This window comes from Enterobacter sp. CRENT-193 (assembly GCF_002787395.1).
Classification (GTDB): Bacteria; Pseudomonadota; Gammaproteobacteria; order Enterobacterales; family Enterobacteriaceae; genus Enterobacter; species Enterobacter hormaechei_C.
This window is the reverse complement of sequence record NZ_CP024812.1, coordinates 2,346,977-2,462,319: the sequence shown is the minus strand read 5'-3', so window position 1 is coordinate 2,462,319 and position 115,343 is coordinate 2,346,977. Positions and strand designations below refer to the sequence as shown.

General features: G+C 55.9%; 100 protein-coding genes, 1 tRNA gene, 1 pseudogene and 1 riboswitch (2 of these 103 running past the window's edge). Of the genes and pseudogenes, 55 read left to right on the top strand and 47 right to left on the bottom strand.

From position 1 onward, the window contains the following. The 10 genes and pseudogenes from CU081_RS12065 to yegS all read left to right on the top strand — a co-directional run. On the top strand, positions 1-626 hold the 3' portion of the coding sequence (locus CU081_RS12065; protein ID WP_022651490.1) for an MdtA/MuxA family multidrug efflux RND transporter periplasmic adaptor subunit. It extends 577 nt beyond the left edge of the window; 626 of the gene's 1,203 nt are visible here — the last part of the coding sequence; its start codon lies beyond the left edge, outside the window; it ends in the stop codon at positions 624-626. After that, positions 626-3,748, top strand: a complete 3,123-nt coding sequence (locus tag CU081_RS12060; RefSeq protein WP_022651491.1) for an MdtB/MuxB family multidrug efflux RND transporter permease subunit — start codon at positions 626-628, stop codon at positions 3,746-3,748. The genes CU081_RS12065 and CU081_RS12060 overlap by 1 nt, the downstream gene beginning before the upstream one ends. Then, positions 3,749-6,826: a multidrug efflux RND transporter permease subunit MdtC gene (gene mdtC, locus CU081_RS12055; RefSeq protein ID WP_032645652.1), complete on the top strand. Its 3,078-nt coding sequence runs from the start codon at positions 3,749-3,751 to the stop codon at positions 6,824-6,826. Next, complete coding sequence (locus CU081_RS12050; RefSeq protein WP_022651493.1) at positions 6,827-8,242, top strand: MFS transporter; 1,416 nt, start codon at positions 6,827-6,829, stop codon at positions 8,240-8,242. It abuts the gene before it with no gap. Continuing rightward, complete coding sequence (gene baeS / locus CU081_RS12045) at positions 8,239-9,642, top strand: two-component system sensor histidine kinase BaeS (protein WP_006811258.1); 1,404 nt, start codon at positions 8,239-8,241, stop codon at positions 9,640-9,642. Before CU081_RS12050 ends, baeS begins: the two co-directional genes overlap by 4 nt. Next, a complete protein-coding gene (baeR, locus tag CU081_RS12040; protein WP_022651494.1) occupies positions 9,639-10,361 on the top strand; it encodes a two-component system response regulator BaeR in 723 nt (240 codons plus the stop codon). The genes baeS and baeR overlap by 4 nt, the downstream gene beginning before the upstream one ends. 605 nt (positions 10,362-10,966) lie before the next feature. Next, positions 10,967-12,328: a prephenate-dependent tRNA uridine(34) hydroxylase TrhP gene (gene trhP, locus CU081_RS12035; RefSeq protein WP_022651495.1), complete on the top strand. Its 1,362-nt coding sequence runs from the start codon at positions 10,967-10,969 to the stop codon at positions 12,326-12,328. Positions 12,329-12,739: 411 nt separating this feature from the next. Beyond that, a pseudogene (locus CU081_RS26265) lies at positions 12,740-13,705 on the top strand (hypothetical protein). 7 nt (positions 13,706-13,712) lie between these two features. Continuing rightward, positions 13,713-14,318: a hypothetical protein gene (locus tag CU081_RS12025; protein WP_022651497.1), complete on the top strand. Its 606-nt coding sequence runs from the start codon at positions 13,713-13,715 to the stop codon at positions 14,316-14,318. A 170-nt stretch (positions 14,319-14,488) separates the two neighbouring features. After that, a complete protein-coding gene (yegS, locus tag CU081_RS12020) occupies positions 14,489-15,388 on the top strand; it encodes a lipid kinase YegS (protein WP_022651498.1) in 900 nt (299 codons plus the stop codon). A 397-nt stretch (positions 15,389-15,785) separates the two neighbouring features. On the opposite strand, the gene fbaB is transcribed toward yegS, so the two are convergent. After that, the gene (gene fbaB / locus CU081_RS12015) at positions 15,786-16,838 is read right to left on the bottom strand and encodes a class I fructose-bisphosphate aldolase (protein ID WP_000129585.1); all 1,053 of its coding nucleotides are present in this window, start codon (positions 16,836-16,838) and stop codon (positions 15,786-15,788) included. A gap of 248 nt (positions 16,839-17,086) precedes the next feature. Here fbaB and CU081_RS12010 point away from each other — a divergent pair, with 248 nt between their 5' ends. From CU081_RS12010 to CU081_RS12000, 3 genes are read left to right on the top strand one after another with little or no spacing between them, the layout of a single operon-like run. After that, positions 17,087-18,364 (top strand): nucleoside permease, encoded by a 1,278-nt coding sequence (locus tag CU081_RS12010; protein ID WP_003859236.1) that lies wholly within the window; start codon positions 17,087-17,089, stop codon positions 18,362-18,364. Next, positions 18,361-19,365: an ADP-ribosylglycohydrolase family protein gene (locus CU081_RS12005; RefSeq protein WP_003859238.1), complete on the top strand. Its 1,005-nt coding sequence runs from the start codon at positions 18,361-18,363 to the stop codon at positions 19,363-19,365. The genes CU081_RS12010 and CU081_RS12005 overlap by 4 nt, the downstream gene beginning before the upstream one ends. Further along, positions 19,362-20,315, top strand: coding sequence for a PfkB family carbohydrate kinase (locus CU081_RS12000; protein ID WP_003859240.1), 954 nt, complete (start codon positions 19,362-19,364; stop codon positions 20,313-20,315). The genes CU081_RS12005 and CU081_RS12000 overlap by 4 nt, the downstream gene beginning before the upstream one ends. Here the strand turns inward: CU081_RS12000 and CU081_RS11995 are convergent. The 3 genes from CU081_RS11995 to thiM are packed head-to-tail and all read right to left on the bottom strand — an operon-like array spanning position 20,289 to position 22,645. Further along, on the bottom strand, positions 20,289-21,035 hold the full coding sequence (locus CU081_RS11995; RefSeq protein ID WP_003859242.1) for a GntR family transcriptional regulator: 747 nt from the start codon (positions 21,033-21,035) through the stop codon (positions 20,289-20,291). The two genes, CU081_RS12000 and CU081_RS11995, sit on opposite strands and share 27 nt — an antisense overlap. 42 nt (positions 21,036-21,077) lie before the next feature. Next, entirely contained in the window at positions 21,078-21,878 is an 801-nt protein-coding gene (gene thiD / locus CU081_RS11990; RefSeq protein WP_003859244.1) for a bifunctional hydroxymethylpyrimidine kinase/phosphomethylpyrimidine kinase, read from the bottom strand. Then, complete coding sequence (thiM, locus tag CU081_RS11985) at positions 21,875-22,645, bottom strand: hydroxyethylthiazole kinase (RefSeq protein WP_003859245.1); 771 nt, start codon at positions 22,643-22,645, stop codon at positions 21,875-21,877. Before thiM ends, thiD begins: the two co-directional genes overlap by 4 nt. Positions 22,646-22,680: 35 nt before the next feature. Beyond that, positions 22,681-22,777, bottom strand: a riboswitch (TPP riboswitch). A gap of 606 nt (positions 22,778-23,383) precedes the next feature. Here thiM and CU081_RS26735 point away from each other — a divergent pair. The 4 genes from CU081_RS26735 to CU081_RS11965 all read left to right on the top strand — a co-directional run bounded on the left by CU081_RS26735 (position 23,384) and on the right by CU081_RS11965 (position 28,286). After that, the gene (locus tag CU081_RS26735) at positions 23,384-24,484 is read left to right on the top strand and encodes a YadA-like family protein (protein WP_022651499.1); all 1,101 of its coding nucleotides are present in this window, start codon (positions 23,384-23,386) and stop codon (positions 24,482-24,484) included. 185 nt (positions 24,485-24,669) lie between these two features. Then, the gene (locus CU081_RS11975) at positions 24,670-25,113 is read left to right on the top strand and encodes a hypothetical protein (protein ID WP_003859249.1); all 444 of its coding nucleotides are present in this window, start codon (positions 24,670-24,672) and stop codon (positions 25,111-25,113) included. A gap of 311 nt (positions 25,114-25,424) precedes the next feature. Continuing rightward, a complete protein-coding gene (locus CU081_RS11970; RefSeq protein WP_003859250.1) occupies positions 25,425-26,801 on the top strand; it encodes a diaminobutyrate--2-oxoglutarate transaminase in 1,377 nt (458 codons plus the stop codon). A gap of 18 nt (positions 26,802-26,819) precedes the next feature. Next, positions 26,820-28,286 carry a pyridoxal phosphate-dependent decarboxylase family protein gene (locus tag CU081_RS11965; RefSeq protein ID WP_003859252.1) on the top strand — a complete coding sequence of 489 codons (1,467 nt, stop codon included), beginning with the start codon at positions 26,820-26,822 and terminating at the stop codon, positions 28,284-28,286. Positions 28,287-28,330: 44 nt separating this feature from the next. Here CU081_RS11965 and CU081_RS11960 read toward each other — a convergent pair whose 3' ends face one another. From CU081_RS11960 to CU081_RS11950, 3 genes are read right to left on the bottom strand one after another with little or no spacing between them, the layout of a single operon-like run. Continuing rightward, a complete protein-coding gene (locus CU081_RS11960) occupies positions 28,331-30,529 on the bottom strand; it encodes a polysaccharide biosynthesis tyrosine autokinase (RefSeq protein WP_032645653.1) in 2,199 nt (732 codons plus the stop codon). Further along, positions 30,529-30,978 carry an arsenate reductase/protein-tyrosine-phosphatase family protein gene (locus CU081_RS11955; protein ID WP_022651504.1) on the bottom strand — a complete coding sequence of 150 codons (450 nt, stop codon included), beginning with the start codon at positions 30,976-30,978 and terminating at the stop codon, positions 30,529-30,531. The genes CU081_RS11960 and CU081_RS11955 overlap by 1 nt, the downstream gene beginning before the upstream one ends. Continuing rightward, positions 30,978-32,117 (bottom strand): polysaccharide export protein, encoded by a 1,140-nt coding sequence (locus CU081_RS11950; protein ID WP_039268970.1) that lies wholly within the window; start codon positions 32,115-32,117, stop codon positions 30,978-30,980. The genes CU081_RS11955 and CU081_RS11950 overlap by 1 nt, the downstream gene beginning before the upstream one ends. Before the next feature lie 480 nt (positions 32,118-32,597). On the opposite strand from CU081_RS11950, the gene CU081_RS11945 reads away from it, so the two are divergent. Both CU081_RS11945 and CU081_RS11940 read left to right on the top strand, forming a co-directional pair. After that, positions 32,598-32,930 (top strand): RcnB family protein, encoded by a 333-nt coding sequence (locus CU081_RS11945; protein WP_003859260.1) that lies wholly within the window; start codon positions 32,598-32,600, stop codon positions 32,928-32,930. Further along, entirely contained in the window at positions 32,881-33,360 is a 480-nt protein-coding gene (locus CU081_RS11940) for a GNAT family N-acetyltransferase (protein ID WP_032609688.1), read from the top strand. Before CU081_RS11945 ends, CU081_RS11940 begins: the two co-directional genes overlap by 50 nt. Before the next feature lie 89 nt (positions 33,361-33,449). Here the strand turns inward: CU081_RS11940 and apbC are convergent, their stop codons facing one another. Continuing rightward, a complete protein-coding gene (gene apbC, locus CU081_RS11935; RefSeq protein WP_058647506.1) occupies positions 33,450-34,559 on the bottom strand; it encodes an iron-sulfur cluster carrier protein ApbC in 1,110 nt (369 codons plus the stop codon). Between the two features lie 137 nt (positions 34,560-34,696). On the opposite strand from apbC, the gene metG reads away from it, so the two are divergent. Beyond that, positions 34,697-36,730, top strand: coding sequence for a methionine--tRNA ligase (metG, locus tag CU081_RS11930; RefSeq protein ID WP_022651507.1), 2,034 nt, complete (start codon positions 34,697-34,699; stop codon positions 36,728-36,730). 109 nt (positions 36,731-36,839) lie between these two features. Here the strand turns inward: metG and CU081_RS11925 are convergent, their stop codons facing one another. Genes CU081_RS11925 through CU081_RS11915 form a run of 3 tightly spaced genes read right to left on the bottom strand, consistent with a single transcriptional unit; the run spans position 36,840 to position 39,755 of the window. Continuing rightward, a complete protein-coding gene (locus CU081_RS11925; protein WP_015572337.1) occupies positions 36,840-37,310 on the bottom strand; it encodes a DUF1456 family protein in 471 nt (156 codons plus the stop codon). A 46-nt stretch (positions 37,311-37,356) separates the two neighbouring features. Then, entirely contained in the window at positions 37,357-38,076 is a 720-nt protein-coding gene (gene btsR, locus CU081_RS11920) for a two-component system response regulator BtsR (RefSeq protein WP_022648676.1), read from the bottom strand. Beyond that, positions 38,070-39,755 carry a sensor histidine kinase gene (locus tag CU081_RS11915; RefSeq protein ID WP_003859271.1) on the bottom strand — a complete coding sequence of 562 codons (1,686 nt, stop codon included), beginning with the start codon at positions 39,753-39,755 and terminating at the stop codon, positions 38,070-38,072. Before CU081_RS11915 ends, btsR begins: the two co-directional genes overlap by 7 nt. Positions 39,756-39,973: 218 nt before the next feature. On the opposite strand from CU081_RS11915, the gene mlrA reads away from it, so the two are divergent. Together mlrA and CU081_RS11905 are read left to right on the top strand one after the other, a co-directional pair. Further along, on the top strand, positions 39,974-40,714 hold the full coding sequence (gene mlrA, locus CU081_RS11910) for an HTH-type transcriptional regulator MlrA (protein ID WP_003859273.1): 741 nt from the start codon (positions 39,974-39,976) through the stop codon (positions 40,712-40,714). Positions 40,715-40,783: 69 nt separating this feature from the next. After that, complete coding sequence (locus CU081_RS11905) at positions 40,784-40,897, top strand: protein YohO (protein ID WP_022648678.1); 114 nt, start codon at positions 40,784-40,786, stop codon at positions 40,895-40,897. Here CU081_RS11905 and CU081_RS11900 read toward each other — a convergent pair. The 5 genes from CU081_RS11900 to bglX all read right to left on the bottom strand — a co-directional run bounded on the left by CU081_RS11900 (position 40,872) and on the right by bglX (position 47,057). Then, positions 40,872-41,609, bottom strand: a complete 738-nt coding sequence (locus tag CU081_RS11900; protein ID WP_017383373.1) for an ABC transporter permease — start codon at positions 41,607-41,609, stop codon at positions 40,872-40,874. The two genes, CU081_RS11905 and CU081_RS11900, sit on opposite strands and share 26 nt — an antisense overlap. Then, the gene (locus CU081_RS11895) at positions 41,593-42,543 is read right to left on the bottom strand and encodes an ABC transporter ATP-binding protein (RefSeq protein WP_022651508.1); all 951 of its coding nucleotides are present in this window, start codon (positions 42,541-42,543) and stop codon (positions 41,593-41,595) included. The genes CU081_RS11900 and CU081_RS11895 overlap by 17 nt, the downstream gene beginning before the upstream one ends. After that, positions 42,536-43,693, bottom strand: coding sequence for an ABC transporter permease (locus CU081_RS11890; RefSeq protein WP_022651509.1), 1,158 nt, complete (start codon positions 43,691-43,693; stop codon positions 42,536-42,538). Before CU081_RS11890 ends, CU081_RS11895 begins: the two co-directional genes overlap by 8 nt. A gap of 12 nt (positions 43,694-43,705) precedes the next feature. Beyond that, the gene (osmF, locus tag CU081_RS11885) at positions 43,706-44,623 is read right to left on the bottom strand and encodes a glycine betaine ABC transporter substrate-binding protein OsmF (protein WP_003859284.1); all 918 of its coding nucleotides are present in this window, start codon (positions 44,621-44,623) and stop codon (positions 43,706-43,708) included. A gap of 136 nt (positions 44,624-44,759) precedes the next feature. Then, on the bottom strand, positions 44,760-47,057 hold the full coding sequence (gene bglX, locus CU081_RS11880; RefSeq protein ID WP_022651510.1) for a beta-glucosidase BglX: 2,298 nt from the start codon (positions 47,055-47,057) through the stop codon (positions 44,760-44,762). Between the two features lie 189 nt (positions 47,058-47,246). On the opposite strand from bglX, the gene dld reads away from it, so the two are divergent. Both dld and CU081_RS11870 read left to right on the top strand, forming a co-directional pair. Next, the gene (gene dld / locus CU081_RS11875; protein ID WP_003859288.1) at positions 47,247-49,004 is read left to right on the top strand and encodes a D-lactate dehydrogenase; all 1,758 of its coding nucleotides are present in this window, start codon (positions 47,247-47,249) and stop codon (positions 49,002-49,004) included. 102 nt (positions 49,005-49,106) lie between these two features. Next, on the top strand, positions 49,107-49,661 hold the full coding sequence (locus CU081_RS11870; protein ID WP_003859289.1) for a GNAT family N-acetyltransferase: 555 nt from the start codon (positions 49,107-49,109) through the stop codon (positions 49,659-49,661). Positions 49,662-49,757: 96 nt separating this feature from the next. On the opposite strand, the gene pbpG is transcribed toward CU081_RS11870, so the two are convergent. After that, the gene (pbpG, locus tag CU081_RS11865) at positions 49,758-50,681 is read right to left on the bottom strand and encodes a D-alanyl-D-alanine endopeptidase (RefSeq protein WP_022651511.1); all 924 of its coding nucleotides are present in this window, start codon (positions 50,679-50,681) and stop codon (positions 49,758-49,760) included. Between the two features lie 167 nt (positions 50,682-50,848). Further along, positions 50,849-51,436, bottom strand: a complete 588-nt coding sequence (locus CU081_RS11860; RefSeq protein ID WP_003859296.1) for a Yip1 family protein — start codon at positions 51,434-51,436, stop codon at positions 50,849-50,851. A gap of 157 nt (positions 51,437-51,593) precedes the next feature. Between CU081_RS11860 and CU081_RS11855 the strand changes: the two genes are divergently transcribed. Further along, positions 51,594-52,166 (top strand): DedA family protein, encoded by a 573-nt coding sequence (locus CU081_RS11855; protein ID WP_022651512.1) that lies wholly within the window; start codon positions 51,594-51,596, stop codon positions 52,164-52,166. A 56-nt stretch (positions 52,167-52,222) separates the two neighbouring features. On the opposite strand, the gene CU081_RS11850 is transcribed toward CU081_RS11855, so the two are convergent. Next, positions 52,223-52,987, bottom strand: a complete 765-nt coding sequence (locus CU081_RS11850; protein ID WP_058647508.1) for an SDR family oxidoreductase — start codon at positions 52,985-52,987, stop codon at positions 52,223-52,225. 50 nt (positions 52,988-53,037) lie between these two features. Continuing rightward, complete coding sequence (gene mdtQ, locus CU081_RS11845; RefSeq protein WP_022651514.1) at positions 53,038-54,456, bottom strand: multidrug resistance outer membrane protein MdtQ; 1,419 nt, start codon at positions 54,454-54,456, stop codon at positions 53,038-53,040. Between the two features lie 204 nt (positions 54,457-54,660). Between mdtQ and yohP the strand changes: the two genes are divergently transcribed. Continuing rightward, positions 54,661-54,744, top strand: coding sequence for a small membrane protein YohP (gene yohP / locus CU081_RS26830; protein ID WP_015572324.1), 84 nt, complete (start codon positions 54,661-54,663; stop codon positions 54,742-54,744). Positions 54,745-54,788: 44 nt separating this feature from the next. Here the strand turns inward: yohP and dusC are convergent, their stop codons facing one another. Next, positions 54,789-55,724 carry a tRNA dihydrouridine(16) synthase DusC gene (gene dusC / locus CU081_RS11840; RefSeq protein ID WP_003859306.1) on the bottom strand — a complete coding sequence of 312 codons (936 nt, stop codon included), beginning with the start codon at positions 55,722-55,724 and terminating at the stop codon, positions 54,789-54,791. 168 nt (positions 55,725-55,892) lie between these two features. On the opposite strand from dusC, the gene CU081_RS11835 reads away from it, so the two are divergent. From CU081_RS11835 to CU081_RS11810, 6 genes are all read left to right on the top strand, one after another. Further along, a complete protein-coding gene (locus CU081_RS11835) occupies positions 55,893-56,288 on the top strand; it encodes a CidA/LrgA family protein (protein WP_003859308.1) in 396 nt (131 codons plus the stop codon). Further along, positions 56,285-56,980 (top strand): CidB/LrgB family autolysis modulator, encoded by a 696-nt coding sequence (locus tag CU081_RS11830; protein ID WP_003859310.1) that lies wholly within the window; start codon positions 56,285-56,287, stop codon positions 56,978-56,980. The genes CU081_RS11835 and CU081_RS11830 overlap by 4 nt, the downstream gene beginning before the upstream one ends. Positions 56,981-57,108: 128 nt before the next feature. Next, entirely contained in the window at positions 57,109-57,993 is an 885-nt protein-coding gene (gene cdd, locus CU081_RS11825; RefSeq protein WP_022651515.1) for a cytidine deaminase, read from the top strand. Positions 57,994-58,120: 127 nt separating this feature from the next. Next, positions 58,121-58,831 carry an outer membrane permeability protein SanA gene (sanA, locus tag CU081_RS11820; protein WP_003859314.1) on the top strand — a complete coding sequence of 237 codons (711 nt, stop codon included), beginning with the start codon at positions 58,121-58,123 and terminating at the stop codon, positions 58,829-58,831. A 134-nt stretch (positions 58,832-58,965) separates the two neighbouring features. Next, positions 58,966-60,315: a type II toxin-antitoxin system HipA family toxin gene (locus CU081_RS11815; protein WP_022651516.1), complete on the top strand. Its 1,350-nt coding sequence runs from the start codon at positions 58,966-58,968 to the stop codon at positions 60,313-60,315. After that, positions 60,312-60,749, top strand: a complete 438-nt coding sequence (locus tag CU081_RS11810) for a helix-turn-helix transcriptional regulator (RefSeq protein ID WP_003859317.1) — start codon at positions 60,312-60,314, stop codon at positions 60,747-60,749. The genes CU081_RS11815 and CU081_RS11810 overlap by 4 nt, the downstream gene beginning before the upstream one ends. A gap of 38 nt (positions 60,750-60,787) precedes the next feature. Here CU081_RS11810 and mglC read toward each other — a convergent pair whose 3' ends face one another. From mglC to CU081_RS11770, 7 genes are all read right to left on the bottom strand, one after another. Continuing rightward, positions 60,788-61,798, bottom strand: coding sequence for a galactose/methyl galactoside ABC transporter permease MglC (gene mglC, locus CU081_RS11805; RefSeq protein WP_003859318.1), 1,011 nt, complete (start codon positions 61,796-61,798; stop codon positions 60,788-60,790). 15 nt (positions 61,799-61,813) lie between these two features. Beyond that, positions 61,814-63,334: a galactose/methyl galactoside ABC transporter ATP-binding protein MglA gene (mglA, locus tag CU081_RS11800; RefSeq protein WP_003859320.1), complete on the bottom strand. Its 1,521-nt coding sequence runs from the start codon at positions 63,332-63,334 to the stop codon at positions 61,814-61,816. Between the two features lie 79 nt (positions 63,335-63,413). Next, positions 63,414-64,412 carry a galactose/glucose ABC transporter substrate-binding protein MglB gene (gene mglB / locus CU081_RS11795; RefSeq protein ID WP_003859322.1) on the bottom strand — a complete coding sequence of 333 codons (999 nt, stop codon included), beginning with the start codon at positions 64,410-64,412 and terminating at the stop codon, positions 63,414-63,416. A gap of 295 nt (positions 64,413-64,707) precedes the next feature. Then, positions 64,708-65,730, bottom strand: coding sequence for an HTH-type transcriptional regulator GalS (galS, locus tag CU081_RS11790; RefSeq protein ID WP_003859324.1), 1,023 nt, complete (start codon positions 65,728-65,730; stop codon positions 64,708-64,710). 155 nt (positions 65,731-65,885) lie between these two features. Further along, positions 65,886-67,043 carry a DUF418 domain-containing protein YeiB gene (gene yeiB / locus CU081_RS11780; protein WP_003859326.1) on the bottom strand — a complete coding sequence of 386 codons (1,158 nt, stop codon included), beginning with the start codon at positions 67,041-67,043 and terminating at the stop codon, positions 65,886-65,888. Positions 67,044-67,061: 18 nt separating this feature from the next. Then, positions 67,062-67,730, bottom strand: a complete 669-nt coding sequence (gene folE / locus CU081_RS11775) for a GTP cyclohydrolase I FolE (RefSeq protein WP_003859328.1) — start codon at positions 67,728-67,730, stop codon at positions 67,062-67,064. 102 nt (positions 67,731-67,832) lie between these two features. Further along, complete coding sequence (locus CU081_RS11770) at positions 67,833-68,981, bottom strand: YbfB/YjiJ family MFS transporter (RefSeq protein WP_003859330.1); 1,149 nt, start codon at positions 68,979-68,981, stop codon at positions 67,833-67,835. Positions 68,982-69,118: 137 nt separating this feature from the next. Here CU081_RS11770 and fghA point away from each other — a divergent pair, with 137 nt between their 5' ends. Together fghA and CU081_RS11760 are read left to right on the top strand one after the other, a co-directional pair. Next, on the top strand, positions 69,119-69,946 hold the full coding sequence (fghA, locus tag CU081_RS11765) for an S-formylglutathione hydrolase (protein WP_003859332.1): 828 nt from the start codon (positions 69,119-69,121) through the stop codon (positions 69,944-69,946). Positions 69,947-70,214: 268 nt separating this feature from the next. Beyond that, positions 70,215-72,200 (top strand): ligand-gated channel protein, encoded by a 1,986-nt coding sequence (locus tag CU081_RS11760; protein ID WP_003859334.1) that lies wholly within the window; start codon positions 70,215-70,217, stop codon positions 72,198-72,200. 56 nt (positions 72,201-72,256) lie between these two features. Here the strand turns inward: CU081_RS11760 and CU081_RS11755 are convergent, their stop codons facing one another. Then, positions 72,257-73,723: an amino acid permease gene (locus CU081_RS11755; RefSeq protein WP_003859336.1), complete on the bottom strand. Its 1,467-nt coding sequence runs from the start codon at positions 73,721-73,723 to the stop codon at positions 72,257-72,259. Positions 73,724-73,893: 170 nt separating this feature from the next. Beyond that, positions 73,894-74,760: a DNA-binding transcriptional regulator YeiE gene (gene yieE / locus CU081_RS11750; RefSeq protein ID WP_003859337.1), complete on the bottom strand. Its 867-nt coding sequence runs from the start codon at positions 74,758-74,760 to the stop codon at positions 73,894-73,896. A gap of 97 nt (positions 74,761-74,857) precedes the next feature. Here yieE and CU081_RS11745 point away from each other — a divergent pair, with 97 nt between their 5' ends. After that, positions 74,858-75,904 carry a YeiH family protein gene (locus CU081_RS11745; protein WP_003859339.1) on the top strand — a complete coding sequence of 349 codons (1,047 nt, stop codon included), beginning with the start codon at positions 74,858-74,860 and terminating at the stop codon, positions 75,902-75,904. 64 nt (positions 75,905-75,968) lie between these two features. After that, positions 75,969-76,826, top strand: coding sequence for a deoxyribonuclease IV (gene nfo, locus CU081_RS11740; protein ID WP_003859342.1), 858 nt, complete (start codon positions 75,969-75,971; stop codon positions 76,824-76,826). Between the two features lie 46 nt (positions 76,827-76,872). Here the strand turns inward: nfo and fruA are convergent, their stop codons facing one another. The 3 genes from fruA to fruB are packed head-to-tail and all read right to left on the bottom strand — an operon-like array spanning position 76,873 to position 80,643. Then, positions 76,873-78,558: a PTS fructose transporter subunit IIBC gene (gene fruA, locus CU081_RS11735; protein ID WP_003859344.1), complete on the bottom strand. Its 1,686-nt coding sequence runs from the start codon at positions 78,556-78,558 to the stop codon at positions 76,873-76,875. Positions 78,559-78,574: 16 nt separating this feature from the next. After that, on the bottom strand, positions 78,575-79,513 hold the full coding sequence (gene fruK, locus CU081_RS11730; RefSeq protein WP_006811313.1) for a 1-phosphofructokinase: 939 nt from the start codon (positions 79,511-79,513) through the stop codon (positions 78,575-78,577). After that, positions 79,513-80,643 carry a fused PTS fructose transporter subunit IIA/HPr protein gene (fruB, locus tag CU081_RS11725; protein WP_003859349.1) on the bottom strand — a complete coding sequence of 377 codons (1,131 nt, stop codon included), beginning with the start codon at positions 80,641-80,643 and terminating at the stop codon, positions 79,513-79,515. The genes fruK and fruB overlap by 1 nt, the downstream gene beginning before the upstream one ends. 75 nt (positions 80,644-80,718) lie before the next feature. On the opposite strand from fruB, the gene CU081_RS26245 reads away from it, so the two are divergent. Further along, the gene (locus CU081_RS26245; RefSeq protein ID WP_162183707.1) at positions 80,719-80,898 is read left to right on the top strand and encodes a hypothetical protein; all 180 of its coding nucleotides are present in this window, start codon (positions 80,719-80,721) and stop codon (positions 80,896-80,898) included. Positions 80,899-81,001: 103 nt separating this feature from the next. Beyond that, complete coding sequence (gene setB / locus CU081_RS11720; RefSeq protein ID WP_003859351.1) at positions 81,002-82,183, top strand: sugar efflux transporter SetB; 1,182 nt, start codon at positions 81,002-81,004, stop codon at positions 82,181-82,183. On the opposite strand, the gene CU081_RS11715 is transcribed toward setB, so the two are convergent. Next, positions 82,180-82,434 carry a YkgJ family cysteine cluster protein gene (locus tag CU081_RS11715; RefSeq protein ID WP_003859353.1) on the bottom strand — a complete coding sequence of 85 codons (255 nt, stop codon included), beginning with the start codon at positions 82,432-82,434 and terminating at the stop codon, positions 82,180-82,182. The two genes, setB and CU081_RS11715, sit on opposite strands and share 4 nt — an antisense overlap. Before the next feature lie 164 nt (positions 82,435-82,598). Here CU081_RS11715 and yeiP point away from each other — a divergent pair, with 164 nt between their 5' ends. After that, positions 82,599-83,171, top strand: a complete 573-nt coding sequence (yeiP, locus tag CU081_RS11710; protein WP_003859355.1) for an elongation factor P-like protein YeiP — start codon at positions 82,599-82,601, stop codon at positions 83,169-83,171. 116 nt (positions 83,172-83,287) lie between these two features. On the opposite strand, the gene uxuA is transcribed toward yeiP, so the two are convergent. Beyond that, complete coding sequence (gene uxuA / locus CU081_RS11705) at positions 83,288-84,478, bottom strand: mannonate dehydratase (RefSeq protein WP_015572308.1); 1,191 nt, start codon at positions 84,476-84,478, stop codon at positions 83,288-83,290. Between the two features lie 205 nt (positions 84,479-84,683). On the opposite strand from uxuA, the gene CU081_RS11700 reads away from it, so the two are divergent. The 9 genes from CU081_RS11700 (at position 84,684) to yejF (ending at position 96,273) form a co-directional block, all read left to right on the top strand. Continuing rightward, positions 84,684-86,150 (top strand): mannitol dehydrogenase family protein, encoded by a 1,467-nt coding sequence (locus CU081_RS11700; RefSeq protein ID WP_003859359.1) that lies wholly within the window; start codon positions 84,684-84,686, stop codon positions 86,148-86,150. Positions 86,151-86,273: 123 nt separating this feature from the next. Then, complete coding sequence (locus tag CU081_RS11695; RefSeq protein WP_003859361.1) at positions 86,274-87,260, top strand: CobW family GTP-binding protein; 987 nt, start codon at positions 86,274-86,276, stop codon at positions 87,258-87,260. A gap of 33 nt (positions 87,261-87,293) precedes the next feature. Next, positions 87,294-88,007 (top strand): phosphatase PAP2 family protein, encoded by a 714-nt coding sequence (locus CU081_RS11690; RefSeq protein ID WP_003859363.1) that lies wholly within the window; start codon positions 87,294-87,296, stop codon positions 88,005-88,007. 415 nt (positions 88,008-88,422) lie between these two features. Beyond that, a complete protein-coding gene (mepS, locus tag CU081_RS11685) occupies positions 88,423-88,992 on the top strand; it encodes a bifunctional murein DD-endopeptidase/murein LD-carboxypeptidase (RefSeq protein WP_003859364.1) in 570 nt (189 codons plus the stop codon). Positions 88,993-89,118: 126 nt separating this feature from the next. Then, positions 89,119-90,672, top strand: coding sequence for a cyclic di-GMP phosphodiesterase (locus CU081_RS11680; protein WP_039268976.1), 1,554 nt, complete (start codon positions 89,119-89,121; stop codon positions 90,670-90,672). Positions 90,673-90,747: 75 nt separating this feature from the next. Further along, positions 90,748-92,553 carry an extracellular solute-binding protein gene (locus tag CU081_RS11675; RefSeq protein WP_003859368.1) on the top strand — a complete coding sequence of 602 codons (1,806 nt, stop codon included), beginning with the start codon at positions 90,748-90,750 and terminating at the stop codon, positions 92,551-92,553. A 9-nt stretch (positions 92,554-92,562) separates the two neighbouring features. Next, the gene (locus tag CU081_RS11670) at positions 92,563-93,657 is read left to right on the top strand and encodes a microcin C ABC transporter permease YejB (RefSeq protein WP_003859369.1); all 1,095 of its coding nucleotides are present in this window, start codon (positions 92,563-92,565) and stop codon (positions 93,655-93,657) included. Beyond that, entirely contained in the window at positions 93,657-94,682 is a 1,026-nt protein-coding gene (locus CU081_RS11665; RefSeq protein WP_003859370.1) for an ABC transporter permease, read from the top strand. The genes CU081_RS11670 and CU081_RS11665 overlap by 1 nt, the downstream gene beginning before the upstream one ends. A 1-nt stretch (position 94,683) precedes the next feature. Continuing rightward, entirely contained in the window at positions 94,684-96,273 is a 1,590-nt protein-coding gene (gene yejF, locus CU081_RS11660) for a microcin C ABC transporter ATP-binding protein YejF (RefSeq protein WP_003859371.1), read from the top strand. A gap of 3 nt (positions 96,274-96,276) precedes the next feature. On the opposite strand, the gene CU081_RS11655 is transcribed toward yejF, so the two are convergent. The 3 genes from CU081_RS11655 to rsuA form a co-directional block, all read right to left on the bottom strand. Beyond that, positions 96,277-96,621 carry a YejG family protein gene (locus tag CU081_RS11655; protein ID WP_003859372.1) on the bottom strand — a complete coding sequence of 115 codons (345 nt, stop codon included), beginning with the start codon at positions 96,619-96,621 and terminating at the stop codon, positions 96,277-96,279. A 276-nt stretch (positions 96,622-96,897) separates the two neighbouring features. Further along, positions 96,898-98,097 (bottom strand): Bcr/CflA family multidrug efflux MFS transporter, encoded by a 1,200-nt coding sequence (locus tag CU081_RS11645; RefSeq protein WP_003859373.1) that lies wholly within the window; start codon positions 98,095-98,097, stop codon positions 96,898-96,900. 15 nt (positions 98,098-98,112) lie between these two features. Then, the gene (gene rsuA, locus CU081_RS11640) at positions 98,113-98,820 is read right to left on the bottom strand and encodes a 16S rRNA pseudouridine(516) synthase RsuA (protein WP_003859374.1); all 708 of its coding nucleotides are present in this window, start codon (positions 98,818-98,820) and stop codon (positions 98,113-98,115) included. Positions 98,821-98,971: 151 nt separating this feature from the next. On the opposite strand from rsuA, the gene CU081_RS11635 reads away from it, so the two are divergent. Both CU081_RS11635 and rplY read left to right on the top strand, forming a co-directional pair. Then, entirely contained in the window at positions 98,972-100,732 is a 1,761-nt protein-coding gene (locus CU081_RS11635; RefSeq protein ID WP_022651520.1) for a DEAD/DEAH box helicase, read from the top strand. Between the two features lie 125 nt (positions 100,733-100,857). Beyond that, positions 100,858-101,142, top strand: coding sequence for a 50S ribosomal protein L25 (rplY, locus tag CU081_RS11630; protein ID WP_003859376.1), 285 nt, complete (start codon positions 100,858-100,860; stop codon positions 101,140-101,142). A gap of 51 nt (positions 101,143-101,193) precedes the next feature. Here the strand turns inward: rplY and yejK are convergent, their stop codons facing one another. Further along, the gene (yejK, locus tag CU081_RS11625; RefSeq protein ID WP_017383403.1) at positions 101,194-102,201 is read right to left on the bottom strand and encodes a nucleoid-associated protein YejK; all 1,008 of its coding nucleotides are present in this window, start codon (positions 102,199-102,201) and stop codon (positions 101,194-101,196) included. Between the two features lie 134 nt (positions 102,202-102,335). Here yejK and CU081_RS11620 point away from each other — a divergent pair, with 134 nt between their 5' ends. From CU081_RS11620 to CU081_RS11610, 3 genes are all read left to right on the top strand, one after another. Beyond that, positions 102,336-102,563, top strand: coding sequence for a YejL family protein (locus CU081_RS11620; RefSeq protein ID WP_001135586.1), 228 nt, complete (start codon positions 102,336-102,338; stop codon positions 102,561-102,563). A 19-nt stretch (positions 102,564-102,582) separates the two neighbouring features. After that, the gene (gene yejM, locus CU081_RS11615) at positions 102,583-104,343 is read left to right on the top strand and encodes an LPS biosynthesis-modulating metalloenzyme YejM (RefSeq protein WP_003859380.1); all 1,761 of its coding nucleotides are present in this window, start codon (positions 102,583-102,585) and stop codon (positions 104,341-104,343) included. 73 nt (positions 104,344-104,416) lie between these two features. Further along, positions 104,417-104,493: transfer RNA gene (locus CU081_RS11610), tRNA-Pro, on the top strand. A 66-nt stretch (positions 104,494-104,559) separates the two neighbouring features. Here CU081_RS11610 and CU081_RS11605 read toward each other — a convergent pair. Continuing rightward, positions 104,560-104,820, bottom strand: coding sequence for a DUF2534 family protein (locus CU081_RS11605; RefSeq protein ID WP_006811332.1), 261 nt, complete (start codon positions 104,818-104,820; stop codon positions 104,560-104,562). Positions 104,821-105,022: 202 nt separating this feature from the next. Here CU081_RS11605 and eco point away from each other — a divergent pair, with 202 nt between their 5' ends. Beyond that, positions 105,023-105,532, top strand: a complete 510-nt coding sequence (gene eco / locus CU081_RS11600; RefSeq protein WP_032609713.1) for a serine protease inhibitor ecotin — start codon at positions 105,023-105,025, stop codon at positions 105,530-105,532. 134 nt (positions 105,533-105,666) lie between these two features. Here the strand turns inward: eco and mqo are convergent, their stop codons facing one another. After that, positions 105,667-107,316, bottom strand: coding sequence for a malate dehydrogenase (quinone) (mqo, locus tag CU081_RS11595; RefSeq protein ID WP_003859385.1), 1,650 nt, complete (start codon positions 107,314-107,316; stop codon positions 105,667-105,669). A gap of 187 nt (positions 107,317-107,503) precedes the next feature. Here mqo and CU081_RS11590 point away from each other — a divergent pair, with 187 nt between their 5' ends. Further along, positions 107,504-108,799: a SulP family inorganic anion transporter gene (locus CU081_RS11590; protein ID WP_032645730.1), complete on the top strand. Its 1,296-nt coding sequence runs from the start codon at positions 107,504-107,506 to the stop codon at positions 108,797-108,799. On the opposite strand, the gene mgtE is transcribed toward CU081_RS11590, so the two are convergent. The 6 genes from mgtE to CU081_RS11560 form a co-directional block, all read right to left on the bottom strand. Beyond that, a complete protein-coding gene (mgtE, locus tag CU081_RS11585; RefSeq protein WP_003859390.1) occupies positions 108,762-110,198 on the bottom strand; it encodes a magnesium transporter in 1,437 nt (478 codons plus the stop codon). The genes CU081_RS11590 and mgtE overlap by 38 nt on opposite strands. A gap of 140 nt (positions 110,199-110,338) precedes the next feature. Beyond that, entirely contained in the window at positions 110,339-111,982 is a 1,644-nt protein-coding gene (locus CU081_RS11580) for a multidrug ABC transporter permease/ATP-binding protein (protein ID WP_003859392.1), read from the bottom strand. Between the two features lie 76 nt (positions 111,983-112,058). Beyond that, positions 112,059-112,709 (bottom strand): DNA oxidative demethylase AlkB, encoded by a 651-nt coding sequence (gene alkB, locus CU081_RS11575; protein ID WP_003859395.1) that lies wholly within the window; start codon positions 112,707-112,709, stop codon positions 112,059-112,061. Then, positions 112,709-113,767, bottom strand: a complete 1,059-nt coding sequence (gene ada / locus CU081_RS11570; RefSeq protein WP_003859397.1) for a bifunctional DNA-binding transcriptional regulator/O6-methylguanine-DNA methyltransferase Ada — start codon at positions 113,765-113,767, stop codon at positions 112,709-112,711. The genes alkB and ada overlap by 1 nt, the downstream gene beginning before the upstream one ends. 72 nt (positions 113,768-113,839) lie before the next feature. After that, positions 113,840-114,895, bottom strand: a complete 1,056-nt coding sequence (apbE, locus tag CU081_RS11565) for an FAD:protein FMN transferase ApbE (RefSeq protein ID WP_003859399.1) — start codon at positions 114,893-114,895, stop codon at positions 113,840-113,842. Between the two features lie 114 nt (positions 114,896-115,009). After that, on the bottom strand, positions 115,010-115,343 hold the 3' end of the coding sequence (locus CU081_RS11560) for a porin OmpC (protein ID WP_003859401.1). 761 nt of this gene lie beyond the right edge of the window; only the last 334 of its 1,095 coding nucleotides appear in the window; the start codon falls outside the window, past its right edge — the gene reads right to left on this strand; it ends in the stop codon at positions 115,010-115,012.

Genomic DNA, 115,343 nt, shown 5'->3' with positions numbered 1-115,343 from the left:
TCGACTGGAGCCGGATCACCGCGCCGATTGACGGCCGCGTGGGCCTGAAACAGGTTGATATCGGGAACCAAATCTCCAGCGGCGATACCACGGGCATCGTGGTGATCACCCAGACGCACCCTATCGATCTCGTCTTTACCCTGCCGGAAAGCGACATTGCGACGGTGATACAGGCGCAGAAGGCCGGAAAATCGCTGGTAGTTGAAGCCTGGGATCGCACCAACAAGCAGAAGCTGAGCGAAGGTTCGCTGTTGAGCCTGGATAACCAGATCGACACCACCACCGGCACCATCAAGCTAAAAGCACGCTTCAACAATCAGGACGATGCCCTGTTCCCGAATCAGTTCGTCAATGCGCGAATGCTGGTCGCGACCGAAGAAAACGCCGTGGTGATCCCGACGGCGGCCCTGCAAATGGGTAGTGAAGGCAACTTTGTCTGGGTGCTGAACAGCGAAAACAAGGTCAGCAAACACCTGGTGAAAACCGGGATCCAGGACAGTCAGACGGTGGTGATCAGCGCCGGGCTGTCCGCAGGCGACCGCGTCGTAACCGACGGTATTGACCGGCTGACCGAAGGGGCGCAGGTCGAGGTGGTGGAAGCGCAGAATACAGGAGCAAAAGCCTGATGCAGGTGATGCCGCCGAGCTCTACAGGTGGGCCATCACGCCTGTTTATCTTACGTCCAGTTGCGACGACCCTGTTGATGGTGGCGATCCTGCTGGCCGGGATCATTGGCTACCGTTTTCTGCCCGTGTCGGCGCTGCCGGAAGTGGACTACCCGACTATTCAGGTTGTCACCCTCTATCCGGGCGCCAGTCCGGATGTGGTGACGTCCGCCATCACCGCCCCGCTGGAGCGTCAGTTTGGCCAGATGTCTGGCCTGAAGCAGATGTCCTCCCAGAGCTCGGGCGGTGCCTCGGTCGTCACGCTTCAGTTCCAGCTCGCGCTGTCGCTGGACGTCGCGGAACAGGAGGTGCAGGCCGCCATTAACGCCGCCACCAACCTGCTGCCGTCTGACCTGCCGAACCCGCCGGTTTACAGCAAAGTGAACCCGGCAGACCCGCCGATCATGACGCTTGCCGTCACCTCCTCCGCCATGCCGATGACACAGGTGGAAGACATGGTCGAAACCCGCGTGGCGCAGAAGATTTCGCAGGTGACAGGCGTCGGGCTGGTGACGCTCGCAGGGGGACAACGCCCCGCGGTGCGCGTTAAGCTCAATGCCCAGGCCATTGCCGCGCTGGGGTTAACCAGCGAAACCATTCGCACCGCCATCAGCAGCGCCAACGTTAACTCAGCGAAGGGCTCGCTGGACGGCCCGACCCGCGCGGTCACGCTCTCCGCCAACGACCAGATGCAGTCCGCCGATGAATACCGTCAGCTGATCATTGCCTACCAGAACGGCGCACCGATCCGCCTGGGCGACGTGGCAACCGTCGAACAAGGCGCGGAAAACAGCTGGCTCGGGGCGTGGGCTAATAAGCAGCAGGCGATTGTCATGAACGTTCAGCGCCAGCCGGGCGCGAACATTATTGATACCGCCGACAGCATTCGCACCATGCTGCCGCAGCTGGTGGAAAGCCTGCCAAAATCGGTCAGCGTGAAAGTGCTCTCTGACCGCACCACGAATATTCGCGCGTCAGTGACTGACACCCAGTTCGAGCTGATGCTGGCGATTGCGCTGGTGGTGATGATCATCTACCTGTTCCTGCGCAACGTTCCGGCAACCATCATTCCCGCCGTTGCCGTGCCGCTCTCGCTGGTCGGGACGTTCGCGGTAATGGTATTTCTCGACTTCTCGATTAACAACCTGACGCTGATGGCGCTCACCATCGCCACCGGGTTTGTGGTGGACGACGCCATCGTGGTAATCGAAAACATCTCGCGCTATATCGAGAAAGGTGAAAAGCCGTTAGCCGCCGCGCTGAAGGGCGCGGGGGAGATCGGCTTTACCATTATTTCACTCACCTTCTCGCTGATTGCGGTGCTGATCCCGCTGCTGTTTATGGGCGATATCGTCGGGCGGCTGTTCCGCGAGTTTGCCGTGACGCTGGCGGTCGCCATTCTGATCTCTGCCGTGGTGTCGCTGACGCTGACGCCGATGATGTGCGCCCGCATGCTGAGCCACGAATCTTTGCGCAAGCAAAACCGCTTCTCCCTCGCCTCCGAGCGGATGTTCGAGCGCATTATTGCCGCCTACGGCCGCGTGCTGGCGAAAGTCCTGAACCATCCCTGGGCGACGCTCGGCGTGGCCCTCGGCACGCTGGCGCTCAGCGTCATGCTGTGGATTTTCATTCCGAAAGGCTTCTTCCCGATTCAGGACAACGGCATTATTCAGGGCACGCTTCAGGCGCCACAGACGGTCTCCTTCGCCAACATGGCGCAGCGCCAGCAGCAGGTGTCTGAGATCATCATGAAAGATCCGGCGGTGGAAAGCCTGACTGCCTACGTGGGCGTGGACGGCACCAACCCGTCGCTTAACAGCGCGCGCCTGCAAATTAACCTTAAACCGCTCGATGACCGTGACGATCGCGTCAACGCGGTTATTGAGCGTCTGCAAAGCGCTGTGGCGCGCGTACCGGGCATTGAGCTGTATCTGCAACCGATCCAGGATTTAACCATTGATACGCAGGTGAGCCGCACGCAGTACCAGTTTACGCTCCAGGCCACCTCGCTTGATGCACTCAGCACCTGGGTGCCGCAGCTGGTGGACAAGCTGAAAGCACTGCCGCAGATTTCTGACGTCAGCAGCGACTGGCAGGATAAAGGGCTGGCGGCGTACGTCAACGTCAACCGTGACACCGCCAGCCGTCTGGGCATTACCATGTCCGACGTGGATAACGCGCTGTATAACGCCTTTGGCCAGCGCCTTATCTCCACCATTTACACCCAGGCGAACCAGTATCGCGTGGTGCTGGAACATAACACCGAGAACACGCCCGGGCTTGCCGCGCTGGACTCGATACGCCTGACCAGCAAAGACGGCGGGATTGTGCCGCTCAGCGCCATTGCCAGCGTGGAAGAGCGTCACACCCCGCTGTCGATTAACCATCTCGATCAGTTCCCATCCACCACCATTTCGTTCAACGTGCCGGACGGTTATTCCCTGGGCGAAGCGGTGGAGGCCATTCTGGGTGCGGAGAAAGAACTCAGCTTCCCGTCAGATATTCAGACCCAGTTCCAGGGCAGTACTCTGGCGTTCCAGGCCGCGCTGGGCAGCACCGTCTGGCTGATTGTCGCGGCGGTGGTGGCGATGTATATCGTGCTTGGCGTGCTGTATGAAAGCTTTATCCACCCGATCACCATTCTCTCCACCCTGCCGACGGCGGGCGTGGGGGCACTGCTGGCGCTGATGCTGGCGGGGAGCGAACTGGACGTGATTGCGATCATCGGCATCATTCTGCTTATCGGCATCGTTAAGAAAAACGCCATCATGATGATCGACTTTGCGCTGGCCGCCGAGCGCGAGCAGGGTATGGCGCCGCGCGAGGCCATTTACCAGGCCTGTCTGCTGCGTTTTCGCCCGATCCTGATGACCACCCTCGCCGCCCTGCTGGGCGCGCTGCCGCTGATGCTGAGCACCGGCGTGGGGGCCGAACTGCGCCGTCCGCTGGGCATCGGGATGGTCGGCGGCCTGCTCGTAAGCCAGGTGCTGACGCTGTTTACCACGCCGGTTATCTACCTGCTGTTTGACCGTCTGGCCCTGTGGACGAAAAGCCGCTTCCCGAAACGTGAAGAGGAGGCGTAAGTGAAGTTTTTCGCCCTCTTCATTTACCGTCCGGTGGCGACGATTTTACTCTCCGTCGCTATCACCCTGTGCGGCGTGCTGGGCTTCCGGCTGCTGCCGGTGGCCCCGCTGCCGCAGGTCGATTTCCCGGTGATCATGGTCAGCGCCTCGCTGCCGGGTGCCTCGCCGGAAACCATGGCCTCATCGGTGGCGACGCCGCTTGAGCGCTCGCTTGGTCGAATTGCCGGGGTTAACGAGATGACCTCCAGCAGTTCGCTGGGCAGCACGCGCATCATTCTGGAATTCAATTTCGACCGGGACATCAACGGCGCGGCGCGTGACGTGCAGGCCGCGATTAACGCCGCCCAAAGCCTGCTGCCGAGCGGCATGCCGAGCCGTCCAACCTATCGCAAGGCCAACCCCTCCGACGCGCCGATCATGATCCTGACGCTCACGTCAGAGACCTACTCCCAGGGCGAGCTGTACGATTTTGCCTCCACCCAGCTGGCGCAAACCATCGCCCAGATTGAAGGCGTGGGCGACGTGGACGTCGGCGGCAGCTCCCTGCCCGCCGTGCGCGTGGGGCTGAATCCGCAGGCGCTGTTTAACCAGGGCGTGTCGCTGGACGACGTGCGTTCCGCCATCAGCAACGCCAACGTGCGTAAGCCGCAGGGCGCGATTGAGGACAACAGCCACCGCTGGCAGATCCAGACTAACGACGAGCTGAAAACCGCCGCCGAGTATCAGCCGTTGATTATTCACTACAACAACGGCGCGGCGGTGCGCCTGAGCGACGTCGCCAGCGTCACCGATTCGGTGCAGGACGTGCGTAACGCCGGGATGACCAACGCCAAACCGGCGATTTTGCTGATGATCCGCAAGCTGCCGGAAGCCAACATCATTCAGACGGTGAACAGCATCCGCGCGCGCCTGCCGGAGCTTCAGGAAACGATTCCGGCGGCCATCGATCTCCAGATTGCGCAGGACCGCTCCCCCACCATCCGCGCCTCGCTTGAGGAGGTAGAGCAAACGCTGATCATCTCCGTCGCGCTGGTGATCCTGGTGGTGTTCCTGTTCCTGCGCTCGGGGCGCGCGACGCTGATCCCGGCGGTGGCGGTGCCGGTATCGCTGATAGGCACCTTTGCCGCCATGTACCTGTGCGGCTTTAGCCTTAACAACCTGTCGCTGATGGCGCTGACGATTGCCACCGGGTTTGTGGTGGATGACGCCATCGTGGTGCTGGAGAATATCTCGCGCCATCTGGAAGCGGGCATGAAGCCGCTCCAGGCGGCGCTTCAGGGGACGCGCGAAGTGGGCTTCACGGTCCTGTCCATGAGCCTGTCGCTGGTAGCGGTATTCCTGCCGCTGCTGCTGATGGGCGGCCTGCCGGGGCGACTGCTGCGCGAATTTGCCGTCACGCTTTCCGTCGCCATTGGTATCTCACTGGTGATTTCGCTGACGCTGACGCCGATGATGTGCGGCTGGATGCTAAAGCGCAGCCAACCGCACTCGCAGCCGCGCAGGAAAGGCTTTGGCCGCGTCCTGATGGCGATGCAGTCCGGCTACGGCAAATCGCTGAAATGGGTGCTGAACCACACGCGTATTGTCGGGCTGGTGCTGATCGGCACCATCGTCCTCAACGTCTGGATGTATATCACCATCCCGAAAACCTTCTTCCCGGAGCAGGATACCGGCGTGCTGATGGGCGGCATTCAGGCGGACCAGAGCATTTCGTTCCAGGCGATGCGCGGCAAACTGCAAGACTTTATGAAAATCATCCGGGAAGATCCGGCCGTGGATAACGTCACCGGCTTTACCGGCGGCTCGCGCGTTAACAGCGGGATGATGTTTATTACCCTTAAGCCGCGCGGTGAACGTCACGAAACGGCGCAGCAGATCATTGACCGCCTGCGGCTGAAGCTTGCCAAAGAGCCGGGGGCAAATCTGTTTCTGATGGCCGTTCAGGATATCCGCGTCGGCGGACGACAGGCTAACGCCAGCTATCAGTACACCCTGCTCTCGGATGACTTAGCCGCCCTGCGCGAGTGGGAGCCGAAGATCCGTAAAGCGCTGGCCGCGCTGCCGCAGCTGTCGGACGTGAACTCTGACAGCCAAAACAACGGTGCGGAGATGGCGCTCACCTACGATCGTGAAACCATGGCCCGCCTGGGCATTAACGTGGAGGCGGCCAACAGCCTGCTGAACAACGCCTTCGGGCAGCGTGAAGTCTCTACCATCTATCAGCCGATGAACCAGTACAAGGTGGTGATGGAGGTGGATCCGCGCTACACCCAGGACATCAGCGCGCTGGACAAGATGTTTGTGATCAATGATGACGGTAAGGCGATTCCGCTGTCGTACTTCGCCAGCTGGCAGCCGTCGAACGCCCCGCTGTCGGTGAACCACCAGGGGCTTTCCGCCGCCTCGACCGTCTCGTTTAACTTGCCAACCGGCTCGTCGCTGTCTGAGGCCAGCGATGCCATTAATCGCGCCATGACCCAGCTCGGGGTGCCCTCCTCGGTGCGCGGCAGCTTTGCCGGTACGGCGCAGGTGTTCCAGGACACCATGAACTCGCAGGTTATTTTGATTCTGGCGGCCATTGCCACGGTTTATATCGTGCTGGGCGTGCTGTACGAAAGCTACGTGCACCCGTTGACCATTCTCTCCACGCTTCCCTCTGCGGGCGTGGGGGCGCTGCTGGCGCTGGAGCTGTTCGGTGCCCCATTCAGTCTTATCGCGCTTATCGGGATCATGCTATTGATTGGCATCGTGAAGAAAAACGCGATAATGATGGTCGACTTTGCCCTGGACGCCCAGCGCAACGGCAACCTGACGCCGGACGAGGCGATATTCCAGGCCTGTCTGCTGCGTTTTCGCCCGATCATGATGACCACGCTGGCCGCGCTGTTCGGCGCGCTGCCGCTGGTCATATCCGGCGGTGACGGCTCTGAACTACGCCAGCCGCTGGGGATCACGATCGTTGGCGGCCTGGTGATGAGCCAGCTGCTGACGCTCTACACGACGCCGGTAGTCTATCTGTTCTTTGACCGCCTGCGGCTGCGTTTTTCGCGTAAAAAGAGAACCACGGTGACCGAGTAAATGACCGACCTACCCAGTAACGTTCGCTGGCAATTGTGGATCGTCGCGTTCGGCTTCTTTATGCAGTCGCTGGACACGACCATCGTGAACACCGCCCTCCCCTCGATGGCGAAAAGCCTGGGGGAGAGCCCGCTGCACATGCATATGGTGATTGTCGCCTATGTGCTGACGGTCGCTGTGATGCTGCCTGCCAGCGGCTGGCTGGCGGATAAAGTCGGCGTGCGAAACATCTTCTTCACCGCCATTGTGCTGTTTACCACCGGGTCGCTGTTTTGCGCCCAGGCCAATACCCTCGACCAGCTGGTGATGGCGCGCGTGCTACAGGGCGTCGGCGGCGCGATGATGGTACCCGTCGGGCGGTTAACGGTGATGAAAATTGTTCCGCGCGCGCAGTATATGGCGGCGATGACCTTCGTCACCCTGCCCGGTCAGGTCGGCCCGTTGCTTGGCCCGGCGCTGGGCGGGATTCTGGTGGAGTATGCCTCCTGGCACTGGATCTTCCTGATCAACCTGCCGGTCGGTATTATCGGCGCGATTGCCACCCTGACGCTGATGCCGAACTATAAAATGCAGACCCGGCGCTTTGATTTCTTTGGCTTCATCCTGCTGGCAGCTGGCATGGCGACGCTTACCCTCGCGCTCGACGGGCAAAAAGGGCTGGGGATCTCCTCCCTGTCGCTCGCCCTGCTGGTAGCGCTGGGTGTCACCGCCATTCTCTGGTATCTGTGGCATGCCAGAGGTAACGCTAACGCGCTGTTCAGCCTAAATCTGTTCAAGAATCCCACCTACCGTCTTGGTCTGTTCGGCAGCTTTGCCGGACGCATCGGCAGCGGCATGTTGCCGTTTATGACGCCGGTATTTTTACAGATTGGGATGGGCTTCTCGCCGTTCCATGCCGGGCTGATGATGATCCCGATGGTACTTGGCAGCATGGGGATGAAGCGTATTGTGGTGCAGGTGGTTAACCGCTTTGGCTATCGCCGCGTGCTGGTGGCCGCCACGATCGGGCTGGCGTTGATCTGCCTGCTGTTTATGGCCGTGGCGCTGCTGGGCTGGTACTACATCCTGCCGCTGGTGCTGTTCTGCCAGGGGATCATCAACTCCATGCGCTTCTCGTCGATGAACACCCTGACGCTGAAAGATCTGCCGGACGAGCTGGCAAGCAGTGGTAACAGTCTGCTGTCGATGATCATGCAGCTCTCCATGAGCGTGGGGGTCACGGTTGCCGGATTGCTGCTCGGCATGTACGGTCAGCACCATCTCAGCGCCGACACCCCCGTCGCGCATCAGGTCTTTTTATACACTTACCTCAGCATGGCGGTAATTATCGCTCTGCCCGCTTTTATCTTTGCCAGAGTGCCGAATGACACGACCAAAAACGTCGTGATCCGACGCGGCAAAAGGAGTGCACCATGAAATTCTGGCGTCCGGGGATCACCGGTAAGCTTTTTGTGGCGATTTTCGCCACCTGTATCGTCCTGCTGATTACTATGCACTGGGCGGTGCGGGTCAGCTTTGAGCGCGGCTTTATTGACTACATCAAGCACGGTAACGAACAGCGTTTACAGGGCTTAAGCGACGCGCTGGGGGAACAGTATAGCCTGCACGGTAACTGGCGTTTTCTGCGCAACAACGATCGCTTTATATTTCAAATTCTGCGCTCGCTGGAGCACGATAATGACGACGACCGTCCGGGACCGGGCATGCCACCGCACGGCTGGCGCACCCAGTTCTGGGTAATTGATCAGGAGATGCGCGTGCTCGTTGGCCCACGCTCTCCGGTACCGCCGGACGGCACAAAGCGCGCCATTACCTCGAACGGCGCCACGGTGGGCTGGGTTATCGCCTCCCCGGTCGAGCGGCTGACGCGCAACACCGACATCAACTTTGACCGCCAGCAGCGTCAGACCAGCTGGTTGATTGTCGCGCTTTCTACCCTGCTTGCGGCGCTCGCCACCTTCCCGCTGGCGCGCGGCCTGCTGGCGCCGGTTAAGCGCCTGGTGGAAGGCACGCACAAGCTGGCGGCGGGTGATTTCTCGACCCGCGTGGACACCCGCAGCCAGGATGAACTGGGCAAGCTGGCGCAGGACTTCAACCAGCTCGCCAGCACGCTGGAAAAAAACCAGCAGATGCGCCGCGATTTTATGGCCGACATTTCGCACGAGCTGCGCACCCCGCTGGCGGTGCTGCGCGGCGAGCTGGAGGCGATTCAGGACGGCGTGCGGCAGTTCACCCCCGAGTCGGTGGCCTCGCTTCAGGCGGAAGTCGGTACGCTGACCAAACTGGTGGACGATCTGCATCAGCTGTCCATGTCCGACGAAGGCGCCCTGGCTTACCAGAAAGCACCGATCGATGTGATCAATATCCTTGAAGTCGTGACCGGCGCATTCCGCGAGCGCTTCGCCAGCCGTGACCTGAAAATCAACCTTTCGCTGCCGGACAGTGCGGTGGTGTTCGGCGACAGAGATCGCCTGATGCAGCTGTTCAATAATCTGCTGGAGAACAGCCTCCGCTACACCGACGGCGGCGGCGCGCTGCATATCTCCGGCAGGCAGGAAAACGGGCGCTTTGCCCTGACCTTTGCGGACTCCGCCCCTGGCGTGAAGGATGCGCAGCTGGAAAAACTGTTCGAGCGCTTCTATCGCACCGAAGGTTCACGCAACCGCGCCAGCGGCGGTTCCGGCCTTGGGCTGGCCATTTGCGTTAACATTGTGGAGGCCCATGGCGGCACCATCCGCGCCGCCCATTCGCCTTTTGGCGGGGTTAGCATTACAGTAGAGTTACCTCTGGAACGGGATTTATCGAGGGAAGCATGACCGAGTTACCGATTGACGACAACACACCGCGTATTTTGATCGTGGAAGACGAGCCTAAACTTGGGCAACTGCTGATCGACTATTTGCGCGCTGCGAGTTACGCGCCAACGCATATCAGCCACGGCGACCAGGTGCTGCCCTACGTGCGCCAGACGCCGCCGGATCTGATCCTGCTGGATCTGATGCTGCCGGGTACCGACGGCCTAACCCTGTGCCGCGAAATTCGTCGTTTCTCCGATGTGCCCATCGTGATGGTGACGGCCAAAATCGAAGAGATCGATCGTCTGCTGGGGCTCGAAATCGGCGCCGACGATTACATCTGCAAGCCTTACAGCCCGCGGGAGGTGGTCGCTCGGGTGAAAACCATCCTCCGCCGCTGTAAGCCGCAGCGTGAATTGCAGGTGCTCGATGCGCAAAGCCCGCTGATCGTCGACGAAAGCCGTTTCCAGGCGAGCTGGCGCAGCAAACTTTTGGATCTCACCCCCGCAGAGTTTCGCCTGTTGAAAACGCTCTCCCACGAGCCGGGCAAAGTGTTTTCCCGCGAGCAGCTGCTCAACCATCTGTATGACGATTACCGCGTGGTGACCGACCGCACCATCGACAGCCACATCAAAAACCTGCGCCGCAAGCTGGAGGCGCTGGACGCCGACCAGTCGTTTATTCGCGCGGTGTACGGCGTGGGGTATCGCTGGGAAGCGGATGCGTGCAGGATTGCCTGAATACCCCCCTCACCCTGCCGTCTCCCCAAAGGGAGAGGGTTCCCCAGCAATTTGAAAGCAAAAGCGATAACGTTGCCTCAGAATAACTGAGGGCTTTCAGCGATGCCTCGGTCCGGCTGTAAATCGCTGAGGCGTTTCCTGTAGGCCGGGGCGAGGCGCAGGGATGCGCCGAGAGGGCGGGCTTTACAGGGATGTTACCTCCGCCCGTCCCCGATAAGCCGGAAGGAATAAGCCGAAGGTACCGCGAAGCGGCGATTTTCCGCCGGAAGCCCGGGTCGCCAGGGTGGTGGCGACTGAGCCACCCTGGCACGTTCACCGGCCATGTCGTGACAGAGTAGCAAGGAACATAACGTGAACGGAATGACCACCAGAGCCGTATGTTCCCCCTCACCCCAGCCCTCTCCCTCAAGGGAGAGGGGGCCGTCTGTGCAGGCATTATTTTGTGGGGAACCCTCAGCCCCAAAGGGGAGAGGGTTAGGGTGAGGGGCAAAGCTTTACCTCTCTTCCCCGCAGCGCTACAATGCCCGCCCTTAAAGTGGGGGATCTCCCCTTACCGCTGCATCAGGTGCATGCGGATCTGACCTGTCATCAGAACGAGAACAAACATGTTTAAACCGGAACTCCTTTCCCCGGCGGGAACGCTGCAAAATATGCGTTACGCTTTCGCCTATGGCGCCGACGCCGTCTACGCGGGCCAGCCGCGCTACTCGCTGCGCGTGCGTAACAACGAATTCAACCACGAGAATCTTCAGCTCGGCATCAATGAAGCGCATGCCCTGGGCAAAAAATTCTACGTGGTGGTGAACATCGCGCCGCACAACGCCAAGCTGAAAACGTTCATTCGCGACCTGAAGCCGGTCGTGGAGATGGGGCCGGACGCGCTGATCATGTCGGACCCGGGTTTAATCATGCTGGTTCGGGAGAATTTCCCGGAGATGGACATTCACCTCTCAGTGCAGGCTAACGCCGTCAACTGGGCAACGGTGAAATTCTGGAAACAGATGGGGCTGACCCGCGTCATTCTGTCCCGCGAGCTGTCCCTCGAAGAGATCGAAGAGATCCGCACCCAGGTGCCGGATATGGAGATCGAAATCTTCGTTCACGGCGCGCTGTGCATGGCCTACTCCGGCCGCTGCCTGCTCTCTGGCTACATCAACAAGCGTGACCCGAACCAGGGTACCTGCACCAACGCCTGCCGCTGGGAATATAACGTTCAGGAAGGCAAAGAGGATGACATCGGTAACATCGTGCATAAACACGAGCCGATTCCGGTCACCAACGTTGAGCCAACGCTGGGAATTGGCGCGCCTACCGACAGCGTGTTTATGATCGAAGAAGCCAAACGTCCGGGTGAGTACATGACCGCCTTCGAAGACGAGCACGGCACTTACATCATGAACTCTAAAGATCTGCGCGCCATCGCGCACGTCGAGCGTTTAACCAAGATGGGCGTACACTCCCTGAAAATCGAAGGCCGCACCAAGTCTTACTACTACTGCGCTCGTACCGCACAGGTATATCGCAAAGCCATCGACGATGCCGCTGCCGGTAAACCGTTCGACACCAGCCTGCTGGAAACGCTGGAAGGTCTGGCGCATCGCGGCTATACCGAAGGTTTCCTGCGTCGTCACACTCACGACGACTACCAGAACTACGAGCATGGCTATTCGATTTCCGAACGCCAGCAGTTTGTAGGCGACTTCACCGGCGAGCGTAAAGGCCCGCTGGCCGCCGTCGCCGTAAAAAACAAATTCACTAAAGGCGACAGCCTGGAGCTGATGACGCCGCAGGGCAACATGAACTTCCGACTGGAGCACCTGGAAAACAAAAAAGGTGAGGCGATTGAGGTCGCACCTGGCGACGGCCATGTGGTCTGGCTGCCGGTTCCTGAAGAGGTGGAGCTGGAGTTTGCGCTGCTGATGCGTAATTTTGAAGGTGAAAATACCCGAAATCCACACGGCAAATAGTCAATCAACGGGATTTTTTCACGCTGGGATAATTCTTAGAATCGGATCACATACCGCTTCGTTCAATACGGGTATTATCCCCCCCGCTGAAAAACATAACCCATAAATGCTAGCTGTACCAGGAACCACCTCCTTAGCCTGCGTAATCTCCCTTACGCGGGCTTATTTTTTTTGTTAACTCCTGAAATTTTTACCCCTGATAAATATGGCGTTGGATTGACCCGGGAAAGGTTTGTGTCAGCATTAGGCGTATCATCTAAGCAAATCGAACGAACAAAGGATCCTAATCACATTTTTTAATGGATTTGAGAGGGATGAACACTATTCGGAACATTCCTAATTTTAAGTGTTAACGGGACCTTTACTCTTGATTTATTAACAATCAACGTTTCACATGGACGGAGAGATGAAGTGACATTCACAGGACAATTTTCAAAGGATCTTCCAGATTACGAACTCGCACGCAGTCTTGGTCTTGCCTCTGGCGGCGATATAAATTTCACAGCACTTGCAGGTCAACTGGACTGTAGCAGAAATTTTAGCCAGGCCGGGATTATCTACTCAGACGGTACACGTCAGTGGCTAGTACGGCCATCAAGAAGGATTGCGACACCAAACGAAAGCTCGGTTAGTCATGTAGTCATAACCAAAGTAAATGCCTCATTAGTTAACCCTGTTCAGGCAACAACGGCGACGATTAATTCCCCTTCCCTGGCAACTGAAATTGGTTCAACGGCAATTTCCTGCGGAGCCGCAATTCTTACTGTTGTACTTGCGGCAGGGGCCGGTATGGCTATACCTCTCACTGCAGGGTCTTCCGGTGCTATAGCCGCTGTGATTTTAGCCGGTGGTGTAGCAACTGGAATTCAATGTGCAAATGGGCTTGGCCGACTATCGTTGATTGCTATGAATCATGATGATTACGTTGCGTGGATGGATTCCCAGGAGTGGTATACAGCAACCAACACAGCCCTGGATGCGATTTCTCTTGCCGGGGCTGCTGCGGGTTTAAAAAGCGCTGCATTGACCTATCGCCTTCTTAACCGTTCATCGTCTGAGAGTTTGCTCTCCTTATTATAAAAAATGAGCCAGGCCGACCGTACGCGATTAACAGAGGAGATTATTCGTATCCGCAATCCCGGCATCTCGAATTCAGGTGTAAAAGCAGCAATGAAGGCAGGCGTGTATCCCAAACGTTATCCGTCAGAAGCGTTGCAGTTGCTCTTACAGCGTGAGTTGCTGAATACCATTTCAAATTCTTCTGCCTTCGTTGGAAGTGCCATCTCAGGAAATATCAGAAATCCACAGAATGTTGCACAAACGGGTAAATACATTTTTGGTTTAATTCAGTCTTTTTCATTTACAGGAAGTTATTGACCCGTCCATGATGAAATACATTAAAGATAGCCTTGCATTAAGTGCTTTGGTTAAAAGTAAAATGGCGACCGATGATCTCAACCAGCTTGAAACATTAAAAGAACAGTTAAAAGATCGGTTCGGCGTTCCTGTGGGCGTCCATATGACAGGAATTCCTTTGGCAGTGAGCACGTTACTGGCTATTTTTTGCTACGCCATGCTGCAAGTGTCCCTCTGGTTGTTGCTGTTTCGCTGGCTCGGCTTACCCGAATTTAAGGTTATGATGGGAGTATTCATTGCAGCGATTGTGTATTGTCTGGTAGTGATGAGCACGATGTTTCTGACTACACGAGGTTCTTTACCTGGATATAAACTGCATATTTTCGTCATTACGCTGACAGGCATAATGAGCATCATTTATTTCATCTGGACGGGGATTTCGCTTTTATTCGGCCCTGTTGAGAACTACACACCGCAAATAACCTCTTTGCTGGGGCTGGGATGTTTCTTTCTGAACATTATGTGGATGAATTCATCGATTTTTTACCGCTCCATTGCGCTAACGCTACATAATCGGGTCTGGCGTAAGCAGCTCAAAATCGAGGCAAGGCCAATGTCACACCTCAAACGTTGACCACAATAGTCAATTGAGCGGCAGTAGTATGCACTGTAAGCGCTACGGGGTTCTTTAGTCGATTTCAAAGCCCTTACGCGGGCTTATTTTTTGCCTTTCATCCTGTTCTTACCCGCTTTTTCCCTCTCTGGGATACACTCTTTCTATAGCTAAAAAAGGGAGCAACCCGGATGGCAACCTATCCAGACAGTTTATTAATTCTTAACGGCAAGAGTGCAGGCAACGATCTGTTGCGCCAGGCGATCACCGAATTGCGTGAAGATGGAGCATGCATTCACGTGCGCGTGACATTTGAAAAAGGCGATGCGGCGCGCTACATCGACGAGGGCATCAGGTTAGGTGTTCAGACCATCATTTCCGGCGGCGGCGACGGAACAATCAACGAGATTGCTGGCGCGCTTATTGATCTCGACACAGCCCATCGCCCGGCGATGGGCATTTTACCGCTCGGTACCGCCAATGATTTTGCCACCAGCGCCGGTATACCTGAGGATTTAGGCAAAGCACTGCAACTGGCTATCCTCGGGAAAGCTACCGCCGTCGATATTGCTCAGGTGAATGAAAAAACCTGCTTTATCAATATGGCAACGGGCGGTTTCGGCACGCGGATCACCAGCGAAACACCGGAAAAACTGAAGGCCGCGCTGGGCGGCGTCTCGTATCTCATTCACGGCCTAATGCGCATGGACACCCTCAAGCCCGACAGCTGTGAAATTCACGGAGAGAACTTCCACTGGCAGGGCGACGCGCTGGTGATTGGTATCGGCAACGGGCGGCAGGCGGGGGGCGGTCAGCAGCTTTGCCCGGAAGCATTGATCAACGACGGTCAATTACAGCTGCGTATTTTTACCGGCGACGGGCTGCTGCCTGCGCTGTTTACGACGCTGACGCAGCCAGAGGAGAGCCCCAATATCATCGACGGGAAATCCGCGTGGTTTGAAGTGATCGCCCCACACGGCATGACCTTTAACCTCGACGGAGAGCCACTCAGCGGCGAACGATTCCGCATTGAGGTGTTGCCCGGGGCGTTGCAGTGCCGATTGCCGCCGGACTGCGTGCTGTTGCGCTGATTTTTTACAGCGTGCGCGATAATGCCCTCTCCCCACAGGGCTGAGGGTTCCCCAGTAATTTGAAAGCAAAAGCGATAACGTTGCCTCAGAATAACTGAGGGCTTTCAGCGATGCCTCGGTCCGGCTGTAAATCGCTGAGGCGTTGCCTGTAGGCCGGGGCGAGGCGCAGGGATGCGCCGAGAGGGCGGGCTGTACAGGGATGTTACTTCCGCCCGTCCCCGATAAGCCGGAAGGAATAAGCCGAAGGGACCGCGAAGCGGCGATTTACCGCCGGGAGCCCGGGTCGCCAGGGTGGCGGCGACTGAGCCACCCTCTCCCTCAAGGGAGAGGGGGCCGTGTGTGCAGGCATTATTTTGTGAGGAACCCTCAGCCCACGGGGGAGAGGGATACGGTGGCGTCAGGCAATCGTGACTTTACTGTCCAGATAGACATCCTGAACCGCATTAATCAGCTTCACGCCGTCGGCCATGGATTTTTTAAACGCCTTACGGCCCAGGATCAGCCCCATACCGCCCGCACGTTTGTTAATGACCGCCGTGCGCACCGCGTCGGTCAGGTCGGTTTCACCGCCTGCCGCACCGCCGGAGTTAATCAGCCCGGCGCGGCCCATGTAGCAGTTCGCCAGCTGGTAGCGCACCAGATCGATCGGGTTGTCGCTGGTCAGCTTGCTGTACACGCGGTCGTCGGTATAGCCAAAGTTCACCGCTTTATAGCCGCCGTTATTCTCGGCCATTTTCTGCTTCACGATGTCCGCGCCGATGGTTGCCGCCAGGTGGTTTGCCTGACCGGTCAGATCCGCTGATACGTGGTAATCCACGCCGTCTTTCTTGAATGACGCGTTACGCAGATAGGCCCACAGCACGGTTACCATGCCCAGCTCGTGGGCACGCTCGAACGCCGCGGAGATTTCTTCAATCTGACGTCGCGACTGTTCAGAGCCGAAATAGATGGTTGCCCCGACCGCCACCGCGCCCATGTTGAACGCCTGCTCGACGCTGGCGTACAGCGTCTGGTCATATTCGGTTGGGTAGCTCAGGGTTTCGTTGTGGTTCAGCTTGACGAGGAACGGAATGCGGTGAGCATAGCGGCGAGAAACGGAGGCCAGCACGCCATACGTCGATGCCACACAGTTACACCCTGCTTCAATCGCCAGCTCGACAATGTTTTTCGGGTCAAAGTAGAGCGGGTTAGCAGCAAACGACGCTCCCGCCGAGTGCTCTACGCCCTGGTCAACGGGCAGAATGGAGAGATAGCCGGTCCCGCCCAGACGGCCGGTATTGTAAAGCGTCTGCATGTTTCGCAGTACGGCAGGCGGACGGTTGTTGTCAACCATGACCCGGTCTACGTAATCATGGCCAGGCAGATAAAGCTGGTCGGCTGGAATGGTCATACAACGATGCTGTAAAAGGCTGTCGGCGTCTTTGCCAAGCAGCTGCGCAATATCAGTCATAGTGATGCTCCCGTAAGTCCGACATGATGTCGGAGCGTGTGATCCAAGCCCACGTTTTTGCAGGCAGAGTAAGCCTGGTACCGACTTAACCTATTTTCCACCATTTGCAACTTTTTTAAGCACAATCTGCTGGCTCGTTTCGTGTACAACATTTTTGTTACACTGATCAAACAATCGCCTTAAAGGTATTTAAAAGGTATTATCACATGGTATGTTACATGCGTACCTCTGACATGCAGGATTAAAAAATGAAAACGAAAGTCCAACTGTCATTCATGATGTTCGTTGAATGGTTTATCTGGGGCGCATGGTTTGTGCCGCTGTGGCTGTGGCTGAGTAAGAGCGGGTTTACCGCCGGGGAAATTGGCTGGTCGTATGCCTGTACCGCGATTGCCGCGATCCTCTCTCCTATCCTGGTCGGCTCGCTGACGGACCGTTTCTTCGCCGCCCAGAAAGTGCTGGCCGTGCTGATGTTCGCTGGCGCGATTCTGATGTATTTCGCAGCACAGCAAACCCAGTTCAGCACCTTCTTCCCGCTGCTGCTGGCCTACTCCCTGACCTATATGCCGACCATCGCGCTGACCAACAGCATCGCCTTCGCAAACGTCGATGACGTAGAGGCTGATTTCCCGCGCATCCGCGTGATGGGCACCATCGGCTGGATTGCCTCCGGCCTGGCGTGCGGCTTCCTGCCGCAGATGATGGGCTATAGCGACATCTCTGACACCAATATTCCGCTGCTGATGACCGCTGCCAGCTCCCTTCTGCTCGGCGTCTTCGCGCTGTTCCTGCCGAATACCCCGCCGAAGAGTACCGGCAAGCTGGATTTCAAAGTGATGCTGGGGCTGGATGCGCTGATCCTGCTGCGCGATAAAAACTTTCTGGTGTTCTTCTTCTGCTCGTTCCTGTTCGCCATGCCGCTGGCCTTCTACTACATCTTTGCCAACGGCTATCTCACCGAAGTGGGGATGAAAAACGCCACCGGCTGGATGACCCTCGGCCAGTTCTCTGAAATCTTCTTCATGCTCGCTCTGCCGTTCTTTACCAAACGCTTTGGTATTAAGAAGGTCTTGCTGCTGGGTCTGATCACCGCCGCCATTCGCTACGGTTTCTTTGTTTACGGCGGCGCCGAGCAATACTTCACCTACGCCCTGCTGTTCCTCGGCATTCTGCTGCACGGCGTAAGCTATGACTTCTATTACGTCACCGCGTACATCTACGTGGATAAAAAAGCGCCCGTGCATATGCGCAACGCGGCGCAGGGCTTGATCACGCTGTGCTGTCAGGGCTTTGGTAGCCTGCTGGGTTACCGTCTCGGCGGCGTGATGATGGAAAAAATGTTCGCATATAAAGAGCCGGTGAATGGGCTGACCTTCAACTGGGCCGGAATGTGGACGTTTGGTGCAATCATGATTGTGGTGATTGCCGTGCTGTTTATGCTGTTTTTCCGCGAATCGGATAAAGAGATCACCGCAATTGAGGTGGTTGATGGCGATACCGCGCTGACACGAGGGGAAGTTAAATGAAACAAGACCGTATTCTCGGTGCTCTTTACGGGCAGGCGTTAGGGGATGCGATGGGAATGCCGTCGGAGCTGTGGCCGCGCAAGCGGGTGAAAGCGCACTTCGGCTGGATCGACCGTTTCTTACCCGGCCCGGCTGAGAATAATGCCGCCTGTTACTTTAAGCAGGCCGAATTTACGGATGATACGTCGATGGCGCTGTGCCTGGCCGATGCGATTATCGAATGCGAGGGGGAAATTAACCCTGACGTTATCGGTAAGCATATTCTGGACTGGGCGCTGGATTTTGACGCGTTCAATAAGAATGTGCTCGGCCCGACCTCCAAAATTGCCCTGAACGCCATCCGTGACGGCAAGCCGGTGAGCCAGCTGGAGAACAACGGCGTCACCAACGGTGCGGCGATGCGCGCCTCCCCGCTGGGATGCCTGCTGCCGGCCACGCGTCTGGCGCACTTTGTGGAACAGGTTGCGTTAGCCTCCAGCCCGACCCATAAATCGGATCTCGCTATCGCCGGTGCGGTGGTGATCGCCTGGGCGGTTTCACGCGCTATCGACGGCGAGCGCTGGCAGAACATCGCCGATGCCCTGCCGGGTATTGCCCGTGCGGCACAGGAGGCGAACACGACCACCTTCAGCGCATCGCTTTCCGCTCGTATTGAGCTGGCCCTGAAAACCGTGCGCGAAGCCAACGGTACCGAGACCGCCAGCGAGCAGATCTATCAGCTTATTGGCGCAGGCACGAGCACCCTTGAGTCCGTTCCGGCGGCGATTGCGATGGTCGAACTCGCGGGTACCGATCCGAACCGCTGCGCGGTGTTATGCGCCAACCTGGGTGGTGATACTGACACTATCGGCGCGATGGCAACAGCCATCTGCGGCGCGCTGCACGGTGTACAGGCCATTGATCCGGCACTCAAAAACGAACTTGATGCCGTAAACCGGCTCGATTTCGGCCACTACTGTGAAAAACTGCTGCACTTCCGGGAGCACAGGGAGGGCGTATGAGTGCTTTTGCCCGCCGTCTCGAAACCCTTCACGCCACGCGTCCCGTAACGGTGCTCGGCGCGGCGGTCATCGACGTGATTGCCGACGCCTACGCTCTGCCCTGGCGCGGGTGTGATATCGAACTGAAGCAACAGGGAGTGAATATTGGCGGCTGCGCGCTGAATATCGCCATCGCCCTGAAGCGGCTCGGCATTGCTGCGCAAAACGCGCTTCCTGTCGGCCACGGCGTGTGGGCCGATATTATCCGTAACGCCATGGCGAAGCAGGATCTGCACAGCGCCGTGGAAGCGGAAACGGGCGATAACGGCTGGTGCCTGGCGCTGGTGGAGCCTGACGGTGAACGGACCTTTATGTCGTTCAGCGGCGTGGAGAATCAGTGGCAGCAGCGCTGGCTGGACGGGTTAAGCGTGCCGGCAGGGAGCCTGATCTCTTTGTCCGGCTACCAGCTGGCGTCCCCCAGCGGTGAGCTGCTGACGGCCTGGCTGGAAAGTCTTCAGGATGCGACGCTCTTTATCGATTTCGGTCCGCGCATCGCGGATATTCCCGACCCGCTGATGGCAAGGATTATGGCCTGCAAACCGATGGTCTCGCTTAATCGTCAGGAGGCGGAACTTGCCGCAGAATGGCTTGGCGTAAGCGTGGAAGAGCTCGGCACACGGTGGCAGCAGAGGTTTGGCGCTGCGCTGATCGTACGCCATGATAAAGACGGGGCGGTCTGGTATGACGGTGACGCTTCCGGACACGTTCCGGCGTTTCCTGCTACCGTGGTCGATACCATCGGCGCGGGTGACAGCCATGCGGGAGGTACCCTTGCCGGTCTGGCCGCGGGATGGTCACTGCCAGAGGCGGTGCAGCTTGGCAATGCCGTAGCCGCCTGGGTAGTCAGCCATCGCGGTGGCGACTGCGCCCCCACGCGCGAGGCCCTACTCCTCGCACACAAAGACGTATAGGTCGCTGCGGCAGTAGCTGATGCTGTACTCAATTGGCCGGTGCTGTTGATCGAGCGCGACTTGCTTGATCACCAGCACCGGTATCTTATCGTCCATCTTGATATGCGCCTGAAACTCGCTGTCCGGCATCCGGGCGCTGACGCGGGACCGGGTGCGCTGCGGAAAGATATTCTGGCTGCGGAAGTAATCATAAAGCGAGACGCCAATGTCGTCCGGGTTGGGAATTAATCCTACTGGTACCCAGGACTCCTCTATCGATACTGCATCGTCATCCACATAGCGGATGCGCTTAAGCAGAAATACATCACTGTCTGGCGCAAGGGAAAGGTGGCGGGCGATCTCCTCCGGACATTTCACGACGCGTTTATTAACCCACAGCGTGTTGGGCGTTTTGCCCCGCAGCACCACCTGCTGAGAAAACCCGCGCGCCTCTTTTAGCGAATATTCAAAGATATTGTTGATTTGCGTCCCGTATCCACGCGCGCGGGTGACGACGCCAGCCTCTTCCAGCGCCTGCATCGCTTTACGCACCGTAATGCGCGACACACCGGCAAGCTGGCTCAGATCGCGCTCGCCAGGCAAAATATTACCGTGCGCGAGCACGCCGCTGCGTACCGCGTTTTTAACCGTTTCGGCAAATTTCAGATACAGCGGCGTGTTGTCCGGTGCGGCAATTCGTTCCTTGAGTTGAGCAATTAACCGGGTATGCGCTTGTTCCATCTCTGTTTTTCTCTGGCATAAGGTTTTATGCCAGTATACGGCTTACCACCATGCATGAAAATGGTGAACCGGCCCAATACCGTGACCCACTTCCAGAGAATCGGCTTTTGCCAGCGCGTCCGAGAGCCAGATCTTCGCCTCCTGTACCGTATCCGCCCAGTTCGCGTTTCGGGGACGCAGCGCCGCCAGCGCCGCCGAGAGCGTACAGCCCGTGCCGTGGGTGTTTTTGGTCTGTACGCGCGGGGCGGTGAAACGTTGCGCACCATCGTGGGTGAAGAGCCAGTCCGGGCTTTCTGCATCATCAAGATGGCCGCCTTTCATCAGCACCGCGCGACACCCCATCGCCAGCAGCGCATTGCCCTGCTCTTTCATTTCACGTTCGTTTTGCGCGTGTGGCGCATCCAGCAGCGCGGCGGCCTCAGGCAGGTTTGGCGTGATCAGCGCCACCTGCGGCAGCAGCTTTTTACGCAGGGTGTCGACGGCCGAGGCGGAGAGCAGCGGATCGCCGCTTTTGGCCAGCATCACGGTATCGAGCACCACGTTTTTTATCTGATAACGTTTGAGACGTTCAGCAACAGCTTCAACAATGTCCGCCTCTGCGAGCATGCCAATTTTGGTGGTGTCGATACGTACATCGCTGAATACCGAATCCAGCTGTGCGGCGACAAAATCCGGCTCAATGCGATACACCGACTGTACACCGCGCGTGTTTTGCGCCACCAGCGCGGTGATAACCGAACATCCGTAAGCGCCGAGCGCAGAGAAGGTTTTCAGGTCTGCCTGGATCCCCGCTCCGCCGCTGGGATCGGTTCCCGCAATAGTCAGGGCATTTATGCGTGTCATACCTGTTCCTCCAGCGCGTAAAGCGCGTCCAGAAACGCGGAGGAAAAGCTGCCGGGCCCCCGGCTTTGAGTCAGGGCAACTGACCCTGCGCGCTTCATGAAGCCGCAGGCAGCCGTCGCGTTATCAAGCCTGTCGCCAGGCAGCGAGCAGCAGGCAGCGACGACCGCCGAGAGCGCACAGCCAGTTCCTACCACGCGGGTCATCAGCGGGTCGCCGCCCGCGACCGTACGGGTTCGCTGACCATCAGTGATGTGATCCACTTCTCCTGTGACGACCACAACGGCATGGGTCTGACGGGCGAGCGTCTGCGCAGCGGTCAACGCGCTCGCTGCCGTATCGGTGGAATCAACCCCGCGCCCGCCCGCACTCATTCCGGCAAGGGCGAGGATTTCGGAGGCGTTTCCACGAATGGCCGCAGGTTTAAGGGATAATATTTGCTGGCAAAAACGGGTGCGGAACGCCAGCGCGCCAACCGCAACCGGATCCAGAACCCAGGGTGTGCCCGCGGCTACAGCGCTCTCAATAGCCCGACGCATCGACTGGGCGCGCGGTGCGGTGAGTGTACCCACGTTGATGAGCAGAGCATCGGCAAGCGCGGCAAACTGTTCCGCTTCCTCGGCTTCGATCACCATTGCCGGGGAAGCGCCCAGCGCGAGCAGCACGTTGGCGGTGAAGGTCTGCACGACATCGTTGGTCATACAGTGCGTGAGCGGGGAACGGGTTCGGAATTGATGTAAAACGTGTGAGTCGAGCAGGTCAGGCTGCATGGTTTCGCTCCTGCCGTGCGTGAAGAAGCGATGACCGGGTAGGCATCTGACTTCCCTACGCTGGCATTATCCAGATCAGGTAATACGGGTATTTCTCAGCCTTCACAAAGAAGGGCACCCCGAGTCAAATTACTTATAAAACAGTTACTTAAAAAATGGCATTTCGTAGTCATGTAGTGTAACCGGGGGGTAACCCGGGTGCAAGGAGTTTTGGGCTGTCCGTTAACCCCCTGTAACGAACAATAAACGACAAGATATTAACTACGCTCAATATGTATACATTATTGTTCAGTTAATTATCCCGCCATATTTGTTAAGAACTCATTAAATATAATATTCACTTTCTGTGCTGAGAAATTTTATTTTTATCCATAATGACTCACCGGGAGTGATTTTATAAGACAGCCCACCTGCTTTCGTATGAAATAAACTCAGGCATCAATGTAAACATTTATTTTGCAGAAATTTATTTCTGTCAATTACTTAATCTTACCCTCTCATTTCCCTCGTCATTTTCACTTTAATGTTTACATTAATAACAACCGCAAAATGACTTTTACGCCCTCGGAACTATTCATAGTATTTATGACTTAGATCAACATCATTGGTCTGCGTTTAATTGATAGTTCACTCGCGTTACTAAATAAGATTTAGACAACCTTCAACCGTTTTTTAAATCCAAAAAATAAAGCTATTCAGCTTCAGTATTTTCGATAATTAATGATGTGAGCTTTTTAAATGAAATCTATGAATAAAAACTTTACTGCTATTTTTGTAATGGGCATTGTCTTAGCGGGTACAATGAGCCAGGCTGAAGCCGCGAATACGGTTTGGGACGATCAGCAAATCACTAATATTGTAAATGACCATCAGGATCAAATTACACAAAACAACGCTGATAGTATTAACCGTGATAGCGCAACGGATAACCGCTTAACGCAGGTTAACGACGACCTTCAGTCCACAAAACTGGGCGTGTTAGTCGTGGATAAAATGGCTAACGACGCACATCAGAAAGCGTTGCTTGCTGGCGCACTTGCCGATACCGCCAGTCTGAAAAGTGAGACGGCCTTACAGGGTGTGGCGACTAACGGCACAGCCATTATCAACCTTCAACACGTCGATAATATTCAGGATAGCCGCCTTACTGCTCTCGAAAATGCACCTAGACCCATCAACGGTGCAGATGGAGCGAAAGGTGATAAAGGGGATACCGGTGCGACTGGCGCAAAGGGTGATAAAGGGGATACCGGCGCGACTGGCGCAAAGGGCGATAAAGGGGATACCGGTGTAACTGGCGCGAAGGGTGAAAAAGGCGATGCTGGCGCGACAGGTATGAAAGGTGATAAGGGTGATACTGGCGCACAAGGCATTGCGGGAAGAAACGGTCGCGACGGTGCAGACGGTCATAACGGTAAAGATGGTGTGACAACCACCGTGACACAACGACAGCTGGATACGGCTACCCAGGCGAAGGTCGCTAAAAATAGCCTGGCTGTTACTGCCGCCACGCAGGATCTGCAAGCCACCAGGCAGTCATTACAGGCAATGAATACTAACACCAGCCAGCAATTTAAATCTCTACGTGATGAAGTGGACAAGAATAAGAAGCAGGCTAATGCCGGTATTTCAGGGGCGATGGCGATGGCGGGTTTGCCACAAGTGCAAACCAATCAGCGCGTCATGTTCTCTGCTGGTGGTGCGACTTACAACGGTGAGAGCGCGCTTGCTGTCGGTGCGTCCGTTAACTTTAATTCCCATGTCATCGCGAAAGTGAGCTTCTCAGATGACACTGCGAATAATATGGGCGCTTCGGTTGGGATTGGTATGGGCTTTTAAAGCGTAAAACAATCGTCGGGACAAGTATAAAACCTCATTTTAACGGATGAGCATTTCGTTGATACAAAAAGATGTCTAAATATATTTTTATTTCGGTAGCCCTGTACCTAATGCTGATTTCGTTCGGGATCTGGATCGGCGTGATGTATGTCTCCTGGTATTTGTGTCGTTTTTAAGGCAATAAAATGAAAAAATTAATGATGTTAGTCATAAGTGGTACCGTGCTTGCAGGTTGTGTCTCGCCTGCGCACGCCATAAACGCCCATTATCGCGCTCAATTAGAACGTTCGGGATGCACGCAAATTAGCGCTGGCGATGGCTCTTGCGATGTCAGCAAAACCAAAGCGGAAAACACGGCACAACACGAACCAACGGCATCCGTTCACGATCCCCTGCGTGAAGCCTCGTTCTCGTCGGATACGGTTAACGCCACGCTTTCTAACGGCTTTTTTAGCGCTACCGTGAACGGCAAAAAAGCCAGCGTTAAACGTCTGAATGCGAATTTCTATGAGATCCATGGTAACGGTTTTGTGATATCGATAAGCCTGGATGAAAACGGTATTACGGACGCGTCATGGAATAAAACGAAGGGACGCGAACACGGCGTTTTACGCGTTAGTCAGAAATAAACAGCGTAAGGAGGCTCTCTGCCTTCTTTTCGCCTGCCAATCGCACGATTTGTCACACTCTTTTGTCTGATTTTACAATGCTGACAAATCATACGTAAGCTGCTGTTTTTATTTAGCATAAAGTGCAATCTTCCCCATACAAACGGCGTTCTTCCCTGCCCTGTGCCCTGTGTCACAAAACAGTAAACAAATTAACCATTGAGCCCGGTGACAAAAGGCTCTATATTGGCGGCGTTTTTTTCAGGCCCCATCTGTTTTTTAACTTTTTATTCAATCGTGGCTCATAACGAAGCGGCGGTTGTAGGAGTGATATGATGACGGATAAAGTCCGTATTGACACCGTAGATGCCCACAAAAGCAACGAAACCTATCTGGCCCGTCAGGCCGAATTTGAATCTAACGTCAGGAGTTATCCGCGCAAACTGCCTTTAGCGATCACAAAAGCAGAAGGCGTGTGGATCACCGATGCAGATAATAAAGAATACCTTGACTGTTTAGCAGGCGCAGGCACCCTCGCGCTTGGACACAATCATCCTGATGTGCTGAAAAGCATCCAAAATGTCATTACCAGCGGCTTGCCGTTACATACCCTGGATCTGACCACGCCGCTGAAAGACGCGTTTTCAGAATACCTTCTCTCTCTGTTGCCTGGTCAGGGCAAAGAGTACTGCCTGCAATTCACTGGCCCGTCCGGGGCTGACGCCGTTGAAGCGGCGCTGAAGCTGGCGAAAAAAGTGACCGGTCGTAGCGGTATCATCAGTTTCTCTGGTGGTTACCACGGTATGACCCACGGCGCACTGTCCGTCACCGGCAACCTGTCTCCTAAAGAAGCGGTTGACGGTATGATGCCAGAAGTCCAGTTCATGCCTTACCCACACGAGTACCGTTGCCCACTGGGTATCGGTGGTGAAGCGGGCGTGAAGGCGCTGACCTACTACTTCGAAAATCTGATTAACGACGTTGAAAGCGGCGTGCGTAAACCTGCCGCGGTGATCCTCGAAGCCGTTCAGGGTGAAGGTGGCGTGAACCCGGCACCTGTTGAGTGGTTGCAGCGCATCCGTAAAGTCACTCAGGAACACGGTATCCTGCTGATCCTCGACGAAGTCCAGGCTGGCTTTGCCCGTACCGGTAAATTCTTTGCCTTCGAACACGCAGGTATCGAGCCAGACATCATCGTGATGTCTAAAGCAGTCGGTGGCGGTCTGCCGCTGGCCGTGCTCGGTATCAAAAAGCAGTTCGATGCATGGGCGCCAGGCCACCATACCGGTACCTTCCGCGGCAACCAGCTGGCGATGGCAACCGGTCTGACGACGCTGAAGATCCTGAAAGACCAGAATATCGCGAGCAAAGTGGCCGCACAGGGCGAATGGCTGAAAGGCCAGCTGAAAGAGATGGCGAAACGCTATCCGGTTATCGGTCACGTTCGCGGTCTGGGCATGATGATCGGTATTGAGATCGTTAAGCCGCACGAAGCCGCTGACCACATGGGTTGCTTCCCGGGCGACGGCGAGCTGTCTGCACTGATTCAGAAGAAGTGCTTCGAAGCAGGCTTGATTCTGGAGCGTGGCGGCCGTAACGGTATCGTTCTGCGTCTGCTGCCTTCTCTGCTGATCAGCGATGACGAGCTGAAAGTCTTCCTGGATAAATTCGAGCAGGCACTGCTTGCTGCGGGCGTTAGCCCGGCGTAACCGGAGTTATTGATTACGATGTCTGATTCAAACCCAATTTTGTTCTCCTCTGCGCAGAGCATTGAAGCTTACCAGCAGGCGATTGAACAAAGCACTCAGGCTGTGATGCAGTGGCTGAAACAGCCTGAGATGTACCAGGGCAAAACGGTCGCGGAGCTGCGCGACCGTATTAAGCTGGATTTCAACCCGAAAGGGCTGGGTAACGAAGCGGCGATTGAACGCGCCGTGGAGTTCTTCCTGAAAGACAGCTTGTCCGTTCATCACCCGCAGTGTGTGGCGCACCTGCACTGCCCAAGCCTGGTGGTTAGCCAGGCGGCGGAAGTACTGATTAACGCCACCAACCAGAGTATGGATTCCTGGGATCAAAGCCCGTCCGCAACCATCATCGAGATCAAACTGATCGAGTGGCTGCGTACCCGCGTGGGTTATCAGGCTGGCGACGCAGGCGTCTTCACCAGCGGCGGTACCCAGAGTAACCTCATGGGGCTGATGCTGGCGCGTGACGCGTTCTTTGCGCGTCAGGGCCATTCTGTTCAGCAGGACGGTCTGACAGGCGATCTGCGTAAGATCCGCGTTCTGTGCTCGGAAAACGCACACTTCTCCGTGCAGAAAAACATGGCGCTGATGGGTCTGGGCTACCAGTCCGTGGTGCAGGTGAAAACGGACGAATTTTCCCGCATGGATCTCACCGATCTGGCGGCGAAAATCGAACAGTGCAACGCGAACGGCGAGCAGATCCTGGCGATTGTGGCCACGGCCGGTACGACCGATGCGGGTGCTATCGATCCGCTGCGTGCTATTGCTGAGCTGGCTGCGAAACAGAATATCTGGGTGCACGTTGATGCGGCCTGGGGCGGCGCGCTGCTGATGTCTGAGCAGTATCGTCACTACCTAGACGGTATCGAGCTGGTGGATTCCGTCACCCTGGACTTCCACAAGCAGTTCTTCCAGACCATCAGCTGCGGTGCGTTCCTGCTGAAGGAAGCGCGTCACTATGAGCTGATGCGCTATCAGGCGGCCTATCTGAACTCTGAGTTCGATGAAGAAGCAGGTGTACCTAACCTGGTCTCCAAATCTCTGCAAACCACGCGCCGTTTCGACGCGCTGAAACTGTGGATGAGCCTGGAAGCGCTGGGTCAGGAGCAATACGCGGCAATCATCGATCACGGCGTGACGCTGGCACAGCAGGTTGCGGCTTACGTGAAAGAGCAGTCTGCTCTGGAACTGGTGATGCAACCCCAGCTGGCAAGCGTGCTGTTCCGCTTCCGTCCGCAGGCGCAAATGGATGACGCCGGTATTGCCCTGCTGAACCAGAAAATTGGCGATGCGCTGCTGGAGTCTGGCCGTGCAAACGTCGGTGTGACCGAGCATAACGGTATCACCTGCCTGAAGCTGACCCTGCTGAACCCAACCGTGACGCTGGAGGATGTTAAAGTCCTGCTGTCTCTGGTTGAGCGTACCGCGCAGGAAGTGATGGCGAAGTAATGCTTATCCCTCTCCCACCCGGGAGAGGGATTGTTTTTCCCGCTCTAACGCCTGTCTCCTTTTTTCTTCGAAGCATAACCGTAATCACACTGGCTGTACCCCGAGCTGTAAAACAGCGCTGCGGATTTAACAATATCGTTGAGGATTGTGCCGCTGACCTTCACACCAACATGCTGGAGACGTTTAACAGTATTCTCCATCTCTTTCACGCTGGTTTTATCGAAACGGGCAACCATTAGCGTTGTTCCGGCTGCTCTGGCGACCAGCGAGGCATCGGTGACGGCCAGGACTGGCGGTGTATCGATGATGACAATGTCATATTGCTCGTTAACCCAGGACATGATGTCAAGGAAGCGTTCGCTTAACAGCAATTCTAACGGACGCAGGGGTTCCGGGCCGCAGGTGATGACGTCAATTCCCGCTTTTTCAGCATGCTGAATGACCTCCGTACAGTCGCATTTCCCTTCGAGCAGGCAGGACAATCCGTAGCGGTTCTCCAGGCCAAAAATATTATGAACATAGCCCTGGCGCATATCCGCATCAATAAACAGCACTCGCTGACCGCTCTGCCCGGCGACGGCCGCCAGATTCGTCGCCACCAGCGTTTTTCCGCAGTCCTGAGTGGGGCCAGAAATCATCACAATGCGGTTCTCAGCCTCCATCATGGCGAAATACAGACTGGTTCGCAGCCCGCGTACCGCTTCAACAAACATATCAGCAGGGCGATCGACGGGCAGGAAAGGCACATTCGAGGTTTTGTGTTTCCAGCGACGAGAGAACGGATTTTTTCTGCGCAAATGCGTTTTACTCCACAGCCACTGGGAACGTGGCAACGTAGCCAGAACCGGCAGCCCCTGCGCTTCCAGCTGCTCGGAAAGCGTGATCCCACGTTTGAACGCCTGGCGTACCAGCACGGTCCCCATTGCGAGCATTAGGCCGAACAGCGCGCCAAGAATGATGATTAACGCTTTTCGCGGCTTTATCGGATCCGGGTGCGTAACCGCCTCATCAATGATCCTCACGTTCCCGACAGCGCTGGAGCGGGAAATATTCAGCTCCTGCTGACGCGTCAATAGCTGTAAATAAATGGTGCGGCCCGACTCAACATCGCGGCTCAGGCGTAAAATCTCCTGCTGCGTGGAGGGCATAGCTGACACACGGTTATTCAGGCGATCCCGTTCCCGCTCAAGGGTCTGTCTCTTTTCATGCAATGCACGATAGGTAGGGTGACTCTTTTTAAAGAGCTGGGAGATCTCTGCCTCCCGGAACGTCAGCTCATTTAGCTGGTTCTCAACGTTCACTACCTGATCCAGTACGGATTTTGCCTCTAAAGACAGATCAACCGAGTCACGCTGCGCCCGATAAGCATTCAGCCGTGCTTCAGCCTGATCCAGATCCGCTCTGATTTTCGGCAACTGCTCCTGTAAAAAATCCAGACTACGAGAATCCTGAGCCTCCTGGCGCGCGATATTTTGCTGAAGATAATTGTCAGCAATCGCATTCAGCACCCGGGCGATGTTGTCAGGATCTTCACCCGTCAGGGTTAAGGTCACGATACCACTCTGTTTCTCCGACTCCGCAACCGTGAGGCTCTTCTTCAGGGCGTTGATCGTCTCCAGCCGCGTCAACGATTTAAGCGAAAATTGCGTGCCTGGCGTCGCCTCAATCGACGTCACCAGCAGAACGATCCCTTGCGTGACCAGCGTTTTCCCAACCCGACCGTCTGCCTCAATGTTTTCGCCCGTCAGGTGATATTTTCCCGCTTCCTGTACGGTCAGCGTGAGCCCTTGCGCCTTGCCTTCCACCTGCGGGATCTGGAGTTCGCCTAACGTGATCTTACCCTGCCCGCGCCCTTGCAGACGCTGCCAGAGACGCCCTACCACAGGCAAAACGCGCTGCTTTGCCTGCTGCGTCAGACCTAATTTGTCGACGGTCTCGCCGAGGATCATGCGTGATTTCAGCAGTAAAATTTCAGGGGCAACATCCGGCGAAACATCGGTGCCCAGCTGACTCAACCCTTTAAGCAGACTGTTATCCTGTTTGCTTTCTATTTGCACCATGGCATCCGCCTGATAAACAGGGGGCGTAACCCAGGCATAGAGACCGGCGCATAGGGTAAACAGGAATGTTACGCACAGAATCATCGTGCGGTGGTCGATCATCTCGACGAGCAAACGAACGAGATCGACTTCATGTTGTTGGGGTGCCGCTGCACCATAATTGTCTGTTGTATAAGACGACATTAATGCTTAATTCCTTTCTGACCTAAACGACGTGCCCATTCCTGGCTGGCTTTACCCAATAGCCCGAACACATATTCAAACGCTTCCCGGCTTTTACGGTAGGGATCGGGGATATCCTGCGGCTCCAGCCATTGCCCAAAAAGCAGCGACTTTCCCCTGCTCTCCGGCGCCATGGCCGCAATGAAGCGAAGATGTTCCGGCTCCATCACCAGGATAAGATCGGATCCCTGCATCAGATTGCGTGTCAGCCGGCGCGCCACATGACCGTCGAGGGAGATCCCATGCCGCCAGGCGACGTCCTGGGCGCTGTCATCCGCCGGGCACCCCTCAAGCCCGTATATCCCCGCCGAGGCGATATGTCTGTCGGGCAGGTGCTGGCGTAAAAGCCGCTCCCCAATCGGAGAACGGCAGATATTTCCGGTGCAAACCACGAGTATTGATTTGAACATTATTGCGGCCACGATCTGATGTAACGAACCGTTTCGGTAAGGTCATGCACCCCGCTGATGGTCGGAACAAGCTGTGATATCACGCGATTCCAGCGGGACAGTGGTGCAGTGGTGACATAGACAATGTCATAAGGCTCAAGCTGAAACTCGGTGCCTAACACCATGGCTGATGCGTCCTGAGCATTGAGCTGGTAGATGTTGGCAATTTTCTCTGAACGCTCGCTTTTCGGCAGCGAACGAATGACAAAAATTCCGGTGGCATCGGCCATATTCTGGTTCAGCCCACCCGCATTGCCCAGCGCTTCGGCCAGGGTCATGCCGCTGCGATCCATTTTCAGCGTGCTCTGTTTAACGACCTCGCCCATGACGAACACTTTCAGCGCATCGTTACGGGGGACAAACAGAATATCGCCGGGATAGAGCAGCTTATTTTGGGTGAGATCGCCATGCTGCATCAGCGCATATAGCGAGAGGCGCATATCCTTCCCATTATGCGTCAGCACGACATTGCGCCAGTCCGCGTCGGCAGAGAGCCCCCCTGCGGCGTTCACGGCATCCATTACCGTTAACGGGATATTGGTGATAGCCTGCTGCCCCGACTTCACCACCTCGCCCGTCACATAGGCTTTTTGCGAGCGGAAAGAGGCGACGCTGACGTCCACCTGCGGACTTTCAATGACATTGTTCAGCCGGGCCGTGATCTCCTCGCGTACCCGTGCGACCGTTTTGCCTGCCACCTGCAATTTACCGACATAAGGATAGAAAAGCGTACCGTCGGCATTAACCCAGTTACCGGTGTCACTGGCGCTGCGATACTGCCCTGCCGGGGTTGTCAGTTCAGGGTGATCCCAGACGGTGACGGTCAAAATATCCCCAACGCCGATACGGTATTCCCAGTTTTTGACCTGTTCATCCAGCTTAGGATTTGCCTGAGATTTCAGGGCCGATGGTCGCAATTTTTCAATTAACGAAGGCGTAAGAGGATAAACATCAATCCGCTTCTCCAGACGATCGTTTGCATTTTCTGTGGCCATCACCTCTTTTCCAGCAAGATCCAGATGCTGACCCGGTGAAAATACGCAGCCAGATAATGGCGTAATAATTAAAAACAATATCGAAAAGACTGTTGTGTTTTTCATTGAGTAAAAATATCTTTTTATAGTATTGATTATCGAATACGTGCCGAAATGATGCTTTCCATTCTAAAACAACCCCTTACCGCTAAATTAATTAACAGTGATGGCAGTAATATTTAAAAAACCACAGCATTCCTGCGGCCTGGCTTTTACAGCCATGCATCGTCTGACTTACGGATTAGGAAAGAGGGTTTCGGGCAATCTTAAATGTTCTATTCGTTTAATGCATGCCTGGATCTTTGTAAATTTGCTTTGAAAAAGTTTTTTCAGAATTAATTAATAAACCCATAATTATGTTATCTGCGTAAGCCAATATTTATTCATCGAAGAAATAATTAATGACGGTTGCGACTACACAAAACCGTGCGCTTTTGTTACATTTTTTGCAAACTCACCCTGTGAGGATACTTAAAATGAACTGTCTGCCATCCGTTTGCGGATCTGCACACAAAAAGTATCAGTAACGATATGACTGGAGAAAAAATGGCTAAGCGTAAATTGTTGCTTCTGGGTGTATTAGTGTCACTGGCGGGGGCCGCGCACGCTGCACCGCAAGCGTCGACAGCGCCTTCCGGCATCAAGGCCTACGAAGAACAAGAGTTTATTGCCGATTTTACGAAGTTCAAAATTGGCGACACCGCGCCCGCGCAGTATCAGACGCCCGAGTACACCATCAAACAGTACCAGCTACGTAACCTTCCTGCGCCCGATGCCGGCACACACTGGACCTACATGGGCGAGAATTATGTTCTGATTGGCGATGCCGATGGCAAAATCTACAAAGCCTATAACGGAGATATTTTCTATCACCGCTGATACGATCCTAATCCGTCCGTGGCAGGAGAGCGATCGCCCTTTCCTGCGCACGCTGTTCCTCCACGCCCGGCGTGAAGCCTGGCCGTGGCTGGACAGTTCTGCGTGGCAGCTTGAAGATTTTGACGCGGCAACCCTGGACGAAGAGATTTGGGTGGCGGAGCAGGATGGGCACCGACTTGGCTTTGCCTCAGTCTGGACGAACGATAATTTTCTGCACAACCTGTTTGTCGATCCGCAGTATCAGCGTCTGGGAGTGGGTCATTTGTTACTGGAACAGGTACAGAAGACGTTTACCAGTACAGGCGCGCTGAAGTGTCTGGTGAAGAATGAACGGGCTATTGCGTTTTACCATCGCCACGGCTGGCACATTGAAGCGACGGGAGATTCTCCGGACGGGGAGTATTATTTGATGCACTATCGGCTTGGGTAAAGTCAGGTGGCGCTATGCTTACCTGACCTACAAAATCGAGGTAGGCCGGGTAAGGCAAAGCCGTCACCCGGCACTAACGCGCAGAGGCGTTACACCGCGCGGAAGGCGATTTCACCCGGGATCACTTCCCCCTGCCAGTAGAGCTGCGCCGCAACGCGCCCTGCAAGCTGGCGATACATCTGGGCAAATTCGCTGTCCGGGCGGCTGACCACTGTTGGTTTCCCGCTGTCCAGGTCTTCACGCAAGGAAATATGCAGCGGCATCTGCCCCAGCAGCTGGGTGTGATACTGCGCAGCCAGCTTCTCCGCACCGCCGGTACCAAAGATGGGCTCATGGTGCCCGCAGTTGCTGCAAATATGCATGCTCATGTTCTCGACGATACCCAGTACCGGCACCTCTACCTTCTCGAACATGACGATGCCTTTTTTGGCGTCGATCAGCGCGATATCCTGCGGCGTGGTGACTACGACGGCGCCGGTAACCGGAATGTTCTGCGCCAGCGTCAGCTGGATATCACCGGTGCCCGGCGGCATGTCCAGCACCAGATAATCGAGGTCTGGCCACATTGTCTCCTGCAACATTTGCAGCAGCGCCTTGCTGGCCATCGGGCCACGCCAGACCATCGCGTTATCGTCAGTAACCAGATATCCAATGGAGTTGGTCGCCAGACCGTGCGCCACGATTGGCGCCATGTGGGTGCCGTCCGGCGAAGTTGGACGCTGGTTTTCCGCCCCCAGCATGTTTGGAATGGACGGGCCATAGATATCCGCATCCAGAATGCCGACCTTCGCCCCTTCTGTTGCCAGTGCAAGCGCCAGATTCACGGCGGTAGATGATTTACCCACCCCGCCCTTGCCAGAGCTGACGGCGATGATGTTCTTCACGCCGTTAACGCCCGGCTGATTTTTCACGCGCTTGAGCGTGGCGATGCTGTGGCTTAGCTTCCAGTCAATTGCTTTTGCGCCAGTAATGCGCAGCAGCTCAGAGCTGGTTTGCTCTTTCAGGGCATCAAAGGCGCTGGTCCAGACGAACGGCATCTGTAGCTCAATGTGAAGCGTATCGTCCAGCCATGCGACGTGATGAAGCGCTTTCAGCGTCGTGAGATTGTGCTTCAGGGTTGGATGCTGAAAATTAGCCAGCGTCCCGGCGACCATTGCTCGTAAGGCTTCCGGTGATTTGGCCTGGGATTGAGAACTCATCCCGACTCCTTTGTTCTTGTGAATAAGACCTTAGACAAACAAGTTTACCTGAAAGGCCGCGGTTTGTGCTTACTTAATAATGCCCCTTTTGGTAATATCGAAAACCCTTTTCACAGTTAAAAGAAGTAATGCCTACTATGACTCAAGTCGCGAAAAAAATTCTGGTAACGTGCGCCCTGCCGTACGCCAACGGCTCAATCCACCTCGGCCACATGCTGGAGCATATCCAGGCTGATGTCTGGGTCCGTTACCAGCGAATGCGCGGCCACGAGGTGAACTTTATCTGTGCGGACGATGCCCACGGCACGCCGATCATGCTGAAAGCGCAGCAGCTGGGCATTTCCCCGGAACAGATGATCGCCGAAATGAGTCAGGAGCATCAGACCGATTTTGCTGGCTTTGACATCAGCTATGACAACTATCACTCCACACACAGCGACGAAAACCGCGAGCTGTCAGAGCTGATCTACACCCGTCTGAAAGAGAACGGTTTCATTAAAAACCGCACCATTTCTCAGCTGTACGATCCGGAAAAAGGCATGTTCCTGCCGGACCGTTTCGTTAAAGGCACCTGTCCGAAATGTAAATCCCCGGACCAGTACGGCGATAACTGCGAAGTGTGCGGCGCGACCTACAGTCCGACCGAGCTTATCGAACCGAAATCCGTGGTTTCCGGCGCGACGCCGGTGATGCGTGACTCCGAGCACTTCTTCTTCGACCTGCCGTCCTTCAGCGAAATGCTGAAGGCATGGACCCGCAGCGGTGCATTGCAGGAGCAGGTCGCGAACAAAATGCAGGAGTGGTTCGAATCCGGTCTGCAACAATGGGATATCTCCCGCGATGCGCCATACTTTGGCTTCGAAATCCCGAACGCGCCGGGCAAATATTTCTACGTCTGGCTGGATGCGCCGATTGGCTACATGGGCTCCTTCAAGAATCTGTGTGACAAGCGCGGCGACACCGTAAGCTTCGACGAATACTGGAAGAAAGATTCCGATGCCGAACTGTATCACTTCATCGGTAAAGACATCGTTTACTTCCACAGCCTGTTCTGGCCAGCAATGCTGGAAGGCAGCAACTTCCGCAAGCCGACCAACCTGTTCGTACATGGCTACGTAACGGTGAACGGCGCGAAGATGTCTAAATCTCGCGGGACGTTTATTAAGGCCAGCACCTGGCTGAACCACTTCGATGCGGACAGCCTGCGCTACTACTACACCGCGAAGCTCTCTTCCCGCATCGACGATATCGACCTGAACCTGGAAGATTTCGTGCAGCGCGTGAACGCGGACATCGTCAACAAGGTGGTGAACCTGGCGTCACGTAACGCAGGTTTTATCGCCAAACGCTTTGACGGCGTGCTTTCTGCCGAACTGGCCGATCCTGAACTGTATAAAACCTTCACCGACGCCGCCACTGCGGTTGGCGAGGCCTGGGAAAGCCGCGAATTCGGTAAAGCCATTCGCGAAATCATGGCGCTGGCAGACGTGGCCAACCGCTATGTGGACGAGCAGGCGCCGTGGGTGGTGGCGAAACAGGAAGGTCGCGACGCCGACTTGCAGGCGATCTGCACCATGGGTCTGAACATGTTCCGCGTGCTGATGACCTGGCTGAAGCCGGTTCTGCCTCAACTGGCAGCCCGCGCGGAAGCATTCCTGAACACCGAACTGACCTGGGATGCCATCCAGCAGCCGCTGCTCGGCCACAAGGTGAACACCTTTAAAGCGCTGTACAACCGCATCGAGATGAAGCAGGTTGAAGCCCTGGTGGAAGCATCCAAAGAAGAGGTGAAAGCGGCTGCCGCACCGGTGACCGGCCCGCTGGCGGACGATCCGATTCAGGAGACCATCACCTTTGATGATTTCGCTAAAGTCGACCTGCGCGTGGCGCTGATCGAAAACGCGGAGTTCGTGGAAGGCTCTGACAAACTGCTGCGTCTGACGCTGGATCTGGGCGGCGAGAAACGTAACGTCTTCTCCGGCATTCGTTCCGCGTACCCTGATCCGCAGGTGCTGATCGGTCGTCAGACCGTGATGGTGGCAAACCTGGCGCCGCGTAAAATGCGCTTCGGCATCTCCGAAGGGATGGTGATGGCCGCAGGCCCGGGCGGAAAAGACATCTTCCTGTTAAGCCCTGACGAAGGCGCGAAGCCGGGTCAGCAGGTGAAGTAATAAAAAAGCCGGATGAGAATCCGGCTTTTTTTTGCCTGGCGGCGCTACGCTTGCACGGGCCGACGGGTTTTGTAGGCCGGGTCAGGCGAAGCCGCCATCCGGCTAAAAATCACCCCTTCTGGTTATGCACCCGCTGCGTCAACCCACGCAGGAAATAACGCAGAAATTGATCCCCACACTCGCGGTAATTCTTATGATCCGGCGCGCGCATCATGGCGGTGATTTCCGGCATCGACACGCGAAATTTCTGCTCGGTCATGATCGCCAGAATGTCGTCAGTTTTCAGGGAGAAAGCAATACGCAGCTTTTTCAGCACCGTGTTGTTATTCACCCGACGCTCCAGCGCCAGCTCAGGAGCAGATTCATCTTTGCCGCGCTTGTCGTAGATCAGGCCGTTCAGAAAGCCCGACAGAATGATGTCCGGGCAGCGAACAAAACCCTCTTCATCTTCTTTAGTCATCCAGGTGTCGAACCCGGCGGACGTGGATTCCATGTCGGAGAGCGCAAGAATGCGCACCATGTCATTATTGTTCGCTTTCAGGGTGTAGCGCAGGCTACGAAGAATATCGTTACTTAGCATAGAGCCTTCGAATGTCGATGATGCAATGGCGCGCAGTGTATCAGTTTTACAGCCCTATCGCCTCTTTCAAACTTTTCAGGTAGCGACGACTGACGGGAACGGTTTGCCCGGCACGTAACACCAGCTCGGCCTGGCCGTTATCTTCCAGGCGGATCTCCTTCAGGTGCGCCATGTTCACCAGATACTGACGATGGCAGCGGATCAGCGGCGTGCGGCTCTCCAGCGTGCGCAGGGTCAGCTCGGTAAAGCCTTCGTTGCCTTCGGCGCTAGTGACGTATACCCCGCTCAGACGGCTGCTGACAAAAGCAACGTCGTCCATTTGCAGAAGGTAAATCCGGCTGTGCCCGGTACAGGGGATAAACTTCAGGGGCTGCTGATGCTCCGGCAGCAGCGTCACGTCCTGCGCGGTACGCTCCTGGCGCAGACGGGTCAGGGTCTTTTCAAGCCGTTTCTCTTCAATCGGTTTCAGCAGATAATCAAACGCGTGCTCTTCAAATGCCTTTACCGCGTACTCATCAAAGGCCGTCAGAAAGACGATATAGGGACGGTGCTCCGGGTCGAGCATGCCGACCATCTCCAGCCCGCTGATGCGCGGCATCTGAATATCGAGGAACAACACGTCAGGGCGCAGTTTATGCACCGCACCGATGCCTTCAATGGCATTGGCACATTCCCCCACAACCTCGATATCACTCTGCTCCTGCAACAGGACACGCAGGTTTTCCCGTGCTAACGGCTCATCATCAACAATCAGCACTCTTAACATGCGTTCTCCTCCAGCGGCAATCGTAAGGTAATTCGGGTATAGCGGTCTGGCTCACAGGCAACGGTGATACCGCAGTCGTCACCAAAATGCGCGCGCAGGCGTTTATCCACCAGGCTCATGCCCAGACCGCCTGACGCGGAAGCTTCATACAGCCCCGCGTTGTCTTCGATATCCAGCACCAGATGGTGGTTAAAACGGGAAGCGGAAATCATGATTTCTCCGGTACCCAGCAGCTGCGAGGTCCCATGCTTAATGGCGTTCTCTACAATCGGTTGCAGGGTAAAGGCCGGAAGATGCTGATACGCCAGCTCATCCGGGACGGATAACGACACCTGTAAACGTGACTGGAAGCGCGCTTTTTCAATTTGCAGATAGGCGTTTACGTGCTCAATCTCGTCCGCGAGGGTGACGATCTCCGAGGGACGCTTCAAATTTTTGCGGAAAAAGGTCGACAGAAATTGCACCAGCTGCGCGGCCTGATCGCTGTCGCGGCGGATCACCGCTTTCAGCGTGTTAAGCGCGTTAAACAGGAAATGCGGATTCACCTGAGCGTGCAGGAGCTTAATTTCTGACTGCGTCAGCAGCGCTTTTTGCCGTTCATACTGCCCCGCCAGGATTTGCGCCGAAAGCAGCTGGGCGATCCCCTCCCCCAGCGTGCGGTTGATGGAGCTGAACAGGCGGTTTTTGGCTTCGTAAAGCTTAATGGTGCCCATAACGCGCTGATTTTCGCCCCGCAGGGGAATGACCAGCGTAGAGCCGAGTTTGCACTGCGGATGCAGGGAACAGCGGTACGGCACTTCATTTCCGTCGGCATACACCACTTCACCCGTTTCAATAGCGCGCAGGGTATAGGCCGATGAGATCGGTTTGCCCGGCAGATGGTGGTCGTCGCCGGTGCCGGTAAACGCCAGCAGCTTTTCGCGATCGGTAATCGCCACGGCCCCGATATCCAGTTCTTTATACAGCACCTGCGCCACCTTCATGCTGTTCTCCTCGTTGAATCCCTGCCGCAGGATCCCTTCCGTCGACGCCGCAACTTTTAAGGCGGTGGCAGAAAATGCCGAGGTGTATTTTTCGAACATGGCGCGTTTGTCGAGCAAAATGCGCATAAACAGCGCCGCACCTACGGTATTGGTGACCATCATCGGTGCGGCAATACTGCTGACCAGATGTAACGCATCGTCAAACGGGCGCGCGATCAGCAGGATGATCGCCATCTGCGCCATTTCCGCCACGAAGGTGATCGCCCCGGCGGTAAGGGGACTGAACACTTTATCCGGCCGTCCGCGCTTAATCATATAGCTGTGGACGAGACCACCGAGCAGCCCTTCGACGATGGTGGAGATCATGCAGCTTAGTGCCGTCATACCGCCCATCGAATAGCGGTGAAGGCCGCCGGTTAACCCCACCAGACCGCCCACGACCGGGCCTCCGAGCAGCCCGCCCATTACCGCGCCGATGGCGCGCGTATTGGCGATGGAATCCTCAATATGGAGACCAAACCAGGTCCCCATAATGCAGAATATGGAAAATACGACGTAGCAGAGGAATTTGTGCGGCAGACGGACGGTGACCTGCATCAGCGGAATGAACAGACGCGTTTTGCTCATCAACCAGGCGATGACAAGAAACACGCACATCTGCTGAAGCAACAGCAGCACCAGATTAAACTCGTACATACTCACAAACCGCACATTCTAAAAACGCGTAACATACACTGATAGCGGTTAACTTTCTTTGAAACGTGCCAAAAAAGCGATAAATCGTGTCCGTCATCACACCTTTTGCCGGAGATAACCTTTCTTTCGTATAATTTGTACAAAAAAGAATCAAATCTTCCTGGTTCCGCAAAGTGGGTCTACAGTTAAGCTGGGGACGCGCAAGCCTGGGGGCGAAAATGGCGCTTTACACAATAGGTGAAGTGGCACTCCTGTGTGATATCAATCCCGTTACGCTACGGGCGTGGCAGCGACGGTATGGATTGCTTAAGCCGCAAAGAACGGACGGCGGGCACCGCCTGTTTAACGATGCGGATATTGACCGGATCCGCGAGATAAAAAGCTGGATCGACAACGGCGTACAGGTCGGCAAGGTAAAATCGCTTCTAAGCCAGGACGATCCTGATACGCAGCATCTCTGGCGCGAGCAGCAGGAAACCCTGCTGAGGCTGTTGCAGAGTGGCAATTTGCAGCGTCTGCGCGGCTGGATCAAAGAACAGGGTCGAGACTACCCGGCGCAAACCCTGATCACTCATCTTTTTATTCCCCTACGGCGTCGGCTTCAGTGTCAGCAAACCACCTTACAGGCGCTGCTCAGCATGCTTGATGGCGTGCTGATTAACTATATTTCCGTCTGTCTTGCCTCAGCGCGGAATAAAAACAGCAAAGATGCACTGGTGATCGGCTGGAACGTACACGATACCACCCGGCTGTGGCTCGAAGCCTGGATTGCCACCCAGCAGGGCTGGCGCGTTGACGTGCTTGCCCACTCCCTGGCCCAGCTCAGGCCGGAACTGTTTGAGGGACAGACGCTGCTGGTCTGGTGCGGCGAAGTCCCCTCCGCTTCCCAGCAGCAGCTCCTTACGGAGTGGCGCGAACATGGTTATCCCGTTTACTCACTGGGTCCAAATGCGTCGTAACGGCATTTAATGGTTCATTAACAGCTGCGCTTCACCGTATAATTGTTCCGTTAACAACAGGAGCACATGATGAAGGCAACGAAACTGGCCGTAATTACCCTTTTTGCACTGATGGCTGTCAGCGGTATCGGTGGCGTTATGCTTGCAGGTTATTCATTTATTGTTCGCGGCGGTGTTGGCTGAGGTATCCGGCCAGGCGTTCAAACAGGCGATCCACCACAATTGCCGCCAGCGCAACCAAAACCGCCCCCTGAATGATGTAAGCCGTATTAAACCCGCTTAACCCGATAATGATCGGCGTTCCCAGCGTATTGGCTCCGACCGTCGAGGCGATGGTTGCCGTACCAATGTTGATTATCACGGACGTTCGCACGCCAGCGATAATCACCGGTGCGGCCAGCGGCAGTTCGACCTTCACCAGCCGCTGCCAGGCGCTCATCCCCATTCCTTCCGCTACGCTCAGCACCGATGCAGGCACCGCCGCAATCCCTGCCAGCGTCCCTTGCAGAATGGGCAACACGCCGTACAAAATCAGCGCAATGATGGCAGGCTCCTGCCCAAAACCGATCGCCGGCACGGCAATCGCCAGCACGGCCACCGGTGGGAAGGTCTGCCCCGTTGCGGCGATGGTCTCCACCAGCGGACGGAACTCCCTGCCCGCAGGCCGCGTCACCGCAATACCGGCGCCTGTGCCCAGGACGATGGCAATCACGCTTGACACTGCCACCAGCCAGAAGTGCGCCAGGGTGAGATTAACAAAGCTCTCCTGCTGGTATACCGGGCGCGGCAGCCCGGGAATAAGCGCATTAAACAGCGCCGCGCTGTGCGGCATCAGGTAGAGTAAGGCGATAAACAGCCCTGTCAGCCAGAGTAACGGATCACGGACCCACTTCACGCGTCACCTCCCCCGCCAGCAGATCGCGAAAATGGATCGTCCCGCATGGCGTCCCCTGCCCGTCCGCAACGGGTAACACCTCACACTGCCGGGCGACAAACGCCGACAGGGCATCGCGCAGGCTCATCCCGTCATGCAGCGGTTCACCACCGATTTGCGCATCCTGCGGACGCAGATAGTCCCTGACGGTGCGCAGCGAGAGCAGCCTGACGCCCAGCTCGCTGCGGCCAAAAAATTCACGCACAAAATCATTCGCCGGCGAGGTTAACAGCTCAAGCGGCGTACCCTGCTGGACGACTTCGCCGTGATCCATCAGTACCAGACGATCGGCCAGCCGCAGTGCTTCGTCGATATCATGCGTCACTAGCACGATGGTGCGCCCGAGAATACGGTGGATGCGGCTCATCTCGGCCTGAAGTGCGCCGCGGGTGACCGGATCCAGTGCGCCGAAGGGCTCATCCATCAGCAGTACCTGCGGGTTAGCGGCCAGCGCGCGCGCCACCCCGACCCGCTGCTGCTGTCCGCCGGAAAGCTGGTGCGGATAGCGGTTACGAAGCGACGCGTCCAGGCCCAGCAGCGCCATCAGTTCGTCGACACGCTCATTGATCTTCCCCCGGGACCATTTTTCCAGCTGTGGCACGGTGGCAATGTTCTGCGCCACCGTCCAGTGGGGAAACAGGCCGATGGACTGAATGGCGTAGCCCATACGCCGCCGCAGCTCCAGCACCGGCAGGCTGCGGATCTCCTCTCCGGCAAAGCGAATCGTCCCGCTGTCGTGTTCCACCAGCCGATTGATCATCTTCAGCGTCGTGGATTTTCCCGACCCCGATGTCCCGATCAATACCGAGAACGCCCCCTCGGCAAAATGCAGATTAAGGTGGCTTGCCGCCGGACGGCCCGCAAAGGTTTTACTCACATCATGAAATTCAATCATTGGCTCTTCTCCTGAGCAGCGCGAGCCACAGGGCAAACAGGGCATCCAGTACGACCGCCAGCGCAATTGTGGGCACGACGCCCAGCAACACCAGATCCAGCGCGCTACTGAGCAGCCCCTGGAAGACCAGTGCCCCAAAGCCGCCCGCCCCGATCAGCGCGGCAATAACCGCCATCCCCACGGTTTGCACTGTCACCACCCGCAGGCTGCGAACCAGCAGCGGAAGCGCAAGCGGCAGCTGTATTTTCCAGAAACACTGGCGCGCGCTCATCCCCATCGCATGGGCGCTTTCCAGCACGTCGGGCGGAACCTGGCTTAACCCCGCCACCACGCCGCGCACCAGCGGCAGCAGCGCATACAGCACAAGGGCAATCAGCGCTGGCGTCAGCCCGGTTCCGGCAATGCCTGCCGCGGCCAACGCAGGGAAGGATTTCACCAGACCGGCGAGGGGGGCAATCAGCAGGCCAAACAGGGCGACGGAGGGGATGGTCTGAATAACGTTGAGCACGGTAAAGACGGCGCCCTGGCGGCTGGTATGTCGGTAGCACCACATGCCCAGCGGCACGCCCAGCAGCAGCGCCGGGATCAGCGTCCCGAACAGGATCGTCAGATGTTGCGCCAGCGCGTTGTCAAATACCTCCTGGCGGTTGACGTACTCTTTTAACAGCGAGAGCTGATTCAGATCGCCGCTGAAGAGGATCAGCAGAGGAATTACCCAGAATTGCGCGTTCAGCAGCCAGCGCCAGACGAGTTGCGGCGTCAGACGGCGAATGGCATCGCTACAGACCAGCAGACAAAGTGCCAGCCACAGCCACAGCCCGCTACCAACCGACGTGCGCGCCAGCGGGCTTTCAACCGCGGCCATCTGCGTTGCCGCCTGTCCCGCGCTCCAGAACAGTACGATAAACAGCGCTTCGCTGAGCAAAAACGTCAGCCACAGGGCGGTTCGCCCCGGCCAGAAGGCTAAAGCAACAGTACTCGCCAGCGCCGCGCCCAGCAGCAGCGGCGTAAATGCCCAGATCTGCCAGAGCGCGCGCGGTTCGCCCGACACCAGACGGTTTGGCGCGACATTCACAAAAGGTAACGCGACCGCCGCGATGGCCACACAGGCCAACAGCAGCAGGACGCGGTTATGGCATTTTATTGGCACAGCCTTATCCCGTTACTTCACAAGTCCTTGTTGTTTCAGGAAGTCGGCAGCCACTTTTTTGGCATCCAGCCCCTCAACGGCAATGCTGGCATTCAGCTGTTGCAGCGTTTTCGCATCCAGTTTTTCAAATACCGGTTTGAGCCATTCCGCAATATCCGGGTAGGCTTTCAGCACCGCCTCGCGCACGACCGGGGTTGGGGCGTAAATAGGCTGAACGCCTTTCGGGTCGGTCAGGGTTTGCAGGCCAAGCGCCGCGACCGGGCCGTCTGTGCCGTAGGCCATCGCCGCGTTGACGCCGGAGGTTTGCTGCGCCGCCGCCTTAATGGTCACTGCCGTGTCGCCGCCTGCCAGAGAGAGCAGCTGTGCCTGATCGAGCTTGAAATCATAGGCTTTTTCAAACGCTGGCAGGGCATCAGCGCGCTCGATAAACTCTGCCGAGGCCGCGAGCTTAAACTCGCCCTTCTCTTTCAGGTAGCGGCTGAGATCGTCAAGCGAGGTGAGCTTGCCTTTCTCGGCGATATCTTTGCGCACCGCGATGGTCCAGGTGTTGTTGGCCGGTGCCGGCGTTAGCCAGACCAGCTTATTTTTTTCTGCGTCCAGCTTTTTGACTTTTTCGTACCCGGCTTTGGCATTTTTCCAGGCCGGATCGTTTTCATCCTTGAAGAAGAATGCCCCGTTGCCGGTGTATTCCGGGTAGATATCCAGCTCGCCGGAAGTGATGGCACCGCGCACGACAGGCGTGGTGCCAAGCTGTACTTTATTGACCGTTTTCACGCCGTGACTTTCGAGTACCTGCAAAATGATATTACCGAGCAACGCGCCCTCGGTATCAATTTTGGAACCCACCTTAACCGGCTCTGCGGCCTGTAACGGCAGGCTCAGCGCCGCCAGAAGCACCGCCGACCCTGTTATCCCCTTAATCATCGTCATTCTGCTTTCCTCATTATTTTGTGGCCTTTTTCATAGGCTTGAGAGAAAAGCGTAGCTTAAAACAGTGAATTTAACCGTTTTTCGTACAAGATGAGAGGCATCCCCCGCCAGGCGGGGGAAAGGGAGAAAGGTAAGATTATTGCAGTTCGAACTCGGCTTTGTTCACGCGGGCGGAATCCACGCCGATGAAGACGTTGAATTTGCCAGGCTCAGCATCGTATTTCATCTGCTGATTCCAGAACTTCAGCGCATTTACGTCAATCGGGAAGCTGACCGTTCTGGTTTCGCCCGGTTTCAGGTTGACCTTTTCGAAGCCGCGCAGCTGTTTCACCGGACGGCTCATGGAGGCCGTGACGTCCTGAACGTACATCTGGATCACCGTCGCGCCTTCGCGTTTGCCGCTGTTTGTCACCTCTACGCTGGCGGTCACTTTGCCGTCACGCTTCAGGGTCGGCGCCGACATTTTGACGTCAGACACCTTGAAGGTGGTGTAACTCAGGCCATAGCCAAACGGATAGAGCGGGCCGTTAGCTTCGTCGAAGTAACGGGACGTGTACTTGTTCGGCTTGTCGGCGTTATACGGACGACCGGTGTTCAGGTGGCTGTAGTAAACCGGGATCTGCCCGACGGAGCGCGGGAAGGACATCGGCAGCTTGCCGGACGGGTTGTAATCGCCAAACAGCACGTCGGCAATGGCGTTACCGCCTTCGGTACCGGCGAACCAGGTTTCCAGAATGGCGTCAGCCTGCTGATCTTCTTTCACCAGCGCCAGCGGGCGCCCGTTCATCAGCACCAGCACCAGCGGCTTGCCGGTGGCTTTCAGGGCCGCGATCAGATTGCGCTGGCTTTGCGGGATAGTGATGTCGGTCCGGCTGGAGGCTTCGTGCGCCATCCCCTGCGCTTCACCCACCACGGCGACCACCACGTCGGACTGCTTCGCGGCGTTAACCGCTTCGTCGAGCATCTCTTTCGGCGTGCGCGCATCCACCTTCACCGCTTCCTCATACTGGTTGAGGAAGGTCACGATGTCTTTATCGTCGGTGACGTTCGCACCTTTGGCGTAAACCACTTTTGCGTTATCACCCACGGCGCTCTTAATGCCGGTCAGCACCGTAACGGACTGATCCGCCACGCCTGCGGCGGACCAGCTGCCCATGACGTCGCGCTTGCTGTCGGCCAGCGGACCGACCACGGCAATGGTGCCGGATTTTTTCAGCGGCAGCGTGTCGAGACGGTTTTTCAGCAGCACCAGGCTTTCGCGAGCTACTTCCCGGGCTTCTTTACGGTGCAGACGGCTTTCGGCATTGGTGTCCGCCGGGTCTGAATCCTTCGGCCCCAGATGGCTGTAAGGATCGTTAAACAGTCCCATGTCATATTTCACGTTCAGCACGTGGCGAGCAGCGTCGTCCAGCTCTGCCATCGTCACCTTGCCGCTCTTCACCAGCCCCGGCAGGTATTTGCTGTAGTACTCGTCGCTCATGCTCATGTTGATGCCGGACTTGAGCGCCACGCGTACCGCATCTTCCGGGTCAGACGCCGTGCCGTGTTTGATCAGCTCTTTAATCGCGCCGTGGTCAGAAACGGTGATGCCCTTGAAGCCCCACTGGTCGCGCAGCACGTCTTTCAGCAGCCACGAATCGGAGGTGGCAGGCGTGCCGTTGAGAGAGTTCAGCGCTACCATCACCGCCCCGCTGCCCGCGTCCAGCCCTGCCTTGTATGGCGGCATGTAGTCGTTAAACAGACGCTGCGGGCTCATGTCGACGGTGTTGTACTCTTTACCGCCCTCCACCGCGCCGTAGGCGGCGAAGTGCTTGACGCTGGTCATCACCGAGTAACGATCTGCCGGACTTTTGCCCTGCATCGCTTCCACCATGGTTTTGCCCATCGTGGCGGTTAAATACGTGTCTTCTCCAAAGCCCTCCGAAGCGCGGCCCCAGCGCGGATCGCGGGAGACGTCAACCATCGGCGCCCAGGTCATGTTCAGGCCGTCGTCTGCGGCTTCATATGCCGATACGCGCCCGACGGTTTTCACCGCATCGAGGTTAAAGGAGGAGGCTAAGCCGAGGCTAATCGGGAAGACGGTACGCTGGCCGTGCACCACGTCATAAGCGAAGAACAGTGGGATTTTCAGGCGGCTCAGCTCCATCACCTGATCCTGCATCTTGCGGATATCCTGGCGGGTAACGGTGTTAAAAATGGCTCCTACCTGCCCGTCTTTGATCATCTCGCGAATGGCTTCTTTCGGGTTATCCGGGCCGACGCTGATCAGGCGCAGCTGGCCGATTTTCTCATCGACCGTCATCTTTTTGAGTAAATCCGTGACAAAGGCGTCGCGGGCTTCGGGCGTGAGCGGGTGATTACCAAACAAATCCTCTGCCAGCGCAGGTTGCAGCGCCAGGCTGACGGCGACACCTACAGAACATAGCCATTTCATGTTGTTATTCTCTCTCATCAATAACCGCGGGAAGCACCCGGCCAGACCGTGCGAAAAGCGCAGTGTGCCACAAAGCCTGAAAACCTTGCAGGGTTATTCTCTGATTTTTCTCATGAATACCCGACCGCTCAACGGCTAATCGCGCTATGCTTTACAGCGAGAAATTTGCCCCACCACAAGGAGTGGAAGATGTCTTCTGTTCGAACTGACGATAACACTACATTTATTAACGAACTGTCGCGCCTGGTTGGTCACTCTCACCTGCTTACCGACCCGGCTAAAACCGCCCGCTACCGCAAGGGCTTCCGCTCCGGTCAAGGCGAGGCACTGGCGGTGGTCTTCCCCGGTACGTTGCTCGAACTGTGGCGCGTGCTCAGCGCCTGCGTTGCGGCAGACAAGATTATTTTAATGCAGGCTGCTAACACCGGCCTGACTGAAGGCTCCACGCCGAACGGCAACGATTACGATCGTGACATCGTGATTATCAGCACCCTGCGCCTCGACAAACTGCACCTGCTGGACAAGGGCGAACAGGTACTCGCCTTCCCCGGCACCACGCTCTACTCGCTGGAAAAGGCGCTTAAGCCGCTGGGTCGCGAACCGCACTCGGTGATCGGCTCGTCGTGCATTGGCGCCTCGGTGATCGGTGGGATCTGCAATAACTCCGGCGGCTCGCTGGTGCAGCGCGGCCCGGCCTACACGGAGATGTCGCTGTTTGCCCGTATCGATGAAAACGGCAAGCTGACGCTGGTTAACCATCTGGGGATCGATCTGGGCGTAACGCCAGAGCAGATCCTCAGCAAACTTGACGATGACCGCGTGAAGGACGAAGACGTTCAGCACGATGGCCGTCACGCGCATGACCACGATTACATCACCCGCGTGCGCGATATCAATGCCGATACGCCAGCGCGCTATAACGCCGATCCGGATCGCCTGTTTGAATCCTCCGGCTGCGCGGGCAAGCTGGCCGTTTTTGCGGTGCGCCTCGATACCTTCCCGGCAGAGAAAAAGCAGCAGGTGTTTTACATCGGCACCAATCAGCCGGAGGTGCTGACGGAGATCCGCCGTCATATTCTGGCCGAGTTCACTCACCTGCCGGTGGCGGGCGAGTATATGCACCGGGACATTTACGACATCGCCGAGCGCTACGGCAAAGATACCTTCCTGATGATCGACAAGCTCGGCACCGACAAAATGCCGTTCTTCTTCACCATGAAGGGCCGCACCGATGCGATGCTGGAGAAAGTGTCGCTCTTCAAGCCGCACTTCACCGACCGCTTTATGCAGAAGCTGGGCAACGTCTTCCCGGCGCATTTACCGGAGCGGATGAAGACCTGGCGCGACAAGTATGAGCACCATCTGCTGCTGAAAATGGCCGGGGACGGAATTGACGAAGCGCAGAGCTGGCTCACCGAATTCTTCAAAACCGCCGACGGGGATTTCTTTGCCTGCACGCCGGAAGAAGGCAGCAAAGCCTTCCTGCATCGTTTCGCCGCGGCGGGTGCCGCTATCCGTTATCAGGCGGTGCATTCCGAAGAAGTGGAGGATATTCTGGCGCTGGATATCGCCCTGCGTCGCAACGATACCGAGTGGTTTGAACATCTGCCGCCGGAGATCGACAGCAAGCTGGTGCATAAGCTCTATTACGGCCACTTTATGTGCTATGTCTTCCACCAGGATTACATCGTGAAAAAAGGGGTTGATGCACACGCGCTGAAAGAACAGATGCTGGCGCTGCTGCACGAGCGTGGCGCGCAATATCCTGCCGAGCACAACGTGGGACACCTGTATAAAGCGCCGGAGACGCTTAAACAGTTTTATCGCAAAAATGACCCTACAAACAGTATGAACCCCGGCATTGGTAAGACAACGCGGAAGAAATACTGGAAAGAGAGTGCCGAATCAGAGCAGCACAATACGCAAGCCTCTGATGAACTCATATAGCCAAATTTAAGAGATTGTTAAGCTCTCCTCAAACGTACTAGAGTATCTGCCTGTTGCCAGAGAAACGTTTCTCTGGCTTTCCAAACAAGGAGCGGGCAGAACATGTCGGCTGTAGAAACTTTCCCCGAAACTGAAATCGAGGTGCGCGACGCCCTTCCTGACGATGCGCATGCCATCTCGGCGATATACGCCTGGCATGTGCTTCATGGCCGTGCGTCCTTCGAGGAAGTTCCCCCCACCGTCGATGAGATGCGTCAGCGGATGAAGAGCGTGACCGACAGCGGTTTACCGTGGCTGGTTGCGCTGTATCGCGGCATTGTTGTCGGCTACTGCTACGCCACGTTTTATCGTCCACGCCAGGCTTATCGCTATACCCTTGAAGAATCCATTTATGTGGATGCCAGCACCACCGGCCGCGGGTTTGGCTCGGCCTTACTCCAGGCACTGATCGCCCGTTGTGAACAAGGACCGTGGCGGCAGATGATTGCCGTGGTCGGCGACGGGCAAAATAACCCCGGATCGTTGCGGCTGCATAAAAAGCACGGTTTCGAAATTGTGGGTCAGCTCAGAAGTGTGGGATATAAAAAAGGCGACTGGCGGGACACGGTGATGATGCAGCGCCCGCTCAACGACGGGGACTGGACGCTGCCGGAATAAACGCAGTGCGGTCTGGTGCCCTCACCCCGGCCCTCTCCCACAGGGAGAGGGAGAAAACATAAAAAACGGTAACATGCGTTACCGTTTTGCTTTTTCCTAATCGTTCTGCGCCGTCGCCATCTGTTCCGCTTTCTGCTTTTTATACGCCAGCGCTGAAGCCGGCACCGGCTGCACTTTCCCGGTTTCAATCCAGGTACGCAGGCGGCTGGCATCCGCGAAGTGGGTATATTTGCCGAAGGCGTCCATCACCACCAGCGCCACTGGCTTACCGTTAAATACGGTGCGCATCACCAGGCAGTGTCCTGCCGCATTGGTGAATCCGGTCTTGGTTAACTGAATATTCCAGTTATCGCGATACACCAGATGGTTAGTGTTGCGGAACGGCAGCGTATACGCCGGGTTCGAGAATGTCGCCATCTCCTCACGCGTGGTGCTGAGCTGACCAATCAGCGGGTATTGCTTACTGGCGATCAGCAGCTTTGTTAAATCACGCGCCGTCGAGACGTTATGGATCGACAGACCGGTTGGCTCCACGAAATGGGTATTTTTCATCCCCAGCGATTTGGCTTTGGCATTCATCGCGCGGATAAACGCGTCGTAACCGCCAGGATAATGGTGGGCAAGGCTCGCCGCCGCGCGGTTCTCTGAGGACATCAGCGCCAACAGCAGCATATTTTTACGGCTGATTTCACTTTTCAGACGCACACGAGAGTAGATCCCTTTCATCTCTGGCGTGTGGCTGATATCCACTTTTAGCTTTTCGTCCAGCGGCAGTCGTGCATCAAGCACCACCATCGCGGTCATGACTTTGGTTATGGAAGCGATCGGGCGCACCAGATCCGGATGACTGGCGTAGATCACCTTGTTGGTATTCAGGTCAACGATCATCGCGCTGCCGGACGCAATCTGGGGTTGCGCAGCAGCGGTGGCGACTGCGGTCGTTTTGGCGATGGCTGGCGCGGTAGCGGAGACGCCCAACAGCAGCGCAAGACTAAGGAGTGACACTCGAAATTTCAGCATGATGAGACTTCTGATAATGATTCACGCACGTTATGACGTACACCGCCTGTGTCGACGGATAAACACAGGCTGGCTTCGGCATCATAGCGGTCACCGTGCGTTGTCGCCAGCGGAGAATCATGACCAGATGCTGCATTGCTGGCATTTACGCCAGCAATGCAGGGAACTTAGAAGAGACGGTATCCATAACCCCAAAGAATAACTGTCAGGGCCAGTAGCGCCTCCAGGACCAGTACGCCGATGGCAAGCGTAGAGCTGGAGAAGCTCAGGCCCTCTTCTTTATTGATATTGAGGAAGGTTGGCACCCCTACATACAGCAGATAACCGGTATAAAAGAGGGCAACCGTACCGATCAGCGCGCACAGCCAGACCAGTGGATAGAGCGCGACAATACCGCTTAAAAACAGCGGGGTCGCGACGTATCCGGCGAAGACCATACAGTGTGCCAGCGACGGGCGCTGCGGATAGTTGCGCGCCATCCAGTGGATGACCCGCCCCATCACCGCCACCCCGGCCAGCATCAGGCCATAAAACAGAATGGCCAGGTACAGTCCGGTAAACCACGAAAGCTGAACCACGGTGCCGTCACCAAAGTTCCAGCCTATCTGCGTAGTACCAATAAATGCGCAGACCACCGGCACCGCTGCCATCAGCAGGACATGGTGGGTATAGTGATGCGCGACCGTTTCGTTCTCGTTACGGATGACCTGCATTTCACGATCGGGATGGGAGAAAAGTCCCCAGACATGGTTCATAACGCCCCCTTGTTGTCGGCCCGTCAGCGATAGCTTAAGTATAATGCAGGCTTTAGATTATTTTATGTACAGTGGGAAATTTCCGTTGATTGCCGCGCGGTTAATGGATGGGGTATATGATTAACGCAGGCACAGTAAGGGAGACGACGTTTACGTAATGGATATCAACGGTCTTATTGAACAATATGGATACGCCGCGCTGGTGATCGGCAGCGTGGCGGAAGGCGAAACCATCACGCTGCTGGGCGGGGTGGCCGCACACCAGGGATTGCTGAAATTCTCGCTGGTGGTCGCCGCCGTCGCGTTGGGCGGTATGATTGGCGATCAGCTGCTCTACTTTCTGGGGCTGCGCTTTGGCCCGACGCTTTTGCAACGTTTTGCCAGGCATCAAAAGAAAATTCGCCGTGCTCAGCGGCTTATCCAGCGACGTCCCTGGCTGTTTGTGATTGGTACCCGCTTTATGTACGGTTTTCGCATCATTGGGCCGATACTGATTGGCGCGAGTCGTTTACCACCGAAAATTTTCCTGCCGCTGAACATTCTCGGGGCGATTGCCTGGGCGCTGATTTTCACCACGCTTGGCTACGTGGGTGGCGAAGTGATTGGCCCATGGCTGCATAATCTTGACCAGCACCTGAAGCACTGGGCGTGGTTGATCCTGGTGGTTGTGGCGGTGATTGGGGTACGGCTGTGGCTGAAGCATCGTGAAAAGCGGCGGGATGAAGAGTGAGTTCGGCCTGCTGCCCTCACCCCGCCCCTCTCCCACAGGGAGAGGGAGAAGGGTATCTACCCTTCCTGCTTAAACTGCGGATTCGCCAGCATAAAACCGCCGTCAACGATAAACGACTGCCCGGTGGTGTAGCTGGCGTCACTGTCACACAGCCACGCCACCAGGCTGGCAATTTCTTTGGTATGCCCTGGCCGTGCCAGCGGGATTTCCGGCATTGAGCCTTCTTTCACTTCGCTGTCGTCCATATCATTCATCGGCGTGGCGATCGCACCGGGGGCGACGGCGTTCACCAGGATCTTATGCTGCACCAGTTCCAGCGCCATTGATTTGGTTAACCCGCCCAGAGCGTGCTTTGCGGCGGTGTAGGCGCTGGCATCCGGCAGCGGAGTATGTTCATGAACCGAGGTGATGTTCACGATCCGCCCCCCTTCCCCCTGCTTCACCATCTGACGCGCCGCGATTTGCGAGCAGAGAAACGCACCGTCCACGTCAACGGTGAAAATGTTTCGCCAGTCATCAAATGACAGTTCCAGAAAAGGCGCTTTGTTCATCGCCCCGGCATTGTTAACCAGCACGTCCAGCCGCCCGAAGCGGGAAATCAGCGTTTCAATGGCCTTTGCGCCTTCTGGCAGAGTACCCAGGTCGAGATGGATGGCCTCGGCACGCTGACCGCGCGCTTCAACCTCACGGCAGGTTTCCAGCGCCCCTTCCTCATCTGAGTGCCAGGTCACCCCGATATCAAACCCGCGCTCGGCCAGCATCAGGGCCGTCGTTTTGCCAATTCCTGAATCCGATGCGGTAACAATTGCGACTCGCGTCATACTCACCTCCTGAAAATCTGCAAAGAGGTAAGTATAGATAATGCGCAATGTTAGCCGTGATGATATCCGCCACCCAGCGCGGAGGTGAGCTGGAGCGTGGCATCCACGTACTGACCTTTCAGCATCAACCCGGCAATACGCTCTTTGAGCGCCGGAATTTTTGCTTCACTCACCCGGGAGCCGGCAATGATCCCCGCCCTGAAGCGCGCCTGCGCCAGCGCGACGACGCGCGCCGCATCTTTTTCGATCTGCTGCTGGTGCTGATTTTTGGCGGTCAGCGTTTCCACTTCGCTGGCCGTCCGGGCGACCTGGTTTACGGCATCTACCACGGCCTTGTTGTAGTTCGCCACGGAGAGGTTGTTTTGCGCCTGGGCGATATCCAGGTTCGCATTCGACCGACCGCTGTCAAAAATTGGCAGCGTCAGCCCCGCGGTTACGCCCATTTGCTGCGCAGATGAGCGGAACAGGTCGCTCAGGTGCAATGCATCCTGCTGCAAAAACGCCATCAAATTGATGTCAGGGTAGAACGCGGCTCTGGCGGCATCGACTTCGCTCATGGATGCTTCGATATACCAGTGCGCCTCCTGCAAATCCGGGCGCCGAGCCAGCAGTTCATAACCGAGCGTTGATGGCAGCGATGCCTCTGCGTCAGGTAAGGCATGCCGTGCGAGCGTGACTGAAGGGGTATTGGTCAACGCATTCAGACGCGCCTCAATGGCCTTCATTTTGCCGTGCACGTCAGCGAGCTGTTCATCGGTTTTGCTGGCACTGATATCCGTTTCAACCCCTTCCACCGAGGAGGTAATGCCGTGCTGATAAAGCTCCCTATCGGCACCGATGATATTTTCCTGCTCCCGTTTGATCTGCGCGAGCACGTCACCCACCGCGGCCTCGGTCTGCCAGTCCCAGTACAGCCGCGCGACGCTGCTGGCGAGCAGCTGGCGGGTCTGCTCCAGCTCCGCTTTTTGCGCATTCACCTTACCGATGCGGGCCTCAATTTGGGCGCGGTTTTTACCCCATAAATCCAGATCCCAACCCGCCGTCAGACCAAAGGTGCCGTTGGTATACCAGGGGCCGGTGGTCCCCGCTGCCGGGTCGGTCAGTGCAAATGGCCCCATCAACCCCTCTGCCGACATCTTTTGCCGTTCCACATCTGCGGAAAAATCCATTTGTGGACCCTCAGCAGCGACAGCGGCTTTCGCCTGTGCTTCCGCCAGGGTGATACGCTGACGGGCAATTTGCATATCCGGCGCATCCGCCAGCGCTTTGTCGATCAGCGCGTTGAGCTGGGAGTCGTTAAAGTCTTTCCACCATTCGCTTTTTGGCCAGTCGGCATGACGCAGTTGGGTATTTACAGTTGCGGCGGCGGCTTGCGTTTTTACTGGAGACACCGTGGCATGTTCCGGCGCGCAGGCGGCCAGCATAAAAACAAGAGGAGCACTCAGAGATAAAGTAAGAGAACGTTTCATTACGCCATGAACTCAAAAAAAATAAAGGCGCAACTTACGCTTACTGACGTTCCGTTTTTTAGTAACGCGTGGCAATCCGCATATTGTTATACATTTTCATATCCGGAAATTTATTCCCCAAGACAATGAGTTAATTTCATGTATTCATGCTAATTATGAATTGACTGCTACACTTACTTCGACAGACATACGCAGGAGAGGCGAATGAAAATATTGTTGTGGGTTATTTTGATTATATTTCTGATAGGGCTGCTGGTGGTAACCGGCGTATTCAAGATGATTTTCTGATTCCGTTGCCCGGCTCCGCGCCGGGCAAACTCTTCACACTTCGCTCAGGACTTCGACTGGATCACCCGGGCAATATCCGCAGACGTCTGTAGGGTACGGATCTCCTGAAATAATCCCAGCGCGTCGTCGTACTCTTTACGCAAATAACTCAGCCACTGTTTAATGCGCGCGACGTGATACAAGCCGGTATCGCCCTGCTTTTCCAGCCGCGTGTATTTTTGCAGTAGTTTCACCACATCCGCCCACGGCATCCGCGGCTCATTATATTTCACCACCCGGCTGAGGTTCGGCACGTTCAGCGCACCGCGGCCAATCATCACGGCATTACAGCCGGTCTCTTTGAGGCAGGCCTGCGCGCTCTCGTAATCCCAGATTTCGCCGTTGGCAATCACCGGAATCGTAAGCCGTTTGCGGATCTCGCCAATCGCCTGCCAGTTAATGCGCTCGGCTTTATAACCATCCTCTTTGGTTCGCCCGTGCACCACCAGCTCGGTGGCGCCCGCCTGCTGCACCGCGTCAGCAATTTCAAACTGCTTATCGCCGCTGTCCCATCCCAGACGGACTTTGACCGTCACCGGCAGATGCGATGGCACTGCCTCACGCATGGCCTTTGCGCCGCGATAAATCAGCTCCGGATCTTTAAGTAGCGTCGCCCCCCCGCCGCTGCCGTTGACCAGCTTTGACGGACAGCCGCAGTTAAGATCGACGCCGTACGAACCAAGCGCTACCGCGCGGGCGGCGTTTTCAGCCAGCCACTCAGGATACTGGCCGAGCAGCTGGACGCGCACCAGCGTACCGGACGGCGTGCGGCTCTGACGATGCAGTTCCGGACAGAGACGATAAAATGATTTTTCTGGCAGCAACATATCGACCACGCGCAGAAACTCCGTCACGCAGAGATCGTAATCGTTCACCTCGGTAAGCAGCTCGCGCACGAGAGAGTCGAGCACGCCTTCCATCGGGGCCAGTAAAACACGCATTCTGAGTACCTGTGAAAAAAGACGCGCTATAGTAGCTGCTCTCTATGTATGTTGAAAGCCCGGCGTTCCATTCCGGAATGTCTGGTATGCCCAAAATTCATGATGTGATCCGTGGCACATTTTCAGGTTTAATTGTATGATGAATACGTCTCAGCAAGGACTTTCACCATGAGCAAATCACTGAATACTATCTGGCAATACCTTCGCGCCTTCGTCCTCATTTATGCCTGCCTGTACGCCGGCATTTTTATCGCTTCGCTGCTGCCGATTACGATACCCGGCAGCATTATCGGCATGCTGATCCTGTTTGTACTGCTGGCATTACAGGTGCTGCCCGCAAAATGGGTCAACCCAGGGTGCTTCGTTCTCATTCGCTACATGGCCCTGCTTTTTGTGCCTATCGGCGTTGGGGTTATGCAGTATTACGATGTGCTTAAAGCGCAGTTCGGCCCGATTGTGGTCTCCTGCGCCATCAGTACGCTGGTGGTTTTCCTGGTCGTCAGCTGGAGTTCACACATTGTGCATGGCGAACGTAAGGTCGTCGGGGAGAAAACAAAAAAATGATGGCGAATATCTGGTGGTCCCTGCCGTTAACCCTGGTGGTGTTCTTTGCTGCGCGTAAGCTTGCGGTGCGTTTCAAAATGCCGTTGCTCAACCCGCTGCTGGTCGCCATGGTGGTGATTATTCCTTTTCTGCTGCTCACCGGCATTTCTTATGAGCGTTACTTCGCCGGGAGCAAGATCCTTAACGATTTGTTGCAGCCTGCCGTGGTGGCGCTGGCGTTTCCTTTATATGAGCAACTGCATCAGATCCGCGCGCGCTGGAAATCCATCATAACCATCTGCTTCGTGGGGAGCCTTGTTGCGATGATCACCGGCACCTCGGTGGCCTTAATGATGGGCGCATCGCCGCAGATCGCCGCCTCTATCCTGCCTAAATCCGTCACCACGCCGATTGCCATGGCCGTGGGCGGCAGCATCGGGGGCATTCCGGCCATCAGCGCCGTGTGCGTGATTTTCGTCGGTATCCTGGGCGCGGTGTTTGGTCATACGCTGCTGAATATCATGAAAATTCGTACCAAAGCGGCACGCGGTCTGGCGATGGGTACCGCCTCGCACGCGCTGGGCACCGCACGCTGCGCGGAACTCGATTATCAGGAAGGGGCATTCAGCTCGCTGGCGCTGGTGATCTGCGGGATTATCACTTCCCTGGTCGCGCCGTTTATCTTCCCGATTATTCTGGCAGTAATGGGCTAAAATTTGCGATGCGTCGCGCAAATTTCATTTTCATTTCATAAGTTGCACACATAATGAGATTTGGATCACATATAAAGGCCGTACGGCTCCGTACACTACCGATCCATTAACCTTGATGAGGCAACGTCATGCATCCACGTTTTCAAGCTGCTTTCTCTCAGCTTGCAGAGAATTTGCAATCAGCCCTGGCTCCGGTTCTGGCGGATGCGCATTTCCCCGCCCTGCTGACGGCAGATCAGGTCACGACGCTTAAACAGGCAACGGGGCTGGACGAAGACGCGCTGGCTTTCGCCCTGCTGCCCCTGGCGGCTGCCTGCGCCCGCGCTGATCTTTCCCATTTTAACGTAGGCGCAATTGCGCGCGGTGTGAGCGGGACCTGGTACTTCGGCGGAAACATGGAGTTTCTCGGTGCGACCATGCAGCAAACCGTTCACGCGGAGCAGAGCGCCATCAGTCACGCCTGGCTACGCGGCGAAAAAGCCCTGCGCGCCATCACCGTCAACTATACCCCTTGCGGCCACTGCCGCCAGTTTATGAATGAGCTGAACAGCGGTCTTGAACTGCGTATCAACCTGCCGGGACGCGCACCGCATACGCTGAGTGATTACCTGCCGGATGCTTTCGGCCCGAAAGATCTTGAGATCAAAACCCTGCTGATGGACGAGCAGGACCACGGTTATGCGCTCTCAGGGGATGAGCTGAGCGAAGCGGCCATTGCCGCCGCCAATAAAAGCCACACGCCATACAGCAAATCTCCAAGCGGCGTCGCCCTTCAGTGCCGCGACGGCCGCATCTTCACCGGCAGTTACGCAGAGAACGCCGCGTTTAACCCGACGCTGCCTCCGCTTCAGGGCGCCCTGAACCTGCTTAGCCTGAACGGGTATGACTACCCGGATATTCAGCGCGCAATCCTGGCTGAAAAGGCCGATGCGCCGCTGATCCAGTGGGACGCGACCGCAGCCACGCTGAAAGCGCTGGGCTGTTCAACCATTGACCGCGTGCTGCTGGCATAATCTGTTCGGCGGGCAGAGTTGCCCGCCAGTCTGACGAAAAACCCCTCAGTTGAATCGCTGTTTCTTGCGCTAACCAGGCGGGTACAGTAGCCTGAGGGAAATTTCATCATCGGTACGAGCCATCTGCATGTTAAAGCGCGTGTTTTACAGCCTGTCTGTCCTGGTCGGCATACTGCTGTTGATCGTGCTGGGTCTCGACCGCTGGATGAGCTGGAAAACAGCCCCCTACATTTTTGATGACCTACAGGACCTCCCCTACCGTCAGGTTGGCGTGGTGCTTGGCACCGCCAAGTATTACCGCACCGGCGTCATAAATCAGTATTACCGGTATCGTATTCAGGGCGCGCTGAACGCCTATAACAGCGGCAAGGTGAACTATCTGCTGTTGAGCGGCGACAACGCGCTGCAAAGCTATAACGAGCCGGTGACGATGCGCAAAGATCTTATTGCCGCAGGCGTCGACCCGGCCGATATCGTGCTCGACTACGCCGGATTCCGCACGCTTGATTCCATCGTGCGTACCCGCAAGGTGTTCGACACCAATGATTTCATCATCATTACCCAGCGTTTCCACTGCGAGCGGGCGCTGTTTATCGCCCTGCATATGGGCATTCAGGCGCAGTGTTATGCGGTGCCATCGCCAAAAGATATGCTGAGCGTGCGCGTGCGTGAGTTTGGCGCCCGTTTCGGCGCGCTGGCTGACCTGTACCTGTTCAAACGTGAACCGCGCTTTTTAGGCCCGCTGGTGCCGATCCCAACGATGCACGAAGTGCCGGAGGATGCGCAGGGTTATCCGGCGGTAACGCCAGAGCAGTTGCTGGAAATTCAGAAGAAGTAATCCAGATCTACAGTGCGTGATATAAAACGCATTACTCTCTTTTTAGATACCTAATGAGTGATATAAGTAGCAATACTTGTTTTTATCACTGACTATGAGTAATATTTTACACATTGTCGCGTTATGGAGGTGAGATGGAGACGTTAACCGTACAGGCATATCTGAACGAAACATGGACGGATATCGCTCTCATCAAATATCCTGGAAGTGAAAAAAAAGACTGGAATACCACGCAGTTAGACTATCTTACTGAGTATGCGATTAATTTTCTCGACTATGATGATTTTCACGCAGTCTCAGTCAATCACCCTGTATCACTTTTTTTTGATGACCATGGCCAACCGGGCTGGCTGCGATTTATCGACGATATCATTCCCGCCGGAGCAAGCCGCCGTTACTGGATTAATGCGCTCGACATCAGTGAGTTACCCGTTGGCCAGCAAAATTTCTTATTGCTGAAATTTGGCACAATGTCCCCTGTGGGGAATTTGCGCATAAAGGAATCCGTCCCAGAATGGAATAAATTCGCCAGCACTAAAACGTTTACGGTTGCGGACGTCATCGATCGTGCGGCCGATTTTCTGGATTATGCCCAGGAAAGAGGCGCGGCGGCGGGTGGTGCAACCGGTGCTGGCGGTGAAGCGCCTAAACTTTTGCTGCGCTGTAGTGAAACTGATGCCATCTGGATCGATACCTGGCAAAACGAGCCGGATAACCGGGACCGCTATTATTTGGTTAAATATCCACGCGGTAACAGGACAGAAGTGGATTGTAATATTCTGCGAGCTGAATTCCATTATTATCATGAGCTTAACGCGATGGGTTTTTCCACGATCCCAGTGGAAACAATGCGCCTTGAAGAAGGTAGCCATTACCCGTCTCTGTGGTTACCGCGTTTTGACATAGTGAGAAATGAGCAGGACCAACTGGTCAGGCTGGGTATGGAATCGGTGTATTCGCTATTACAAAAGGCACCCGGCACCCTCCTTGATCATGAGACAACGTTGCGCGCGTTAATTAATAAAATCACCTCCAGCCATATGGTCCAGCAGCAGGGTTATCATTTTGATATTCCGGGATTTGTAACAGAATGGGTGCGTCGCGATCTGCTAAATATTATTTTTGGAAATAGTGACAACCATGGGCGAAATACCGCCTTTGTGAAGGCTGAAAATCAAATTATGCTCTCCCCTGTATATGACTTTGCGCCGATGAAAGCCGATCCTGAAGGGATACCAAGAACCCTGAAGTGGTCATTATCTTGCGAATCAGGGGGGGATTATAATTTCAACACTATCGCACAAACGCTGGCGGAGTGGATCCCTCCCGCAACATTACTTGATGCTCTGCATGAAACAGCCGTTCAGCTTATTGATCTCCCAGAAAGGCTGGCGGCGCGAGGCGTTCCCGAACAGATAATGGAAATGCCCGCGATGGGTTTTCGCTACATCCCGGATAAACTTTCCCGTTGGGGTTTATTATGAAAACACCTAATGAAGCTGAATCAGAGCTTTTACAGACATTAGCTCAAGTACGCAGCGTAAATAAAAAGCGACATCATGACGAGGCGGAAGAGCCGGATAAGCCATCGGTAGTGAAGAGGCAACGCGTTACACAAGGCTTAACGCGGATTAGTACTCTCGATCGCCAGGCTGTACTGCATGCAGCCATACGGGACATTTTGCTGGGGAAAATCACACAGGGAGAGGCGCTGAAAAGGCTCAGGGTCGAGGTGTTAGGGCTGAAGCAGGATGAATATGCAAAGCTGGTCAGCGTATCCCGGAAAACATTGTCGGATGTAGAAAATAACAGAGGCAATTATTCCGCTGACGTCATAAATAAAATCTTTAAACCCTTTGGGCTTCAAACCGGACTAGTGCCCGTTTCAAAATCGCTTATCGCTTCACTTTTCTCATAAAAAAACCCGCATCGCTGCGGGTTCTTTCATTCCAGCGCTTATTTCTTACGCGCGTACTTCAGTGAATCCAGGGCAACCGCGAAGATGATGATCGCACCCTTGATTATGTACTGCCAGTACGGGTTCACACCGATGTAGGTCAGGCCGTAGTTGATAACGGTGAAGATGATCACACCGGTCACCACGCCCAGCACGGTACCCACGCCGCCGCTGAAGGAGACGCCGCCAACCACGCAGGCCGCAATCGCATCCAGTTCGTACATAAAGCCGAGGTTGTTGGTTGCAGAGCCGATACGGCCTGCTTCCAGCATCCCGCCGAAGGCGTAGAAGACCCCGGACAGGGCATAAATCATCAGCAGGTTCAGAGCCACGTTGACCCCGGAGACCTTCGCCGCTTCCGGGTTACCGCCGATAGCAAAGATGTTTTTACCGAAGCGGGTTTTGTTCCACAGGATCCAGACGAATGCCACCGCAATCAGCGCATAGAAGGTGATATAGGAGAGACGGAAGCTGCCGAGCGCAACAAACCCCTGCGTGAAGGTCGAGAAGCCGCTGTCGAAGCCAGAGATTGGAGACGCGCCGACGAAATCGTAGTACAGGGAGTTGATACCATAAACGATGATCATCGTGCCAAGCGTAGTGATGAATGGCGTCACGTTCAGGTAAGCAATGATGATGCCGTTAATCAGGCCAATTACCGCGCCGATGGCACACACGATCAGGATCACCACGAAAATCGGCATGGTCGCCATCTCCGGGAATACCTTGTTGGCGTTTTCCATCGACTGCAACAGGGTTGCCGCAATGACCGCCGCCAGACCCACCTGGCGCCCTGCCGAAAGGTCAGTCCCCTGGGTAACGATAAGCCCCGCCACGCCAAGCGCGATAATAATACGTACGGAAGACTGGGTCAGAATGTTACTCAAGTTCAGCAGACTTAAGAACGTAGGGTCCTGGAAAATAATAATCGCCAGCAAGACTAAAAGAACAACGTAAATACCGCCTTCTTTCAGATAAGTGAGAAAACTTTTTTTATTTAACGCACTCATGAGGAGCCCCTGATCTTAAAGGTGCAAAGACGCAAGACGCAAAATTTCGTTTTGCGTTGTCGTTTTGGTTTCAACAATACCGGCAACGAGACCATTGCTCATAACCAGAATACGGTCTGTGATCCCTAACAATTCCGGCATTTCGGAAGAAATAATAATGATCCCTTTATCTTTTTTCGCCAGCTCTGCGATAAGCTGGTAAATCTCAAATTTTGCACCCACGTCGATACCGCGCGTAGGTTCATCCAGCATCAGAATTTCAGGCTGGGTTAATAGCCAGCGACCAATAATGACTTTCTGCTGGTTTCCTCCCGAAAGTGAGCCAATTTGCGTGCGGTGGCCCGGCGTTTTCACGCGCATGGAGTCAATCACCCACTGGGTATCGCTCTTCATGCGGGAATTATCCAGCAGCCCGACCTTGTTTTTGTAATTGCGAATATTAGAAATTAACGAGTTAAAGTTAATATCCAGATAAGCGTAAATACCGGTGGAACGACGCTCTTCCGTCACCAGCGCAAAGCCATTATTAATGGCTTCGTTGGCGTTGTGGTTGTTGATTTTCTTACCGTGCAGCGTAATGGTGCCTTCGGCTTTCTCACGGATACCAAACAGGGTTTCCACGATATCGGTGCGCTTAGCGCCCACCAGCCCTGCGATGCCAAGGATCTCCCCCTTGTGCAGATCGAAAGAGACATCGCGGATAGACGGCTGACGCAGCGAGGTCAGGTTACGCACCTCCAGAATCACTTCGCCTGGCTTGTTTTCTTTATCCGGGAAGCGCTGGTTCAGAGAACGGCCAACCATCATGGCAATGATCTTGTCCATGTCCAGCCCTTCCAGCGGCTGGGTGGCAATCCACTGGCCGTCGCGCAGGATGGTGATTTCATCGCACAGCTGGAAGATCTCTTCCATTTTATGTGAGATATAGACAATGCCACAACCGCGATCTTTCAGCTTACGAATAATGGTAAAAAGGTGGTTAACCTCTTTTTCCGTTAATGACGATGTCGGTTCATCCATGATCACAATTTTCGCATCATAGGAGAACGCTTTGGCAATTTCGATCATCTGCATCTGGGAAACGGATAATGTCCCGACGCGGGCGCGCGGGTCGATATCAATATCCAGCTCATCAAAAATGGCTTTGGTGTCGCGATACATTTTATCCTGATCGACAAAGACACCTTTGGTTGGATAACGACCCAACCACATATTATCCATAACTGAACGTTGCAGGACCAGGTTTAATTCCTGGTGTACCATCGAGATACCGTTCTCCAGCGCTTCTTTCGCTGAATGGAAGTCGATCTCTTTTCCCTGAAAAAGAATGCTGCCAGAATCTTTTTGATAGATCCCAAAAAGGCATTTTAATAATGTTGATTTACCCGCACCGTTTTCACCCATTAATGCATGAATAGAGTGAGGACGAACTTTTAAATTAACATTATCGAGCGCCTTAACACCGGGGAATGACTTATTGACACCGGTCATTTCCAACAAGTATTCACCGGACGACTGAGTAGTTGTGCTGACCATAATTATACCTTGTTGGCCTCGCATATCGCGTTATAAAAGGGCGCAACGAATTGCGCCCAGTGAAGATAATGCAGATAACTTATTTACCGATAAACTCAGCCAGGTTGGACTGGTCTACGCCCACGTAAGGAACGCGAACGATTTTGTTGTCAACTTTCCAGTTAGTCCCGTCAGCGGCACCTTTACCATCGGCCAGGTTTTTCGCCAGATCGAAGGTGGCTTTCGCCTGGTTGTTGGCATCGTTCAGTACGGTACCGGCCATAGCGCCAGATTTCACCAGCGCCAGCGCTTCTGGCAGGGCATCCACACCGAATACAGGAATCGCGGATTTGTTGTGTGCTTTCAGCGCTTCTACCGCACCCATTGCCATCGCATCGTTGTTGGCAATGACCACTTCAATTTTGTTGGCGTTAGGGCCGGACAGCCACGCGTCCATCTTATCTTTCGCCTGAGCGGTATCCCACATTGCGGTGTCTAACGCCAGCTGCTGGGTTTTGAGGCCCTTGTCGTTCAGCTCTTTAATAACGTAGGTGGTACGTGCTTCAGCATCTGGATGGCCCGGTTCGCCTTTCAGCAGAACGAACTGAATCTGACCATCTTTGTTCAGATCCCAGTTTGGGTTCGCCGCCCAGTGTTTCGCAATCAGATCGCCCTGGATAATCCCGGACTCTTTGGAGTCGGTACCCACGTAATACGCTTTGTCGTAGCTGTCCAGCGCTTTACGGGAAGGTTCTTTGTTGAAGAAGACAATTGGCACGTTCTGGCCGCGCGCTTTCTCGATCACCGTGCCTGCCGCAGCCGGGTCAACCAGGTTAATAGCCAGCGCTTTAACGCCTTTTGCCAGAAGAACGTCAATCTGATCGTTCTGTTTGGACTGGTCATTCTGGGAGTCATTCATCAGCAGCTGCACGTCTGGCGCTGATTTAGCATCTTTTTCAATTGCTTTACGCACAACGGACATGAAGTTATCGTCGTATTTATAGATAGTCACGCCAATACGGGTATCCGCTGCGTGTGCTGCTGCGCCAAAAAGCATGCTTGCCATGACAGCAGACAGAGTCAACACCTTCTTATTCATGGTATCTCCGGTTTTTTTTATGCAGGGTAGTTCTTGTGAAAAACGGTCGGCGGGCAGATGTTAATAAAACGTTACTGATCGCCGAAGTTCACTTATAAAATGTCCAGCTTCCGTGTTCGGTAACGCTCCAGAAATGCGTTTTATTCGTTGTTTGAGGCATTGCGATAACGGTAAAAGTGAATAATCACCGTTACATTGTGTTTCAGCCCCTAAAACGCTGACATCATAGACAGCGGCTTGTTAAGATACTGTGAATTTACTCACAGATTGAAAACGGTTACATCACGTGATGTTATCAGTTAGTGATCGGAGCCACAGTTTGTCGGATAGCGACCGAATGGCGGCGTACTAAAGTCGGCATAAAACAATGCGTTGCGTCAGGATCTAACAGTCCTGCCGCCCCCTGTAACGCCAGCTCTGTCGCCAGTTTCGCCATCGACGCAATAGGGTAACGCACCGTTGTCAGCTGCGGATCGGTGTAACGGGCAATCGGGATATCATCAAAACCGATCAGCGATAAATGCTGCGGCACCGCAATGCCATTATCTTTCAGCGCGGTAAGCGCACCTGCCGCCATGCTGTCGTTATAGGCAAACACGGCCGTCAGCTGAAGATTACGCCCCAGCAGTTCAACCATTGCCGCTTCACCGCCCTGCATGTCCGGCGAACCGGTACCCACCCAGCTTTCCAGCGGCGCAATGCCCTGCTCTTTCAGGGCGTTTTGCCAGCCCTCGCGGCGCATCATGTCGTCTTCAATACCGTGGCTGGAAGCCAGATAACCTATGCGCTGATGGCCGTTGCTGATGAGCATCCGCGTCGCCATCATCGCGCCGCTGATGTTATCCAGACCGACGCAGCGATGCGCGTAGCCGGGGACGATACGGTTGATCAGCACCATGCCGGGGATCTGCTCCATAAACCCGGCCAGCTCTTCATCGCTCAGGGCTTTTGAGTGCACAATCAGGGCGTTACAGCGCTGGCGGATCAGTACCTCAATGGCATAACGCTCTTTTTCAGCCTCGTGATAGCTGTTGCCAATCAGCACATATTTCTGGTGCTGCTGGGCAACCACATCCACCGCTTTGACCAGCGCGCCGAAGAAAGCGTCCGACACGTCCATCACCACTACGCCAATGGTATCGCTGACCTGCGTCGCCAGCGCCTGGGCATTGGCGTTTGGCCGGTACCCCAGCTGGGTCACGGCTTTCATTACGGTTTCACGCGTTTCAGGGCTGACCAGCGCACTGTTGTTCAGCACACGGGAGACAGTAGCAACAGAAACACCCGCCTGGCGGGCGACGTCACGAATGGTGATCATATTCACCACCCTTTAAAGGATTGCAACAACTCACAGACACCCCCTGTGTTTAGCAAGGTGGCTATTCTGGCAGCGAGAGAGAGGAGACTACGTGAAGAAGCTCACACAGATGAAAACGCTTACATCCGTTTTGTTAATGATTGTGATCCAGATCGTTATCTGGATGTATTACGCAATGACACGCCCGAAGCACGAGCGGTTAACTGTCGCCATGCCCATTCCAGCGGGCCCTGACGGAAAAAACGCAGCCAGACAACTGAAAACACCACGTTAACAATCCAGACCGGAATAACAAACGCCAGCAGCGTCAGGCGATCGAATTTCATAAACAGGCCGAATCGGTAGAAAAGCGTGGTGCATATCAGCGTTTGCAGGATGTAATTGCTTAACGCCATCCGCCCAACGCAGACCACCGCACTGACGATCCACAGGCGAGAAAGCTGGGGCCAGAAGCCATAGATCAGCGCCGCATAGCCAATGGTCTGGAACGGCGCGCTCAGTTCGCGCGGCACCTGCAACAGGAACGCACACCAACGGTAATCCCATTGTAGATGCCACTGCATCATCACCGCCGGGAGGTTGATGATCACGCCGAGCAGCACCAGCCCTGCACCCGTACGACGATAGTGTCGCAGGCTAAATTCCCCTTTCAGCCAGCCGGTGCGCATCAGGGCTGCACCCATCAGCATCATCCCCGCCAGCTGCCAGCCGTATTGCGCGCCCAGCGCCAGCAGGTTATCGCCGAGCATATCGGCCCGGTTGCCGATCGCTTCCATGCCGCCTTTCAGCTTCCAGAACTGCTCATATTGCAGGTTGGCCGCATCCGGGATCCATGAACGACTGGTGGAATCATCGGCAATCATGCCAAGCAGCAATAACACGGCCAGTCCCATGACATAGAGCATCACGCCGGTGTTAAACAGGCTTTTCACACCGGGTGCGTCGCGGATCAGCCGCCAGCAAATCAGGCCCACCAGACCATACGCGAGCAGAATATCGCCGTCCCAGAAAAGCAGCCCGTGAATAAAACCGAGGATAACCAGCAGCGTTAAACGCGACTGGATCCAGCGCGTACCGCGTTTGAGGAGAAGCTGAAGTCCCGCGCCAAACAGAAGCGCAAAGAGGGTCAGGAATTTCACCTGTGCAAAGAGATCGAGGATTGCCCACGTCCAGGCGTCGCTACGCGTGATGTCGCCATACCACGCAGGATTCAGATAGGCGGCCTTCGGCAGACCGAAGGCGCTGATATTCAGCAGCAGGATACCGAGAATGGCGACGCCGCGAACAAAATCGAGCGTGACGTTTCGCTCCATGGTCCCTGCCCTGTCTGATTAGTTGTGGTGACGCACGGCGCGCAGGAACTCCTGGCGGGTGTTCTGGCTCGATTTGAACAGGCCGCCCAGCGAAGTGGTGGTGGTTGCGCTGGTAGCATCACGCACGCCGCGCGCTTTCACGCAGTAGTGCACCGCGTCGATAGACACCGCCACATTGTTAGTCCCCAACAGGGTTTGCAGTGCGGTCAGGATCTGCTGCGTCAGACGTTCCTGCACCTGCGGACGCTGGGCAAAGAACTGCACGATGCGGTTGATCTTGGACAGGCCAATGACCGTATCTTTTGGAATATAGGCCACCGTCGCTTTACCATCGATGGTCACAAAGTGATGCTCGCAGGTGCTGGTCAGCGTGATATCGCGTACCGTCACCATCTCATCGACCTTCATCTTATTTTCAATGACGGTGATTTTCGGGAAGTTCGCGTAATCCAGGCCGGAGAAAATTTCGTCGACGTACATCTTCGCGATGCGGTGCGGCGTCTCCATCAGGCTGTCGTCGCTCAGATCGAGATTCAGCAGTTGCATGATCTCCGTCATATGGCCGGCGATCAGACGCTTGCGGGTAACATTGTCCAGCTCCTGCACGGGCGGGCGCAGTGGCGTTTCAAGACCGCGCGCAACCAGCGCTTCATGGACAAGGGCTGCTTCTTTACTGAGTGATGACATTCTTTTCTCCTGCAGGTGTGGCGTCTTTTGCCCTCGTTGTGGCAAAAGTGTGCGCTCATTGTGCGTGAGGCGACGCACATAATCCAGTATTCACGACGATAATTATTGCAATTGCTGTTGCCTTTCAGCCTGACGGTTCCAGACTAACGCTCCGCCAACGAACAGCGCGATCCCCGCCAGCCCCAGCGCAGGTTCCAGACGGTGCGTGAGCCAGGTCGACAGAGCCGACGTGACCGGACCCACCAGCTGACCAATGGCATACCCGGTGGTGAGCAGTCCCGCCATGTAACGCGTGTGGTCTGGCGCCAGCTCGCGACCGTACAGAAGAGAGAGCTGCACGGCGCAGAGGAACCCGCCGCCCACCAGCAGCCCCCCCGTCAGCAAGCCGCCTATGCCCGGCAGCAACCAGGCCGCCAGCACGCCAATCCCCTGTAACCAAAGAACAATCGCCAGCCTGCGGTTAGCGCTTGATGTATGCCGCAGGGCAATGCTCAGCGCAATCCCCACCACCGAGGCGGCGCCAAATATTGGCCAGACAAACTGGGCAAACAGGCTGCCGGGAAAACGCACCGCCGCCATTTGCGATAAAAAGGTCGCCGGGAGGATATAGCCGAACCCTGCCAGGCTGTAGCTCCAGACCAGACGCCTGAGATCCGCAGTCAGCAGCAACGGCTCAGGCGCGGTACCAGGGCGATGAAGCTGACCTGCGCGCGGCAGGTAGCGCGCCACCAGTACGATCAGCACCAGCGCCAGTACGCCGTAGATTTGCCATGCCGCCCCGGCGGACAAGGATTTCGCCTGAATATAGACCGCCAGCAGGCCGCTCAGGGCGATGCCGGCCCCTGGTCCGGCAAAGACGGCCGCACTGAGTCCCGGTTTGCCCAGCTGCCCCAGCCGCTCGTTGGTCCAGGCGGCAATCAGCACCATCGACCAGCCGCTCATGCAGCCGATCACAAAGCGCAGCAGACCGTGAACAACGGCATTCTCTGCCGCCGCGGAGAGCAGCGTCAGCGCCACCGCACCGGTGATGCCAAGCCAGAGACGTGTTTCAACGAAGCGATGGGCGCGCATGGCATCCCATGCCCCTACCAGATAGCCCAGATAGTTCATTGCCGCCACCAGCCCCGCGCTGGTAAGCGTGAGTTGCCCGGCGGCTATCATCAGCGGCACCTGAGGTGTGAAGGCGAAGCGTCCTATCCCCATCGCCACGACCAGAACCACAAATCCGCTGAGCGCGATACGCAGCGCCATGATCGCTCCAATTGTTAAAGAAAAGTAAATTTATGATGCAACATCTCGCCGTCCTGCGAAAGTGAAAGTTGCTCACAGGTCAATGAAAACTCTGTATTATGCGTTTTATGAATAGTCTTTCGTATAAGGAGCCCTGCATGGAACTGCTCGAAGAGCATCGTTGTTTTGAAGGTCGACAGCAGCGCTGGCGGCACGACTCCACCACGCTGAATTGTGCTATGACGTTCAGCATTTTCCTGCCCCCTGCGGACAATCCACCGGTGCTGTACTGGCTTTCAGGCCTGACCTGCAACGACGAAAACTTCACCACCAAAGCGGGCGCCCAGCGTATTGCCGCCGAACTGGGCATTGCGCTGGTGATGCCAGATACCAGCCCGCGTGGCGAGGACGTGGCCGACGATGCCGGATACGACTTGGGTAAAGGCGCTGGCTTCTATCTCAACGCCACGGAACAACCGTGGGCGAGCCATTACCGCATGTATGACTACATTCGCGATGAACTGCCTGCCCTGGTGCACTCTCAGTTCGCGGTCAGCGAGCGCTGCGCGATAAGCGGACATTCGATGGGTGGCCACGGGGCGCTGATAATGGCGCTAAAAAATCCGGGGAAATACACCAGCGTGTCCGCATTTGCGCCGATTGTGAACCCAACGCAGGTGCCGTGGGGGCAAAAAGCCTTTAGGCACTATCTGGGTGAAGATGTAGAGAAATGGCAGGAATGGGATAGCTGCGCGCTGATGCTGGCGAGCCAGTCAGAAGACGCTATCCCGATGCTGGTGGATCAGGGTGATGCCGATCAGTTCCTCGCCGGGCAGTTACAGCCTGCGGTGCTGGCGGAAGCCGCGCGCCAGAAGGACTGGCCGCTAACGCTGCGCATTCAACCGGGATACGACCACAGCTATTACTTCATGGCGTCCTTTATTGAGGATCATCTCCGCTTCCATGCGGAGCATCTGTTCAGGTAAGTTCCGCCTTTTGCCCGGTAGCGCCTCCTGCCTGCCGGGTCTTTCCCCTCCCCCTCTTTACATACTTCTATCCGCTTGAATCCAGCCTGTTTTCCGTCGCCATCACTCAAACACAAATGATTTCAATTATCATTTGTGTTTACAATTCTACATTCTTTTGTACAATTCCAGGCTCTTCTCCATCTCAAAGAGTTCTTACAAGACAAAAACATACAGTTCTCAGGGTTATCCCGATGGAGTTTTTTTCATTTTTATACGGAATGTACAAATGACAATACCACGCATTAAGCTCCTGGCCGTCGCCATTGGCGCTGCCACATGTTCCCCCTTCGTTCACGCAGCCGATCAGGACACCGTTGTCGTCACTGCAACGGGTTTTGAACAAAAGATCCAGAATGCCCCCGCCTCCATCTCTGTGATTTCAAAACAGCAGATTGAAGATAAAGCCTACCGTGATGTTACCGATGCCCTGAGAGATGTCCCGGGTGTTGTCGTCACTGGCGGCGGGAGCAGCAGTGATATCAGTATTCGCGGCATGGCCTCTCAGTACACCCTGTTCCTGGTGAACGGCAAACGCGTCAGTACGCGAAGCACCCGCCCCAACAGCGACAACTCGGGTATTGAACAAGGCTGGCTGCCGCCGCTTGAGTCCATTGAGCGCATCGAGGTCATCCGCGGCCCGATGTCCTCGCTTTACGGCTCCGATGCGATGGGTGGCGTCATTAACGTCATTACCAAAAAAGTCTCGAACACCAAAGCCTGGACCGGTTCGTTGCATGGCGATGCAACCTTCCAGGAAAATCATGATTCCGGCGATATCTTCCAGACCAACGCCTACGCCTCTGGTCCCCTGATCGACGGACTTCTGGGCGCAAAGGTGACGGGGCTGTTGTCACGCCGCGCAGAAGATAAAATCGTGAACGGCTATAACGAGCAGAAAATGCGTAACGGTGGCATTACGCTGAACTTCACGCCGGACGAGAAGAACGATTTCGACCTCGACTTTGCTCGCGAACTTCAGGACAGAAACAGCACCCCGGGGATGTCGAAAGCGGCTGAAACCTGCCGGGGAACAACCTGTACGCCAAATACCAAAAGCGACTCGCGCTATGAGCACACGACCTACTCGTTAACCCACAGTGGTTATTACGAAGACTTCAATACCACCAGCTATATCCAGCAGGAAGAGACCAATAATCCAGGTCGCGAAATGCGCTCCTATAACACCACCTTCAACAACCAGAACCAGATTTTCCTCGGCGATCATACGTTGACCCTCGGCGGGCAGTATCGCTATGAGAAACTGCGCGACAACGGTAATCAGCTGGAAGCTGCTGACGGCCTGAACAAACTGACGCGCTGGAGCTGGGCCCTGTTTGCCGAAGATGAATGGTCAATGACGGAAAGCTTTACGTTGACCGGCGGCCTGCGTATGGACAAAGACCAAAACTACGGTACTAACTGGACGCCGCGCGGTTACGGCGTATGGCACCTGGCCGATCAGTGGACGTTGAAAGGCGGGGTTTCTGCTGGCTATCGTGCGCCGGATCTGCGTCAGTCGTCTGCCAGCTGGGGCCAGGTGACAGGTGGCGGCCGTCTTGACGGTATCATCGTCGGCAACCCGGATCTGAAACCAGAGAAGAGCCTGAGCGAAGAGCTCGCCCTGCTCTGGGATAACAACGATGACCTGAATGCCGGCGTAACGCTGTTTAATACCGACTTCAAGGACAAAATTACGGAAGTTCGCCGCTGTAACAGCAGCGCCGATCCCGCCTGTACGATTGGCGGTCACAGCTATGATTTCGTCAGCGATCGCGTCAACGTGGACAAAGCCAACATGCGCGGTGTGGAGTCCTCCTTCGGGTGGAAGATCACGCGTGATGTGAACTGGACTGCAAACTACACCTATACAGAGTCCGAGCAGAAGAGCGGCCAGTTCTCCGGCAAGCCGCTGAACAAAATGCCGAAACACATGTTCAACACCACCCTGGACTGGCAGGCGACACCAGACGTCGGGTTCTGGAGCCGTCTGAACCTGCGCGGTAAAACGTCTGAGTACCTGAGCCGCACGTCAATGTCCCAGGGTACGCCGTCCTACACTCAGGTTGATGTCGGTATGCGCTACAACGCCAACAAAAACCTGCTGGTTACTGCCGGTGTGTATAACGTGCTCGATAAGCAGATTGATTACGATACGTATGACACCGTGCTGGATGGCCGCCGCTATACCGTTGGCATGACCTACAGCTTCTGATCTGCCATAAAAAAGCCCGCTCAACTGAGCGGGCTAAAAGAGAGGAAGTGCGGTTATTATTTAAATCGTTCCGGGAAATCCATTTCACTGTAGCGAACGAAGCGTGTTCCTTTCGTCAGTTTGTAGCCAAACCAGATGATCAGGAACAGCGGAATGCCAATATAGGTGGCCGTGACGGCGCCCCAGTCAATGGTGTCCGCAAGGAAGGCCTCATAGTTCTGACCCAGGGTAATAATCAGGCACAGAACGAAGGCGAAGATCGGCCCCAGCGGGAAGAATCCTGACCGGTACGGCAGGTTATTCAGATCATGCCCCTGCTTGACGTACCCGCGACGGAAACGGTAGTGGCTGATGGCAATGCCCAGCCAGGCAATGAAGCCCGTCATACCAGAGGTGTTCAGCAGCCACAGGTAGACCGTCTGGTTGCCGAACATGGAGGTCAGGAAACAGAGACCCGCAATCACCGTGGTCGCATACAGCGCGTTGCGTGGCACGCCACCGCGAGACAGTTTCGAGAAAATACGCGGTGCTTTACCGTCGCAGGCCAGGGTGTAGAGCATGCGGGTGGAGGCGTACATCCCGGAGTTACCCGCAGACAGTACCGCCGTCAGGATCACCGCGTTCATCACCGCCGCCGCTGAGAGCAGACCCGCGTGCTGGAAGACCAGCGTGAACGGGCTGACGCTGATGTCTTTTACGTCGTTACGCAGCAGGCTTGGGTCGGTATACGGAATGATCAGGCTGATAATCAGGATCGCGAACACATAGAACAGCAGGATACGCCAGAACACCTGACGCACCGCGCGCGGAATATTCTTCTCCGGGTTTTCGGATTCACCGGCCGCAATGCCAATCAACTCGGTACCCTGGAAGGAGAAGCCGACAATCATCGCCACGCCAATCATCGCCGAGAAGCCCCCGGCAAACGGCGCATCGCCTATTGTCCAGTTACTCCAGCCCGCCGGTTCAGCCCCTTTGAAAATACCAACGATCATCGCCACACCGACGACGATAAAGATGATGACGGTTGCCACTTTAATCAAAGAGAACCAGTATTCCGCTTCGCCGAAACCGCGCACGGAGATGTAGTTCAGCAGGAAGATGACCGCCAGGAACAGGGCGCTCCAGATCCAGCCGGGCGTGTCAGGGAACCACCAGGTCATCACCAGCTGTGCCGCGACGAGGTCAACGGCGATGGTCACCGCCCAGTTGTACCAGTAGTTCCAGCCCAGCGCGAAGCCGAAGCCTTCCTCAACGTATTTTTGTCCGTAGGTCGAAAACGAACCAGACACCGGCATGTATGCCGCCAGTTCGCCCAGGCTGGTCATCAGGAAGTAGACCATCAGGCCAATCAGGATATAAGAGAATAATGCCCCACCCGGGCCGGCTGCCGAAATTGTTGCGCCAGAGGCAACGAAAAGACCCGTACCGATGGAGCCGCCAATGGCGATCATCGTCAGGTGACGCGCCTTAAGTGCGCGACGTAGCGCGGGCGCTTGTGTGGTTTTAGTTTCTGAAACCATGTGAAAATGCTGTCCATTCAATAAATGAGGCGCGATTGTAGCAGACGATCTGCGTTGCTTCCGGCAGAAATACTCAGTTATAAGAGAGCTTCATGACTCGGCCAGGATTATAAGTAAAGCATAATTTTTCCCTCTCCCCTTTGGGGAGAGGGCCAGGGTGAGGTGCGCTTTTACATCTCGCAGTAGCGCAGAAAACGCTGGAGCGAGCTGGAAAGGTGTTTCTGACGATGATGGATGCACCACAGCGTGCGCACCAGCTTCGGCAGCGGAACAGGGATCTCAACCAGTGAGCCGGTTTCCAGCTGTTCGGCAATCACCCGTCGGGAAAGACAGCTAATGCCCAGACCATGGCGTACGGCATGCTTAATGGCCTCGGAGTTACCTAATTCCATCCCTAACTGGAACTGCGGTAGATGGGACAGCAGCAGATAATCGACAATCTCACGCGTGCCGGAGCCCTGCTCTCGCAGGATCCACTGCGCTTGCGCCAGCCGCTCCAGCGTGACCTCGCCCTGGAGTAAAGAAGAGGCCGGAGAGGCAAACACCACCAGCTCATCCTCCAGCCAGGGCTCCGCAATGATATCCACGTTGTGGCACGGCCCTTCGATAAGCCCGATGTCCACGCGGAAATCAATCACCGCGTTGATCACGTCCTGGCTGTTGCCGACGCTCATCTCCAGCGGCAGGGTCGGAAAATCCCGGCGGTAGCGGGCAATCACTTCCGGCAGGATGTAGTTACCGATCGTGCTGCTGGCGTAGACGCGAATAGCGCCGTTGTCCTCGCGGAACAGCTGTTCGATCTCCGTCGCCTGCTCCAGTAAAGCCAGGGCACGCGGATACAGCAGGCGGCCATGTTCGTTCACCACCAGCCGCTTCCCTACCCTGTCGAAAAGCTGGACGCCCAGTTGCCCTTCAAGATCGGTCAAGGCCGCGCTAACGGCGGACTGCGAGAGCGCCAGCATTTGTGACGCCTGGGTTGTCGAGCCGCTTTTCAGCACCTCGGCAAAAACTTCCAGCTGACGCAATGTAATGTGCATGGTTGCTTACCACTTATAAAGATTGATTATAAATATATAATCAATTTTATTTTTAAGCCAGAGCGCCGTAACCTTTAGCCAGACAAAGGAGAAGGTTATGTCAGAAATCACCTTACAACATCATCGTACAGTGTGGCACTTCGTGCCGGGTCTCGCGCTCAGCGCCGTGGTTACCGGCGTGGCCTTATGGGGCGGCAGTATACCGGCGGTTGCCGGTGCAGGGTTCAGCGCCCTGACGCTGGCCATTCTGCTCGGCATGGTGGTCGGGAACACCGTTTACCCGCACATCTGGAAATCCTGCGACGGCGGCGTGATTTTCGCCAAGCAGCATTTATTACGTCTCGGGATCATCCTTTATGGCTTCCGTCTCACCTTTTCGCAGATTGCGGATGTGGGTGTCAGCGGGATTGCCATTGACGTCCTGACCCTTTCGAGCACCTTTTTACTGGCGTGCTTTATCGGCCAGAAGATCTTTGGGCTGGACAAACAGACCAGCTGGCTGATCGGTGCGGGTAGCAGCATCTGCGGCGCGGCGGCGGTACTGGCAACAGAACCCGTCGTTAAAGCCGAAGCCAGTAAAGTCACGGTTGCCGTCGCGACGGTAGTTATCTTCGGTACGCTGGCGATCTTCCTGTATCCGGCCATGTATCCGCTGGTGGCGCACTGGTTTAGTCCGGAAACCTACGGCATTTATATCGGCTCAACCATGCACGAAGTGGCGCAGGTGGTGGCGGCAGGTCACGCCATTAACCCGGAAGCGGAAAACGCGGCGGTCATCGCCAAAATGCTGCGCGTAATGATGCTGGCCCCGTTCCTGATTTTCCTCGCGGCGCGGGTTAAACAGCTTGCTCCGGCAGGCGGCAGCGAGAAAAGCAAAATCACCATTCCGTGGTTTGCGATCCTGTTCATCGTGGTCGCTGTCTTCAACTCTTTCCACCTGCTGCCAAAAGCGATGGTGGATATGCTGGTCACGCTGGATACGGTCCTGCTGGCGATGGCAATGGCGGCGCTGGGCATCACCACGCACGTCAGCGCGCTGAAAAAAGCCGGGGCGAAACCGCTGCTGATGGCGCTGGTGCTGTTCATCTGGCTGATAGTTGGCGGCGGTGCGATTAACCTTGCGGTACACAGCCTGTTGGCATAAACCATCTCGTCCTTCTCCTGTTAACCCGTTATCATAGGCATTTCGGGTTAACAGGAGTCTTTTTATGAAATATGTTGGAGCGCACGTCAGCGCTGCCGGTGGCCTTGCGAATGCCGCCATTCGCGCCGCCGAAATCGAGGCGACCGCTTTCGCCCTGTTCACCAAAAACCAGCGCCAGTGGCGCGCAGCTCCCCTCACCGCGGAAGTGATTGATGACTTCAAAGCCGCCTGCGAGAAATACGGCTACGGGCCTGGCCAGATCCTTCCCCATGACAGCTACCTCATTAACCTCGGTCACCCGGTTGCCGAGGCGCTGGAAAAATCCCGCGAAGCGTTCCTGGATGAGGTTCAGCGCTGTGAGCAACTGGGGCTAACGCTGCTGAATTTCCATCCCGGCAGCCATCTGATGCAAATCGACGAAGACGCCTGTCTGGCGCGCATCGCCGAGTCAATTAACATGACGCTGGATAAAACCCAGGGCGTGACGGCAGTGATTGAGAATACCGCCGGTCAGGGCAGCAACCTCGGCTTTAAGTTTGAGCATCTGGCGGCGATCATCGACGGCGTGGAAGACAAATCCCGCGTGGGCGTGTGCATTGATACCTGCCACGCGTTTGCGGCCGGTTATGACCTGCGCACAACTGAGGCCACAAAAAATACCTTCGAGGAGTTCGAGCGTATTGTTGGTTTTAAATATCTTCGCGGTATGCACTTAAACGATGCGAAAAGCGCCTTTGGTAGCCGCGTTGACCGCCATCACAGCCTGGGCGAAGGCAACATCGGCCACGATGCGTTCCGCTTTATCATGCAGGACGCTCGCTTCGACGGTATTCCGATGGTGCTGGAAACCATCAATCCGGACATCTGGGCAGAAGAGATTGCCTGGCTGAAGGCACAGCAAACCGCTGAACAGGCGGCATAAAAAAAGCCGGGTTGCATTAGCACCCGGCTTTTTTATTGCTTACCGCTTACGCTGCTTTCGCCACAACTTCCGCTTCCGGACGTTTCAGCACCGCGTAAGAGAGGCCCGCCACCAGCGTACCGGCAACAATCGCCAGCAGATAACCCAGCACCGGCGTGATGGCGCCAGGGATCAGCAGGACAAACAGACCGCCGTGCGGCGCCATCAGTTTCGCACCTACGGCCATGGAGATAGCCCCCGTCACCGCACCACCCACGATACAGCACGGCAGAACACGCATTGGATCGCGCGCCGCAAACGGAATTGCGCCTTCGGTGATGAAGCACAGGCCCAGCACCAGCGCAGCTTTACCGCCTTCCTGCTGCGCTTTATCGAACTTACGACGGGCAATGATCGTCGCCAGGCCAAGCGCCAGCGGTGGCACCATACCTGCCGCCATGATCGCCGCCATCGGCGCGTAGGTCTGGGTACTCAGCAGGCCAACGCCAAACGCATATGCCGCTTTGTTCACCGGCCCCCCCATGTCGGTACACATCATACCGCCGAGGATTGCGCCCAGCAGCACCGCATTCGCCGTCCCCATGGTTTGCAGCCAGTGGGTCAGACCTTCCAGAATGCCCGCGACCGGCTTACCAATCAGGTAAATCATCGCCAGACCGACCACCAGGCTGGAAATCAGCGGGATGATCAGGATAGGTTTCAGCGCTTCCATACTCTGCGGCAGCTTCAGCTTCGAGCTGATCAGCTTCGCCACATAACCGGCGAGGAAACCGGCAATGATACCGCCGATAAAGCCAGAACCGGTGCTCACGGCCAGCATACCGCCGATAAGACCCGGCGTCAGACCCGGACGGTCAGCAATGGAGAAGGCGATAAAGCCCGCCAGCACTGGCACCATCAGCGCAAACGCGGAGCCGCCGCCAATCTGCATCAACGCGGCCGCCAGCGTGCCCGGCTCTTTAAACGCCTCGATACCAAAGGCGAAGGAGAGCGCAATACACAGGCCGCCCGCCACCACCATCGGCAGCATGTAGGACACGCCGGTCAGCAGGTGACGATACGCACCCGCAGACTCTTTTTTCCCTTCAGTCGCAGTTTTAGCCGCACCGGTTGCCTGATACGGTTTGGCTTCTGCCAGCGCCTTATCAAACTCCTGCGCGGTCTTCTTCAGCGCCAGGCCGGTAGAGGTACGGTACATCGGCTTGCCGGCAAACTTCGCCAGATCCACTTCGATATCCGCCGCCACAATCACCAGATCGGCTTCCGCCACCTCTTCAGGCGTGATGGCATTGCCCGCGCCAACAGAGCCGCGAGTTTCAACCTTCACCCACCAGCCACGTTTTTTCGCTTCGGTTTCAATGGCTTCAGCCGCCATAAAGGTGTGCGCCACACCTGTCGGGCAGGCCGTTACCGCAACAATGCGTTTCGGCCCAACGGCGGCAACCGGCGCCGCCTCAACAGGTGCGCTGTAAACCGTCGCATGACCTTTTGCTTCGCTCAGAAACAGTTCAGGATGTGCCACCGCGCGATTAATATCACCCAGCCACACTTTTTTGCCGTTCAGGGCGCTGTCAGCGGGGATTTTGTCGCCCAGAACAATCGCCATTTCAGCATCACCCGGGTTATCAATGATATCCAGGTGCGCTTTTTGTGCCGCCGCGCCCAGCAGGGTCTTCGCCATATAGGCACGAGCCTGTCCGAGACCGGAGTCAATGATCAGCAGCGTTTTCATTATTCCTCTCCTGCTGTTAGTTAAAAGGTTTTAAGTCAACGCGCGCCATCATCGCGGCTAACTGGGTACGATCGGTAATACCGACATTGCTCTGGCTCACGGCCAGGGCCGCAACGGCGGTAGCAAGACGTAAGGTATGTTCACTGGATTCGCGCATCAGCAGACCGTAGATCAGACCGCCAACCATCGAATCCCCGGCACCCACGGTGCTGACCACCTCCATTGAAGGCGGTTTGGCAATCCATTCCCCGGAGGCGTTAACCCACAGGGCACCTTCTGCACCCAGCGAAATCACCACGTGAGCGATACCCTGCTCGCGCAGCGCATGGGCAGCGTCAATCACATCCTTTAATTCTGGCAGCTTACGGCCCGCCCAGATCTCCAGTTCGCGGCGATTAGGCTTAACCAGCCACGGAGAGGCTTTCAGACCGGCGACCAGCGCGTCGCGGCTGCTGTCGAAAATAATGCACGGGCACTGGCTGCGCAGGCGCGTCATCCAGTCGGTGAACGCTTCCGGGCTGACGCCGGAGGGCAGACTGCCGCTGACGCACACCATGTCAAACTGGCCCAGCCAGCTCAGGGAATCGGCAACAAAGCGCTCCCAGTCAGCCGGGGTCACTTCGAAGCCGGAGAAGTTCAGATCGGTCACTTCACCGTCTTTCTCGGTCAGCTTAACGTTAATGCGGGTACGGCCCTGCACAACCTGAAAACGGTTGGCGATGCCCAACTCGCTGAACAGCTGCTGAAAACCGTCCTGGTTGTCTTTACCGAGGAAGCCGCCAACGGTGACGTCGATGCCGAGATCTTTCAGCACTTTCGCCACGTTAATGCCTTTCCCTGCGGCATGCAGGCCGGTCGTCCGCACCAGGTTAACTTCGCCACGCTCAATTTCCGGGCAGAACCCCACCAGATCGTAAGCCGGGTTCAGCGTAATGGTCGCAACACGTCTGCTCATTATGCGCCCTCCCCCAGACCAGCCGCGATGGCGTCGCCAATCGCTTTCAGCGCCTGTTCAGCATCCGCACCCTGCGCTGTAAAGCGCAGACGATGGCCTTTCTTCACGCCCAGCGCGACAACTTTCATCAGGCTGCGCCCGTTGGCTGGTTTACCCGAACCGTCCAGATTGGTCACGGTGATCTCACTTTCAAATTGTTTAATGGTATTCACCAGCATGGTGCCCGGACGGGCATGCAGGCCATGTTCGTTACGCACCACGTACTCTGCGCTCAGCAGGTCATCCGTCAGCGCATCGTCGCTGGTCAGCAGAGCCAGCACCGTCGCCGCGTCTGCGTTCAGCAGTTTTTCAGCTTTATTGTTCAGCAGCAGATCGCCCAGACGCTTCAGCACGGAAACCGGCTGATCGTCAGTCATGGCAACCGTTACCAGCATCGCGGCGCGTTCACCGTCGGTCTCAAAGGCAACCGCAGCACGGCTGACCGCGATAGCGCTGCGCAGGTTACCTTCAGCACTGTCGTTCAGCCAGATGCCCTGCCCCAGGTTTAATGGCTTATCATTGATTGCGCGCGTCACAAAAGCGGTATCCGCCGCACCGACCTCTTTCAGGCGAGCCGCATTCAGCGCCTGGAGCGTTACCAGATCGGACGCAACGACGTCCAGCGTCAGGGTTTCATTATCCAGCTTCAGCGCTTCGCTCTGTTTTTCGCCCATCAGCAGGGCACGCAGTTCTTCAGCAGTGGTGGCGGATTTAAGCTGTTCCGCGACGGCATCATCACTCAGCACGTGCGTCAGCTGACGCAGCAGGCCCAGGTGTTCGTCACCGCTGGCCGCGATGCCGATCGCCACATAAGCCACCTGACCCTCGCCCCACAGCACGCCCTGCGGGAACTGGAAGACCTGCACACCGGTTTTCAGCACCTGATCGCGGGTGTCCGTGGTGCCGTGCGGAATTGCAATACCGTTACCGAGGAAGGTGGAGGTCTGCTGTTCACGCGCCAGCATGCCGTTGACGTAGCCGTCAGCCACGTTGCCAGCCTGCACGAGCGCAGCGGCGACCTGGCGAATAGCCTCTTCTTTATTCCCGGCCTGTTCGCCCGGGTGAATATCCTGAACAGATAACTGGAACATGATTCTCCTCTCCTGCTGAAATTGAATCGTTTCAGCTTAACTGAGAAAATAGGCGCTAACCTGCTTCTTCAGGACATGCAAGATAGCGCTGAAACGTTTCAAGAAGTCTTGTCTTTTCTACAACAGGTTGCAAGAAAAGTTACATTTCTTGTTGCAGAATTTAGAAGTGCAGCACATTTCTTCTTCAGCTCAGGGGTTTTTGCTGATGTTCAGCAAACAGGTTCAGCACGCTTCAGCGAAACGGCGATAAACTGAAATGCCATTTTGATTTTTTGTAGCAATCTTGACTTTACCCTCTGTTTATTTAATGACGGGCGGCGTAAACTCCGCCTCTCTCTGTTACTCGCAAAGACTGAACATGCATAACACCCCCGCTGCCGCCTCACCAAAGCCTTTTGATTTGACGTCAACGGCGTTTTTGATTGTTGCTTTCCTCACCGGTATTGCCGGTGCGTTACAAACGCCTACGCTGAGCCTGTTTCTGACCAACGAAGTTCACGCCCGTCCGGCGATGGTTGGCTTCTTCTTTACCGGGAGCGCCATCATTGGCATTTTCGTCAGCCAGTTTCTTGCCGGTCGTTCAGACCGAAAAGGCGATCGCAAAAGCCTGATCGTTTTTTGCTGCCTGCTCGGGGTATTTGCCTGCCTGCTGTTTGCCTGGAACCGTAACTACTTCATTCTGCTGTTCGTGGGCGTCTTCCTGAGCAGTTTCGGCTCGACCGCCAACCCGCAGATGTTCGCCCTTGCCCGCGAGCATGCCGACCGCACCGGGCGGGAAGCGGTGATGTTCAGCTCGATACTGCGCGCGCAGGTGTCGCTGGCGTGGGTGATTGGCCCCCCGCTTGCCTACGCGCTGGCGATGGGTTTTGGCTTTACGGTGATGTACCTCAGCGCAGCCGTGGCCTTCGTTGTGTGCGGCGCAATGGTCTGGTTCTTCCTCCCCTCCATGCGCAAAGAGCCGAAAGTGGCGACCGGCACGCTAGAGGCACCTCGACGCAACCGCCGCGACGCGCTGCTGTTATTCATTATCTGTACGCTGATGTGGGGAACGAACAGCCTCTATATCATTAATATGCCGCTGTTTATTATTGATGAGCTGCATCTGCCGGAGAAGCTGGCCGGGATCATGATGGGAACCGCCGCGGGGCTTGAGATCCCCACCATGCTGATTGCGGGCTATTACGCGAAGCGCTTCGGCAAGCGCTTTTTGATGCGCGTCGCCGCCGTAGCCGGGCTGCTGTTTTATGTCGGTATGCTGACGGTTCATACGCCAGCCCTGCTTCTGGCTTTACAGCTGCTGAACGCCATTTACATCGGTATTCTGGCCGGTATCGGCATGCTCTACTTTCAGGACCTGATGCCGGGTCAGGCAGGCTCTGCCACCACCCTTTATACGAATACCACCCGCGTGGGCTGGATTATTGCAGGCTCACTGGCGGGCGTTGTGGCTGAAATCTGGAACTATCATACAGTGTTCTGGATTGCGCTGGTGATGTGCGTCATGACGCTGAGCTGCCTGACGCGAATCAAAGACGTTTAAGGCGCGGTGAGCGCTTCCAGCTCAAGCAGATAAGTGATGGCCTGCTGGCGCGTACTGCCGCACATTTCGGCGGTTGGCTGGAGCCCGGAGCACACCTTCGGGCGTAAAGGCGAGCCAAAGATCATGCACAGGTTAGTGTCAGAGAGCTGAACGCAGCGGGTATTGGCAGGCTTGCCCTCCGGCATGCCTGGAATGGGGCTTGAGATGGACGGTGCGGTACAGCACGCGCCACAGTCGGAACGACAATCCATACATGCTCTCTGTTGGTGGCAGATGCCCGCGCAGTCGGGCATTGCGCGCACAGTAACACCTTTTATGTATTGATAGCAAAACCCACGAATTCCGCTTGCCTGAAAGGCCGCGCGCGAGTAATTTGGCGCGATATTTTTTACCTCCCGTAAACAGGATTACTGCAATGCCAAGAGCGAACGAAATTAAGAAAGGTATGGTACTGAATTACAACGGCAAACTGCTGATTGTGAAAGATATCGACATTCAGGCACCCAGCGCCCGTGGCGCAGCAACGCTGTACAAAATGCGTTTCTCCGATGTCCGCACCGGCCTGAAAGTGGAAGAACGTTTTAAAGGCGACGATATCGTCGATACCGTAACCCTGACCCGTCGCTACGTTGATTTTTCCTACATTGACGGCAACGAATACGTGTTCATGGATAAAGAAGATTACACCCCGTATATCTTCACCAAAGATCAGATCGAAGAAGAGCTGCTGTTTATTCCTGAAGGTGGAATGCCGGACATGCAGGTGCTCACCTGGGATGGCGTGCTGCTGGCGCTGGAGCTGCCGCAGACAGTTGATCTGGAAATCGTTGAAACGGCACCGGGCATCAAAGGCGCGTCTGCAAGTGCGCGTAACAAACCGGCTACCCTGACTACCGGTCTGGTCGTACAGGTGCCAGAGTACCTGTCGGCGGGCGAGAAAATCCGTATCCATATCGAAGAAAAACGCTATATGGGTCGTGCTGACTGATTGTGGCATTTGCCGGGTGGCGGCTACGCCTTACCCGGCCTACAAAAACACAAAAACCGGCCTCAGAGCCGGTTTTTCGTAGGCCCGGTAAGCGTAGCGCCACCGGGCAATGAGACTTAAAGAAGTTCAGGATACTTCGTCATTTTCAGCGCCAGCTCGATACCGCGCACTTCCGCCATCCCTTTCAGACGGCCAATCGCCGAATACCCTGGATTCGTTTTCTTGCGCAGATCGTCCAGCATCTGGTGCCCGTGATCCGGACGGAACGGGATAGGACGAACATCTCCCGCCTGCTTACGACGAACCTCTTCAGAGAGAATGGCATCCACCACCGCAACCATGTTCACGTCGCCGCCAAGATGGGCTGCTTCGTGGAAGGTTTTTGGATTCTCTTCACGGCAGGTTGCACGCAGGTGGGTGAAATGAATGCGATCGCCGAAGGTTTCGATCATCCGCACCAGATCGTTATCCGCCCGCACCCCATACGAGCCCGTACACATGGTAAAGCCGTTGTAGATGCTATCCACCGTCTCTTTTAGCCACTGCATATCTTCAATCGTAGACACAATACGCGGCAGGCCGAGGATAGGACGCGGTGGATCGTCCGGATGAACCGCCAGCCGCACGCCGACTTCTTCTGCCACCGGCACGATAGCGCGCAGGAAGTGCGCCATGTTTTCACGCAGCTGGTTTTTATCGATATCGCCATATTCCGCCAGGCGCGCGCGGAACTGATCGAGGGTATAGCCCTCTTCCGCCCCCGGCAGGCCCGCGATGATATTGCGAACCAGCTTCTCAATGTCCGCTTCACTGGCGGCATTGAACCACGCCAGCGCCTGCTGCTGCTCTTCGGCGGTGTAGTCTGCTTCCGCACCCGGACGCTTCAGAATGTGCAGCTCGAAAGCCGCAAAAGCGATTTGATCGAAACGCAGCGCCTTCGAACCATCGGCCATTTCATATTCCAGGTCGGTACGCGTCCAGTCCAGAATCGGCATAAAGTTGTAGCAGACGGTATCAATACCGCAGGCTGCCAGGTTACGAATGCTCTGCTGATAATTCGCAATCCAGGTATCACACTCACCGGAGTGGGTTTTGATATCTTCGTGAACCGGAATACTTTCCACAACAGACCAGGTTAACCCCTTCTCTGCCAGCTGAGCCTGACGCTTTTGGATTTCCTCCACCGGCCACACCTGACCGTTCGGAATATGATGCAGCGCCGTGACCACACCCGTTGCGCCAGCCTGACGCACATCATCAAGAGAAACCGGATCGTTCGGCCCGTACCAACGCCAGGTTTGTTCCATTGCCCCACCCTCTCAAGTTGTTATACCAATATGTGTTACCTCAATGACGACTACCATACATGTTTAATCGAAGTGGTCAATACAGCGCGTGACATTGATTGATCAAACTCACATAACAGGGATATTTACGGCTTACCAATTTAATTTGTTGTCATATAACTTTACACTGGCATTGTTAATTAATGGTTAATCAGGTGTGTACTACATGAAGACTATTGCCTCCACCGCGCTTCCTGCTCATGTCCAGCAGCCCCGCTACGATCGCGAGCAGTTACGCTCCCGCATCGTCCATTTCGGTTTTGGCGCGTTCCACCGGGCGCATCAGGCGTTGTTAACAAACCGGGTACTGAATGCCAGAGGAGGCGACTGGGGAATTTGTGAGATTAGCCTCTTTAGCGGCGATGTCCTTATGGGCCAGCTCCGGGCGCAGGATCATCTGTTTACCGTGCTGGAGAAAGGTGCCGAAGGCAATCAGCCCATTATTATCGGTGCGGTAAAAGAGTGCCTTAACGCCAAACTCGACTCGCTGGCAGCCATTATTGAGAAATTCTGCGAACCGCAGGTGGCAATTGTCTCCCTCACCATTACCGAAAAAGGCTACTGCATCGATCCGGCGACGGGAAAACTGGATATGCAGAACAGCCGTATCCTGCACGATCTCGAGCATCCGTCTGAACCACATTCCGCACCGGGTATTCTGGTCGAAGCGCTTCATCGCCGCCGCGAGCGTGGCCTGCCGGCGTTTACCGTGCTCTCCTGCGACAATATTCCCGACAACGGCCACGTGGTGAAAAATGCCGTTCTCGGCATGGCCGGAAAGCGATCCGCAGAGCTGGCCGGATGGATCGAGGCGCACGTGAGCTTCCCTGGTACCATGGTCGACCGAATCGTGCCCGCCGCCACTGACGCCTCACTCGCGGAAATCACCCAGGAACTTGGCGTTGAAGATCCCTGCGCCATCAGCTGTGAACCGTTCATTCAGTGGGTAGTGGAAGATAACTTTGTCGCCGGGCGTCCGGAATGGGAGGTTGCAGGCGTACAGATGGTTGAGGATGTCCTGCCCTGGGAGCAGATGAAGCTGCGGATGCTGAACGGCAGCCACTCCTTCCTCGCGTATCTGGGCTACCTTGCTGGCTACGCGCACATAAATGAATGTATGCAGGACGACAGTTTCCGCGAGGCTGCCCGCAGGCTGATGCTGAATGAGCAGGCCCCTACGCTGCGCATCACCAACGTTGATCTGACAGCCTATGCTGACAGCCTGCTTAACCGCTTCGCCAACCCGGCCCTTCAGCATCGTACATGGCAAATCGCCATGGACGGCAGCCAGAAACTGCCTCAGCGCATGCTGGATGGGATCCGCATGCATCTTGAGCGTAACACCGCCTGGCCATTACTGGCGCTGGGGGTGGCGGGCTGGATGCGCTACGTCAGCGGGACGGACGAACAGGGCAACGCCATTGACGTGCGCGATCCGCTGAGCGAAAAGTTTAATGCGATTGCTGAAGCCAGCAGCGACGCGGAGCGCGTTAACGCCCTGCTGACGCTGAAAGAAATTTTTGGCGACGACCTGCCGCAAAACCCTGTCTTTGTCGACGCGATAGCCGGGGCGTACCGGCGCATCACCCGCCTCGGCGCGCGTCAGGCCGTTATCGAAACGTTAAAAATTTAGCGATTATTGCGTTTAAGGCGAACGGTTTTACGCTCCGTTCGCCCTCCCTCTTCTCAATGCCCGATTTTTTCGTCAGGATGATAGGTAGTTGTTACTACATCACAATTATTTATCGGAGCGCACGTGACCAAAACCAACCTGATCACCGGTTTTCTCGGCAGCGGTAAAACTACGTCCATTCTGCATTTGCTGGCCAATAAAGATCCGGCGGAAAAGTGGGCCGTGCTGGTCAACGAATTTGGGGAAGTCGGCATCGACGGCGCGTTGCTCGCCGACAGCGGCGCGATGGTGAAAGAGATCCCGGGCGGGTGTATGTGCTGCGTGAATGGTCTGCCGATGCAGGTCGGGCTGAATACGCTGCTGCGTCAGGGCAAGCCGGACCGGTTGCTGATTGAGCCTACCGGGCTGGGTCATCCTAAGCAAATCCTTGATTTACTGACCGCCCCGGTATACGAGCCGTGGCTTGAGCTGCGTGCGACGCTTTGCCTGTTAGACCCCCGCCAGCTGCTGGATGAAAAAACGATCAACAACGACAATTTCCGCGACCAGCTCGCCTCGGCAGATATTATCGTGGCGAATAAATCCGATCGCGCGACGGCTGAGAGTCAGGCCGCGTTCGAGTCCTGGTGGCAGCAGGCTGGCGGTGGACGTCAATACGTGCAGACCACCCAGGGCAACATTGATGGCGCCCTGCTCGATCTTCCCCGCCTCAACCAGACGCAACTGCCTGCCAGCGCAGAGCATTCGCATAGCCACGGCGCGAAGCAAGGCCTGGCTGCACTGAGCCTGCCGGAACATCAGCGCTGGCGTCGAAATTTGAACAGCGGTCAGGGGCACCAGGCCTGCGGGTGGATCTTCGATGCCGATACGGTTTTCGACACCATTGGTATACTGGAATGGGCGAGACTGGCGCCGGTTGAGCGGGTAAAAGGGATCATGCGCACTCCGGATGGTCTGGTGCGCATTAACCGTCAGGGCGAGGATTTCTTTATTGAAACCCAGAATGTCGCGCCACCCGACAGCCGGATAGAGTTAATTAGTGCGGTTAATACCGACTGGAATGCTCTCCAGTCAAGCCTGTTGAAGCTTCGTTTAAGTTTGGGCGGCTAACGTTGCCCCTGATTTCACACATTGCTGAAGACTATGACGACTCGACTTCCTGCTATTTTATTGCTCAACGCTGCCGGTCTGGCGCTCTTTTTCTCCTGGTATATCCCGGCGGATCACGGTTTCTGGTTCCCGCTGGATTCCGGGCTGTTCCACTTCTTTAACCAGGCGCTGGCGAAGAGTGAAGCCTTCCTGTGGCTGGTGGCGATCACCAACAACCGCGCGTTTGACGGCTGTTCGCTGCTGGCAATGGGCTGTCTGATGCTCTCCTTCTGGCTGAAGGAAGACAAAACGGGTCGTCGCCGTATTCTGATTATCGGCCTGGTGATGCTGCTGACGGCCGTGATTATCAACCAGCTGGCGCAGCATCTGATGCCGGTTAAACGCGCCAGTCCGTCGCTCTTTTTCCCGAATATTAACCGCGTCAGCGAGCTGCTTCATATTCCAACCAAAGATGCCTCGAAGGACAGTTTCCCGGGCGACCACGGTATGATGCTGCTGATTTTTGCAGGCTTCATGCTGCGCTATTTTGGTAAAAAAGCCTTCGCCATCGCCCTGGTTATTGTGGTGGTATTTGCATTCCCGCGAGTGATGATTGGTGCTCACTGGCTGACAGATATCGCCGTAGGCTCCCTCACGGCGGTGTTAATTGGTTTACCGTGGGTGCTGATGACCCCACTGAGCGATCGCGTAATAGGTATTTTTGATCGCTATCTTCCCGGTAAATTTAAACAAGTCAGAAACAAATAAATAACGCAAATTAACACCATTCATCGGGGATCGTTTTCGGTCCCTGAGTCTCTTCTTTCCGGCGTCATTCAACGCTGTCATCATCCTGTCATACAATTCGTGATAAAAATGAAGCAATTGCAGGGATTATCGGTATGAATGGCGGCATTTTGAGCAATTCCGCGCTGTAACTTTGTGTATCACATTTTCTTATAAAAAATCGGACTTTTTTGCTCGCAATACCCCGTGCAATCGGTTAACCTCGAACTCGTTTTGCCCCACTGAGATAATTATTATCATGGTGAATAATTTTGTGCGTTGAGCCACAGTTTTCACCATAAAGAATTGTCTCATTGTGAACAGATAATTAGTCTCGTCACGGTTGGCATTTTTATAACGATATTTTCGTTAAGGACTTCAAGGGAAAACAAACAAAATGGTCAAATCTCAACCAATCTTGAGATATATCTTGCGGGGGATCCCGGCGATTGCAGTGGCGGTTCTGCTTTCGGCATGTAGTACGACGAATACCGCGAAGAATATGCATCCTGAGACGCGTGTTGTGGGAATGGAAGATTCCTCTTCACTGCAAGCCTCTCAGGATGAATTTGAAAATATGGTACGTAATCTCGACGTTAAGTCGCGTATTATGGATCAGTATGCTGACTGGAAAGGCGTGCGTTACCGTCTGGGCGGCAGCACCAAGAAAGGCATCGATTGTTCCGCTTTCGTACAGCGTACGTTCCGTGAGCAGTTTGGGTTAGACCTTCCGCGTTCTACCTATGAACAGCAGGAGATGGGCAAATCCATTTCGCGCACTAAACTACGCACGGGCGATTTAGTCCTGTTCAGAGCAGGTTCAACCGGTCGACACGTTGGCATCTATATCGGTAACGATCAGTTTGTCCATGCTTCCACCAGCAGCGGTGTGACGATTTCCAGCATGAACGAACCTTACTGGAAGAAACGCTACAACGAAGCTCGCCGCGTTCTGAGCCGTAGTTAATATTGTTGTCGTATCGTTGGTTATCCCTTGGCTGGCGATACGATAAAAAAAGCACTGCTCCGGCAGTGTTTTTTTTTGCCCGTTACACTGATAACTACCAGCGGCATTTCAGGAATCACGACATCTATGTTAACCCGCTACTTCTCCAGCAACCGCAAGATACTGTTTATCAGTTTCCTTACAGGGTTATTCACTGCCCTGCTTCTGGGAGCATTACAGTTTTACTGGAGTTATCACAAGCGAGACGTCAGATTCGATACTCTCATTACCGATTTAAGCGTTTACATGGAGAGCTATTTCGATGAGCTCAAAATGTCGATTGATACGCTCCAGCCACTCACGCTGAACAGCTGCGAGGAAGTGAGTGCCGCCCTGACCTCCCGGGCGGCCTTTAGCATCAACGTGCGCGCCTTTTTGCTGGTCAGGGATAAACAGGCCTTCTGCTCCTCGGCAACAGGCCCGATGAATACCCCGATGGAAAAGCTTATCCCTCAGCTACATATCAGCAAACCTGTTGATATCGCGCTCCTGCCGGGCACGCCAATGCTGCCGGATAAGCCCGCGATCGCCATCTGGTATCGCAATCCGCTGGTGAAAGACGGCGGCGTGTTTACGTCCGTCAACCTCAACCTGTCGCCTTATCTTCTCTATACGTCACGTCAGGATGAATTTGCCGGGATATCGATCGTCATTGGCGATTCCGCGTTATCTACACAGTCCGGAATGCTGATCCAGGCGCGGGATTTGCCTGACGTCCCTGCCCGTAGCGCCACGCTGAAAAATATTCCATTGACCGTTAACGTTTATGCGCAAGCCTGGACAACCGATGAACTGCTCTACGCGGTGTTTTTCGGCCTGGTCTGCGGTATCGCGGCGGGCCTGTTGAATTTCTATATTCTTACTATCCGTCTCAATCCGGGGAGAGAGATCCTCACGGCCATCAAGCACGACCAGTTTTACGTGGTCTATCAACCCGTCGTGGATGCGCAGTCGCTCAGAATGACCGGGCTGGAAGTCCTGATGCGCTGGAAGCATCCGGTGATGGGCGAAATTCCACCGGATGCCTTTATTAACTTCGCTGAAGCGCAGAAGCTGATTGTCCCGCTGACGCTGCATCTTTTTGACCTGATTATCCGCGATGCCCCTGTCCTGCAAACGGTGCTCCCGCCTGGGGCCAAGTTTGGGATCAACATCGCGCCCGGGCATCTGCATGCGGAAAGCTTTAAAGAGGATATGCGCGCGTTTCTCGCCGCCCTTCCGCCCGATCACTTCCAGATTGTGCTGGAAATAACCGAGCGCGACATGATTAACCACCGCGAGGCAAATCAGCTGTTCGAATGGCTGCACAATGAAGGTTTTGAAATCGCCATCGATGATTTTGGCACTGGCCACAGCGCGCTGATCTATCTGGAACGCTTCACGATGGATTACCTGAAAATTGACCGTGGCTTCGTGAATGCCATCGGGACTGAAACCGTCACCTCGCCAGTGCTTGACGCGGTGCTGACGCTGGCAGAACGTCTGAATATGATAACCGTCGCCGAGGGTGTTGAAACGCCCGAGCAGGCGGCGTGGCTGCGCGAGCATGGCGTAAACTATCTTCAGGGCTACTGGATTGGCCGCCCGATGCCGCTGGAGCAGTTCAGGACGTGGCAACCCGATATCACGCTCGGGGAATAATTTCACAATCACGGCGCTGTCCCTTATTATTCTGTTCAACCGAGCCTGTCTGTGAACAAAGGGATCCGCCGCACTATGATTACGCGCGTTGTGTTGACGCTGTTGGCGCTGGTGAGCCTGTCGAGCCAGGCGCAGACCATCAAAGAGAGCACGGCCTTTGCCGTCATTGGCGAGCCGAAGTACGCAGTTAACTTTAACCACTACGATTACGTCAACCCAGCCGCCCCGAAAGGCGGAAACGTGACGCTTTCCGCCACGGGAACATTTGACAACTTTAACCGCTTTGCCCTGCGCGGCGTAGCGGCAGCGCGTACCGAATCCCTCTATGACACGCTGTTCGTCACCTCCGACGACGAGCCCGGCAGCTATTATCCCCTGGTCGCCGAGAACGTACGTTACGCCGAAGATTTCAGCTGGGCAGAAATCGCGATTAATCCGCGGGCGCGTTTTCACGACGGTACGCCGGTTAGCGCCCGCGACGTGGCGTTCACCTTTCATAAATTTATGACCGAAGGCGTGCCGCAGTTTCGTCTGGTGTACAAGGGCACCACGGTGAAAGCCATCGCCCCGCTGACCGTGCGAATCGAACTCCCTGAGGCGAACAAAGAGAATATGCTGAGCCTGTTCTCCCTGCCCGTCATGCCCGAATCCTTCTGGAAAAACCATAAGCTGAGCGATCCCCTCTCTACCCCGCCGCTGGCCGGAGGGCCGTATCGCATTACCGACTGGCGAATGGGCCAGTATGTGATCTATTCCCGTGTGAAAGATTACTGGGCAGCCACGCTGCCGGTAAACCGGGGCCGCTGGAACTTCGATACAATCCGCTACGACTACTACCTGGATGATAACGTGGCCTTCGAGGCATTTAAGGCAGGCGCATTTGATTTACGTGTCGAGAACAGCGCCAAAAACTGGGCGACCCGCTATATCGGAAAAAATTTCGCGAAAGGCTATATCGTTAAAGACGAACACAAAAACGAATCCGCGCAGGACACGCGCTGGCTGGCGTTTAATATTCAGCGCCCGGTTTTTTCCGATCGTCGGGTGCGTGAAGCCATTACTCTGGCGTTTGATTTCGAATGGATGAACAAAGCGCTGTTTTACGGAGCCTACAGCCGGGCGAACAGCTATTTCCAGAATACTGAATATGCCGCCCGTGATTATCCCCACGCGGCCGAGCTGGTTTTGCTGGCGCCATTGAAAGCGGAGCTACCGCCGGAGGTGTTCACCCGCATATTTGAACCGCCCAAATCCGACGGAAACGGGTTCGACCGGGACAACCTGCTGAAAGCCAGCAGCCTGCTGGATGACGCTGGCTGGGTGCTGAAAAATCGGCAACGGGTTAATGCGCAAACCGGTAAACCGCTCAGCTTCGAACTGCTGATTGCCTCTGGCGCAAACGATCAGTGGGTGCTGCCGTTTAAGAAGAACCTTGCCCGGCTTGGCGTCACTATGAATATCCGCCAGGTCGATATGGCCCAGTTGACTAACCGCAAGCGCAGTCGCGATTACGATATGATGCAGACCCTGTGGGCCGCCCAGCCGTGGCCGAGTTCAGATCTGCAAATCTCCTGGGCATCGGGGTATATCGACTCCTCCTACAACGCCCCGGGCGTAAAGAGCCCGGTGATTGATGCGCTGATTGCAAAAATTGTGGCCGCTCAGGGCGATAAGAACAAGCTTCTGCCGCTTGGCCGCGCGCTCGATCGGGTATTAACCTGGAACTATTACATGCTGCCGATGTGGTATATGGGCGAAGATCGCGTGGCCCGCTGGGATAAATTCTCCCTGCCTGCCGTTCGCCCGGTTTACACCCTCGGCTTTGACACCTGGTGGTATGACGTGAATAAAGCCGCAAAATTGCCCGCAGAGCGGCGTTAAGGAGTGACGATGGGCGCTTATCTTATCCGCCGGCTGCTGTTAGTGATCCCGACGCTGTGGGCCATCATTACCATTAACTTTTTTATCGTCCAGATCGCCCCCGGCGGTCCGGTGGACCAGGCGATTGCGGCAATAGAATTTGGTCACGCTGGCGGCATGCCGGGCGGCGGCGGCGAAGGAATGGGGGCCAGCCATGCCCGGACGGGCGTGGGCAACATCAGCGAAAGCCACTACCGGGGCGGTCGGGGACTGGATCCGGAGGTGATCGCCGAGATCACCCATCGCTATGGTTTTGACAAGCCGCTGCACGAGCGCTATTTCAGGATGCTATGGGATTATGTCCGTTTCGATTTTGGCGACAGCCTGTTTCGCAGCGCCTCGGTGTTAACCCTGATCAAACAAAGCCTGCCGGTTTCCATCACGCTCGGACTGTGGGGGACGCTGATTATTTATCTGGTCTCCATTCCGCTGGGGATAAGGAAAGCGGTCTACAACGGTAGCCGTTTCGATATCTGGAGCAGTACGTTTATTATCATCGGCTACGCTATTCCGGCGTTTCTGTTTGCCGTGCTGTTGATTGTGTTTTTCGCAGGCGGCAGTTATTTCGACCTCTTCCCGCTGCGCGGGCTGGTCTCCGCGGATTTCAGCACGCTGCCGTGGTATCAGAAAATCACCGATTACTTCTGGCACATCACGCTGCCGGTGCTGGCGACGGTCATCGGCGGTTTTGCGGCGCTTACGATGCTGACCAAAAACGCCTTTCTTGATGAGATCCGCAAACAGTACGTCGTCACCGCGCGCGCCAAAGGCGTCGGTGAAAAGCAGATCATGTGGAAGCACGTTTTTCGTAACGCCATGCTGCTGGTGATTGCAGGTTTCCCCGCCACGTTCATCAGTATGTTTTTTACCGGCTCGTTGCTGATAGAAGTGATGTTCTCGCTCAACGGATTAGGGCTGCTGGGCTATGAGGCCACCGTCTCCCGTGATTATCCGGTGATGTTTGGCACACTCTACATTTTCACCCTGATCGGCCTGCTGCTGAACATCATCAGCGATATCAGCTATACGCTGGTCGATCCCCGTATCGATTTTGAGGGCCGCTGATGTCGCGTTTAAGCCCCGTCAATCAGGCCCGCTGGGCGCGCTTTCGCCACAACCGTCGCGGCTACTGGTCGCTGTGGATCTTCGCCGTCCTGTTCGCTTTAAGTATGTGTTCGGAACTGATTGCCAACGATAAACCCCTGCTGGTGCATTTCAAAGACCGCTGGTATGTACCGGTGCTTACTACCTATAGCGAAAGCGATTTTGGCGGCCCATTTGTGACGCCAGCCGAGTACCAGGATCCCTGGTTACGTGAGCAGATAGCGCAGCACGGCTGGGCTATCTGGGCACCGATTCGTTTTGGCGCGAACAGTATTAACTTCGCCACGTCTACCCCCTTCCCTTCGCCGCCTTCCGCGCAAAACTGGCTGGGAACGGACGCCAACGGCGGCGATGTGCTGGCGCGTATCCTCTATGGCACCCGCATCTCGCTCCTGTTTGGGCTGATGCTGACGCTCTTTAGCAGCGTAATGGGCGTTGTGGCGGGCGCCGTGCAAGGCTATTACGGGGGTAAAATAGATTTATGGGGACAGCGCGTGATTGAAGTCTGGTCCGGTATGCCAACGCTGTTTCTGATTATCCTGCTGTCCAGTGTGGTACAGCCTGGCTTCTGGTGGCTGCTCGGGATCACCGTCCTGTTCGGCTGGATGGCGCTGGTCGGCGTGGTGCGCGCGGAGTTTCTGCGCACGCGGAATTACGACTATATTCGCGCCGCGCAAGCGTTAGGCGTGAGCGATCGCGCAATTATCTTCCGCCACATGCTTCCCAATGCGGTGGTGGCGACCCTCACCTTCCTGCCGTTTATTTTGTGCAGCTCCATTACCACCCTGACGTCGCTTGATTTTCTTGGTTTCGGTTTGCCACTGGGCTCACCGTCCCTTGGCGAACTGCTGTTGCAGGGCAAAAACAATCTCCAGGCCCCCTGGCTGGGCATCACCGCATTCCTCTCCGTGGCGGTGCTGCTTTCCCTGCTGATTTTTATTGGCGAAGCCGTGCGCGATGCCTTCGATCCCAACAAGGCGGTATGACATGACCCGGCCTCTTCTGAGCATAGAAAACCTGTCGATTGCGTTTTCAAAGCAGGGCGAATCACGCACGGTAGTGACGGATTTATCGTTGCAGATCCAGCGCGGAGAGACGCTGGCGCTGGTCGGGGAATCCGGTTCCGGTAAAAGCGTCTCGGCACTTTCGGTGCTGCGCCTGCTCCCCTCCCCGCCGGTCAGCTATCCGCAGGGGGATATTCTGTTCCATGGACAATCGCTGCTGAACGCTGACGAGCAAACCCTGCGCGGCATTCGTGGCAATAACATCGCCATGATTTTTCAGGAGCCGATGGTGTCGCTCAACCCTCTGCATACGCTGGAAAAACAGCTCTATGAAGTGCTGTCCCTTCATCGGGGAATGCGTAAAGAGGCAGCGCGGGGTGAAATTCTGGACTGCCTTGAACGCACCGGTATTCGTCATGCGGCGAAACGGCTGAACGATTTCCCGCACCAGCTTTCCGGCGGCGAGCGCCAGCGCGTGATGATCGCAATGGCCCTGCTCACACGCCCCGAACTGCTGATTGCCGATGAACCCACCACCGCGCTGGACGTCACGGTGCAGGCGCAAATTCTGCAACTGCTGCGCGAGCTTCGCGACGAGCTGAACATGAGCCTGTTGTTCATTACGCACAACCTGAGCATCGTGAAAAAGCTTGCTGACACGGTGGCCGTGATGCAAAACGGCCGCTGCGTGGAACAGAACCGGGCATCCGCCCTGCTGAGCGCGCCTCAGCACCCGTATACACAGCGCCTGCTCGATAGCGAACCCGCTGGCGACCCGGTTCCGCTTAACGCTGACTGCGCGCCGTTGCTGAGCGTTGAGGGGCTGTCGGTGTCATTCCCGATCCGCAAAGGCATTCTCCGTCGCGTGGTCGATCACAATCATGTCCTGAAAGACATGAGTTTCGCTCTGCGTCCGGGTGAGTCGCTTGGGCTTGTGGGCGAATCCGGCTCGGGCAAAAGCACCACCGGCCTGGCGCTGCTGCGCCTGATCGCCTCTCAGGGAAGCATTGTCTTTGACGGCATGCCGCTGCAAAACCTGAATCGCCGGATGATGCTTCCTGTCCGCCCGCGGATGCAGGTGGTATTTCAGGATCCAAACTCTTCGCTTAACCCGCGCCTGAGCGTATTACAGATTATTGAAGAGGGCCTGCGCGTCCACCAGCCGACAATGACGGCGCAACAGCGTGAAATCGACGTGAAGCGGGTGATGGAGGAAGTGGGTTTAGATCCCGAGACCCGGCACCGGTATCCGGCTGAGTTTTCTGGCGGACAGCGCCAGCGTATAGCGATTGCCCGCGCGCTGATCCTGAAACCGGAGCTGATCGTGCTGGACGAGCCAACCTCTTCCCTGGACCGCACCGTGCAGGCGCAAATTCTGGCGCTGCTGAAGGGGCTACAGGAAAAGCATCGGCTGGCCTATATCTTTATCAGCCACGATTTACAGGTGGTGCGTGCGCTTTGCCATCAGGTGGTGGTATTGCGGCAGGGAGAAGTCGTGGAGCAGGGAGAGTGCCAGCGCGTATTCACCGCGCCGACGCAGGATTACACGCGCCAGCTATTGTCCGCTGACTAGCACTCAGAAAGGGTATTGACCGGAGAACGGCTCGGCAATGGCCACGCCGAAGTTTTTCAGACGACAGGTGGCGGCAAACTCATCCTGGCTGTTAACAAACAGGCACGGCTCACCTTCGCATTCCAGCACGGAGCTGTCCACTTCGATGTCCGTCAGCGCCTGGCTGAGACGTTCCATAACCGGCCACGCATTTTCATCGCTCGGGCTGAGCAGTTTGAGCGCCACCAGGCAATTATCCTCCCCGGCAACGCTTTGCGGAATCGGTTCAACTTTCGAACCTGCAAAACCCGTCGACCAGCGATAGCTCTGGGGCAAGCGATGGACAATGGAGAGTTGTAATGTATTCACGTTCAGATCCCCGGAAGCAAATTTACTTCACAATTTATTTACATTTATAGTAACACATCATCGACAACCTGCACTGTTTAGCGGATTTTATAGGCGTTGCAGGCTCGCGTCGGCGCTATATGTACCCGTTTCTGCGATCTAACTCAACCTTTTTAAATACAATGATGTGACTTTTTACATAAATAGATTTTACATAAAAGAAACAAACACAGGGTAAACGAACGTAGGGTTGGTTGATATGGGTCAACAAAAAGGCCCGTATCGGGCCTTAAGTGGTCATTTATGCGCCGTCTTTCGCGGCCGGCTGGCGTAAAGATAAAAAAGAATGGAGCAGGTCGCGCAGAGGGCAATCGCCCACAGCATCGGCCAGGCGGTATTAAACGTCGCCGTCGAGAGCAGCGCCCCGACTATCGCGCCAATCCCGAAACGGAACGTTCCTGCCAGCGACGAGGCGGTACCCGCCATATGCGGGAATTCGTCGAGGATCACCGCCATCGCGTTGGATGAAACCATCGACACGCAGCCGACAAACGCCGCCACGCCCACCACCAGCGCCCAGAAACCGACGCCCAGCAACGCGCTCAATACCAGCCAGATAGCCATCACGAACTGGATCCACAGCCCGGCGCGGAACATATTCAGCGCCCCAACCCGCCGGACAAAGCGGCTGTTGATAATGGTCATCACAAACAGGAACACAATATTCAGCGCGAAGTAGTAACCAAAATGCTGGGGTGACACATGGTTCAGTTCGATGTACACAAACGGCCCCGCACTCAGGAACGAGAACATTCCGGCAAAGCTGAAGCCGCTGGCAAGCATATAACTGAGCACACGCTTATGGCGAAACAGCGAGGCAAAGTTGCCAAGCGTGGTGCGAACGTGGAACTTCTGACGTCGCTCGACCGGCAGCGTTTCATCGATAAAGACGAAGATCATCACCGAGGCCAGCAGCGCGGCAATCGCCAGGATCCAGAAAATCGCATGCCAGCTGAACCAAACCAGCACCGCCCCGCCCACCATGGGGGCGACCAGCGGCGCAATTGTCGTGACCAGCATGACGAACGACATCATGCGTGAGAACTCTTCCTTCGGGTAGACGTCGCGCATCAGCGCGTTAATTACCACGCTTGCCGCAGCCGCCGCCAGGCCATGGAAGAAACGCATCACAATCAGCTGATCGATACTCTGCGCCAGCGCGCAGGCCACCGCCGCCGCGGCAAATATCAATGTCCCCCCCAGAATAACGGGTTTACGCCCCAGGCTGTCGGCCATTGGGCCATAAAAGAGCTGACCGAGGGCAAAACCAAGAATGTAGGTGCTGAGCGTCATCTGCGCGCTGCCTGCCGGTACGCCAAACTGCGCGGAAATCACCGGCAGCGCGGGCAGATACATATCGATAGACAGCGGCATCAGCATGGCCAGCAGGCCAAGGATAAATACAATTTTAAACGACGAGTGTGGCCTGGTGGTCACTGAGTTCTCCTGAATTTAGCGTGAAGGCAGCCCGACGCTGGCAATCTCTTCTTCCGTCAGCGGGCGATATTCCCCTGGCGCCAGGTCTGGATCGAGTTCAATCGCGCCGATACGTTCACGATGCAGCCCCACAACGTGGTTGCCCACGGCGGCAAACATCCGTTTCACCTGGTGATAGCGGCCTTCACTGATGGTCAGGCGCACGTCGGTTGGAGTGATGATTTCCAGCACCGCCGGTTTGGTCAGATCTTTTTCATTATGCAGCTGAACGCCTTTTGCGAACTGCTCTGCCGTGTCATCCGAGACCGGAGACTCAAGCGTCACCCGATAGGTTTTCTCACAGTGATGGCGCGGGGAGGTGATGCGATGCGACCACTGGCCGTCATCGGTCATCAGCACCAGGCCGGTGGTATCAATATCCAGTCGCCCTGCCGCATGCAGCTTGTGCGCCACAGGTTCGTCGAGGAAGTAGAGCACCGTCGGGTGATCCGGATCGTCCGTTGAACAGACGTAACCTTCCGGTTTGTTGAGCATGAAGTAGCGCGGGCCATTCTGCTGGGTCAGCGGGTTGCCGTCATACTCCACCTGGTGCTCAGGCTGGAGTTTAAAAGCGCTGTCTTTCACAATGTCGCCGTCCACGGTTACGCGGCTGGCGCGAATTTCACGCCCGGCAATAGCGCGGCTTACGCCGAGTTGCTGAGCGATAAACTTATCAAGTCGCATGAAATCTTTTTAGCCTTAATGGTGCTGGAAGTCGGACTACGCGTCCGAAAAAGAAGCAGTCAGAAACAGTTCAGTATAATGGTCTGGTTGCGCCACTCAAGGGAAAAAGTTTCGTGGCATACTATATGCGAGTTAACTGAATAGAGAAGCCATGACGTTCACATTACGCCCCTATCAGCAGGAAGCCGTTGATGCCACCCTCGCCTGGTTTCGCAAGCATCGGGAGCCCGCCGCCATCGTACTCCCGACCGGAGCCGGCAAAAGCCTGGTGATTGCCGAACTGGCGCGCCTGGCCCGCGGACGCGTGCTGGTGCTGGCGCACGTCAAAGAGCTGGTGGCGCAAAACCACGCCAAATATTGCGCGCTCGGCCTGGAGGCCGACATTTTTGCCGCCGGACTGAAGCGCAAAGAGAGCCACGGAAAAGTGGTGTTTGGCAGCGTACAATCCGTTGCGCGCAACCTGGAACTGTTTCGCAGCGAGTTTTCCCTGCTGATTGTCGATGAGTGTCATCGCATCAGCGATGACGACGACAGCCAGTATCAGCAAATCCTCACTCATCTGAAAAAGGTGAATCCTCACCTCCGTCTGCTTGGCCTCACCGCCACGCCGTTTCGTCTGGGCAAGGGCTGGATTTATCAGTTTCATTATCACGGCATGGTGCGTGGCGATGAAAAGGCCCTGTTCCGCGACTGTATCTATGAGCTTCCGCTGCGCTACATGATCAAGCACGGCTACCTGACGCCGCCGGAGCGGCTGGATATGCCCGTCGTGCAGTACGATTTCAGCCGCTTACAGGCGCAGAGCAACGGGCTGTTCAGCGAGGCAGATCTTAACCATGAGCTGAAAAAACAGAAGCGGATCACGCCGCATATCATCAGCCAGATTGAAGAGTTCGCACAAACGCGCAAAGGGGTGATGATTTTTGCTGCCACTGTCGAACACGCGCGCGAAATTACGGGGCTGCTGCCCGCCGACGACGCGGCGTTAATTACCGGTGAAACCCCCGGCCCGGAGCGCGACAGCCTGATCGAGGACTTCAAAGCTCAGCGGTTCCGCTATCTGGTGAATGTCTCCGTACTAACCACCGGCTTTGACGCCCCGCACGTCGACCTGATTGCGATTCTTCGCCCGACGGAATCCGTCAGCCTGTATCAGCAGATTGTTGGCCGCGGGCTGCGTCTGGCGCCGGGCAAAACCGACTGTCTGATCCTTGATTACGCCGGTAACCCGCACGATCTCTATTCGCCAGAAGTAGGCACGCCAAAAGGCAAGAGCGACAACGTTCCCGTTCAGGTTTTTTGCCCTGCCTGCGGGTTTGCCAACACCTTCTGGGGGAAAACCACCGCCGACGGCACGCTGATTGAACATTTTGGCCGCCGCTGTCAGGGCTGGTTTGAAGACGATGAAGGCCATCGCGAACAGTGTGATTTCCGCTTCCGCTTCAAAAACTGCCCGCAGTGCAACGCTGAAAACGACATTGCCGCCCGCCGCTGTCGGGAGTGCGACACGGTCCTGGTCGACCCGGACGACATGCTGAAAGCAGCGCTGAAACTAAAGGATGCGCTGGTGCTGCGCTGTTCCGGCATGGCCTTACAACCCGGCGCGGATGAAAAAGGCGAGTGGCTAAAAATCACCTATTACGACGAGGATGGCGCAGACGTCAGCGAGCGGTTCCGGGTCCAGACGTCCGCCCAGCGCACCGCGTTCGAGCAGCTCTTTATCCGCCCGCATACCCGCACGCCTGGCGTACCGCTGCGCTGGCTAACCGTTGCCGATATCGTGCGCCAGCAGGCGTTGCTGCGGCATCCTGATTTTGTTGTCGCCCGCAAAAAAGGGCAGTTCTGGCAGGTACGTGAGAAGGTCTTTGACTATGAAGGACGCTTTCGCCGGGCAAACGAATTGCGCGGTTAACGGGACTTTTCGTTGATGCGCGAGCCATTTGAGTATAAAATGCCGCCCGCTTCACATCCGTGAGGCAGAACACTCACCTGCTGCTGGGTCGCCTGTAGTAGGGTTTTAAATACAGAGAGAAATCAATGTTCACTATCGAAGCAGAAGTACGTAACGTGCAGGGTAAGGGTGCGAGCCGCCGCCTGCGTACCGCAAACAAGTTCCCGGCTATCGTTTACGGTGGCGAAGCTGCTCCAGTTGCTATTGAACTGGATCACGACAAAGTATGGAACATGCAGACCAAAGCTGAGTTCTACAGCGAAGTTCTGACCATAGTTGTTGGCGGTAAAGAAGAAAAAGTGAAAGTTCAGGCTGTTCAGCGTCACGCGTTCAAGCCAAAACTGACTCACATCGACTTCGTTCGCGCGTAATCGCAAACCTGTCGAGAAAAACCCCGCGTTTGCGGGGTTTTTTTATGGCTGTTACTTACCGCCTGAGGTGCGACGCTGAAGCTGGTCGCGCAGATTCGGCGGCGTGCCTTTAATGGTCAGCGTGTCGGTGGCCGGGTCCCAGAAGATACGTTCCCCGAGCAGCATGGCATCAAAGTTAATGGTTAACCCACCGCCGCTACCGGCAAATTTCGTCAGCTGACGCAGCGTACTGCGATCCGCCGGGAAGCTCTCTTCCAGCTCATAGCCTTTTTCCGCGGTAAATTCCTGGAAGCTGACTTCGCTGACGCCTGCCAGCTCTTTGGACAGCGACTCCAGCTCAATCTCTTCCCCGGCCTGTAACTGCTCGTTGCAGTAGCTGTAAACCTGCTGACGCACGTTTTGACGCTCAGATTTATCAAGCTGCGCCTCAGCCGTAAAGTCATCCACCGCCTGGAGGAGACCTTTGTTCTGCGCTTTGGCATTCAGCCCTTCGCTGGCACCGAGGAAGTCCATAAAGAAATCGGCCACTTTGCGGCCCACGCGACCTTTAAGGAAGGTCAGGTAGCGCGTCGATTCCGGGTTGGTTTCCCATTCGGTTAAATCGATACGCGCCACAATATCCGCATGGTTGATATCCAGGTAGTGCGTTGAGCTGATATCCAGCTGCTCGTTCACGCGCATGCTGCTTAAGTTATTCAGCACGGTGACCAGGAGATACTCTACCGCCAGATAGCGGTAGTGGCAGAACAGGACGATACCGCCATCGGCGAAGGGATATTTCGCCAGTTCGTCACGCAGACGGCCAGTAGCAGCGCGGCTGAATGCCAGGAAATCCTCTTCGCCCTGACGTTGCAGGCGCAGGCTATCCGCCAGTTCGCTCTCTTCGCTGAACAAGCCATAGGCTTTATTTTTCGCGCTGTAGACGCGATGCAACTCCGCCATCATCTCGACAACGGTAGGCGTTGGTTCCAGTAACGAATCGCGCAGCACCACTTCAAGGGTTTGCTCATCACGCTTGATAAGCTGGTGCAAGGCAATCTGGTTGATTTCCAGACTCATGATAAACTCTCCTTTTAGACCGGGCGGTATTCAACCACCACCAACGCATGTGTGCAACAGAAGATAAAAAAGGGGAAAAAAAGCTGTTGCTACGGTAATATGTCGCCCTTCTCTCAACAAACTGATTTTGATTTATGCCACAACATTCCCGCTACAGTGACGAACACGTTGAACAACTGCTCAGTGAGCTGGTCAACGTACTGGAAAAACATAAAACGCCAACCGATCTCTCCCTGATGGTTTTGGGAAATATGGTTACCAACCTGATCAATACCAGCGTTGCTCCGGCTCAGCGTCAGGCGATCGCCAAATCTTTCGCCCAGGCTTTGCAGTCCTCCGTTAGCGACGACCAGGCACACTAAGGGAAACGAACAACAGTTTATGGTGACGAATCGTCAGCGCTACCGTGAAAAAGTCTCCCAGATGGTCAGCTGGGGGCACTGGTTTGCCCTGTTCAACATTCTGTTGGCGATGGTGCTCGGCTGCCGTTATCTGTTTGTGGCGGACTGGCCAACCACATTAACCGGGCGCGTCTACTCGTGGATGAGCCTTGTGGGTCACTTTAGCTTTCTGGTCTTCGCCACCTATCTGCTGATCCTGTTCCCACTGACGTTTATCGTCATGTCGCAGCGGCTGATGCGCTTCCTGTCTGCCATTCTTGCAACGGCGGGCATGACGCTGTTGCTGATCGACAGCGAAGTCTTTACCCGATTCCACCTGCACCTGAATCCTGTCGTCTGGGAGCTGGTGATTAACCCGGATCAGAACGAGACCGCGCGCGACTGGCAGCTGATGTTTATCAGCGTGCCGATTATCCTGCTGATCGAAATGCTGTTCGCCACGTGGAGCTGGCAAAAACTCCGCAGTCTGACCCGACGCCGCCATTATGCGAAGCCCGTCGCGGCGCTCTTTTTCGCCTCATTTATCGGTTCGCACCTGATGTATATCTGGGCAGATGCGAACTTCTACCGCCCGATTACCATGCAACGCGCAAACCTGCCGCTCTCCTATCCGATGACGGCGCGTCGTTTCCTCGAAAAACACGGCCTGCTGGACGCGCAGGAGTATCAGCGTCGTCTGGTCGAACAGGGTAATCCGGAAGCGGTCAGCGTGCAGTATCCCCTGAGCGATCTGAAATATCGCGACATGGGGCGCGGTCAGAACGTGCTGCTGATTACCGTCGATGGCCTGAACTATTCCCGCTATGAGAAGCAGATGCCAGCGCTGGCTGAATTCGCTGAGAACAATATCGTATTCACTCAGCATATGAGCTCCGGTAATTCGACCGACGCGGGTATTTTCGGCCTGTTCTATGGCATTTCACCGAGCTATATGGACGGCGTGCTGTCGGCCCGTATTCCGGCGGCATTGATTACCGGGCTTAATCAGCAGGGCTACCAGCTGGGGCTGTTCGCCTCTGATGGTTTCAACAGCTCGCTGTACCGCCAGGCGCTGCTGTCTGATTTCTCACTGCCCGCCGCGCAGAGCCAGTCTGACGATCGGACCGCTGACCAGTGGATAGACTGGCTGAAGCGCTATGCGCAGGAAGATAACCGCTGGTTCTCCTGGGTTGCGTTTAACGGCACAACGCTTGATGACAGCAATCAGAAAGGCTTCGCGCGCCGCTATAGCCGTGCGGCGGGCGATGTTGATGCGCAGATCGGCCGCGTGCTGACCGCCCTGCGCGACGCGGGCAAGCTGGATAATACGGTCGTGATTATCACGGCGGGGCATGGCGTGCCGCTCGGCGACGAGGCGAAGGGCATGGAGTGGTCGCGTCCGAACCTGCATGTTCCCCTGGTGATCCACTGGCCGGGCACTCCCGCGCAGCGCATCAACATGCTGACCGACCATAAAGACGTCATGACCACGTTAATGCAGCGGCTGCTGCACGTCAGCACACCGGCAATTGAGTACTCGCAGGGCCAAGACCTCTTTAGCGCCACGCGGCGTCATAACTGGGTCACGGCTGCTGGCGGAAACACGCTGGTGGTGACCACACCGACGTTGTCCCTGGTGTTGAACAGCAACGGCAATTACCAGACGTATAGCCTCGAAGGTGAGAAGCTGAAAGACCAGAAACCGCAGCTCAGTTTGCTGTTGCAGGTGCTGACAGACGAGAAGCGCTTTATCGCTAACTGATTATTTATGAATCAGTTAGCGTTGCTTGCCCCTTGCATTCAAAAAGGAATAGAGTAGTATTCCTTTTATGCGTCGGCACGTAGCGCAGCCTGGTAGCGCACCGTCATGGGGTGTCGGGGGTCGGAGGTTCAAATCCTCTCGTGCCGACCAAAACTACACAAAAAAACCAGCCGCTTATGGCTGGTTTTTTATTGCCTGTCTCCGCATGCGCAATGCTTAGTGTTTTTCACGCCCACCGAGAAAGAAAATCCCCAGCGGAATCGCCAGCAGCACGGTGAACACCAGGCTGTAAACAAAGATCATCGCCGATTGCAGGACAAACATGCTGGTTGTCCAGGCAGATAGCGGGATGTTGTACTGCTCAATCACACCGACAATGGTTGCTCGCCCCACGCATGCAGCAGCAATCATAAACACAACCAGTAACGCCAGCAGGAACTTGCGGCCTTCAGGTGTCTTCAGTTTTTCCCGTACCATATCTCCTCCCTTTACAGATAAATAACAATAATTAACGCGTAAAATAACACGATCGCCGCATCGACTCCACCACAGCATTAAACACCAATAAAAGAACACAAAAGCAGTGCATTACTCCGTTTAAAATGAAAATGTGAGTAAATTACGCCAACCATTCACGTATATTATGTTAGTCTTTCCAGGATCGTTTTAACAAAAAGGAATGACAGTGAAAAACGCACCTAAATTTGCCATCGCCCTCATCGCCGCTGCGTGCGCCAGCAGCAGTGCTTTCGCCAGCGAAACCCAGAAAGAGCAGCCGCTGGAAAAAGTTGCTCCGTATCCGCAAGCGGACAAAGGGATGAAGCGCCAGGTTATTCAGCTCCCGGCTCAGCAGGATGAAGCAAATTTCAAAGTTGAGCTGTTAATCGGCCAGACGCTGGAAGTGGACTGCAACCAGCATCGTCTGGGCGGCCAGCTGGAAAGCAAAACGCTGGAAGGCTGGGGCTATGACTACTATGTCTTCGACAAAGTAACCTCGCCAGTCTCCACCATGATGGCGTGCCCGGACGGCAAGAAAGAGAAGAAATTTATTACCGCGTATCTGGGCGATAACAGTCTGCTGCGCTATAACAGCAAGCTGCCGATCGTCGTATATACGCCGGAAAACGTGGATGTGAAATATCGCGTATGGAAGGCGGATGAGACGGTAGGACAAGCGGTAGTTCGTTAAAAATAAGTCGGGTGGCGCTCACGCTTACCCGACCTGGAAAGGGTGCGTTCTGGCACCCTCACCCCAACCCTCTCCCACAGGGAGAGGGAGAAAACACTAGAAACGGTAACGGATGTTACCGTTTTGCGTTTATCTTACAGCGCGATATCCGCTACCGGCTTGCTTTCCGCCTGAGGCTTCAGCTCTGCCTTTGGCGCAGCATCCGCAGCCTGCGGTTTGACGTATTGCAGTTGCAGAACGCGGCTGGTGTATTCCAGCTCTTGTTCCGTGGCCTCAACGTTACCGTTCAGCTTCGTACCGTAGGATGGAATAATGGTTTTCAGCTTCGCCTGCCATTCCGGGCTGGATACTTTGTCCTTAAACACTTTTTCCATCAGGTGCAGCATGATTGGCGCAGCGGTAGACGCCCCCGGAGATGCCCCCAGCAGCGCGGCAATGGTGCCATCCTTATCGCTTACCACTTCGGTACCCAGACGCAACACGCCGCCCTCTTTCGGATCGCGTTTGATGATCTGCACACGCTGACCTGCCTGCCACAGACGCCAGTCTTCTTTCTTCGCCTGCGGATAGTACTCTTTCAGCGCCTCGAAGCGTTCTTCATCAGAGAGCATCACCTGGCTAATCAGGTATTTCACCAGATCGAAGTTATCCAGCCCCACGTCCATCATTGGCTTGACGTTTGACGTTGTGGTCGCGCTCAACAGATCCCACAGGGAACCGTTTTTCAGGAACTTGGTGGAGAATGTGGCGAACGGCCCGAACAGCACTACACGCTTACCGTCCAGCATGCGGGTGTCGATATGCGGAACGGACATCGGTGGTGCGCCCACAGAGGCCTGACCGTACACTTTCGCCAGATGACGGTTAACCACTTCCGGGTTTTCCGACACAAGGAACTGGCCGCCAACCGGGAAGCCGGCGTAGTCGTCCGCTTCCGGAATACCGGACTCCTGCAACAGTTTCAGCGCTGCGCCGCCCGCACCGATAAACACGAACTTGGCCTTAATCACATGTTCGGCTTCGTTGTTTTTCAGATCGGCAACGGTCACGCTCCAGCTGTTATCCGCATTGCGCTTGAAACCACGCACTTCGGAGCTGAGTTGCAGGTTAAAGTTCTCTTTTTTCTTCAGAGAGGCCACCAGCTGACGGGTGATTTCACCGTAGTTAACGTCAGTACCAATTTCAGTGCGGGTCGCCGCCACTTTCTGGTTCGGATCGCGGCCTTCCATGACCAGCGGCGCCCACTCTTTGATTTGAGCGTGATCTTCAGAGTATTTCATCCCGCGGAAAAGCGTGCTCTGTTGCAGGGCAGCGTAGCGCGCGCGCAGGAAGTTGACGTTTTGATCGCCCCACACAAAGCTCATGTGCGGTACGGTGTTGATGAAGGAGTGCGGATTGTGCAACACACCGCTGTTCACCTGGTGAGACCAGAACTGACGTGAGATCTGGAACGCTTCGTTGATCTCTACCGCCTTCTCGATACTAATGGAACCGTCCTTTTTCTGCGGCGTATAGTTCAGTTCCATGAGTGCCGAGTGCCCCGTCCCGGCGTTATTCCAGCCGTTAGAGCTTTCCTGTGCCACGCCATCGAGGCGCTCGACCATGGTCATGGACCAGTTCGGCTCTAATTCCTGAAGATACGTTCCCAGCGTGGCGCTCATGATGCCGCCACCAATTAAAAGGACATCCGTTTCCTGCTCTTTTGGTGCGTCAGCCTTCGCCGCCAGCGAGACGGCGTTCAGCCCCACGGCCAGAGAAAAGAGCACGGCAGTCATTTTTTTCATCATTTATGCCTTAGTTGAATAGTGCTTGATGCGTGGAAATTACAGGTGAAACACGCTGCGGTGGCACGGTAGCAACTTTTAAATATTGTTTAAAGGTTACGAAATTATTGTAATTGTGAAATTTAATGATGGATTGTTTGTAGGGTTTTGGCAGACAGGCTGGCACCCGACGATTTTCCTGGCTATGATGCTGCACTTTGTGATCGCGCGCACGGAAGCCTGCCCCTACCAGCGAATTGTTATGTCATTACCCCACTCGTCTGTACCTCAAGAAGGCCATGTCGCCACTGTTTTACGTTCGCCTCACCGTCTGATGCGCGAAACCCTGGCCGGTGTGATTACCGCGCTGGCGCTGATCCCGGAAGTGATTTCGTTTTCCGTGGTCGCGGGCGTGGATCCGAAAGTGAGTCTTATCGCCTCCGTGGTGCTCTGTTTCGCCCTTTCCCTGCTCGGCGGGCGTCCGGCCATGGTGACGGCGGCGGCAGGTTCCGTCGCGCTGGTGATTGGCCCGATGGTCCATCAACACGGCGTACAGTACATTCTGCCCGCGGTGGTGATGGCAGGCATGATTCAGATCCTGTTCGGCGCGCTGGGTATGGCGCGGCTGATGCGTTTTATTCCCCAGTCGGTGATGACCGGGTTTGTTAACGCCCTTGGCATTTTGATTTTCTTTGCCCAGGTGCCCCATTTCTGGAGCCGAAGCCCGGTGATTGTGGGCCTGTTCGTGCTGACGCTGCTGATTGTGCTGTGGGTGCCACGCTATATCAAAAGCGTGCCCTCCCCGCTGATTGCCATTGTGCTGCTGACTTTGTTCACCGTCACCAGCGGGCAAATTCTGCCGACGGTAGGGGATGAAGGCTCCATGAGCGGCGGTTTGCCGGGCTTTACGCAACTGCTGGTGCCGCTCAATCTGGAAACCCTGAGCATTATCTGGCCGTGCGCGCTAAGTATCGCTTTCGTTGGCCTGCTGGAATCCTTGCTGACGGCAAAACTGGTGGATGAACTGACCGCTACCCCCTCCAGTAAGCGTCGCGAGAGCATCGGTCTGGGCGTGGGGAATATTATGGCCGGGTTCTACGGTGGCATTGCGGGCTGCGCGATGATTGGGCAGACCATCGTAAACGTGGAGATGGGGAAAGGCAGAAGCCGTATCTCCACCCTTGCGGCGGGTATCGTACTGCTGGTGCTGGTTACGGCGCTCAGCGAGGTGATGGCCAAAATCCCGATGGCGGTACTGGCGGGTATTATGGCCATTGTGGCCGTCAAGACCTTTAGCTGGCATAGCGTTCAGCCCGGAACGCTGAAAAACGCGCCGGTGGCTGAAACCGTCGTGATGCTGGTGACGGTTGTGGCAACGGTTTACACCGGCAACCTGGCGATTGGCGTGCTGGGCGGGATTGTGATGATGTTCATCCTCCCTGCCCGACTTAAGCAAAAAGCACTGGCTACAGAAGAAAAATCGTCGCCAGTCCAAGAAAAATAAAGAAACCGCCGGTATCGGTAATGGCGGTGATCATCACGCTCGACCCCACCGCGGGGTCGCGCCCCAGCCGGGTCATCGTCAATGGGATAATCACGCCCATCATCGCCGCCACCAGCAGGTTCAGCACCATCGCCAGCATCATGACCCCGCCCAGCGCCATATCATCGTACAGCCACCAGGTAATGCCGCCCATGATGCCGCCCCAGACCAGGCCGTTAATCAGCGCGACGCCCATCTCCCTGAAAATCAGCCACGAAAAATTACCCGGCTGAATGTTTTCCAGCGCCAGGGCGCGAACGATCATGGTGATAGTCTGGTTGCCGGTGTTCCCGCCGATCCCCGCCACAATCGGCATCAGCGACGCCAGGGCCACCAGCTGGGAAATGGTATGTTCGAAGCCGTCAATAACGCGGGACGCCACGAACGCGGTGCATAAATTGATGGCGAGCCACGCCCAGCGGGTTTTGACGGCCTTGCCGACGGAGGCATGAACATCGTCTTCGGCACTGATCCCGCCAAGGGCTCGCAGGTCGTTATCGGTCTCTTCATAGACCACGTCAACGATCTCATCGATGGTCAGACGCCCCATCAGCTTGCCCACCGAATCCACCACCGCCGCGCTCACCAGGTCATCACGTTCGAAAGTACGCGCCGCTTTTTCGGCATCGTCTTCCGGCGAGAAGACCATCGGCTCGGTTTCCATGACCTCACTCACCCGCTGCTGGGCGCTGTTCAGCAGGATCGTTTTCAGCTCCAGCTCCCCGAGCAGGGTTTTATCCCGCGAGGTGACGAACAGTTTATCGGTGTTGTCCGGCATACTGCCCAGGCGACGAAGATAGCGCTGCACCGTCCCCAGGGTGACGTCCGGACGCACGGTGATGACGCCAAACTCCATGATCGCGCCGACGCTGTTTTTCTCGTAGTGCATCACCTGACGCACGCGCGCCCGCTCTTCGGCAGGCAGGGAAGCCAGCAGGCGTCCGGTCAGGTTTCGCGGAAGATGCTGAACGAGGTAGATCTGCTCGTCGATATCCAGCGTTTGCAGAGCGTCAAGAATGTCCCGGTCGCTCATCTCATCGATAAGGTCATCCCAGACGTTTTCCGAGGCTTCCAGCAGCACCTGACCGCGCTCGTGATCCTGCACCAGCCGCCACAGGGCATGGCGCTCCTCGGAAGGCAATGCCTCAAGGGTGTCCGCCAGATCCGGAGGTGGTAAATGTGCAACCAGCGCACCTACCTCAGCAATATCGTCGGCCAGCGTGCCGACATCATATTGCTCAGCCAGGGTTAGCTTACCCAATAACGTTGACGTGACCGCTTTATCGGTCGTCAGGAGCCAGATGAGCCGCGCACGCTCCTGGTCACGCTGCCTGGCGCTGTTTTTCTTTAATACCGACATCAATCATAAATCCATTAAATGAGTTGGCGTTAAGCATAGCGCGGGGATATGTAAATAAGAATAAACGGCGGGTCGGGATGGAGAAAAAAACGGCATATATGAAAAATTAGTGTGCCGGGGTTCACCCGGCACAATTGCAATCAGGCCGTACGCGCCACCGCGTCCCGTGACGCCGCATCGCGCTCATCGCCGGTCAGCTCGCTCAGCTTGCCGTCGCGCATCTCCAGCAGACGGTCGGCGTGAATGAAGTAGTGATCGTCATGGCTGATGGCAAAAATGGTTTTTCCCATCGCCTGCATCAGCGGCAGCAGGACCTGATAAAACTCGCGACGGAAGTGCGGGTCCTGATCGGCGGCCCATTCATCCAGAAGGATGATGTCGCGCTCTTCGGCCAGCGCCAGCAGCAGCGCCACGCGCTTCTTCTGCCCTTTCGACAGCTTGAGATTCAGGATTTTGCCATCCTGAAGCTCCAGCTTGTGCGACATTTGCAGGTGCGCAAGCCACTTCTCCACCAGCGCCGGATCCGCCTGCTGCCCTTCCGGTCCCAGCAGCCGGTCGAACAGCCAGACGTCGGTAAATACCGCCGAGAAGAGCTTGCGGTAGTCCTCCGGTTTCTCCGCGCTCAGCGCTTTACCATCCAGCAAAATTTCACCCGACTGCGGCTGGTAGAGGCCCGTCAGCAGCATCGCCAGCGTGGATTTGCCGCTGCCGTTACCGCCGATCAGGAACAGCAGTTCGCCGCGGTGAATGGTCAGGTTGATCGGCCCCACTGAGAAGGCGTTATCCTGATAGCGGAAGGTAACGTTACGCAGCTCCAGCGTTTGCCAGTTCGGGAAGGCCTGCGGGCGCGGGAACTCAGCCTTAAACGGCGCAAGGTCGAACTTCTTCAGCTTGTTGAAGGCCACCTGTGCGCTCAGCAGCGTCGGCAGTGCGCCAACGGCCGACAGCAGCGGCGTGCGTAAAAACAGCAGCGTCAGGGAGTAGGTTGCCGCCACGTTGGTATCCGCCCACCCCAGGCTGTTCGCCATCCAGAACACCAGGCCAATCGCGCCCAGCATCATGATGTTGGACCAGTTCACGGCGCTCAGGTGGAACGTATCGGCGCGAATAATGTGATGACGATATTCGTGCGCATCCGGGATATAGAGATGGTTGAAGATATGTTCGGCGCGCTCGCGGTTCAGCGTCAGCTCTTTACGCCCTTCCAGCACCGTCTGGTAATCGTTATAGAGCTTGTCTTCCGTTTCGCGCAGCACCGCCATGTGCTTATAGACGCGTGATACCAGCAGGAACCCGCCCCAGATGGTAATAACAATCCACAGCGCCGTTACCGCCAGCATTTTGCTGGAGAGCCAGGCGAGATAGGCTGCCGAGCCAAAGGTCAGGATGATCCCCTGCACCAGCTCCGGCAGGCGCACAAAGGCGATGGTAATGGCGCGCACATCGCTGGTCAGCCCCGCCAGCAGAGAAGCACTTCCCAGCTGTTCGATGCGCTCCACTTGAGTATCAAGGATCCGTTTGATGAACTCACTGCGCAGACGGAAAACGAAGTGGTGGCCGAGCGCGGTCAGCGCCAGCTGTGACCCGAGCGTGACTGCCATCAGCAGCAGCAGTAAACCCAAAAATTCCGGCAGGACGGAGAGTGACGTGTCGACCATTTCGATCAAACGCACGTTAATGAAGGCAATCAGGCCGATCCCCAGCGCCGCGCTGGCAAGGCTTAACGCCATCACCGCGATAAAAGGCCAGCGATACTGCCGCCAGACAAGAAGAAGTAGTTGCATGCAGAGCAATCCGGACAAGAAAAATCAGCCAGCAGTGTAAACTGCCTTTCACACACATCAAGAATAATTCTTATTTTTATTCTCTGTATGCCGCCTGACGGAACGTGAGGTTGTAGCGAAATGCCCCCGCCACCGGGTGATCGCCAGGTTTAAGCGGCTGAATACCGTGGTAAAAAAGCCGTGATTCACCGCCCCAGACCACCACATCACCATGCTCCAGCATCAGCCGTTTGAGCGGGTCGTTGCGCCGCAGGCCGCCAAACTGAAAGACAGCGGGCAGCCCAAGGGATACCGAGACAATCGGCGCGCGCAGGTCCGGCTCGTCCTTATCCTGATGCAAGGAGAGCTTTGCCCCAACGGCATAGCGGTTGATAAGACAGGCATCGGGTCGAAAATCAGGATAGCCGGCCGCCACGGCGGCGTCATGACACAGCGCCTGAAACGCCTCCGGCATCGGCGGCCACGGCTGATCCGTCAGCGGATCGTTCGCGGCATATACATAGCCCCGCTCATTCGTCGCCCATCCCAGTTCGCCGCAGTTGGTCATCGCCACGGACATGGTATACCCGCCCGGCGTAACCATATGGCGAAACGGCGAACAAGCGGTAACGGCATCAATACCGTCGAACAGCGCCGCCGCGCGGGAAAGCGCGAAGCGTCTCAGGATCGTCGCCCCCGGCGCGAGCGGCTCGTGCCAGGGTTCAGCATCAGCAAAAAGATCGAGCATTATCCCTCCGGGTTGTTCGCCTCACGTTTCAACAATAGCATCTTACGCGCTGCTCCCCAGCGATAACCCGACAGCGCACCGTCGTTACGCACCACGCGGTGACAGGGGATGACTATCGCCAGTTTGTTGGCACCGCAGGCCCCCGCCACGGCACGTACGGCATTGGGTTTACCAATGGCCTTCGCCACCTGCTGATAGCTTGCCGTTTTACCGCAGGGGATATCCCGCAGCGCCTGCCAGACCTGCTGCTGGAAGGCGGTACCACGGATATCCAGCGGCAGCGTCAGCGGCGTCGCGCGGCTGTCGACAGAGGCAATAACCTGACGAACACGCCCGGCAAACGCGCCTTCCATCGGTTCACGGACGGCAAGCGGAAACAGTGACAGCAGTTCAGCCGTCAGCCCGGCATCGTCATCACCCAGCAGTATTGCGCAGATCCCGCGCTCGCTTTCGGCCACCAGACAGCGGCCCAGCGAGCAATCACTGATGGCATAGCGGACCGCAGCCTCTCCGTTGCGGTACTGTTTTGCCGTCATGCCCAGCGCGCCATTGGCTTTACGGTAGTAGCTGCTGCCGTCCGGGAAGCCAGCGGCCAGTACGGCGTCGGTGATTTTACCGCCCTGTGCAAGCAGGCTGCGCAGGCGTTGTTCACGCGCGGCCTGCTGCCATGCTTTCGGCGTCATGCCGGTGAAGGATTTAAACAAGCGGTGGAAATGGAACGGACTCATGGCAACCTGCTGCGCCAGTGCCTCCAGGTTCAGCGCGGCATCCTGTTCAAGCAGTCGACAGGCCAGCGCAATGTTGGCCTTTTTCTGCGCCATAGGGTCGACCTGGTCCGGCCTACAGCGCTTACAGGGGCGGAAACCCGCCTGCGCGGCCTGGTGAGCATCAGGATAAAAGCAGACATTTTTACGCAGCGCGTGGCGGGCGCGGCAGGACGGACGACAATAAATGCCGGTCGTCTGCACGGCAAAGACAAACTGGTTATCCGCACGCGGATCGCGGACCAGTACGGCCTGCCAGCGATCCTCATCGGTAAGATAGGTTGTGTTTTTCATCATCGGCTCCTCTTACAAGCATACGCTCAGCTTGCCTGAACGCCACCGAACAAAAACCCGCAACCTTGCTTTTTAATTTTTTTCGCTCACCAGGAAGCTATTGAACTGCGGCGAACTCCAGGTTTTAAATCCGTCAGCCTCTTTGGTGATCATATAGACGGCCAGCCCTTCCTGACGCACCACCTCTTTGGCCTTCTCCGTGCCGAGCACCATCAATCCGGTATCCCAGGCATCCGCTTCCAGCGCGGTTGGGGCTATCACCGTCACGGACACCAGGTTGTGGGTAATCGGACGTCCGGTTTGCGGATCAATCACGTGCGAGATACGTTTGCCATCCAGCTCGTAATAGTTGCGGTAGCTTCCGGAGGTGCTTATACCGTGCCCGTTGATGTCGACAATCGCCTGCACCGCGTTCTGCTGATCGGTTGGTTTTTGGATGGCCACTCGCCACGGCCTGCCGCTGGCGTTCATGCCCCGGCTGACGAGCGCGCCCCCGACGGAAACCAGATAACGGGGAATGCCTTCCTGCGCCATCAGGGCCGCGAGATGATCCGCAGCATACCCCTCGCCTACCGTGGAGAGATCCACAAACAGGTCGGGAATATCTTTTTGCAGGTATTGCTGACCATACTGGGAGATCACCGTCAGATGCTGTAACCCTGTACGCGCGCGGGCGTCGTCGATGGCGGCTTGATCGGGTGTAGTCACCGGCTGCTTGTTGGGGCCAAATCCCCACAGGTTCACCAGCGGCCCCACGGTCACATCCATTGCGCCGTTGGTTTTGTAGCCCACGCGCATGGCTTCCGTGACGATATCGGCCATTGCTTCGCTCACCGGCCACAGCGAGGTGCTGCTGGAGCGATTGAAACGCATCAGCGCTGAGTCATTTTTATAGGTAGAGAGTAGCTGATCGTCGGCATCCAGCTGCGCCTGAATTTTACCGCGTAATTCTTCAGCGCGGGATTTATCAATATCCATCACGCTGACGCGCCAGAAGGTCCCCATGGTTTTCCCTTCCAGCACCGTCGCGGCGGGTGCGTCGATTTTTGCGGGCTGTGTGGAAGAGTCACACGCGGTCAGGAGTAAAAAAGTCGCCAGAACGCTGGCGCGTAAAAAAGTCATATCCATTGGTTATTATCCTCATGCCAGGGCGGCAAGAGTACACTAAAACAGCGTATTTGTAAGACCCTAAAAAAGCATGAAAAAAGGGGCCTGATGGCCCCTTTGTCGCTGTATGAGCAATTAGAACTGGTAAACCAGACCCAGCGCGACGATATCGTCAGTACCGATACCTGCTGCGCGAGTGAAGTCGTTCTCATCAACCAGGTTGATTTTGTAATCAACGTAGGTGGACATGTTTTTGTTGAAGTAGTAAGTCGCGCCAACATCAACATATTTCAGCAGATCCTGGTCGCCGTAGCCGTTTTCCAGGTCCTTACCTTTAGATTGCAGGTATGCCACGGATGGACGCAGACCGAAGTCGAACTGATACTGCGCAACCACTTCGAAGTTCTGCGCTTTGTTAGCCCAGCCCAGGTCGCCCGCACGGGTCGCGTTGTAAGTCTGAGTATACTGT

Excerpts from the sequence above, each read along its gene's own strand:
- CU081_RS12060 (WP_022651491.1), top strand. The coding sequence starts at position 626 with ATGCAGGTGATGCCGCCGAGCTCTACAGGTGGGCCATCACGCCTGTTT.
- CU081_RS12050 (WP_022651493.1), top strand. The coding sequence starts at position 6,827 with ATGACCGACCTACCCAGTAACGTTCGCTGGCAATTGTGGATCGTCGCG.
- baeS (WP_006811258.1), top strand. The coding sequence starts at position 8,239 with ATGAAATTCTGGCGTCCGGGGATCACCGGTAAGCTTTTTGTGGCGATT.
- baeR (WP_022651494.1), top strand. The coding sequence starts at position 9,639 with ATGACCGAGTTACCGATTGACGACAACACACCGCGTATTTTGATCGTG.
- trhP (WP_022651495.1), top strand. The coding sequence starts at position 10,967 with ATGTTTAAACCGGAACTCCTTTCCCCGGCGGGAACGCTGCAAAATATG.
- CU081_RS12025 (WP_022651497.1), top strand. The coding sequence starts at position 13,713 with ATGATGAAATACATTAAAGATAGCCTTGCATTAAGTGCTTTGGTTAAA.
- yegS (WP_022651498.1), top strand. The coding sequence starts at position 14,489 with ATGGCAACCTATCCAGACAGTTTATTAATTCTTAACGGCAAGAGTGCA.
- fbaB (WP_000129585.1), bottom strand. The coding sequence starts at position 16,838 with ATGACTGATATTGCGCAGCTGCTTGGCAAAGACGCCGACAGCCTTTTA.
- CU081_RS12010 (WP_003859236.1), top strand. The coding sequence starts at position 17,087 with ATGAAAACGAAAGTCCAACTGTCATTCATGATGTTCGTTGAATGGTTT.
- CU081_RS12005 (WP_003859238.1), top strand. The coding sequence starts at position 18,361 with ATGAAACAAGACCGTATTCTCGGTGCTCTTTACGGGCAGGCGTTAGGG.
- CU081_RS12000 (WP_003859240.1), top strand. The coding sequence starts at position 19,362 with ATGAGTGCTTTTGCCCGCCGTCTCGAAACCCTTCACGCCACGCGTCCC.
- CU081_RS11995 (WP_003859242.1), bottom strand. The coding sequence starts at position 21,035 with ATGGAACAAGCGCATACCCGGTTAATTGCTCAACTCAAGGAACGAATT.
- thiD (WP_003859244.1), bottom strand. The coding sequence starts at position 21,878 with ATGACACGCATAAATGCCCTGACTATTGCGGGAACCGATCCCAGCGGC.
- thiM (WP_003859245.1), bottom strand. The coding sequence starts at position 22,645 with ATGCAGCCTGACCTGCTCGACTCACACGTTTTACATCAATTCCGAACC.
- CU081_RS26735 (WP_022651499.1), top strand. The coding sequence starts at position 23,384 with ATGAAATCTATGAATAAAAACTTTACTGCTATTTTTGTAATGGGCATT.
- CU081_RS11975 (WP_003859249.1), top strand. The coding sequence starts at position 24,670 with ATGAAAAAATTAATGATGTTAGTCATAAGTGGTACCGTGCTTGCAGGT.
- CU081_RS11970 (WP_003859250.1), top strand. The coding sequence starts at position 25,425 with ATGATGACGGATAAAGTCCGTATTGACACCGTAGATGCCCACAAAAGC.
- CU081_RS11965 (WP_003859252.1), top strand. The coding sequence starts at position 26,820 with ATGTCTGATTCAAACCCAATTTTGTTCTCCTCTGCGCAGAGCATTGAA.
- CU081_RS11960 (WP_032645653.1), bottom strand. The coding sequence starts at position 30,529 with ATGTCGTCTTATACAACAGACAATTATGGTGCAGCGGCACCCCAACAA.
- CU081_RS11955 (WP_022651504.1), bottom strand. The coding sequence starts at position 30,978 with ATGTTCAAATCAATACTCGTGGTTTGCACCGGAAATATCTGCCGTTCT.
- CU081_RS11950 (WP_039268970.1), bottom strand. The coding sequence starts at position 32,117 with ATGAAAAACACAACAGTCTTTTCGATATTGTTTTTAATTATTACGCCA.
- CU081_RS11945 (WP_003859260.1), top strand. The coding sequence starts at position 32,598 with ATGGCTAAGCGTAAATTGTTGCTTCTGGGTGTATTAGTGTCACTGGCG.
- CU081_RS11940 (WP_032609688.1), top strand. The coding sequence starts at position 32,881 with ATGGCAAAATCTACAAAGCCTATAACGGAGATATTTTCTATCACCGCT.
- apbC (WP_058647506.1), bottom strand. The coding sequence starts at position 34,559 with ATGAGTTCTCAATCCCAGGCCAAATCACCGGAAGCCTTACGAGCAATG.
- metG (WP_022651507.1), top strand. The coding sequence starts at position 34,697 with ATGACTCAAGTCGCGAAAAAAATTCTGGTAACGTGCGCCCTGCCGTAC.
- CU081_RS11925 (WP_015572337.1), bottom strand. The coding sequence starts at position 37,310 with ATGCTAAGTAACGATATTCTTCGTAGCCTGCGCTACACCCTGAAAGCG.
- btsR (WP_022648676.1), bottom strand. The coding sequence starts at position 38,076 with ATGTTAAGAGTGCTGATTGTTGATGATGAGCCGTTAGCACGGGAAAAC.
- CU081_RS11915 (WP_003859271.1), bottom strand. The coding sequence starts at position 39,755 with ATGTACGAGTTTAATCTGGTGCTGCTGTTGCTTCAGCAGATGTGCGTG.
- mlrA (WP_003859273.1), top strand. The coding sequence starts at position 39,974 with ATGGCGCTTTACACAATAGGTGAAGTGGCACTCCTGTGTGATATCAAT.
- CU081_RS11905 (WP_022648678.1), top strand. The coding sequence starts at position 40,784 with ATGAAGGCAACGAAACTGGCCGTAATTACCCTTTTTGCACTGATGGCT.
- CU081_RS11895 (WP_022651508.1), bottom strand. The coding sequence starts at position 42,543 with ATGATTGAATTTCATGATGTGAGTAAAACCTTTGCGGGCCGTCCGGCG.
- osmF (WP_003859284.1), bottom strand. The coding sequence starts at position 44,623 with ATGACGATGATTAAGGGGATAACAGGGTCGGCGGTGCTTCTGGCGGCG.
- bglX (WP_022651510.1), bottom strand. The coding sequence starts at position 47,057 with ATGAAATGGCTATGTTCTGTAGGTGTCGCCGTCAGCCTGGCGCTGCAA.
- dld (WP_003859288.1), top strand. The coding sequence starts at position 47,247 with ATGTCTTCTGTTCGAACTGACGATAACACTACATTTATTAACGAACTG.
- CU081_RS11870 (WP_003859289.1), top strand. The coding sequence starts at position 49,107 with ATGTCGGCTGTAGAAACTTTCCCCGAAACTGAAATCGAGGTGCGCGAC.
- pbpG (WP_022651511.1), bottom strand. The coding sequence starts at position 50,681 with ATGCTGAAATTTCGAGTGTCACTCCTTAGTCTTGCGCTGCTGTTGGGC.
- CU081_RS11860 (WP_003859296.1), bottom strand. The coding sequence starts at position 51,436 with ATGAACCATGTCTGGGGACTTTTCTCCCATCCCGATCGTGAAATGCAG.
- CU081_RS11855 (WP_022651512.1), top strand. The coding sequence starts at position 51,594 with ATGGATATCAACGGTCTTATTGAACAATATGGATACGCCGCGCTGGTG.
- CU081_RS11850 (WP_058647508.1), bottom strand. The coding sequence starts at position 52,987 with ATGACGCGAGTCGCAATTGTTACCGCATCGGATTCAGGAATTGGCAAA.
- mdtQ (WP_022651514.1), bottom strand. The coding sequence starts at position 54,456 with ATGAAACGTTCTCTTACTTTATCTCTGAGTGCTCCTCTTGTTTTTATG.
- yohP (WP_015572324.1), top strand. The coding sequence starts at position 54,661 with ATGAAAATATTGTTGTGGGTTATTTTGATTATATTTCTGATAGGGCTG.
- dusC (WP_003859306.1), bottom strand. The coding sequence starts at position 55,724 with ATGCGTGTTTTACTGGCCCCGATGGAAGGCGTGCTCGACTCTCTCGTG.
- CU081_RS11835 (WP_003859308.1), top strand. The coding sequence starts at position 55,893 with ATGAGCAAATCACTGAATACTATCTGGCAATACCTTCGCGCCTTCGTC.
- CU081_RS11830 (WP_003859310.1), top strand. The coding sequence starts at position 56,285 with ATGATGGCGAATATCTGGTGGTCCCTGCCGTTAACCCTGGTGGTGTTC.
- cdd (WP_022651515.1), top strand. The coding sequence starts at position 57,109 with ATGCATCCACGTTTTCAAGCTGCTTTCTCTCAGCTTGCAGAGAATTTG.
- sanA (WP_003859314.1), top strand. The coding sequence starts at position 58,121 with ATGTTAAAGCGCGTGTTTTACAGCCTGTCTGTCCTGGTCGGCATACTG.
- CU081_RS11815 (WP_022651516.1), top strand. The coding sequence starts at position 58,966 with ATGGAGACGTTAACCGTACAGGCATATCTGAACGAAACATGGACGGAT.
- CU081_RS11810 (WP_003859317.1), top strand. The coding sequence starts at position 60,312 with ATGAAAACACCTAATGAAGCTGAATCAGAGCTTTTACAGACATTAGCT.
- mglC (WP_003859318.1), bottom strand. The coding sequence starts at position 61,798 with ATGAGTGCGTTAAATAAAAAAAGTTTTCTCACTTATCTGAAAGAAGGC.
- mglA (WP_003859320.1), bottom strand. The coding sequence starts at position 63,334 with ATGGTCAGCACAACTACTCAGTCGTCCGGTGAATACTTGTTGGAAATG.
- mglB (WP_003859322.1), bottom strand. The coding sequence starts at position 64,412 with ATGAATAAGAAGGTGTTGACTCTGTCTGCTGTCATGGCAAGCATGCTT.
- galS (WP_003859324.1), bottom strand. The coding sequence starts at position 65,730 with ATGATCACCATTCGTGACGTCGCCCGCCAGGCGGGTGTTTCTGTTGCT.
- yeiB (WP_003859326.1), bottom strand. The coding sequence starts at position 67,043 with ATGGAGCGAAACGTCACGCTCGATTTTGTTCGCGGCGTCGCCATTCTC.
- folE (WP_003859328.1), bottom strand. The coding sequence starts at position 67,730 with ATGTCATCACTCAGTAAAGAAGCAGCCCTTGTCCATGAAGCGCTGGTT.
- CU081_RS11770 (WP_003859330.1), bottom strand. The coding sequence starts at position 68,981 with ATGGCGCTGCGTATCGCGCTCAGCGGATTTGTGGTTCTGGTCGTGGCG.
- fghA (WP_003859332.1), top strand. The coding sequence starts at position 69,119 with ATGGAACTGCTCGAAGAGCATCGTTGTTTTGAAGGTCGACAGCAGCGC.
- CU081_RS11760 (WP_003859334.1), top strand. The coding sequence starts at position 70,215 with ATGACAATACCACGCATTAAGCTCCTGGCCGTCGCCATTGGCGCTGCC.
- CU081_RS11755 (WP_003859336.1), bottom strand. The coding sequence starts at position 73,723 with ATGGTTTCAGAAACTAAAACCACACAAGCGCCCGCGCTACGTCGCGCA.
- yieE (WP_003859337.1), bottom strand. The coding sequence starts at position 74,760 with ATGCACATTACATTGCGTCAGCTGGAAGTTTTTGCCGAGGTGCTGAAA.
- CU081_RS11745 (WP_003859339.1), top strand. The coding sequence starts at position 74,858 with ATGTCAGAAATCACCTTACAACATCATCGTACAGTGTGGCACTTCGTG.
- nfo (WP_003859342.1), top strand. The coding sequence starts at position 75,969 with ATGAAATATGTTGGAGCGCACGTCAGCGCTGCCGGTGGCCTTGCGAAT.
- fruA (WP_003859344.1), bottom strand. The coding sequence starts at position 78,558 with ATGAAAACGCTGCTGATCATTGACTCCGGTCTCGGACAGGCTCGTGCC.
- fruK (WP_006811313.1), bottom strand. The coding sequence starts at position 79,513 with ATGAGCAGACGTGTTGCGACCATTACGCTGAACCCGGCTTACGATCTG.
- fruB (WP_003859349.1), bottom strand. The coding sequence starts at position 80,643 with ATGTTCCAGTTATCTGTTCAGGATATTCACCCGGGCGAACAGGCCGGG.
- CU081_RS26245 (WP_162183707.1), top strand. The coding sequence starts at position 80,719 with ATGCAAGATAGCGCTGAAACGTTTCAAGAAGTCTTGTCTTTTCTACAA.
- setB (WP_003859351.1), top strand. The coding sequence starts at position 81,002 with ATGCATAACACCCCCGCTGCCGCCTCACCAAAGCCTTTTGATTTGACG.
- CU081_RS11715 (WP_003859353.1), bottom strand. The coding sequence starts at position 82,434 with ATGGATTGTCGTTCCGACTGTGGCGCGTGCTGTACCGCACCGTCCATC.
- yeiP (WP_003859355.1), top strand. The coding sequence starts at position 82,599 with ATGCCAAGAGCGAACGAAATTAAGAAAGGTATGGTACTGAATTACAAC.
- uxuA (WP_015572308.1), bottom strand. The coding sequence starts at position 84,478 with ATGGAACAAACCTGGCGTTGGTACGGGCCGAACGATCCGGTTTCTCTT.
- CU081_RS11700 (WP_003859359.1), top strand. The coding sequence starts at position 84,684 with ATGAAGACTATTGCCTCCACCGCGCTTCCTGCTCATGTCCAGCAGCCC.
- CU081_RS11690 (WP_003859363.1), top strand. The coding sequence starts at position 87,294 with ATGACGACTCGACTTCCTGCTATTTTATTGCTCAACGCTGCCGGTCTG.
- mepS (WP_003859364.1), top strand. The coding sequence starts at position 88,423 with ATGGTCAAATCTCAACCAATCTTGAGATATATCTTGCGGGGGATCCCG.
- CU081_RS11680 (WP_039268976.1), top strand. The coding sequence starts at position 89,119 with ATGTTAACCCGCTACTTCTCCAGCAACCGCAAGATACTGTTTATCAGT.
- CU081_RS11675 (WP_003859368.1), top strand. The coding sequence starts at position 90,748 with ATGATTACGCGCGTTGTGTTGACGCTGTTGGCGCTGGTGAGCCTGTCG.
- CU081_RS11670 (WP_003859369.1), top strand. The coding sequence starts at position 92,563 with ATGGGCGCTTATCTTATCCGCCGGCTGCTGTTAGTGATCCCGACGCTG.
- CU081_RS11665 (WP_003859370.1), top strand. The coding sequence starts at position 93,657 with ATGTCGCGTTTAAGCCCCGTCAATCAGGCCCGCTGGGCGCGCTTTCGC.
- yejF (WP_003859371.1), top strand. The coding sequence starts at position 94,684 with ATGACCCGGCCTCTTCTGAGCATAGAAAACCTGTCGATTGCGTTTTCA.
- rsuA (WP_003859374.1), bottom strand. The coding sequence starts at position 98,820 with ATGCGACTTGATAAGTTTATCGCTCAGCAACTCGGCGTAAGCCGCGCT.
- CU081_RS11635 (WP_022651520.1), top strand. The coding sequence starts at position 98,972 with ATGACGTTCACATTACGCCCCTATCAGCAGGAAGCCGTTGATGCCACC.
- rplY (WP_003859376.1), top strand. The coding sequence starts at position 100,858 with ATGTTCACTATCGAAGCAGAAGTACGTAACGTGCAGGGTAAGGGTGCG.
- yejK (WP_017383403.1), bottom strand. The coding sequence starts at position 102,201 with ATGAGTCTGGAAATCAACCAGATTGCCTTGCACCAGCTTATCAAGCGT.
- CU081_RS11620 (WP_001135586.1), top strand. The coding sequence starts at position 102,336 with ATGCCACAACATTCCCGCTACAGTGACGAACACGTTGAACAACTGCTC.
- yejM (WP_003859380.1), top strand. The coding sequence starts at position 102,583 with ATGGTGACGAATCGTCAGCGCTACCGTGAAAAAGTCTCCCAGATGGTC.
- CU081_RS11605 (WP_006811332.1), bottom strand. The coding sequence starts at position 104,820 with ATGGTACGGGAAAAACTGAAGACACCTGAAGGCCGCAAGTTCCTGCTG.
- eco (WP_032609713.1), top strand. The coding sequence starts at position 105,023 with ATGACAGTGAAAAACGCACCTAAATTTGCCATCGCCCTCATCGCCGCT.
- mqo (WP_003859385.1), bottom strand. The coding sequence starts at position 107,316 with ATGAAAAAAATGACTGCCGTGCTCTTTTCTCTGGCCGTGGGGCTGAAC.
- CU081_RS11590 (WP_032645730.1), top strand. The coding sequence starts at position 107,504 with ATGCTGCACTTTGTGATCGCGCGCACGGAAGCCTGCCCCTACCAGCGA.
- mgtE (WP_003859390.1), bottom strand. The coding sequence starts at position 110,198 with ATGTCGGTATTAAAGAAAAACAGCGCCAGGCAGCGTGACCAGGAGCGT.
- CU081_RS11580 (WP_003859392.1), bottom strand. The coding sequence starts at position 111,982 with ATGCAACTACTTCTTCTTGTCTGGCGGCAGTATCGCTGGCCTTTTATC.
- alkB (WP_003859395.1), bottom strand. The coding sequence starts at position 112,709 with ATGCTCGATCTTTTTGCTGATGCTGAACCCTGGCACGAGCCGCTCGCG.
- ada (WP_003859397.1), bottom strand. The coding sequence starts at position 113,767 with ATGAAAAACACAACCTATCTTACCGATGAGGATCGCTGGCAGGCCGTA.
- apbE (WP_003859399.1), bottom strand. The coding sequence starts at position 114,895 with ATGGATATGACTTTTTTACGCGCCAGCGTTCTGGCGACTTTTTTACTC.